This window comes from Nocardia albiluteola (genome assembly GCF_018860155.1).
GTDB lineage: Bacteria > Actinomycetota > Actinomycetes > Mycobacteriales > Mycobacteriaceae > Nocardia > Nocardia albiluteola.
In genome coordinates, this window is sequence record NZ_JAHKNI010000018.1 from 1 (window position 1) to 115,343 (window position 115,343).

Genomic DNA, 115,343 nt, shown 5'->3' on the forward strand with positions numbered 1-115,343 from the left:
CCGAATGTGTGGTTTTCGTCGAGGTCATCTAGTTTCGTCCGGCGGTGATGTAGTAGTACATCGGGTCGACTATGTCGAGAAGCTGTTCGATTTCGTTGTCGGTGAAGCGGTTTCGACGGCTGACCGTGATCAGCACGAGGTCGTTGATTGCTCGTGCGATGCTGTCGAATTCGCCGCTCGCAGGTGTGGTTGCGTTGTCTGCCAGCGGGTTCGATTGCTTCAGCTCGGCACCGGCGGTGGTTGCCAGCGATCGGAGGATCCCGGTGGAGCCACGGGGGCTTGCTGTGCTGGCGGCGTGCTCGTAGAACTGGATGGCGCCCTGGATCAGCGCGGCTGGGTGTGGGTGAACGAGGGAGTCCTGTGGTCGATCTGCCGCGATGACTGCTCCGGGATCGTGTGGTGTGCCGGCGAGGTGGGTGAGGGCGTGGGCTTTGGCGGTGAGATAGCGCGCCATCAGAACGTCACGGATGGTGCCGTACTCGGCGGTGCGGAGCAGATCGCTGGACGCTTGACCGTAATCCTGGATAGCTGACGCAACGTGGTCGGTACTGGCGACCGTGTCGGGGTGATCGAGGCGGCGGGTCAGATCGGCCAGGCGAACGGGAGGCACGGTTCTCTGCCCGGCATTTCGACATCACGGGCTTGGAAGGCCAATTCGAGGCCGCAGCGGCGCGCGGCAACCACTCCGACATGTTGTTCTGGTCGGCCGAGCTGGCCGAACGTCACCTGCAGCACCACCGCCGCGGGGACCAGCAGCCGGTCATCACTGCCCGATCAGTTCGTCAGTGCCATCCCTCGCGCCAGCATCGGCCAGGAATCGTGCAGCGCCTGCTCCCAGTACGGCCAGTAGTGCGTCCCTACCGGGTCGAAGCGGAAGGTCGCCGGAATACTCAACGAGTCGAGACGGGTCTGCAGGTTGTGCGTGCAACCGTTGACCGCCGCTTCGATAATCATTCCGAGAGCAAGGTTCGCCACGCCGATCGGTCCATGCGCGAGGGCCACATAGTTCTCGGCATCCTGCATCACTGGGATGCCACTCCCGCTGGACACATAGAGCAGCGTGCCGCGCAGCTTATCCGCATGGATGACCGGATCGTTCTGCGCCCACAGCGGGCTGTTGTCGGGACCGTACATATTCGCGGTGTTGCCACCAGCCCATGCCCCTGTTGCGAGTTTGACGAATTGTTGCCCCAGAGGATCGGCGATCTGCGCGCAACCGCTGTACGCGGCGACGGACTTCCATAGCCCCGGTTTGGCCTCGGCAAGCTGCAGCACCGAAGTGCCCGAGGTCGACAGCCCGGTCAGCGCGTTGACACCCGTCGAGCCCAGGGCCTTGTCCAGCAGTGGAGGCAACTCCTCGGTGAAGAAGGTCTTCCACTCGTTGACCCCGAGGACAGGGTCGGGCCGCAGCCAGTCGGTGTAGTAACTCCCACGACCGCCGATCGGCTGAATGACATTGACCGGCTTATCGGCGAGCCATTCCAACGCGTTGGTCTGGTCCTTCCAATTCGCGGTTCCCTCACCAGCGTCCAGGCCATTGAGCATGTAGAGGTTGGGAGCGGGCTTGGACTCGTCGGCCGGACGCTGCACATTAACCGCGATGTCCTTGTCCATCGCCGACGAGTACACCTCCAGATGCCAAGTGCGCCCTTCCTTTACGATGGAGGTGATAGCCGACGGTCTCGGTGGCGCCGCCGAGGCAGCACCGTCGAACAACGTCGCAGACATCATGACGGTGAACGCGATGGCAATGGTCCGCAGGGCGGCCAAGCCGTGTTGCGCAGAGAGCTTCATCAAGTAGTCAGTCCAGTTCCGGGCCGGTGTCGGCCAAGTCGTCGAAATAGTTCCATGTCGCAGCCTCATCTTGTACACCTATGTCTTCCGGCGAGACAAAACCGTTACGCGACTGCGTCTCTCGCCGGATTTCGCCGTGCTGCGAAGCGAAGTTGTGCATAACTGGCAGATCCACCCAGTGATAGATCCCGGCACCGACCGCCAACACCAAGATCAACGCGGCGAAACCCTTCCAGCCCCAGAATCCGAACGCATGCCCGCCGATCAGGAACCGGGTGACACCCGCCATCTTCGGCACAATGCAATTAGAGCCGATCGGCACCAAGACGTGGGCCACTCGTCAGGACCTGACCAACGCCATCTTCGAATACATCGAGGCCTACTACAACCCCGTGAGACGGCGTTCGAGGATTGCGATGCTCAGGCCGGTCGAGTACGAACGTACCCACGCCACCGCTCACGCGGCAGCGTGAGAACGCCGGCCATTCCGGCCACTCAGTTCAGCAGTCGGTCCAACGAAGCCTGCTTCAGCGAACCCTCGAGGTCACCTCGCCGAGTCCAGCACCGCCCCAGCCATATCCCCGTTCGCGTGAGGTCCCATGAGGGGATCAGACGGTGAGGACGACCTTGCCCTGGAGATGACCGCTCTCGATCAGCCGGTGTGCGTCGGCGATCTGCTCGAACGGGAAGGTCGCCTGCACGTGGACCCGGAGCTTGCCCTGTTCGACGAGGTCGACGAGTCCTCGCAGGGCGACCGGATCGGGGTCGACCGCGATGCCGCTGAAATGCTTGCCGGCCGCCTCGAACTTCGCGATGAGCTCCGTATCCTCGTCGGCGACCGCGGTCACGAGGTGGCCCCCGGGGCGGAGCACTTCGAGCGAGCGCGCGGCGGTATCGCCGCCGAGCGTGTCGAGCACCACCTCGATGTCGCTGACGACTTCGGTGAAGTCGACCGCGGTGTAATCGATGACCTCGTCGGCGCCGAGTTCCTCGACGAACTCCCGTTTGCTCTCGCTTGCGGTTGTGATCACGTGCGCGCCAAGTGATTTCGCGATCTGGATCGCTACGTGACCGACCCCGCCACCACCGGCGTGGATGAGGACGCGGGTGCCTTCGCGCACGCCGCCGAGGTCGACCAGGCCCTGCCACGCGGTCAGCCCGACGATCGGCAACGCCGCCGCCTCGACGTGCGAGAGCGATGCCGGTTTGCGCACCAGGTGCAGGGCCGGCGCTGCCACGAATTCGGCGTACGCGTTGGCGGCCCGCGGGAACAGCGGCATCCCGAACACCTCGTCGCCGGGCCGCAAGCGCCACGTCTGCGCCGTCTCGACCACACCGCTGATATCCCAGCCGAGGATGAACGGCGGCCGGCCGAGCAGCGGGAATTCACCGGCCCGGAGGCGCGGTTCGAGTGGGTTCAGCCCGATGGCCTCGACCCGGACGAGGACTTCGGTCGGCAGGGGGCGGGGCGCGGGCGCTTCCGCGAGGGTGAGGACCTCCGGGCCCCCGAGCGTGTGTTGGGTGATTGCTCGCATAATTCAACGATGAACGCCGGAAGACAGGCGTACCACCGGTGTCACGCCAGGAAATCCTGATAACCCGCCAGCATTCCGGCCGCCGCCTAGAGTGGGTGCCGATGACCGAACTTGTCCCCGAACCGGTGTTCTGGACCGACGATTCGCCAGCCTGCGAGCCGCTGGCCCACGGCGAAGAGGTCGCCGCACACTTCCATGATTTCGGGCAGCTCAGGTATGCCGCTTCTGGAGCGCTGGTCACTGCGACCGAGGTCGGCACCTGGGTGGCGCCGGCGAACCGCATGACCTGGGTGCCGCCCTTCTCTGTACACAGCAGTCGCTCGCACGGCCAGACCGATATCCGAGTGCTCGGGGTCCCGGCGGCACTGGCCGAGCAGCTGCCGATGGAACCGTCGGTGTTCGTGGCCAGCGCACTCATACGCGAGGCGTACCTGGCCATGACCGGCGACCCCGAACCCGCCGACAGCCCCCGCGCCCGGCTGCTGCTCGAGGTCGTCGTCACGGAACTCGCTCGCGCCCCGAAGGAACCACTGCGCCTTCCGGAGCCGAGCGACCCTCGCCTCAAGGCCGTGACCGATCTGCTGCACGCCGACCCGGCCGGCCCGGCGACGCTGGCGGAGCTGGGGCACAGAACCGGTTCGAGCGAACGCACCCTCAGCCGGCTGTTCGGCAGCGAGCTGTCGATGAGCTTCCATCAGTGGCGCACGCTGCTGCGCATCCAGCGGGCACTGATCGAACTCTCCGAAGGCACCTCGGTCACCGATACCGCGATACGACTGGGCTGGGCGAACCCGAGCAGCTTCATCGATGCCTTCACCAACCTCGTCGGCCAGACACCCGGTCACTACCGCGCTACGGCGCGAAACTCATGACCAGCGTCAACGTGGCGGGTTATCCGTAATTCCAGGCGGAACATCGGTGGTACGCCCGTGCGGTAGGCGCCCATCGTTGGGGTATGTCTCATCTCGTCGACGTGCCGAGCCCTTCCGCCTCGGCAACTGCCACCGCGGCCTCCTCCGGGGTGACGCTGAGCGATCTGATCGTGCAGGCCCTCACTCGGCACAGCTCGTCCGAGGCCTTCGTCGCCGGTGACCGGCGACTGACCTACGCGCAAGTCGGAGATCTCGTCTCGCAGTACATGGCCGCGCTGGCCCGCCGGGGGGTGGGGCTCGGAGTGGGTGTCACGATGCTCGGTCCGAATACGCCCGAGTCATGGATTATCCAGGCTGCGACGTACCTGATGGGCGGGCGTTTCACAGGCCTGCAGGCCCTGGCCTCGGTCGAGGACCACATCGTCGTCTGCGAGGATGCGCAGGCCACGGTGTTGGTCGTTACCGCTGCTCTCGAGGAGCACGGGCGCCAAGTCCTCGCGGAGGCGGGCTCGCTGAAACACCTGCTGGTCGTCCCGGCCGCAGGTGGCCTGCCCGAGGGCGAGTCGCACGCGGCTCGACCACTCGACCCCGGCCCGGCCACCGAGACGGACGTCGCATGGCTGCAATACACCGGGGGGACGACCGGCAGACCCAAGGGCGTGATGCAGCCGCACCGGTCGATGGTGCAGATGGTGTACGCGCACATGGCCGACTTCGAACAGCCGCACCTGCCGCGATATCTGGCCTCGGCCCCGCTCACCCATGCCGCGGGGCTCGGCGTCATCCCGACGCTACTTCGCGGCGGCACCGTCGTGATCGAGCAGGGCTTCGAACCCGGCCGATTCCTCGACATCATCGAAACCGAGCGCATCAACTGTCTCAGCGGCCTGCCGACGATGATCTACACGCTGCTGGACCACGAGCGTCCGGAGACCAGGGACCTGTCCAGCCTCGAGGTGATCTGGTATGCCACCGGGCCGATGTCGCCGGTGCGCCTGGCAGAGGCCCGGGAGCGGATCGGCCCGGTCTTCGCCCAGATATACGGGCAGACGGAGTCGACCGGCATCGGGACGGTCCTGCCCAAGGCCGCGCACGAGAACACGAGCCTGGAGCGGCTCGCCTCCTGTGGCCGTCCCGTGGTCGGGAACCGCATCCGGCTGATCGACGACGACGGTCACGATGTTCCCCCGGGCGAGGTGGGCGAGATCGTCATGCGCAACCGCGGAGTCATGCTGGGCTACCGCAACCTTCCCGAGGAAACCGCGGCAGCACTCGCGGGCGGTTGGTTGCACACCGGGGACCTGGCCCGTCAGGACGACGAGGGCCTGCTGTACATCGTCGACCGCAAGAAGGACATGATCATCTCCGGGGGTTTCAACATCTACGCGAGCGAGGTCGAGGCCGCCCTGACCGGGCACCCTTCGGTCGGCTCGGCGGCGGTGATCGGTGTACCCGACGACAGGTGGGGCGAGATCGTCACCGCGTTCGTGGTTGCGCGCCCCGGGCAGCAGGTCGATGTCCGCGCGCTCCAGGGCTTCGTGAAGCAGGTCAAGGGCTCGATGTATGCGCCCAAGAAGGTCGTGGTCGTCGATGCACTGCCGCAGACGGCGGTCGGGAAGGTCGACAAGAAGGCGTTACGCGCGCCGTATTGGGGCGATTCGACCCGCAATGTCCACTGATCAACTCCCCACTGAGGAAAAGGTATTCAGCGTTGAACGCATCGCCACCCCGACTGATCGACTTCCACTCCCACTGGGGCACCGAACAGGGCTGGAAAGGAAGTCCGTACGAGAGCGCCGAGGATCGTGCGGCCCTGCAGGGCTATTTCAAGTGGGGCATGAATTTCGTCAGCGATGAAGAGCAGGCGGCCCAATTTCGCCGGGCCAACGCCACCGTGATGCTCGACTTCGCCTTCACCTACAAGATGGATGCCGGTGCATTACGTGACCAGCACGACTACGCGTTCGACTTCGCCCGCGCACATCCCGACGTCGTGCTCGGCAACTGGATCGGCATCGATCCCACGCGGCCGGATCATGTCAGGGAATTCGAGCGCTGCCTGAGCGAGGGGCCGGGACTGGTCGGGCTGACCGTTCATTCGTTCACCCCGGCCGGCACACCGGACCAGCCGGAGTGGGAGAAGTGCCTGAATTTATGCATCGAGGCCAACCGTCCGGTGCTGGTCCACGTCGGCATGTCGGCCACCGGCGCCGGAACCCGTGGCGGCATGGGCATCACGCTCGAGGGCTGCCACCCCCGCTACGTCGACCGCATCGCAGCCAGATATCCCGACCTGAACGTGATCGCGGCTCGGGTGGCGTGGCCCTGGCAATCGGAGATGATCGCGATCGCACTCCACAAGGCCAACGTCTGGATGGAGTTGCATGGTTGGTCTCCGCGCTACTTCTCCGACGAGCTGCGGCGCGAGATCGGCAAGCGCCTGCGTAAGCGGGTGTTCTTCGGAGCCGACTACCCGATGCTCAGCCACGAGCGACTGGTGCAGGAATGGCGTGAGCAGGGCTTCCCCCCGGACGTCCTGGACGACGTGTTCTCGGGCAATGCCGAATCATTTCTTACATCGATCGGAGTCGAGTGATGGACCTGGGACTGACCGGGAAGGTCGCCATCGTCGGCGGTGGCAGCGATGGTTTGGGTTTCGCGATCGCGGATCGCCTGTTGCAAGAAGGCGCCTTCGTCACGATCTTCGCGCGGCGCGCGGAGAAGGTCGCGGCCGCCGCAGCACAGCTTGCCGACAAGTACGGCCGAGAACAGATCCTCGGACTTGCCGCCGACTGCTCGGTCGCCGCAGACATCGAGCGCGTCACGGCCGAGACAATTCAACGGTTCGGTCCGGCCGTCCACGTCCTGGTCACCAACGACGGTGGACCGCCGATCCGCCGCATCGCCGAGCTCACCGACGACGTCTGGCTGACAGCCTTCGAACGCCACTTCTTCTACGTGGTCCGATCCGTACGAGCGACGTTGCCGCACATGACAACCGAAGGCGGCAGCGTCCTCAACGTGGTTTCCGGAGTCGCGCAACGCCCAGCCGTCGGGATGGCAGCCCCGGCGACCGTCTGGTCGGCCGTTATCGGCTACGCCCAAACCCTCGCCCTGGAGGCCGGGCCGCACAACATCAACGTCAATACCCTGCTGACCGGATACTTCGACACCCCCCTCATCGCCAAGACAATCGACAGACAACCGGAACTCTCCAAAACCCGTCTCGGAAACGGCCTGCCGATGGGCCGCATCGGGCAACCCCGCGAATTCGCCGACCTGGTCGGCGCGCTCGTATCGCCGAACCTGAGATTTGTGACGGGCGCGGTGATCCCGGTCGACGGCGGAGCGAGTATCGGAATGGGCGCAAGCTTTGCTTCGGCGGCCGCCTCGAAGTGAGGAGCCCGGTGCGCCGGTTGATCATCGAAACCATCGGCCGGCCCCACACGTAGGCGGGGCCGGGCGAGGGGTTCGACGCACGCGTGCGGCACACCATCAGCTGCTGCCCACCGTCGAGGCAAGAGCCCCGTCCTCCCAGCACTCCGTCATTGCTCTCGGCCAGCCAAGATGGCGGCATCACCTGCCTATAATCGGAATTCGGCTTCAATCACCAACTGCCCGGCAGCAAACCGCAGTTCAGACCTGTTCCCATGTTCACAGTGCCCCGCCGAGGGCACGGACCTGCGGCAACAACGCCCGGCCGTACGTCGATTCTGCTCGGTTCATAGGCGTGGTCGTCACGGGTACGAATGCCATGCTGACGGAGATTTGGGGCCGTGTCCCGAGACACGCACTCGGCTCGCGCAATTCACGTGTGAATAACGCGCGTCCACCAGATAGCTTCGAGTGTTGTACAGCTGAACCTATTGTCGCACAGTCCCTTACCTCTCGCTGCTGCTTGTGTGGACTCGGCGGCGAGTCTCTGCGAGTCCCACACTCCTGGTTTCATGACAGGATAACGGTCGTTCGGTTGCGTGAAGCCCCATTTTACGCAGCAGTGAACAGTATCGATGAGCCGACTTCGGGCGCATTCTGCAGATCGAGTCCCGTTTCAGTTGCCTACTACTCGGAATAGCTGTTATCGGCCGAGTCGGAACCCAAGAATGGAACCGAAGCCGATCGTGCGGCGGCCGATACGGCACAAAAATCAGGCGTCGAGTACTTTTCCGCGACTGATTCTCCTGGTTTCCGGACAATTTCACGTGGTGGCCGGTACTCTCATACAAAGTCCTTTGCTTGCTGCACCGGCAGCTCGAATTCACGGTGCAGTGCGACAATCGCTTTCAGGGTAGCGGGGAATTTCTGTGTCACAGGAATATGCCAACCCGTAGAAACAGTCACCTCTCGGCCCTAGTCTGTAACGGGGCCCCAGTCTGTAACAGCAAGCTAGGCTCCGATTTCAGCGCCGTCTATCGACCTTCCAATAGCTGTCCGATCCCGGACCGAGTCTGGAGGAAAGCTGTGTCTCTGACAGTTGATGAACTGCTCGACCGATTCCCATCCAGTCCTGGCGACGACTTCACCCTTACCATGGCCGATTGGGGCCTGACCGAGCTGTTCGCCCTGCTGGAGGCCGCCACCTCGATTTCCCTGCGCACTACCGCATTCGATCGCCAGGCTCTCACCATCGCGGGTCAGACGCTGGTCGCGGGCGGCACCGCTCAATTGGATCTGCGCTTCGTGGCCGACTCGGCCCGGCAGCAGGTCCAGACCCTGATCTGCGCCGTCCGGCTCCCCCTGTCCATTACCCGGGTGGTCGCCGCCTGGGGCGTCGATCTCGGCGATGCACCGGAGGCCTTCCTGGGCGACCTGCCCGACGTGACCGTCCGCTACGACTTCGACCCGGTCGCCACCACCGTCGCGGCCGAGACCGACGAGTTGCGAATCATCTGCGCCACAATCAATTCGGCCGTCACCGGTATGGTCGGCCTGCGCGGCGTGCGGGCGCTGCTGTCGGATGTGCCACCGCTGGCCGAACTCGTCCCGGAGGCCGATTCGATCGGCGTGCACGGCGTGGAGGTGATCGGGGTCGGCTCGGCGGGCCTGTCCGCAGAGCAGGCGGCGACGCTCAATCAGCGCATTCTGGAAGCGGTCGGCGCGGACACCGGCTGGTGGCCGGAACTGCCGGGCCGCCAAATGGATTCGGGTCTGTGGCTGGGCGCGGCCTGGCAGGCTCCCGGCGCGGACCGGGACGTGTGGGTTACTCAGCCCAGCTTCTCGGGCGGCGACGGCGGTGACCCCGGCAATCCGCCGTCCTGGTTGGACATCGGCGGCGTGTTCGGTCCTCTGCGGCTGCCCCGGATCGGCCTGTCTGCGTTCTTCGGGCGCGATGGGCAGGGCGACCGGGACAAACGACGGGTACGGCTGCAACTCGACGCCAGCATCGAAATCGGTAATGTTGCACTGGGACTTCCGGATTGGGCGTTCGAGCTGACGCTGCGCTCGATGAAATGGACCGCGCGGCTGCCCGCATTGTCGATCGAGCTGCCCCGCGAGCTGCCCGCCGTCAGCTTCGTCATTCCCCGGCCGCAGCTCCCCGGCATCCCCGACGACGAACTGCCACCGGGCAGCTGGCCGACACTGCTGGCCGGCGCCTGGAACGGCCTGTCCGGCATCTCGGCCCTGGACCTGGCCGCCGGGCTGGGTGTGAACCTCTCCGGATTCCCGGAATTCCTCCTCCCGAACCTGAGCGCGCTGGCCCTCGCGTACGACACCGTCACCGCGCAGCTGGTGGCCGCCGTGGTGACCGAGCGCACCGGCTGGCTGCTGGGCTCGGTGCGAATCAATGGCTCCCAGCGCATTACGACTGTGCTCGCGCGCGGCCTGCTCGACGCCCACTTCTCGGACCTGCCCTTCATCGGCGATGTGATCGTGCCCGAACGCGATGTCGCCTTGGCCGCAGTGGGATTTGCCGCCACCTCTGCACCCTGGACCGCCGATCAGACCAAGGCCGCCGATGTCGTGCTGGAGACGCTCGCCGAGGTGCTCGGCCCCCACCTGGAGAATCTGCCCCGCTTCGGCGAGGCCGGGCTGCCCACGGGTGTCGAAGCCTGGCTGGAATTCACCTATGGTGGCCAACCGCAACAGCCGCTGCGGCTTCCGATCACCGGGGACGGACGGTCGATCGCGCGCACCCAGGAGACAGACGGCTGGCGGCGCGAACTGAACCTGGTCTTCGGCCCGGTGCGGCTGCTGCGCGTGCTGCTGGGATACGTGAAGGGCGCGCTGTTCATCGGTGTGGAGGCCACTTTCGCGGCCGGGCCGGTGACGCTGTCACTGGTCGGCCTCGGTATCACAGTGAACTCCGGCTACGGCGTGCAGACGCGCCTGCAGGGTGCGGCCATTGCCATGGACCGGCCGCCGCTGAAGATCCGGGGCGCGATCGAACGGCGCACCGATCCGGACTTCACCGAACTCATGGTGGGTTTGGCGGCGGTGGAGACCGGGTTCTTCGCCATCGAGGCGGCGGGCGCGTACGCCCGCAGCGTGCAGGGCTGGACCTCGGTGTTCTTGTTCGGTGAGGCCGCGGCCACGAATGGTGTCGCACTGTTCGGCCCGCCCGCGTTCTCGGTGACGGGGCTGTCGGCGGGCTTCGGCGTCAACAGCAGTGTGCGGATTCCGGAATTGGCCGAGCTTCCGCAGTTTCCGCTCATGGGCCGGTTGAGTTCGGCGGATCCGGCGCCCGACCCGGAGAAACTGCTGGCCTCGCTCATGGGTCCGGGTGGCTGGGTGACCGCACGCTCCGGGCAGTACTGGGGTGCGGTCGGCGTGCGGTTCACCTCGTTCAAATTCATCGAGGCGCAGGCGCTCGCGCTGGTGGAGTTCGGCAACGACGTCACCGTCATGCTGCTGGGTCGCACGAGTATTACGCTGCCGCGCAACAAGTCCGGCGGGAAGGTGCACGCGCGACTGGATGTGGATCTGCGGCTGGGTTACCGGAGCTCGCAGGGTCTGCTGTCCCTCGACGCGGCGGTCGCGCCCACCTCGTTCCTGTTCGATCCGTCGGCCAAGCTCACCGGCGGCCTCGCCATTTACGTGTGGACCGGCGGCGGGCACGGCGGCGACTTCGTGTACTCCGTCGGCGGATATCACCCGGCATACACTGTGCCGCAACACTATCCGAGGCCGGCGCGGCTCGGTTTCGAGTGGACCCCGGACAGCAAGATCACCGTGCTGGCCCAGGGCTACACCGCGCTGACCCCGAACGCCCTGATGGCGGGTGGGCGGCTGGCGGCCAGTTACCAGTCGGGCATTGTCTCGGCCTGGTTCACCGCCTATGTGGACGCGCTCATTCAGTGGAAGCCGTTCTATCTCGATCTGCGCATGGGCATCCGGATCGGTGTGGCCGCGACCGTGAAGGTGCTGTTCGTCAGGATCCGGGTATCGGTGGAGGTCGGCATCGACCTGCACCTGTGGACGCCGCCGTTGGGCGGGCGGGTGCAGGTCAAGCTGTGGTTCATCAGCCTAGGCTTCGGTTTCGGGTCCGGCCAGCAGTCGATTCCGGGCATTCCGTGGACCGAATTCCGGGCCCAGCTCCCCGAACCTCTCGCGATCACGCCGATCTCCGGGCTCATGGTGGACGTGGATCCGCAGGAGCTGGCCATGCGCACGGCCGCCGACGCGCCGACGCTGGTCTCCGCCGACGGCTTCGAATTCCACACGGAGGCAGCGCTTCCCGCCACGCAGGTGTACCTCAATGACAAGCTCCTCGGCTCGGCCGGCGATGTCTCCATCCGGCCGATGAAGAAGCGCAACGTGACCTGCGAGCACTGGGTGACGATCCGCCGCAACAACTCCTCGGAGTACTACGACGTCGACCGCAATGGCTGGACCGTGCGCACACTCGAGCGCGATATGGCCAGTGCCCTGTGGGGTGACCCCATCAACAAACCGGGTGACGCACTCGACGACGGCATGATCGACGGTCTGCTGGCCGGGCTCGAATTCATTGTCGAGGGTCCGGTTCTCGGTCCGGGCACCGGCACGATCACCTCGGCCGCGCTGGGCGTGGAGTCACTCGACGACGGTGTCATGCCCCAGCGGCTGGGCAGTGTCGAGGGACCGGTGCCGGCACCGTCCAGCGGCAGCATCGACCTCATCGCCGCCACCATCGACGCACCGACCACTGTTGCGCGCCGCGACGCGGTGTACGCCTCGCTCGATGCCCTGGGAATCGCGCCGGGAGCCAACGGTTCTCGCACCCGCTACGCCGGGCGCGCGCGCGACCTGCTCGTCTCCGCGCCACTGACCACCGCGGTCTAGACCCCCTCCGATACCCGGACCGAGGAGTATTCCGTGTCCAATCAGCCCAAGCTCGATATCGAATTCCACGACCATCTGCTGCCCCGGGTCACCGCTGGGCGGTATCAGGTGGATATCCGGCAGGTTCTCAAAGACGATGCCGGGGAGATCGACCGCGAGGACAAACTGCCCACACTGGCGCACGAATTCGAAATCCGCGCCGTGCAATTCGTGCTCGACCCGGGGTCGGTGCAAGCGGTGTATCCCGCGCGCGGGGCCGCCGACGACTTCTCCAGCGCACTGCCGCACATCACCCTGGACCGGGCCATCCTGCCCTGGGAGCGGGAACCCAAGTTCTCCCGGGTGGAGGCGCGCCCGCCGTGGCTGGCGCTGCTGGTCTTCGCCGAAGGCGAGCTGCCCGACGACCCGAGCGCACTCGGCGAGACAGTGCCCCGCAAGGTGAAAGACATTGTCGGCAACCTCGAAACCGGAATGATCGGCAGTTCCGCGCCCGGGGTGGCCGGTCCGCGTATCGCCCTGGCGCAGCTGCCGCCGGAGACACCGGACAGCAATTGCCAGACCATTGACGTGCCGGTCGAGACGCTGCGTGGCGTGCTGCCGCGCGAGGCGGAGCTGTACTACCTGGCGCATGCGCGCTATGTCAGCGCGGCGGCGCAGCGCGCGAACGGGGAGATCCTGACCGAGGGCGAGTTCGGTGTCCTTACCGCCAATCGCTTTCCACACGACACCGGCTCGTACGCAGTGCATCTCGTATCGCTGGAGGGGCACGACCGCTGGCTCAAGGACACCGTCGACTCCCCGGCCACCGCGGTGCGGCTGGCCGTGCTGCACTCGTGGTCGTTCGTGCACGATCCGGCGCTGTCCCTGGACGCCGCCAATCTTTTGCGCAACCTGATCGAGCCAGGCAACCGCGATTCCGAGAATCTGGCCCTGCGACTGTTTCCGCGCAATGGCTCCGGCGGCACCCGCTCCCAGGACGCCTATGTGGCCGAGCGCCTGCGCCTGGGTTATGTGCCGGTGCCGCAGCGGGCTATGTCCGGGGATTTCGGCTTTGCCTGGTATCGCGGACCCGCCACCCCGGTGACCGCGCCGGAGGTGCCGTACTCGCCCAACCATCACACGACGGCCGATCACGCCCTCATCTACGAGCCCGATCACGGCCTGTTCGATGTGTCGTACGCGTCGGCGTGGACGCTGGGCCGCACCATCGCGCTCGCCGATCCGACCTACACCGCGGAGATCACCCGTGCGCGGCGCGAATTGTCCAGCCGGGCGGTCGCGCTCATGGCCATGGCAACCGATCAGGGGCGCACCCTGGACACCGCCGACGGGCCGGGCATGGGCTGGCTGCGCACGCTCGCCGACAGTAGCCGACTGGTCACCGATGCCCTGGCCGCGCCCCGCGCGGAGCTCACCGCCGAGGACGAGGCCGCGCTGTTGACCGAGCTGTCGCGACCCGCACCGGACGGCCGGATGGGCCGGGCGCTGGCGCGCGGGCTGCTCACCCAGGCCGCCCCGCAGGCGGCGCTGCGCGCCGTGGCCGACACCCGCACCGGCGGCATGCCGCAATGGCTGGAGCTTCTGGGCCTGCTGCGCGGCATCCCGTTCTCCTATCTGGTGCCCGATCCGCGCATACTGCCGCCGGAGTCGTTGCGGCTCTTCCGAATCGACGCCGCCTGGATCGACGCACTAGTGGACGGCGCGGCCAGCGTCGGCCTGCACACCTCACTCGATCTGCGCCTGGACGACACGCTGCGCGCGGCCACCACCGCCCGCCGCAGCGGCTCGACTCCCCAGGCGGGCCTGCTGATTCGCTCCGCGCTGGTGCCCGCCTGGCCCGACATCCGGATCACCGCCACCAGTCCGAAGGGTCCGGTCAGCGAACTGCGCCGCGACCAACCGGCCCCCGACACCCTGCTGGTGCTCTTCGACGACGTGCCCGACACAGTCGTGCTGCGCGAGCCCGCCGAGGGCATCCACTTCGGCGTCGACGGCGACCGCATCAATCTGCGCGAGCTGCGCCACGATCAGGAGACTTTGCTCGGCGAATCGCTGAAGAACCGCTGGTTCCCGCGCACCGGATCGGTACGAGATCACCTGCGCACCAATGGAACTCCGGGAGTTCTGGACCTACTGGGCGCGCGCGGCCTGATTCCGGCGCTCACCACCGAGCTGAACGACATGATCGGCTCGAACCCGCTGCGCACCGCGCAGTTCGCGCTGCAAATGGTCAATGCCCCCATCGAACAGCAACTACTGCCATCGCGGACCCGAGGAGAACAGCCATGAGTGAGCCCACACCCACCGGCGATCCCCGAACCGGGACCGATCTGATCGTTCCCGTCCGCGTGCACACCCTCGTCGTCAACCAGCGCGTCAAACAGGACGAGCCATTCAATATTTGGCTGCCCGACTTCCGAAAGATGCTGGAGCGCACCGACAGCGCCGAACCCGCGCCCGGCCAGAGCCTGCAAGAGGCGCAGACCGGCGTCCACGTCCAGTGGGAACTGCCGGAAGCCCTGACGGCCGGGCACTTTCACCCCGAAACCGGCGAGACCACCTTCCCTCTGGTACCCAATCGCTGGCTGGTGGTGCGGCACTACAACGGCTTGGATGGGCAGCGGAAAGTGGCAGCCTGGGTGGTGCACAGCGACTACCTGGAACGCGCCGACGGCGGACTGGGCCGGGGCACCAGCCGCTACGTCACCACCCGCAAGCCCGGCGGCGGCACCGGCGCGCCGGACCGCGACACCATCGGCCGCCGCCACGACCTGAAGACCGGGCCGTGGACCGAGCCGCCGACGCACGAATTGTTCCTCACCACGGTCGGTCCCGGCCTGCCCGCCTTCGCCGCCTACGCGCCCTACCACGAGGACGTGTTCTGCGTGCGGGACTCCCTGGAAGACATCCGGGCCGAATTCGGCACGGTGTTCCCACCCGACAACGAGCTGAGCTACCAGGTGATCGGCTGGTACTCCGACCGGGCCGACGGCACATCCGACATACTGCGGCAAGCCCTGGACATTCCGGGCCTGGTGCCGCCACCGGAGGAAGGCATCTCACGCACCAGCCAAGTCTTGGACGCACTCGGTTGGAGCGCGCCGACCGACGCGATCGCCTCGACCCTGTACTGCGGGCACTCCCTCGGTGTTTCGTGGCGCTGGCAGGGATCATCGCCGGAGTCCGACCGGCCCCGCCCGCTCACCCCCAAGGTGTCCATGGGCCACAGCACCGCCGACGCCGCCGAGGCGCTCACCACCGGGCAGACCCGCTCGCCGCGCACCGGGCAGCTGGTGCGCGCGCTGCTCGAGGGAACCATCGACACGTACGGCACCCCCAACGGGGATATCGAACTCGACGAGGCCACCCGTTCGGCCTGGTTCGCCGGCAGCAATGGCGGCTATCGCTGGGAGGCGACCTTCCCCGGCAGACAACAGGATTCGCGCAACCTCCCGCAATGGCTGACCGATCTGAACTCCGATCAGGCCGAACACGACGCACTCGTCCCGAAGCTGGAGCGCGAACGATCGCGACTGTGGAGCATCTGGTGGCTGCGCAATCAGCCCGCTGGCGCCTATCCCGATCCGCGCCCACCCACGTTCAATCACGAGGCGGACAATCAGCTCAATCCCGATCGCGACGGATCGCTGGCGGCACAGGTGGACGCCGACATGCGGGAGGTGCTGCGGCTGCGCGGCCGGATTCCGTACGGAGACACCCCGGAGGAGCTCGCGGCGGACATTGCGAAATTCCGGCACGACAAGGAGATTCCCGACGATGTGCAGCTGCGCCGCGTCGGGCGCGACCCGTTCTATCGCCCCGCCGATCCGGTCGTGGTGATCGAGGGCGCGGGCAGCGGGCAGCCGCTCACCCGCGACCTCGACGATCCGCTGCCCTGCCGCGTGCCCTCGGCGCTCGTCACCCAAATCCAGAACGACTCCAGCTGGCAGGACCCGCCATCGCGGCCACTGCCGGACCTCACCAATCTGCCGGATTCCTGCCGAAACCTGTTACGCGAGTTCGCGCTCCTGGACTGGGCCGCCCTCACCGCATCGGCCTCGGGGCCGGGCACCGTGCTGAGCGCCGCCCTCGCCGACCCGGGTAACCGGGTGCGCGGACCGCTGCCCGAGTACACCGCCGCCTGGCGGCAGGCGTGGGTGCCGATGTATCTGCAATGGGACCTTCGCCTGTGCGCCACGCCTTTTCGCAGCAATGGCACCGATAACTGGTACTTCGACGGCAATCACTACCAATGGCTGGGCCGCGGGGCCACCCCAGGTACCGGCGACTACGGCCTGCGCTGGATGACCTTCAAGGAGCGCGCCTTCCTCACCCCGAGCGCGCCCTACATCCTGCGCGAACAGGCCCGCCGCTATCTGAACACCTATCCGGAATCGGAGACCGCGGGCCTGGCGCAGCTGCGGGCCGACTACGCGACCATGGACCTGCTGTCCCAGAGCCTGGACGGATTCAACGACTGGCTGCTGGAGCGCACCGGTTCGGCGCAGTCCGTTCCGGAGGTCAGCGCATTGTTCGGCGATCCCGAGACGGTGCCGAATCCCGGTTCCCCAGGCGGTGATTTGCCCGAGTCCGACCGTTTCCAGGCCGTGCGGGCGGGCCAGTTCTACTTCCGCGATCTGCGCATCATCGACCGCTTCGGACGCGCCTGCGACATCACCAACCCCAGCCAGGACAACTATCTGAGCTTCCCGCCCTATCGCGCGCTGAGTGTCACACCGTCCAAGCCGATTTCGGATCAGGCAACGTCACCTCGCCGGTTCTTCCAGCTGCCGCCGCGCATCATGCAAGAGGCCCGCGTCCGGCTGGACAATGTTCCCGCACAAGATAATTCGCCGGTCGTGGGCTGGCTGTTGCTCAACTATCTGGACCAGGCCCTGCTGGTGTACGCACCCGACGGCTCTCCGCTGGGTGAAATGCGGGTCGTCGGCGACCGGCGCGAGATCGCGTGGAACCCACTGCCGCACGCGCCCTTCGCCGATCCGGCCGACCCGGGATTCTCCGACGCCTACCCGGAGTTGTCCGACATGGTCGTCGCACTGCGCGCCCGGACCCCGGACGAATTCGACGCGGTACTGGAGCTCTTGGACCAATCCCTGGACACCATTGCCGACGACGCTGCCGAAGCCGACGCCAGCCCGGCCCGCCTACTGGGCCGTCCCCTCGCCCTGCTGCGCGCCGACCTCACCGTCGAACTCGCCGGACCACCCATTACCCGCCCCGGCTGGCAGCACGTGCTGAATCCACCGAGCGAGGACTACCCGACCTACACCTGGCCGGTCCGACTCGGCGACAATGCCTGGCTCACAGACGGTTTGGTCGGCTACTTCGCCGGAGCCAACCCCGGCGACCCAATCGACTACCGGCTCCTCAACACCGTCCTGCCACCCACCGAGTCCGGCTATATGCGCCGCATCACCGACGGCCATGACCTCGCCGTCCCCGCCAAACCAACCGGCGACCTGGTGATCCGCCAGCTCACCCTGCTCGCCGACCCGCACGCCGCCATCCACGCCACCACGGACATCCTCCCGGTCGCAGCCCTGCGGCTACCGGCCGACCAGATCGCGGCCGCCCTCGACCGCATTCGCGCCTCCTTCCGGCTGGACCCGCTGCTGGCCCCGCTGCGCGTGCAGCCGGTGACGGCGTTCTCCTCCCTACTCGACGAGCACGGCGACGGCCTGGCGGAACTGGTCGACGGCAATCTCGGCACCAGCTGGCGCAGCCCGCGCCCCGCCCGGGCCGGCGACTGGATCGTGCTGGATCTCGAAGCACCACACCCGATTCGGCGGGTCGACCTCTACCCTGGCAATACTGCGGGCGCAATGATGCCCCCGGACGGCTTCCTGGAGACCTCCGAGGACGGCCAGACCTGGACTCGACTGTCCCAGGTCGCTCCGGGCGGGGATCTGCACCTCACCCCACCCGAACCGCCCACCGCCCGCTACCTCCGGTTCGTCTGCACCGCAGACTCTTCCGGCCCCATCGCGCTGCGCTCACTCACCGTCACCACCGACGACGCGGGCGGCGTGCTCATGCCCCGCCCCGCCGCCTGGCACGGCACCTGGAGCTGGGCCGAACCGTGGGACTCCGGGACCGAGGCGCCCGGCTGGGGCGAATTGCCCATCGTGCCGGTCGATCTCCTCAGCTATCCCGACGACCCGGTGCCCGTAGCCCGGGCCGGATACCTGCAACTGCGACCGGGAGCTGAACGGCCATGACCGCCGTCCGTGAGCGAATCCCGCTGTCCGCACCGGATCTCATGACCGCCGTCCGCGCACGAATACCGTTGCGCGCACCGGATCTCACGGGCGGGAGCCCGGGTGAGGTGATCGTGGATCGCGCCTTGGGTACGCAGCCGCCGTATCTGCCGCGCTACATGCTCGACAACAGCCAGGGCACCTACTGGCTCAGCCAGAATAATCTGTTCCCCAACCACACCATCACCATCGATCTGCTGACCGTCGCCCCCGTACGCGGTGTGCGAATCCTCTTCGGCGACACCCACGGCCGCTATGGCGGCAGCGGAAGGAGTTACCTACAGTCCTCGATCGATGGCAACACCTGGTCCCCACTGCCCACCGTCGAACCGGCGCCTTCCGTCGAGATTCCCCTCTCACCGCCGGTCTCCGCTCGGTATGTGCGACTCCACTGGGCGTTCATCGACCGCGAGGACAAGCTGGCGATCCGCTCCTTCCACGTGGACGTGCCGGGTAGCGGCGGCACCGAACCCCAGTTGCGCGATTTCGCGCCCGATCGGGTGGCGATCGGTACCGACGAGGCCGTCACCCTGAGCTGGCGCGGAGACGCGGCGTGGTTCCAGCTGTACTGGGCCGACCGCACCGAGGACGTCACCGACGTACCCGCGGGCCCGGATGGGTTGCGGCGCTGGACTTCTCCACGGCTGCGCACCACGACCGGGTTCATGATTCAGGCAGGCGGAGAGCTGGGCGATGGGACCAGGACCACCCGTACCCTCACCACCGCGGTGGCCGTGCGCGGCGGTGACGACAGCATCCGGTCCGCCGACGTGGCGCGCACGCTGCGGGTCGGCGACACTCGCGACAGCATTCTCCTCACGCCCGAACGCGCCGACTTCGCGGTGCCCACGAGCCTCGGCGAGCTGACCGTGCAGGGATCGCTGACGGCCGGCGATCTGACGCTTACCGCCAGTACGCCTGCGGCCGTGCAGGTTTCACACGCGCTGCGGGCACGGAATCTCCGTGTGACGGAGTCGCTCACCCGCTCCGGCACGCAAACCATACAGGCCGTCGGCAGCCAACGACCTGTTGGCACCTCGGCACCCTTCACCGCGCCGCGAGACGGCTTCCTGCACATCACCAACGCACACGCGACCCTCGATACCCCCTTCGGCGTCTACAGCCGTCGATACACCCTCAGGCCGGGCCAGAGCATGACGGTTCCGATGGTGGCCGGAACCCGCTGTGAATTCGACCCGAACCCGATGCGGGTGTACTGGATTCCGCTGGGAAAGGACGTCTAGGCCATGACCGTCGAAATCCTGTCCCGCAGTACGGCTTTCGTCTATTCAGTAGGCACCGTGCCACCGGTGCTGGTGGCCGGGGCCAGCGACCCCGCCGCGCTCACCATCGACCTGCGACAGGGCCAATACGACCTTACCTTCCGCAGCTTCGAGATCTGGGTGCCCGTCGGTGCCGCGCACACCGACCTCACCGCCGAGGCAACCGGTGTGAACGCGACGATCTCGGGCGATGGCACCGCGAATTGGCTTCGCGATCGACGCCTCGTGGACGGCAAATTGATCTTCGAGTTTCGCGCGCCGCAGCCCACCGCCATGCCCGAGGGCTGGACGGGCACGATCACCATCGGGCCGTTCCGGATCAGCCCGACCACCGGCCTGGCTCCGATCGACATCATCGAGGAGACCGGACGGCCCGTCGACGGCCCATCGTATCGGGCCGCCAGCTTCTCCGTACCGAAGTTCCCGCCCGGCTTCTTCTTCGAAGACCTCGCGCCCAGCCAGCTTTCGGTGCCCAATGGGCAGCCGGTCACCCTGGCCTGGCGTGGCTCGCCGGCGAGCTACCGCATGTTCTGGAACGATCGAGACGAGGACGTGACCTCGATCCCCGCCGGAGCGGACGGCCTGCGCCGCTGGACCTCACCACCACTGTCCGATATCACCGGCTTCCTGCTTCAGGCGACGGTCAGCTCGCACGGCGACAGCCTGGTACACAGCCAGACCACCGTGGTCACCGTCGGCAATCCGGATCTCACCCCCAGCGCGGTCGACGTCACACGCGCCCTGACGGTACCGCCGGGCACGACGCTGACCCCGACGTCGGCGTCGTTCACCGTCCCGGTCACCGCGCGCGAAGTGAACGCCACCGCCGCGGCGGTGCGCGAATGGGAGCCCGCCGAGACGATCCGCACCGGCGACCTCGCCTTCACCGCACCGGACAGCACCATCCGGCGGCTGCGAACCCCAGCCGCGGCGATCTGGGACGGCCGCAACGAGGTGCGAATCTTCGGACAGCCCTTCCCGATTCAGTTGCCCGACCGGCATCGATTCACCACCGACACCTTCATGCTGTTCAATTCTGACTCCACGTCGGCCAATGTGTTCGAGGTGAATGGGCGCACCTACCGACAGGCCCCCAGGACTCCACTCTGCCTGTTCATCCCGGCCGGTGCCGAGGTCGTGATGCGGCCAAGCACCCAGCAGAGTCCGGGCTGGATCGCGGTACCGATCACCAATCCCGAGCCGTGAGTTCGCATGCCGAAAGGTGCCCCGTCATGCCAGACACCGTCCTCGCCGAGCCACTGCTGGGCTTCACCGTCACACCCGATCCGAATCCCCTGACGGTCAGCCCCGGCGAAGAACCCACGCCCGGTGCCCTCACCATCACCGTGGGCCGTGGTGCCCGGGACGCCTACTGTCGCGCGGTCACCGTCCGAATCCCGGTCGGCCCCGGAGCCGATGATCTCATCGCCTCCCCCGAAGCCGTAGCGGGCGTGCGCAGCTCCTTCATCGGCGGCACCGATCCCGACCACGGGGACGGCTGGAGCGCCGACACGGCCGTCTACTCCAACGGCTACTGCGTGGTCCACACCGAACCATATTGGGAACCGCTGTTCGACGGCACCTGGACCGTCGGAATCGTGCTGTCCCACTTGGAGATCAATCGCGAGGTCGGCGAGGCGGAGATCGAGATCGTGGAGAGCACCGGCACGGTCCTCGGCGACTGGACCGAGAAGACGACCACCGTCCGGGTCCCGAAGTTCCCGCCCGCCTTTGTCTTTCGTGATCTGCGACCCAATGAGCTGTCGGTGCCCGCCGGTACCACCACCGTTCTACAGTGGGAGGGCAGTCCTGCCGTGTATGTCATGTCCTACCCGGGTGGCAGTGCCGATGTCAGCAACGAGCGCGCGTGGACCACACCCGCACTTCAACAGACCTCCTCGTTCACCCTGCGCGCCACCATCCCCGGCGGCAATGTCACACACGCGCTGAGCACCGTGGTCGCGGTGGGTACGCCGAGCCTGAAATACCGCGATCTGACCGTCGAGCAACGGCTTTTGGTGGGATCGCCGCCGGCCGCCGAAATCCGCCCCTCCGACGCGATCTTCGATATACCGGTACACCTCACCGATTCGGCCGTCATCGACCGCTTGCGGACCACCGGCGGCGCGCCGACGGTCACCGGGACGCTCTCGCTCGGCACCGGGATCGCCGATGTGGGCACGGTGGAACTCGGCCCGAACGCCCAGATCTCGACCTCCGGCACAATCGACCTGCGCGAGGTCCCGGGCCTGCGGTTCACGGGCACTCCCCGCGACATCACCGGCCGCGAATGGACCGCCGACGCCGACGGTTTCTTGCTCGTGACCAGTCCGGAGGGCACCGGGGAAAACCGGGTCGTCATCAATAACGTGGAGATCGTCGTGCAAACGAACAGCACTGTCAGCTGTCCGATCCGACGCGGCGACCAGCTGAGCCTTACCCAACCCGCCCAAACCGTCTTGATCCCCTTCGGATAAAGCACCGTGCGGGCATCGAATCCGATGCCCGCACGCTCGTGTATTCAGTGTGGCGGGGCCGATGCAGGTCCGGGAGCTACTTCTTGCGGAAGTTCAGCTTGGAGAGGTCGAACGAGAAATCTCCGACCATGCGCAGCACGCGGCACGGACCCGCGCCGGGGCGGACTCCGAACCCCGCACCCGCCGCCGCGGCGCCACCCACCACTAACGCGTCTTGGAAACCGTCTACTGGGACGCCGGCACCGCCCGGCTCCTGCCGAGATTGATCCGCGGCCGCACCAATGGGCCGCTCCGTCAAACCATCTCCGCAGGCGATGCGCGAATTGACCAGCTGTTACGCCATATCCGCCCGAAATTCGGCCGATACTCGGCGACCCTTGCCGCGGACGGTCGGGTTGTGGCCGCGGTGAAAGTCAGCTGAACTTGTGTGCCGGGCGAACCGATCTAAATGATAGCCGCTCGGCTGCGGTCCACCCACCACCCGGGTTGACGAGCTGTCCGGGATCACGCAGGATCGATCTAGAAATGGACGATTCATGCTGGTAGGGCTATTAGGTCCGGTGCTGCTGGAGTCAGCGGACGGGACGAGGACGGCGGTCGGCGGGCCGCGGGTGCGGGCATTGCTGGGGTTGCTGGCGCTCGAAGCCGGGCGGGTGGTGCCGGCGGCGCGGCTGATCGACGGGGTGTGGGGCGAGAATCCGCCCGCGGGGACCGGGAATGCGTTGCAGACCTTGGCGAGTCGGTTGCGCGCGGCGGCGCCGGGGACAGTGGTGAGCGACGGCGGCGGTTATGTGCTCCAGCTGGCGCCCGAGGATGTCGATGTGCATCTATTCACGCGCGGGGTCGAGGCGGGGCGGGCACTGCTCGCGGACGGGGAAGCGGATCGAGCCATCGAGTCCTTCGATGCCGCACTCGAGTTGTGGCGTGGGGAGCCGTTGGTCGATGTGGGGGAATCGGAGGTATTGCAAGCTGCAGCAGTGCGATTGACCGAGCAGCGGCTCGAGGCGGTCGAACTGCGGGCGGACGCCTACCGGGCGCTGGGCCGCGGCGGCGAGGTATTGCGTGAGCTGCGCACGGAAGTGACAGCCCATCCGTTCCGGGAGACACTCGCCGCGCGGCTGGTTCGCGCGCTGGCGGCGACGGGACGGAGATCCGAAGCGGTACAGGAGTTTCAGCGTATCGAGACCCTGCTGTGGGAGGAGCTCGGCACGGCGCCCGCCGAATTGCTGCGCTCGGCCCTGACCGAAACTCACACGAAAGCACCCCCCGATCCCGGTGCCGCCCTTGATACGGCGCCGGAATCGGAGCGCACGGGAAACGCGGTGGCACCCAAGACTGTCGAGACATCGACGGTATCCACGCCATTGCTGCGCAGGCCGTGCACCAGCTTCGTCGGACGCGGACGAGATGTGGACGGGGTGCGGCGGGCGTTGCGCGAGGCCCGACTGGTGACCCTGGTGGGGACCGGCGGCATGGGGAAGACCAGGCTGGCCGTCGAGACGATCGGGGCGCACGCCGCGGACTGGGCGGACGGTTACGCGTTCGCCGAGCTGGCCGGGCTCGAGCGGGAACGGGCCGACCGGCCGGCCACGAACGCCGTCGGAGTCGCGATAGCGAACGCGCTCTTCGGGTTCGAGCGACCCGACGAACTGTCCACGGAGTGGGCCGAAGTCCTGGAGCGCACGCTGTCCGGCCGCCGAATGCTGTTGGTACTCGACAACTGCGAGCATGTCGTGGAGGCGACCGCGCGCCTGATCGACGATCTGTTGCTGCGGCTGCCCCTGCTGCGGGTGCTCACCACGAGCCGGGAGCCGATCGGCGTGGAGGGCGAGCGGCTGTATCCGGTCCGGACCTTGGACCTGCCCGCGGCCGACGCGGATTTCCCGGCGGCCACCGCATCGCCCGCGGTCCGGCTGTTCATCGACCGCGCCGCCGTAGCACTCCCGGATTTCACAGTGTCCGAGAGCAATTCCGCGGATATCCGCGCCATCGTGCGCAGCCTGGACGGCATGCCGCTGGCCATCGAACTGGCCGCCGCCCGCCTGCGGACCCTGCCGCTGCCGGACCTCAGCGCGCGGCTCACCGATCGCTTCCGGCTGCTCACCAACAGCACTCGCCATGCGGTCCCGCGCCATCGCACCTTGCACGCGGCCGTCGCCTGGAGCTGGGAACTGCTCACGGCTGCGGAAGCCGCTGCGGCCCGGCATTTTTCGATATTCGCGGGCGGCGCGACCTTGGACGCCATCATCCGGGTGTGTGGTCCGGACGCCATCGACACGGTCACCTCACTGGTGACGAAGTCGTTGGTGGACTTCGATGGACAGCGCTACCGAATGGCCGAGACCATCCGGGCCTACGCGACCACGGAATTGACCGCGGCCGGCGAGGCGGACGAGGTCGCCCGCGTCCACGCCGACTGCTTCCTGGAACTCACCGACGCCGCCGCTCACGGATTGCGCACTGCCGCACAGCCCGATTGGCTCGCGCGCCTGATCGCCGAACACGGCAATTGCGAAACCGCGCTGCGCTGGGCGCTGGACGTCGGCGACGGTGAGCGTGCGGTTCGCCTGTACGCGAATCTCGTCTGGTATTGGCTGCTGCGCGGGTTGCATGGCGACATCTCCGAACGCCGCCGCGAGGTCCTTGCCGTGCTCGGCGACACACCGCCGCCGGGGTGCACCGGGGCCTATCTGGCCTGCCGGTACGCCGAGGAGCTGCCGGCGTACTTCACCAACATCTGGTGGGGCCAAATCCGGGAGAACACGGGGCAATTCGAGCGGCTGACCCGCGCGGCCCTCACCGAGGATCGGCTCCCGCACCCGATGTTCGTGCTCATACTGGCGCTGCGTGACCTGCTCGGCGACGACGACAGCCTGTTGACCGCGTGCACCACCTCCGACGATCCATGGCTACGCGGAAATGCGCTGATAGCAAAAGGTTTCGATGAACTCGGCGGCGACCATCCGGCCCGCGCCCTGCCCACCCTGGAGACGGCGCTGACCTGTCTGAGCGCGCACGGTGACACCCGGTCACACAGCCGCGCCCTGATCTCCCTGGCCAGCTACCGGACCCGAATGCTCGGTCTGGACAGCGCCCGCCCGCTGATCGCGAGCGCGCTGGAACTGCTCAGCGCCGACCTGGGCGCCGGTGAGCGGATGGGCGTGCTGCTCTTCGCGGCGGACATGCACCTGGTCGGCGGCGATACCGACTGTGCGGCAACCTATATCGACCGGGCCGAGGCCCTGATCACCCCGCACATCATCCCCGCGCCCGGGCGCTTCCTGGCGGCGACGCAGGCGCAACTGGCGCACCTGCGCGGCAACAACGACCGCGCGATGGAACTGTATCGGCGGATGTCCGAGCATCCGCTCCCCGCCGGCCCGCCACCCGCCGGACGCCACGATACCGTCCGCTTCGTGAACCTGGCCTTCGTGAGCACCGCGCACGCGGCGGCCCTGGTCGCGGCGGGCCGGCCGGACGACGCGCTGCGAGAGTTGGCCATGCCCCGCGATCTGGCCGCCCAGACCTCGGCGGCGCTGCTGGCCGAGGTCGGTATCGGTTACGCCCTGGTTGCGCTGGCGAAGGGCGCCCCGGGGCGTGCGGCCCGCATTCTCGGCGCCACCGACCGGATCAACCGGAGGGCCGGGGTGATCCGCATCGGCCCGTTCCGGCGGCGGGCGCTCGACCAGGCGGAAGCGGCGCTCGGGCCCGTGCGCCTGGGCGCGGAGTTCCTCGCGGGCGCCCGGCTTCCGGACGAGGCGGTGCTCGAACTGCTGCGCACAGTTCGCTGACAGCGACCGTCAGCGAACGGTACGGGCGGCACTGGATGCTCGGGACGCGTATCCCACCGATCCAGGAGTTCTCATGTCCGTTGATTCCAGCACGGAATCAGTTGTGTCCGTCCGTAGTTCTCGCAGTCTCGGTGACCGTCTCGGCACCGCCGGCGCCATTCTGGGCGCGGGGTTCATCATTTCCGTCGGCGGCGGCTATCTGCTGGCGCCGGAGAAGATGGCCGCCGGATTCGGCCTCCCCGCCTGGCCGAGCGGAGAGGCCGACGGCTTTCTCAACGTCAAGGGGGTCCGCGATGTCGTCACCGGCTTGATGATGCTGGTCCCCCTTGCGACCGGGCAGCGCCGCACCCTCGGTGCCACCATGCTGACCGTCGCCCTCATCCCGACCGGCGACATGCTCACCATCCTGGTGCGCCGCGGCTCCACCGCCACCGCGCTGAAGGTGCACGGCTTCACCGCCGCCCTCGTGGCCGCCTCCGGCGCGCTGCTGATGCGCCGCGAGAATCGGTGAGCGCCTTATGAAGACACTGGTCAATACGGCCCACATCTACATGATCATCGGCCTGATCTCCGGGCTCGCCTACCGCGAGGTCACCAAGGCCGAACATTTCACCGGGCAGACGGAGCTCAGTGTCGTGCACACCCACGTGCTGGCGCTGGGCATGCTGTTCTTCCTCATCGTGCTGGCCCTGGAGAAGCTGTTCACCCTCAGTGACCAGAAGAGCTTGTACGCCTGGTTCTTCTGGCTGTACAACGGCGGCCTGGCCATCACCATCGCGGTCATGACGCTGCACGGCACCCTCACCGTGCTGGGCAGCAGCACCGGTGAGGCGATCGCACTCTGCGCGGGTCTGGGCCACATCCTGCTGACCGCCGGGCTGATCGTCTTCTTCATCACCCTCGGCAAATCCATCAGCGACAGCGGAATACCGCGCACCGCAGCGGTATTTGCCGAACAGGAGGCATCGTGATCACCGGCCGGGACAGCGCGCTGTGGACGCGGGACGCGGTCTCGCTCGCGGCGCTGATCGCCGAGGGCACGGTTACCGCGGCCCAGGTCGTCGAGGCGCATCTCGAGCGCATCGAGCAGGTCGATTCCGAAATCGGCGCGCTCACAACGGTATTCGCCGAGATGGCGCGCGCGGAGGCGGCCGCAGCCGACCGCAGGGTGCCGACCGGGCCGCTGCACGGGGTTCCGGTCACCGTCAAGAACAACCTCGATGTCGCGGGCAGCCCAACCACCTGGGGCGTGGCGGCCCTCGGACAGGCGGTCGCGACAGCGGACGCACCCGCGGTGGCCGCGCTGCGGCGAGCCGGGGCGATCGTCATCGGGCGAACGAATATGCCGGACTTCGCCACTCGCTGGCACACCGACAGCGACGAGGCGGGCCCGACGGTGAATCCGTGGTACCCGACCCGCAGCCCGGGCGGTTCCAGCGGCGGTGACGCTGTCGCGGTAGCCGCGGGTATGACTCCCCTCGGCCTGGGCACCGACTTCGGCGGTTCGCTGCGGATACCCGCCGCATTCTGCGGAGTCGCCTCCCTGCGCACCACGCCCGGCCGGGTGGCGGTGGCCTCGAGCCTGCCCGGAGCCGCACCCGCACCGACGCACCAATTGTTCGCGGCGCCAGGGCCGTTGGCGCGCAGCGTGCGCGATCTGACGACCGCCTTCGAGGTCCTCGGCGACAGCGCCGACCCGCGCGATCCCGGATGGATTCCGGTGCGTGACGCGACCGATACCACCCTGCCTGCGGTCGCCGTCGCGCTCGGTGACGATATCGATCCGCAGGTACGGGCCGCGCTGCTCGCCTGCGCCGAGGTCCTCGAAAGCGCGGGATATCCGGTAGCCGAACTGGATCCGCCGCAATTGGGCGAGGTGGCGGCGGACTACGGCCGATTGGTCTCCACCGAGGTGGTGGTCCAGCGCCGCGAAGCCATGCGGCGAGTCGGCAGCGCCGGACTGAACACCTTCATGGACGCGGCGATCGCCCTGTTCCCGCCGCTGGATCTGGCGGGCTACATGACCGCGCTGGGTGAACGCCTCACCCGCCGTGCGGCCTGGTCCCGCTTCCTCGCGGAGCATCCGATCGTGCTCGGCCCGGTCTCGGACGAACTGCCCTGGCCGATCGACTACGACCTCGGCGGCACCGCACAAGTCGCGACCATGTATGCGGCGCACCGCCTCACGATCGCCGCCAACTACCTGGCCCTGCCCGCGGTCACGGTCCCCGCGGGCGTCTCGGCCGAGGGTCTTCCCATCGGGGTCCAGTTGATCACCGCCCCATTCGCCGAGCGCCGCGCGCTGACTGCCGCCGCCCATATCGAAGCGGCCTTTCCGATGCCCACACCCATCTCCCCTGCCACCGACCCGGCTACCGGGGCCCAGGCTCCGTCCAGTGCCTCCGACACGACACGGTGACCATTTTTTAGCGAAAGGAATCCAAATGTCCCACAACACATTGCGATCCGCCGTGCGCGGACGGGTACTGCTGCCGGGTGACAAGGAATTCGATACGGCACGGACGCCGTGGAATCTGAATATCGACCAGCCGGTCGCGGCCGTCGTGCACGTCGAGGACGCGGAGGATATGGCCGCCGTGGTCGGCTACGCGCGTGACGCGGGCCTGTCGGTGACCGCACAACCCAACGGACACGGCGCCTCCGGTGATACCGCAGGTACCATCCTGGTGCGAACTCGCCGGCTCGATCAGGCTGAGGTGGATCCGGCGCGGCGACGCGCCCGGGTCGGTGCGGGAGCCAGCTGGGGAGAGGTGCTGGCGGCCGCGGCCCCGCACGGTTTGACCGGACTGGCCGGAAGCTCACCGGTGGTCAGCGTTGTCGGCTATACCCTCGGCGGCGGAATGTCGTGGTTCGGCCGCAAATACGGTTGGGCGGCCGATAGCGTCCGGGCCTTCGACATCGTCGACGCCGACGGCCGTCAGGCCCGGGTCACCGCAGACTCCGACCCGGACCTGTTCTGGGCATTGCGTGGCGGCGGTGGAGATTTCGCACTGGTGACGGCAATGGAGTTCGATCTGTTCGCGGCTCCGGCTTTGTTCGGTGGCCTGATGGCCTGGCCGGCCGCGCAAACCGAGGCGGTCCGTGATGCCTTCCAGTACATCGTCGAGAACGCACCCGCCGAGCTCACGGTCTGGCTCCATCGGCTGGAGCTGCCGCAGTCTCCGCCGGTCATTGCGATCGCCGCCGCCTACCTGGGCGAATCGGCGCATGGGCGGGACCTGATGCGATGGCTCGACACGATCGACGGCAAGCTCGCGGACACGCGCCGAGAATTGTCCCCGGCCGAGTTGGGCGCCATCGTCAACGAGCCCACCGCCCCAGGCCCCGGACTGCTCCGAACCGAGCTGCTGACCGAGCTCGACGAGACCGCCGCCGAGATTCTGTTGCACGATCCGATCGATCCGATGATGGGTATCCAGCTCCGGCAGTTGGGAGGTGCGCTCGGCGAGCCGACCCGCGGCGCGGTTCCGTCGTTCGCGGAGCCCTACGCACTGTGTCTGCAGGCGATCGGCTCGGACCCCGACACGGTTGCGGCGGTACACGCCACTCAAAAGCGCATTATTGCCGATCTGGGCGCCCGGGTCAGTGGCCGCAAACCGTATACCGTTCTATCCGCCGGCGACAGTGTCGCAGAGGTTTTCGACACCGGCACCATAGACCGGCTGCGAAAAATCAAGCAGGCCCGCGACCCCCACGGCGTCTTCCGCGCCAACTTCCCAATCCCCCACTGACCCTTCGGTTTCGGCCCCGAGGCCAGAGGCCCGAAATCACTTGCCCTGCCGGCGATCACCGGCAGGGCAAGTGGCTGCGATCCGCTTCATCCGGTGGCGCTGTGGTTATCTAACAGCCTGGAATGCCTTCTCCGACTTGGCGGCTTCTCGGGCGAGAAGGCGGTCGCGCTGTTCTTCGAACCGGATCACGTCGCGTCCGAGTTTGTCGAGGTAGGTACCGAGTTCTTCGCGGCTTTGCTCGCCGCGCGCGGTGAAATCGTTGCGTTCGAAGACCTTCCAGATCTTGAGCACCGGCCGGAGGACCTCATCGAGGTGCTGACGCAGATCGTAGATGCCGTGTTTGACCATCAGCACGCCGTTTCGACGCCAGTTCGGCATGCCTGTGCCGGGCATCGCGAAATTTTTCACGACCTTGGTGATGGCTTCGATGGTTTGGTCGGGAGCCAGGTCGAACGCGGCTCCGGCGATGTTGCGGTAGAAGATCATGTGCAGGTTCTCGTCCGCGGCGATGCGTGCCAGCATGCGATCGGCGATCGGGTCGGCGCAGACGGCGCCGGTGGTGCGGTGGCTGACGCGGGTCGCGAGCTCCTGAAACGTCACGTACGCGACCTGGTCCAGCACACCGCCGAACTCCTCGGGTGCGTGGACGCCTCTGGTCAGATGGACCATCCGGTCGTTTTCGAGCGCTATCGGATCGACGCTGCGGGTGACGATCAGATAGTCGCGCATGGCAATGGCGTGTCGATTTTCTTCGGCGGTCCAGCGGCCCACCCACGTGCCCCAGGCACCATCGGTGGAGAAGTTCTGGGCGATGGTGCGGTGGTAGGAGGGCAAATTGTCCTCGGTGAGCAGATTGGTGATCATCGCGATCTTCGCGACCTCGGACAGCCGGGATTGGTCCGGGTCCCAATCGGTTCCGCCCAGCGCGGCGAAGTTGCGGCCCTGATCCCAGGGCACGTAGTCGTGCGGATACCAGTCCTTGGCGATCAGCAGGTGCCGGTCGATATTCTCGCCGACCACCGGCTCCAATGCGGTCAAAAGCTCGAGCTGCGTCAAATCTGTCGCCATGCAACGCCCTCCATAGTGTGTGAGAACAACTGCAGTCGTTTCCTGGATGCGGCTACCGGGAGCAGCCGGCCGAACTTCCGGTGTCGATAGCGCCGCCTCGGTTCAGGTGCCGCAGACAAGGTGATTCCGACGACGGTGTCGGGAGTATAGCGTCCGGATCACCCTGGTGGATAAGCTCGACTGGCCTCGCAGCCCTTCTGATGTGGGCGTTTTGTCCGATGATGACGGACATCGGTACCCTTCCAGATCGACGGCACATGGCAATATTTTGGCAACCATCGGTTGGTAGCATCGACGTCCAGTGCCATGCCGAGCCCACCTCGCGACCGGATCGGAGTGCTGTGATGGTGGATTCATTCGTCCGGGTTCGCGGGGCCCGAGTGCACAACCTGCGCGATGTCGAGGTGGCGATCCCGCGAGATGCCCTGGTGGCCTTCACCGGCGTCTCGGGTTCGGGCAAGTCGTCGCTCGCGTTCGGCACCCTGTACGCGGAATCGCAACGGAGGTACCTGGAATCGGTGGCACCGTACGCCCGTCGATTGCTCCACCAGGTACCCGCTCCGGAGGTGGACGACATCACCGGTTTGCCGCCGACGGTGGCGCTCGCGCAGCGGCGGTCCGCACCGTCGTCGCGATCGACGGTCGGCACGGTGACCGCGATCTCGAACTCGCTGCGGATGCTGATGTCCCGCGAGGGCGACTACCCACCCGGACCGGCCCGCGAGGGTCCGGGCCACTATCCGGCCGGCACCAATCGGCTGTATTCGGATGCCTTCTCGCCGAACACGATCGAGGGCGCGTGCCCGCGCTGCCACGGGCAGGGCGTGGTTCACGAGGCGACCGAATCGTCGATGGTCCCGGATCAGTCGCGCAGTATCCGAGACGGAGCCGTCGCGTCCTGGCCCGGCGCGTGGCAGGGCAAGAACCTCCGCGACATCCTGGCCGCCCTGGGCTACGACATCGACCGGCCCTGGCGGGATCTGCCTGCCGCGGAACGGAATTGGATCCTGTTCACCGACGAGCAGCCGGTGGTGACCGTGCACCCCGAGCGGGAGGCCCACCGGATCCAGCGGCCCTACCAGGGGACCTACTCCAGTGCCCGGCGGATACTGCTTCGTTCCTATGCGGAGTCCAAGAGCGAGGCCACCCGCCGACGGGCCGCGGAGTTCCTGCACACCACGGTCTGCCCAGTGTGTGCCGGTCGGCGCTTGAAACCGGAAGCGCTGGCGGTGACCTTCGCCGGGTACAACATCATCGAACTGGCGGCGCTGCCGTTGCGCGAGCTGGCGGCGGTCCTGCGCCCGTACCGGGAGGGCACCGGGGCGGCCGCGGTGTTGACCGAGGATCTGACGAGCCGGATCGATGTCCTGATCGAACTCGGGCTCGGCTATCTGAGCGTCGATCGGGAGAGCCCGACCCTGTCCGCGGGCGAGCTGCAGCGCCTGCGCCTCGGAACGCAGTTGCGGTCCGGATTGTTCGGTGTCGTCTACATTCTCGACGAACCCTCGGCGGGGCTGCATCCCGCGGACACCGCGGCGCTGTCCACCGTGCTGGGCCGGCTGAAGACGTCCGGCAACAGCGTCTTCCTCGTCGAGCACGACCTGGATGTGGTGCGCACCGCCGACTGGGTGGTCGACGTGGGACCGGGCGCCGGCGTGCACGGCGGCCGGGTGCTGTACAGCGGTGCGGTCGACGGCCTGCGCGAGGTGACCGAATCCGTCACGCGCCCATACCTGTTCGGCGACATCGCGCGTCCGCGCCGTCCGTCGCGGACGGCCACCGGAACCTTGCCGCTGCGCGACGTGACGAGCCACAACCTGACCGGGGTCGACGTCGACATCCCGCTCGGGGTCTTCACGGCGATCACCGGCGTCTCCGGGTCCGGCAAATCCACTCTGTTGCATGCGATTTCGTCCGGCGCCCCACAGGATCCGGCAGTCACCCGGGTGGTGGACGTCGACCAGCAGCCGATCGGCCGCACCCCACGATCGAATCTCGCCACCTACACCGGATTGTTCGACGTCGTCCGAAAACTGTTCGCCGGCACCGACATCGCGCGGGCACGCGACTACGGCGTGAGCCGGTTCTCGTTCAACGTCCCCGGCGGACGCTGCCCCACCTGCGAGGGCGAGGGCTACATCACCGTCGAACTGCTCTTCCTGCCCAGCACCGAGAGTCCCTGCCCCGAATGTCACGGCGCCCGATACAACGCCGAGACGCTCGAGGTCGTCTACCGGGACAGCACGATCGCCGAGGTGCTGGACCTGCCGGTCGACCGAGCCCTCGACTTCCTCGGTGACGTCCCCGCGGCGGCACGCGCCCTGCGGACCCTGGCCGACGTCGGCCTGGGTTACCTGCGACTCGGTCAACCCGCCACCGAACTGTCGGGCGGAGAAGCACAACGGGTGAAACTGGCCACCGAACTCCAGCGCGTACGCCGCGCCGGAACGATCTACCTGCTCGACGAACCCACCACCGGCCTGCATCCCGCCGACACCGATGTCCTGCTCACCCAGCTGAACGCACTGGTCGACGGCGGAGCCACCGTCGTGGTGGTCGAGCACGACCTGACGGTCGTCGCGCAGGCCGATTACGTCATCGATTTGGGGCCCGGTGGCGGTACCGACGGCGGCCGGATCGTCGTACAGGGCACACCTGATCGAGTTGCGGCCGATCGCACCGGCCGGACCGCACCGTACCTCCGCGCGCACCTCGTCGGCGGGTAGTGCGTCGGCAACCGGCCGGGTCGCCGCCACGCCATCATCACTGCAGCATCGGCGACAGTGGCTGTGCAGCATCGGTTCGACGCTGGTCGCTCAGTTGTCCTGCGGGAAGCCGGGGTTGCTGTTCCGACGTGCGGGTGGTCGGCGGTGCGGGCGATCTGGGCGCGGACGTGATCGCCCGGGCACCGGACGGCCGTCGGATCATGTTGCAGGCCAAAAGATATCGCAACGACCGCAGCGTGGGCAGCCAGGATGTTTCGGGATCCTCGATCCGCTACGACCTCGGCAACGAGCACCCACTGGTCGGCCGCGACACCCCGGACTTTCGCCTGGAGGACGGCACCCGCCTCGGCGACCAGGCTCGCGGCCCGCAGCGATGGCCCCGATCATCTCCACGGCCTTGGGGTCACGCAGGATCGGCCGGGCTCTGCCGGTTTCGGTGGCGCGGCCGTAGAGCGGAATCAGCGGCGTCTCCTGAACTTCGCCCAGATCGACGGCATCGATGGCCATACCAACTCCTTAATGACAAACGTTTTCAATAAAGATAGCCCGGATATGCCCGCACCGCGACATGGTGCGCCGGCACCGTGACCGAATTTATGCAGCGTCCCAGCACGTTCGACAGCAGCCGCCTCGTCCATGTCCGTATTGGCGCGCGAAGCTGCCCTGAAGGTCTCGACACCGCAACTCGGTTCGCGTTTCGCCGCTCCTTGACCGTGCGGGCGTCATGACCCGCTCCCGTCCCCGACAAGCCACGCCGACGCATCGACACCCTATGGCGACGCAAGATCTCGCTGACCGTCCGCCGCTCGATCCCGAACCGAACCCCCAACTGATACACCATCGCTCCACCCTCGTAACCGGCGATCAGCTCTGGGGCCTGACCATCATCGAGACGACGAACCCGCCCATCAGCACCCACCGAATTGATCCGGAGTTCGGGGACGGCGGCCACCGGATGGTTCGGATTGATTATCAGCTTCGTCAGCGCTTCCGATGGCTGGCGAATCTCCCGCGGCTACTCAGCTGCAAGTTGCAGGGGCATGGCCTCGGGGTTGCCGCGCTCGACCATCGTGTCGACGATCCGCAGGAAGACCTTCATCCGCGATGACTGCGGTTCAATGGCTGGACGAAGATCGGTGAGCCAGACGGCGAGTGCTCGGGACCAGCCGGCACCACCGTATTCGCCGTCAAGCAGCCGCTCGACGTGATCGAGTCCGGCGGTAATTTGCCAGGCGACAGCCGTCGTTCGCGCGAAGCGGACAAACCGATCCATCGCATCCAATTGTCCGGCGACGAACGGAATCCAGCGTTCGATCAGACCGTCAATCGCTGCGGGACTGATCCACTCCGCGGTGGCCTCTGCGACGATTTCGTCGGGGTGTCGCCTATCCGGCTGGAACATGACGGCTAAGGCGAACTCATGAACCGCACTCAGCCGCGCGGTAGTCGGCGCAGGCAATAGATATTCCAACCGGTCGTTGGGTTCCGGCTGACGGTTGTCCAGCACAAGGGTCATTACCGAAGGCCAAATTGACGGCAAGGCTCGCCGAGCGTCCGCGTGGTGCGTAGCGTGCCAGGTCAACCCGTACAGCAGGCCACTCAGAGCCGCGGGACTGCCCGCGAACGCCTCCAGCTGCCGACGTAGGGGGTCGAAATCGCCTTTGGCCGCACGATCGAACAGGAGCCGCGGAATATGCTTGTCCGAGTTTTCCGGATCGGCGTGGCTCATTGGCCGTTTGCTCTCCCCGACCATGCACGAACGATAGACCGCCAGCAAGGGCTCGAAGAGCGTTGTTGCTTCTTCATTTACGCAGCATGTGCTCGCGGAAGCCTCGGCGCACGCCACGATCGGACCGACAAGGGCGTGCCGATTCGGTCGTTCAAGGGTCGACAGCAGCTCACGGACGCCGACATGGGGATCGATTTGTTGCCCATAGCCGGGCGCGTTGTAGCGCAGCCAGGTTTCGACCGCAGACCATGCGATGTCATGACGGCATCGACCTGACTGTGGGAACGCGCGACACGGCGCAGCCCAGACGGCCGATGCGCCCCCCGATGCCAGCGCACTCCCAAAGCCGCTCAGCAACTCGGTCGCGAGGTGTAGGAACGCGCCGGCCAGCTGGTCTCCGCTGATGTTGAGTTGGTCATACCGGGGAGCTAGGAGAGTGAGCAGGCCGTTTCCTGTGTCCGGATTGCCGCTCAGATATCGTCCGACGCGCTCCATTTCGTCGCCAGTGGAACGGCAGCCCTCGACGAAGATGGCGACTGCCCACTGCATGTCTTCTTCACTGAGAGAGGTAGCTCCAGCGCTGAAAGCGGTGATGGCGGCCAGACTGATGCTTTCCGCCGTGCGCCTCGCCGAACGGTCCTGGTCATAAGGTGCGATGGTAGCCAAGCGCCGGATAGCCGACAGATCCGCCGCCAGCTCCGTATGCGTCGGGACCTTGTCGTCGCGCAGCTTCAGGTCGTATTTGAACTCCAACTCGTGAAATCTTCGTACCGGTGCCTCATCCGGGCAGGTCTCGTCCGGTATGGGTTCGGGTTCTGCAGGCGGCTGATAGTCGATGCCGACGACGGTGCCGTCCTGCGTTTGGAGGTGATAGTTGGCACTCTCGAACAGCATTGACCATCGCCGACCGCGCTCGGCCACGCCGCCGCCGATGGCCTGACTTCGGCGTGCCAGCTCGGTGCCGATGCCTGCCAGCAATGCGATGTACTCGTCTGAACCCGCGGACAATGCGGCTGCCATCAGCGTCGCTGCCGCACTTGACAGCCAATAGCGCTCCTGTGGCTGCGACCTCCATTCAGGGACCTCGGTCCCCGCGTGAAGCCGTTCGCAATAGCTGTAACTCTGCCATTCCAGTTCCCAGACTTCGGGTTGCGTGAGCCAGCAGTCGAGTTCGTCTTCAACCTTGTCGATGTGCTCGATGAGCAGTGTGACGACTAGTGCAGGCATCGCAAGGTTCGTACAGTCGTGCAACATCAGTTCCACGATCTCGGCGACCGAAGGGCCCGGAGCGTTCAAGAAGCTGCTGACATGTCGCTCTAGCGCGGATAACGCTGAGACGGCAGGCATATCCATTGAGGAGAACGGGTGACCACCCCAACGCCAGTTCCAGACAAGATAATTGCCGTGACAGTAGCGGCGTGAACCGTCTGGAAATTCCAGCTCAATGCCCCTGGAACTTCGACCCACCCTACTGGCGGAGCTTTCAGCGCGCCGATTGAGTATTGATTGAATGGTGCTAAACGCAACCGATGGAATGGTCTCGAGTAGCACGGCGAACGGCCCGAGGTCAGGATCGGGCGCGGCCTTACGCTCAATTAGCTTTCCTGCGTCCTTATGATCGCCGCCATTGCCATAATATAGTATAGCCAAGTCGGCTAAGAGTTTCGGATTATATTGCGCCAGAGATGAAATCGACCAGTGATGTTCGACCGCTGGTTGCAGGGACGAGCTGCTCCGCCCATCGCAGCCGCGCAGGAATCTCTCGGTGCGAGAGTCCAGATCCGAGCCCAGCAGGGAAAGGGCTTCGATCAAGAATGGGCTGATCGCGCCGAATGTGTACTTACGCTTGCTGTCCTGTTCGGCGTCGGCCAAGGCCGCATCTCGCACCCGCGCGCGAAGCGGCGTCCGACCGGTACCGTGATGGACGAGTCCACGCAGCCAGGCGAGGACAACCCGCTCGACTGCGCCATCGGGCCGGAGGTGCGTTTTTCGAGAGTCCAGGGGAGGCCGGACATACGCGAACTCGACGAGCGGTGCCAGAACAGCTGGGTCGCCGACCCCGGCCCGGGTATGCCGATGGAAGGCCAAGCGGAGAAGATCATCGCGGTACTGTTCGGTCGCTGTCGGCCAGATTTCTGCGTGAACCTGCGGCGCTGCCCCATGTGTCATGAGCGCCTCCAGCGGCAACTCTGCCCAGCGGTAGCCGAATTCCATTGCTAAATCACGGAACACGCCATTCATGCGGATGCTCTCGGCAGCTATATCGTGACTCGCTCCCGACAGCCGAGCCTGACAGGCAAGACGTGTCGCCCGCAGCGCCCAGCGGGGCGCCCCGGCTGCTCGAAGTACTGCCCACCCCTCGATGAGCAGGAGCTTGGCGGTTGCGAGATCGCGGAGGAGGTCTCCGCTGAACTCCTCGCCCGAGTTCCATGCGGATTGTGCGTCGGACGCGAGCAATAGGCCATCCGACCGCAACGACGGCAATGCCGAAACCTCTAGGCTCGATAGCATCGGCGTGTCGGGAAGAAGGCGTCTTCGGGCCATCATGACCAAAGCGTGCTCTCGGGCATCCGGGCACGGCGCCGTGGGCCGTCGCACGATGCCACGCCATACAGCGGCAAAAACGTCAGCTTCCGAAAGAATTCGGTCCGGCAATGCGGCGCTGCCGATGCGCAGAAGCAAGTCCACCAGTCCGAGACGACCGAAGACCCATGCTGTGGATTCGGACATCAGGCGCTGCAATGACGTGAACTTCGTTGTCAATTGGCTTCGTTCTGCCTCCGACAGCGCTGGAAACTCATATTCGACCAAAGCTGTCGCAGTTTCCACCGCTCGCCGCGCTTGGGCGACGCTGTCCCGGATAGTCACCCCAGCATCGGAACGCGCGACAATGGCGACACCGAAATCAGCGCGGAGCGCCGCAACGACGAGCTGGGTGAGCAGGTCGAACCGCCCTTCCTGGGCCGCCTCTGCACCGTCGATGACGGTCAGCGCCACAGCACCCGTTCGGGCATGCCGCAGAGCTTCGGAATACCCTCGCCCCAAGGAAGACTCGAGCTCAACCAGAGTCGGGGGGAGGTGGTAAAGGCTGAATGCCGGAACGAAATTACCTTGATTGCGCAGCGTTTCGGCGATGCGCAGGGTCATCGCCGACTTGCCGACATCGGGTTCCCCGACGACGAGCGCGATCCCCGCACCTGTGCCCGCGTCCGTGAGCGTCGACAGCAGCGTGTCGAAGACCTCCTCGCGGACGATTTGAAAGCTGCCTTCGGGACCCGTTATGTCGTGGCCCGTGCGATCGCGTACCCGCGCGGTGAGCCGGTTCAGTTGGTCTGTTGCGGGCGAGACCGGCTGTTCGATCAAGCCCGCATGCGCCCCGACCCACGCCGCATCGGCCCCCGCCAGCATGTCCATGTAGGCGACTTTGAGTTCGGCAGGTGCAGCGTCGACGCGGGCGTCAATGCAGTCACGCCATTCGCACCGCATTGGGATGCCGAACCGTTGCGAATGGGCTTCCAACTCCTTGTTCAAGGAGTCCATCGATCCGGATCCTGGGGCTGAGGTTCCGGAAACCGTTGTCATCAGGACGTATTCACGTGCTCCGGCAGCGACCAGGGCGCGGATGTTCTTCGCCTCGCCTGCTATCGCTCGGTTCAGCCAAACCACCGGATTGCGTGGTTGACGTTTCGCCCATTTCACTTGGTAGATAATGCCGAGCCGATCCAAAGTAACGTCCCGTCCACCGTCCGATTCGCCGATCGGGTAGCAGGTGACGTCTGGGTTGCTGTGCTTGAGCAGCGCGCCGCACAGCTGCTGGAATCGAGCCGGACCCACGCGCTCGTAGAGATACCGACCGGACAGTGCGAGTTGCTCGTCGGCCAATTGCCCCCCTCCATGTCCAACCCTGTGGCCCAGCAGATCATAGAGCGAGCATCCGACATCGACCCGTCGGTTGGGCCATCCAACCCGGATCAACCCTCACCTACCGCGACGCGTTATCGTCCCTGTGGTTGCTGCGCGCGGTGCTGGAGCGGGCGCCGTTCGATCCGGCCTTCGCTACGCGGCCGGACAGCAATCCATAGCGATGAAGCCGCACAGATGTCGTTGTCGTCCAAGAATGCGGCCGATATCGAGCGGTTACTGGTCATCAACCCCGAACTCGCCGACGTCCTGTCCGCCATCATCGCGAAGATCCGTCAATCCGACGGAATGGTGCCATTGGTCCCGTTCTACGACGAAGGCGAAAAGGGCTGGGGCGCACCATCATCGCTGCTGTTTCGGTGGGTCTACGGCGGGATTGAGGCATCAGCGATCTCCGCCGGCGCGATCCGCCGTGCCATCAGGGAAATTCTCGCGGACATCGATCTGCTCGACACCGACGGACAGCCGCTCTATTTCGTGCCGCACGACCTGCGAAGGATCTTCACCACCGAGGCCATTCTCAATGGCATGCCGCCACACATCGCACAAATACTGTTGGGCCGCAACGACATCAATACCACCATGGGGTACAAGACCGTTTATCCCGAGGAAGCGATCAGCGGTCACCGCGCGTTCATCGCCCGCCGCCGCCCACTGCGCCAGACCGAGGAATACCGAACCCCGACCGACGCCGAATGGGACGAGTTTCTCGAGCACTTCGAGCGTCGCAAGGTTGCTCTCGGCGAATGCGGCAGAGCGGCGAATGCGGCAGAGCTTGGGGCTCGAGCTGTCCGTAACGGCCGCATAGCCGACCTCACGCAGCGGCCGGGCGGCCGGCTGCCAGGCCCAGCCTCCCTGCCAGGCCCCGGGGACGAGGACGAAGGTGGGTGACACCGTGAGGGTCATGGTGGTCGCACCTCTCGCTGGAGAGAAGATGGGTTTGGGCTGTGACGCCAGGTGGCGAGCTGGGTCAGCCGCGGAGTGCGGTGGTTTCGCGGGTGAACTGGCGGTGGCCGATCAGCTTGTAGGCCAAACGGGCTGGGGCGGGTATCACCTGCATGAACCTCTGGCGTTCCGCGTCGTCGGCTTCCTCGGTGATGTGGCCGAGGATGACCAGTCGCCGGGTGAGCGGGATCGCGCTCATGCCGTGCTTGCCGAGTGCGTCCCATTCGCTTTGCGTCAGGGTGACCGAGACGACCGGGAGCAGCTTCTGCTCCTCCTCGGCCAGGTGATCGATCAGTGTCGGCATCGTGGCTTCGATGCGGGCGGCCATCTGCTCGCCGGTGGCTGGGTCCGCGGTAGCTGTCCACACCGGCAGTTCCGCGTTGACGGCTGTGACGGTGTCGTCGACCTGTGCGTGCTGTGCGTCCATCCGGTCCATCAGATCCGGGTCGAGCGGGGTTCGCTTGCGCAGCAAGGGAAAGAGCAGTTCGTCCTCGCCGGTGTGGTGCGTGTGCAGGAAGTCCAGCATCTCCCGGGCGTGCGCGCCGATGACCTGTGATCGTGCACGGTCGTTGGCGGCGGAGCGAAACAGTCGGGGGAGTTGGCCGAACTCGCGCCGGATGACGCGGTGGATCAGAACCATCTCGTAGGTGTCGACCCCGGGGCCGGAGGTCCTCACCGTGACTCCTCGATGGTTGCGGCGTTCTGGACGGCTTCGGGAGTGGGGAACTCGTTGTGGTGGGCCTGGGCCCAGTCGGTGAAGCTGCGTGCCGGGCGACCGGTGACTGCGGTGATGTCACCTGTCGGCTCGGAGTTATACGGTTCCACAGTGGAGCGGAAGAGCTCGATGACGGCGTGCGCGAGCTCCTTGGGCATGCCATAGGACACCATCTCCGCGAGCGCGCCGGCCGGGTCGGCTTCGGCGTAGCGCAGGTCGCGGCCCAGCACGTGGCTGAGAATTGTGACCTGGTCGGAGGGGGCGAGTGGTTCGGGGCCGGTGAGCTCGTAGACCCGGTGATTGTGGCCGTCTTGGGTGAGGCAGGCCGCGGCGACCGCCGCGATGTCCGCCGGGTCGACGACAGCGGCCCGGCCACCGGCGAACGGGGCGTACACGACCTGATCGGCCGCGATCATTCCCGCCCAGTTGAGCGCGTTGGACATGAACGCGGTGGGCCGCAGGAACGTCCACCCGATGCCGCTGTCACGGATCGCCTCCTCACCGGCCCGGTGCAAGGTGGTGATCGGGTCGGTCGCGGCGTGTCCGACATTGCGCACGGACAGCTTGACGATCCGCTCCACGCCCGCTCGCCGCGCCGCGGCTATGAGCCGGTGATCGTGTGCGGCGATGTGGAGCCCGTCGGTGAGCAAAAACACCGCCTGCACACCGTCCAGCACGGGTGCCAGATCACTGTCACCGAGATCGGCCACGACTTTCTGGGCGCCGTCGGGGAAAACCGCGCCAGGATTGCGGGTGAGTACCCGCATGTGACCTGCCTGGGTGGGCAGGAGCGCGGTGATGACTTCCGAACCGACAGTGCCGGTAGCTCCGGTAATCAAAATCATGAGTTCTGGTCCTTTGTTCGATCGACCGCCGCCATCTGAATTAGTCAGTTTTCATTACTAATATAGTCATACATCCGAACCGATAGCAACAGCGGCAGGTACGAGGCCACCGAGGGGCGGGCGGCACCTGCGGAACGCAGCGTGCGCCAGCTCCGCGGCACGCGCCGCCGCCGCGGTCGAATCGGCGGCGGCGTAGGGTGTGAACCTCGCGGGATCAGGCGGGCGATGGAGCTGGGAGCGGCATGGACGACGAGCAGCAGGTTGATCTGGGGACGTCGCTGTTCATCCCATACCGGTACACCGAGGACCGGATTTTTCGAGCCCTCCAGGATGCCGGGTTCGACGACTGGACCCTCGCCCAATGCCGAGTGTTCCAGCGCGTCGCCCAGGACGGTTCGCGCCTCACGGACCTCGCTGACCAGGCGCAAATGACCAAACAGAGCGCCAGTGCGATGGTCGATCAGCTGGAAAATCTGGGCTACGTCCGCCGGATCCCAGACCCCGCGGATGGCCGCGCCCGACTGATCGTGATCGAGCAACGCGGCCGGCAGGCGGTCGAGGTAGCCAAGGCGACACGCGACGAGATCCTCGCGGAGTGGAAGGAATACCTGGGCACCCGCAACTTCACGCTGCTGCAGCAGATCCTGGATCAACTCCGCGAGATCACAGACCCCTACGCGCGGTAGACCCGGCCACACCGAGCCGTCCGCACCGATACCTGCCGGCCCCGAGCCGTCGCAACCGGCGGGCGCCAACAGACCCCGACTCCGCCTTGACTTAGTCAGGCTTGCTGACTAAGTTGGTTGATGACCCTGACGATGTTCTGGTGATGGGCGGCTGATTGCCGCAGTGCACAGCGCTCAGACGAGCCGGACCGTTGCCGCAGAGGCCGCTGCCGGCAGAGGCATGCGGGGGTCCGACACAGCATGGGCGGGACTCGGCCTCTGCCACTCAGCCGCACCAGCACGCCCATTCATCCTTCGATAGAGAGCGAAGTATCGTGAAGTTTCTTGTTCTTGGAGCAACCGGTCGCACCGGCGTCCTGTTCATGAAAAAGGCATTAGACCAGGGACACCAGGTCACTGCCCTCGTCCGGCGGGCCGACGCCACCGTTGATCCGCGCGCTCGAATCGTCGGCGGCGACGTCACCGACGCCACCGTGATCGCAACGGCAGCCCGAGGCCACGACGCGATCATCAGCACGCTCGGAGTGAAGAACGCCCGCGAGACGCCCACGCTGATCACCGACACCGTCCGCGCGGTCATCGCATCCGCGAAAACATCAGGCGTTGACCGTTTCGTCATCCTGTCTGCGTTCGGAGTTGGCGACTCCCTCGCCAAAGCCTCATTCCTCGTCGGCCCCATTTTCCGCACCGCGCTTCGGAAAACCTACGCGGACAAAGCCGCATCGGAAGTCCTCTTGAGGGCCAGCGATCTGAAATGGACCCTCGAATACCCCGGAGCATTGAACAACGGTGACAGCACCCGCTACAACGCCGTAGCGCTCGCAGACGTCACGAAATTGCCGATCTTCCCGTCAACCTCTCGCGCAAACGTCGCCGACTTCCTCCTCCACTCCGCCGTGGAAGACACCTTCATACGTCAGATCGCCGTAGTCACCGACGCCAAATAGGTCACCAACGCAGGCCCAAGAAACACCGATCACCAGCGCCATCGCCGCTCTGGTCACGCTGAGAAGCTCGATCGTTCGTAAATCCTGTTCCTGTGAGGTCAGCGCAGGGACCAGGGCGCCGCGGCTCGCTCCTGGGCCCACCGCTGCGGATCGCATTCCAGCGTGTTTCGGTCCCAGTGGCCGAGTTCGGCTGCGGCCTCATATGTTTCGCGCAGGAAATCGGTCACCAGCGCGTTCGGATCTTCCGCGGCACGCACCGTCTCATAGGGTAGGACGAATTCACCCAGGTTGGCATCGTAGGTCGCGCCGGGCACATGCAGCCGACGTTCGCGGTAGCCGTCGGGTTCGGGATAGGAGTACGCGTAGAACGCGCCTTCCGCACCGCCGCCGGGCCAGAATCCGCAGCTGCTGAGTTCGTGCGAATAGCCCTCCACCATCACCCAATCGGCACAGTGCGGTGCACCGCCGCCATGTTCGGGCGCGGTCCTTCCCGAGAAACGAGTACAGGCCAGATCCATTGCACCCCAATAGAAATGCACCGGACTGGATTTACCAATAAAGCCGGAACGGAACTCGTTGAGCAGGCGGTCGGCATACACGAGCTGCCGCCAGAACGCCTGCACGGACGGGGGATCGTAGGAAGCGTGCCGGGTGTCCTCGGCGAAGGGAATCGACGGGTCGACTTCATTGGGGCGGCCCTGAATCCGGGTCTCGAGTCCCAATTCGTCCAGGGCTTGCATGGTTTCGGCGTAGAACTGCGCCACCGATTTCGGCGCGAGCGCCACGCTGCGGGTATCGCCGTTATCGGCGCGGATCACCAATCGGTGTGCAAGGAAATCGAATTCGATATCGAAGAGCCGATCGTCGTAGTGGATGCCCGAGGTCCTCAGCCCGCGCGGGCTGACATAGAGGGTCACCTGCCACCAGTGGTTCAACAACGGAGCGTGCGCGAGCCGGATCTTGCCCACCACCTGCGTCCACATGTGGAGGGTGTCGCGGGTATCGGTCCAGTCCGCCACCCGCAGCTGCGGCCACGCGGTGGTGGAATTCGTCTCCGCCATCTCGGTAACTCCCTTCGTCGTCGATTCGATTCAGGTCCGCCCACTAGCACCGAGCACCAGAGCTACGAAATTTGTCATGACACTCCAATCCGAGCAGTTGGCCGAAGTACGGGCCGAGCCTACGACACCGCAAACCTGGATCGACACTCCTGCCCGATCCATCGGCGGTGACACCGGCGACCGCCGCGATGCCGGCGCCGACCGGCTCCGCATGTCCTGATCTCAGGCTTTTTCGGCCCATTCGGAGGGGCGGAGTTCGCTGGCCGTAGTCGAGAATTGGCGAGGCGCCGGACCGGAAACGTCGTCTTCGCAGGCTTCGCCGCCGCACACGCGCCCGGCTTCCTCTGGTGGGCACTGCTGCTGGCGGTGGCGGCCTTCCTGATCGGCGCACTGACCGGCGGGCGCCTGCACAGCCGCCTCGGCGCCCATCGGGGCCGCCACCTCTACGGTGCCGCGCTGACCGAACTGATACTGATCACCGCGGCGTGGATCACGACGCTGGCGACCGGTCAGCCCTACCGCGGCTGGTCGCTGGCGATCCTCATCACGTTCCTCGGCACGGGCTTGGGTCTGCAGAATGCGACTGCCCGCGCCCTGGCCGTCCCCGACCTGACCACCACGGTCCTCACACTCACGCTCACCGGCATTGCGGCCGACAGCGTGGCCGCTGGCGGAACCAACAGCAAGCTGGGCCGACGTCTGATTCCGATCGCCGCCATGTTCGCCGGCGTGGCGATCTGCTCCGCTCTTGTCGTCCACGGCCACGGCCCGGCCACGCTCGCCACCGCGGTGTTCGTTTTGGCCGCGATCGTCGTCTCCGGACGCTTCGCCGCCCGCTCCACCCGAAGCTGGACCGCCAGGTCGTGACGCATCCCCGACCTGGATCACTCCGCAGCCCTGTTCGTTTGATCTTCCACACGACCTTCCCCGCGCTGACCGTGCTTCGACAGCCGGCTCTTGTCCCGCTTACAGCCGGGCGCCCGGTTCGCCAGCCAGGGGGGCGTTGAGGCACGGCCGCAGGGAAACCGGGTCGGCCCGGCCGGATTTCACGCGCGTTCCCGTTCCACGACCGCTAGCGCCTGCGGGTTCACCGGATCGACGATGTCGTCGAATTCCTGATGTTTGGCCAGAAAGCCCGCCACCACCGGACATACCGGGACGATCCGCCGACCGAGGGACCGCGCATCGGCGAGCGCGGCCGCTACCAGGCGCCCGGCCAGCCCTCGTCCGGAAAACTGTGTATCGATTTCGGTGTGGTAGAAGATCCGCTGGTCTTCGTGGTCGATGTAGGCGGTGAAGCCGGCCAGGACATCGTCGACACGGATCTCGTAGCGCCGATGCTCGGGCGAGTCGGCGATCGTGACGGTCGTGTGGTCGGCGTCTGCAATCGGGTTGTTCATCGCTCGTCCTTCCGGTGGTTCTATCCGGCCCTCGGAGTGGCTGCCGCTGGAGCGAGTTTGACAGAATTTGGTGGACATGGCAACCAATTGTGCCTGTGACGCGGGCTATTCCAGCGGCTCGAGCCCCTCGAGCATGGTGGGCACCAGCTCGGCGACGGTCGGATGGATGTGCACGGTGTGGGTCATGGTGGTGTACGGCGCCTTTGCGGACATCAGATCGAGGATGCAGTGCACCACCTCGTCGCCGCCGACGCCCAGGATCGCGGCGCCGAGAATCTGGCGGGTCTCGGCGTCGACCACCACCTTCATGAAGCCCTGGGTCTCCCCCTTTTCGACCGCGCGGCCGACCCGGGTCATCGGGCGCTTGCCCACCAGGGCTTTTCGCCCCGTTGCCCGCACCTGGGCTTCGGTCATGCCGGCGCGGCCGAGTGGCGGGTCGATGTACAGCGCGTAGGTGGGGATGCGGTCGCTGACGCGCCGGGGTTCACCGTCGAGCAGGTTGGCCGTGACGATCTCGAAGTCGTTGTAGGACGTGTGGGTGAACGCTCCCCTGCCGTTGCAGTCGCCCATCGCCCAGATGTGCTCGACGCTGGTCCGGAGCTGATCGTCAACGGTGATGAAACCCCGTGCGTCGGTGGCCACTCCGGCCAGATCCAGACCCAGTTCGTCGGTATTGGGCACCCGGCCGACCGCAAGGAGAAGATGTGATCCGGTCACTACCGGGCCGTCGGCACGGGTGGTCACGGCCACACCGTCACCGTCCCGCGAGACGCGAATATCGTTGGCGCCCAGGTGGATAGTGATGCCTTCACGCTCCAGGATGCCCTTGATAGCGGCGCAGACGTCGTCGTCCTCCCGGGGTGCCAGGCGCGCTCCGCGTTCGATCACGGTGACCTCGGCGCCGAACCGGCGGTACATCTGGGCGAACTCCAGCCCGATGTAGCTGCCCCCGATGATGACCAGATGCGTTGGCACCACATCGAGTTCGAGGATGCCGACATTGGTCAGATAGTCGACGTCGGCCAGCCCCGGGATATCGGGACTCGAGGCCCGGCCGCCGACGTTGAGGAATATCCGTTCAGCGGTGATCCTTTGATCGCCGACCTGCAGTGTGTGGGGGTCGATGAATCGGGCGTGCCCACGCAACAGGGTGCAGCGGTCCATGCCGTCGAGCCAGTTCTCGACACCGTCCCGGTCGGCGGTGACGATGCCGTCCTTGCGCCCCTTGACCTTTGCCATGTCGACCACGACCGCACCGGTGCTGATGCCGTAGTCGGCGCTACGACGGGCCAGGTGCGCGGCGTGCGCACTGGCCACCAGTGTCTTGGTGGGAATGCAGCCGGAGTTCACGCAGGTACCGCCGACCAGCTTCCGCTCCACCACGGCGACGGTCTGCCCGGCATCCACGAGCCGACCGGCCAGGGGCGGTCCGGCCTGGCCCGCTCCGACGATGATGGCGTCGAACAGCGTTGCCTCGGTTGACATTCGGCTCCCTACAGATTCATGGCCAGAGCGACGATGACGAATCCGCCACCCACCGCGAGGACGTCTTCGGCCAGCGCCACCGGAAGGTCGCGGCCGCCGGTCCGCTCGACCAGCCCTCGCCGCGCACGATACCCGCCCAGTGTCCCGATGACCGCGCCGACCACTCCGCATATCAGCGCCGCGAAGGTGTGGTGCCATCCCGCACCGACGACGGCACCGGCAAAGGCGCCGGTGATGATCCGGGCCCCGAACTGCGACGGTACCGTCCGCGGCGGGGTCGAAGGTAGTTGATCGGTGATCAGCTCGACCACCAGCAGAATGGTCAGCACGATCGCGGTGACCAGGTGCGCGACCCAGCCGGCCCAGGTGTGTGCCACCGGCAACCAGCCAAGCCGGGCGCCCCAGGCCACCACCCCGGGTGCGGTGAACGCCCGCAGGCCCGCAACCACACCGATGAGCAGGGCCAACAGCAAAACGAGTGCGTATGTCATGCAGCCTCCGTCCGATTGGCGCGCCGCCTGAACAACACTGAACGAGTCGATCTCCAGTGCGTACGCGGGTACTTTAGCGGCGATTTCACGGTCGCCAGGGAGCAGGGCGATCACTTCTTCACACAGTCCACAACAGCGGCGTTGCCTCTGCTGTGGACGTAGCCATCGAGTTCGATGATCATGACGCGCTCGTCGTGCTGGTTGGCGAGGTCCCCCTGGACGCGGACTCTCGCTCGCCCGCGCCACGTCGGCGCGACCTCGACGATCGTGACCCGGCCGGACAGGGTGTCTCCGGGGTGGACCGGTTTCGGCAGCGTCATGCCCCTGATGTCGCGTCCGGCGACGACGGCCCATCGCGAGTAGACGCCGGCCACGGCCAGTCGTTGGAACACGCACAGAGTGTGCAGGCCGCTGGCGATCACCCCGCCGAAATGTTCGCCGTCGCCGACATGGATCGCCAGCGGATCCCATTGCTGCGCGAACGCACGGATAGCCTCGTCGGTCAGGCTGTATCGACCGAGGCCGGCGTCGTCGTCACCGGGCGTACAGGTCGCGGGCGATGATCATCTTCTGGATTTGCGGTGTGCCGTCACCGATCTGGTAGCCCGACACGTCGCGCAGCATGGCCTGCAGCGGCATTTCCTCGGACCAGCCGATGTGGCCGTGTAGGACGACACAGTCGTTGATGGCGGCCATCGCGACCTGCGGCGCCCACCACTTGAGCATCGCCGCCTGGGCGGTGTGCGGCTCGCCGGCCATGCGCAGGCCGAGGGTCTGGTAGGCCAGCGCCCGGACCGCGGTGATGTAGGTGCTGTGCTCGGCCAGTGGGAACTGCACACCCTGGTTCACCGCCAGCGGCTGCCCGAAGGTGGTGCGCTGCTTGGTGTATTCCACGGTCATGTCGATGGCGCGCTGGGCGGTGCCGATCACCATGAGCCCGATCAGGGTTCTGGTGAGGTCGAATTCGCGCATGATCCCGTGGAAGCCGCCGCCCGGTTCGATCATCACGTGAGAGTCGGGTACGAAGGTGCCGTCGAAGGTGAGTGCGCCGCGGCCGATGGCCTTGCAGCCGGGGTCGTGGAACGCCTGCCTGGCGATGGTCGGATCGTTCAGGGGGACCGCGAACGCGCCGATTCCCTTGGCGCGCTTGCCCGGTTCGGTTTGCGCGATGACGGCGGCGAAGTCGGCGTGCGGGGCCTGGGTGATGGAGGACTTCTCCCCGTACAGTTTCCAGCCGCCCTCGACCCGCTCGGCGCGGCAGGTCAACGCGGAGGCGTCGGAGCCGGTGCCGGGTTCGGTGAGCGCGGTGCAGCCGATGGCCTCGCCGGAGATCAATGTGGGGAGCCACTCCTCGCGCACCGCCGCCGGGGCGTGTGCGGCCAGGAAGCTGGTCTGCACGTTGACGAAGAAGTACGCCAGCGCCATGGTCGAGCAGGCGTAGCCGAGCTCCTCGGCGGCGATCCCCAGGGCGAGCAGGTCCGCGCCCTGGCCGCCGAGTTCCTCGGGCACGGCCAGCGCGGTGAGGCCGGCGTCGGCCAGTTCGCGCAGCTCCGCGCGCGGGTATTCGGTGCTCGCCGCCCGGGCGAGCTGGCCGGGGATGAACTTCTCGCGGGCGAACTTGCGGATGTTGTCGCGGAAGACGAGGTGATCCTCGTCGAGAACGAATGCGTTCATGATGGTCCGATCTGGTTGCGGGAGTATTTGATTCAGTGGCCGACGGGGATGCCGCTATCGGCGGCGGCCACCAGCGATGCGGTCGGGGTGAATCGGGGGCCGTACGCCTCGGCGAGTTCGCGGGCGCGAGCAACGAACCCGGCGGGGCCGCCCGGGTAGGTGTTGACGAACGACAGTGCCCCGCCGGTGCCGGCCGGGAAGCCGCCCATCACGGACCCGACGTTGGCCATGGTCGCGGACTCGACGATGCCTTCTTCGAGGCAGGCGAGGACCTCCAGCGCGATCCGGAACAGGTACCGGTCGCGCAGATCCTGGAACGGGATGTCGCGAGCGGGTCCGAACGCCTCGCGCAGTCCCGGCCACAGCCCGAGGCGCTTGCCGTCGGCGTAGTCGTAGAAGCCCGCGCCGGCGGCACGGCCCAGGCGCCCGAATTCGTCGACCATGCGGATCACGACACCCTCGCCCGCGGTGCGGCTGTCCGCGCTACCCGCTGCGGCCTCCCGGTCGGCGATGATCTGCCGGGACAGCGACAGGCTCACCTGGTCGAGCACCAGCAGTGGCTGGGTCTGCATGCCGTTCTGCAGCGCCGCCTGTTCAATGGAGGTGGCGGGCACGCCGTCGGCCACCATCTCGCACGCCTCGAATGTGGCCGCCATGAACAGGCGCGTCAGATAGAAGCCGCGGCCGTCGTTGACCACAATCGGCGTCTTGTTGATCAGCCGGACCGCGTCGACAGCACGCGACACCGTTTCCCGGTCGGTGAGCGCGCCCTTGACCACCTCGACCATCGGCATCCGGTCCACGGGCGAGGAGAAGTGCATGCCGATGAACGCCTCCGGCCGGGTGACTCCCTCGGCGAGTCCGGTGATCGGAATCTGCGAGGTGTTCGACGCCAGCAGCGCGTTGCCGTCGAGGACCGGCTCGACCTGGCCGTAGGTCTTCTTCTTCAGTTCGGGGTCCTCGAACACGGCCTCGATCATCAGATCCGCACCGGCGAGGTCGGCGTCGTCGGCCGTCGGGGTGATGCGGGCGAGCAGATCGTCGGCACGCTGCTTGGTCCAGCGGCCCTTGGCGACCGCGGCCTCGACGAGCGTGCGCGAATACGCTTTGCCGCGTTCGGCGGCCTCCAGCGAAATATCCTCGAGGGCAACGGTCACACCGGCTTTGGCGTATTCGTAGGCGATACCCGCGCCCATCATGCCCGCGCCGATCACTGCCACCTTGCTCGGACGGAAGGGCGCCGTCCCGGCGGGGCGATCGGTGTTCCGGTTCACCTGCTGCAGGTCGAAGAACGCCTGAATCCCGTTGGCGGTCAACGGATTCATCGCCAGGTCGACCACATATCGGGTCTCGATCGTGGACGCCGCGGCGAAGTCGACGAGGCTGCCCTCGACCGCGGCGGCGATCAGGTTCCGCGGGGCCGGCAGATCGGCTCCCTTGAGCCGCTTGCACACGGAGGCCGTCAGCGCCAGCACCTGCTGCGACAGCTCGGCCTCGGTGGCGCGCCCGCCCGGGAGGGTGTAACCCTTGCGGTCCCAGGGCTGTACGGCAGCCGGGTTGGCGGCGATCCACGCCCGCGCGGCGGGCAGCAATTCGGCATCGGTGCCGACCACCGCATCGACCAGCCCCGCCGCGAGCGCCTTGCGCGGGCTGAATTTGGCGCCCTTCAGCAGCACGTTCGTCAACGCGCCCGCCAGGCCGAACATGCGCACGGTCCGCACCACCCCGCCCGCGCCGGGAATCACACCGAGGGTCACCTCGGGCAAGCCGATCTGAATTCCTGAGCGATCCACGGCAATTCGGTGGTGGGTGGCCAGCGCGAGTTCGAGGCCACCGCCGAGCGCGGTGCCGTTGATGGCGGTCACGACCGGCTTGCCCAGGCGTTCCAGCCGGCGCAGCAGCGCCTTCGCCCCGTCGAAGAAGGCGGCGATCTGCACCGCGTCCGCGCTCTGGAACAGCGGCCCGACCTCCTTGAGATCCGCTCCGGCGCTGAAGATTTCCTTGCCGGAGGTGATGACGACGCCGACGTAGTCGTCACGTTCGGCCTCCAGCCGGTCCACGGTGACGGCCAGCGACTGCCGGAAGGCGGCATTCCAGGTGTTGGCGGTCTGGGAGGGGTCGTCCACGGTCAGCACCACGATGCCGTCCGCACCGAGTTCCCAGCCGATGATGTTCTCGCTCATTGTCTTTCCAGTCCTCTCTGGTGCGGGCGGATCAGCTCAGGCGCTCGACGATGGTGGCGATGCCGATGCCGCCGACCGCGCAGAGCGTGACCATGCCGTAGCGTTTGCCGGTGCGCTCGAGTTCGTCGATGACGGTGCCGAGCAGCATGCCGCCGGTCGCGCCGAGCGGGTGCCCCATGGCGATGGCGCCACCGTTGACGTTGATGGTGTCCACGTCGATGTCGAACTGCTGCGCGAAAGTCAGCACCACGGCCGCGAACGCCTCGTTGACCTCGATCAGGTCGATGTCGTTGATGCTCAGTCCGGCCTTGTCCAGCGCCTTGCGGCAGGCCGGGTAGGGGCCGGTGAATCCGATCGACGTATCGGATCCGGTGACCGCGGTGACCACGATCCGAGCGCGCGGGGTGAGCCCGAATTCCGCTCCGACACGGGCGTTTCCGATGGCGAGCAGCGACGCGCCGTCCACGATGCCCGAGGAATTGCCCGCGGTGTGCACGTGCTCGATACGCTCGAGCTCGTGGTAGCGCTGCAACGCGACGGCGTCGAAGCCGCCGTGCTCACCGATCGCCGCGAACGCGGGCTTCAACGCGCCCAGCGACTCCACGGTGGCATCCGGGCGAATCAGCTCGTCGTGGTCGAGCACGACGACACCGTTGAGGTCCGCGACCGGCACCACCGAACCCTTGAACCGGCCTTCCGCCCACGCTCGGGCTGCGTTCTGGTGCGAGCGCGCGGCGAAGGCGTCGAGATCGGGCCGGCTGAACCCGTACTTGGCGGCCAGCAGATCCGAGGCCGGCCCCTGCGGAATGATCGGAGTGCGCTGGTAGACATTGGGATCCGAGGCGACGACCATGCCGCCGTCGGAGCCCATCGGAACCCGGGACATGGATTCGACGCCACCGGCGAAGATGAGGTCTTCCCAGCCCGAGGCGATCTTCTGGGCGGCGGTGTTCACCGCTTCCAGGCCCGAAGCGCAGTACCGGTTGAGCTGCACGCCCACCGCGGTCTCGCCCAATCCCGCACGCAGCACCGCCATTTCGGCGATGCCGAAGCCCTGCTCGCCGACCGCGCTGACACAGCCCAAGATCACGTCGTCGATCCGGTCCGCGTCGATGCCCTCATTGCGCCGCAGCAGTTCCCGGATCAGGCCGGTGGCGAGCTCGACCGGCGCGATCGTGTACAGCCCGCCGGTCGGCTTGCCCAGACCTCGCGGGGTACGAATCGCGTCGTACACGAATGCTTCTGTCGTCATTGCTCTCTTTCTTCCGTTCTGTCGCTTCGGCGCGACGGTTCATACGATGGGAAATGCCTGAGCGGCAGCGTGTTCAGGCCCGGCCGCGCGCGTAGAGCGCATCGATCTCGCTCGCGTATTTCTCCGCGATGACGGCGCGGCGCAGCTTCATCGTGGGAGTGATCTCGTCGCTGCCGGGTGCCCAGAAGACCGGCAGCACGGTGTAGGCCTTCACCTGCTCGACCCGTGACAGTCGCGCATTGGCGACGGCTACGGCCTCGTCGAGCCGTCGTCGAACGGCTGGATCGGCCGCCAGCACCTGCGGTGACCCCTCGACGCCGTGCTCGGCGGCGAATACAGCCGCCGCCTCGGGCTCGAGGGTGATCAGCGCGGTCACATATTTGCGCCGGTCGCCGATGGCCACCACGGAACCGACCAACGGGCTCGCCGCACGGATCGTGCTCTCGATGTTGGTGGGCGACATGTTCTTGCCCGCGGAATTGATGATCAATTCCTTCTTGCGATCGACGATAGTGATGTAACCGCCGGCATCGATGACTCCGACATCGCCGGTGTGCACCCAGCCGTCCGCGTCGACGACCTCGGCGGTGCGGACCGGGTCGTTGCGATACCCCGTCATCAATCCGGGGGTGCGGACCACCAATTCACCGTCCTCGAGAAGGCGAATCTCGACCCGGCTCAACACCGTGCCGACGGTGCCCACCCGCTGCGCACCCGGACGATTGGACGTCGCCAGGCCGATCTCGGACATACCCCACGCCTCGGCCACCGGAATCCCCAGCGCCAGAAGAAATTCCAGGGTCTCCGGGGTGATCGGCGCGGCGCCGGTATACGCAATACTCGTCCGGTCCAGACCGATTCGTTCCCGCAGCCGCGCCAACACCAGGCGCTCGGCCAGCACATGCCGCAGCCGCAGCGTTACCGAGATCGGTCGGCCCGCGAGATCCGCGGCGACCTTGTGCCGACCGACGTCGAGCGCCCATGCGGTCACCGCGCCGCGCGGACCGGTCTGCTCGGCGAGTGCGGCACACACCGCAGCCTCGATCTTGTACCAGAGCATCGGCACGGTGATGAACACCGTCGGCCGTGCCACCGGCAGCGCGGCCGCGAGGTTCTTGCTGTCTGCCACCGTGTACACCACCGCGCCGGTGACGGCGGGCATGTAGTGGGCGATCCACCGGTTGATGGCGTGTGCATCGGGAAGATAGGACACGACCCGCCCACCGCAACCCGCCGCGAACTCCGGGATCCCCAGCATCGCCTCGGTGCCGAACATGGCATTGCGATGCGACATCTCCACGCCCTTCGGCGCCCCGGTGGTTCCGGAGGTGTAGATGATGGTGATCGGGTCATCGGCATCGACCGCACGCCAATGGGATTCGAAATCGAACGCGGGATCGCCCAGGGCCTCGAGTTCCGCGAGCGTCATGGTGCCCGCCGGGGCGTCGTCGAGGCAGATCACGTGCTCGACCCGGCCACCTGCTCTGGCTTCGAGCACACGTGCGAGGAACTGCTCTTCACAGACGACGACGCGATTGCCCGCATTCTCGAACAGGTAGGCGATCTGCGCTGGAGCGTTGGTGTTGTAGACCGAGAAGGGGATCGCGCCCAGGTGGTACGCGGCGGCGTCGACCAGGTGGAACTCGGGCCGGTTGGTGAGCATGATCGCGACCGTGTCGCCGTGCTCGACACCCAGTGCCGCCAGCCCCGCCGCGAGCCGGCGCACGCGAGCTCCGTACTCACCCCACGTCAACGCGGTCTTGCCGTCGAGTGTGCGCAGCGCGAGATCTCCGGCTCGAGTCGCGCAGGTGCGCTGGAACAGCTCGCACAGCGACTTCGCCTGTGAAAGCCGTGAAAGGGTGTCCGTAGTGCTCATGCCGGTCAGTGTGCGGCGATAGCGGAACTGCACGCTTGTACCGTGAGTCACAAGGTGACCGGCCGCGATTGTGCCGCCGCGGCAGTCTGTAGTGTGCCACCGCTGCCATCTGTACATCGACGTACGCCGGGAGAATCGATATGCGTCAACCCCGTGACCTGGTTGCGGAGGCCAGAGCCTGGTTCGAATCCTTCGCCGACCGTGAGGTGGCCGAGCCGGAGTTGACCACCCTGTCCGGACGGATGATCGACGCCATCGCCGCCGACGTGCCGGAGATCGGATCCGACGCCGCGCTTCGGCAGGAACTTCGGGTCGCCGTGCACGACGGAGTCGGCGCGTACTTCAGCCAGGGGCCGCACGAGCGTCCCGGCGATATCCACCTGCCCAACACTGCCAAGGCCCTGGGCCGCGCACTGGCCCAGCGCGGCTACGACATCGCACTGCTGCAGCGCTGCTACCGGACCCTGCAGCGCATCAGCTGGGCCGAGATCATGACCTCCGCCGTTCGTGAGATCACCGATCCGGAGTTGTTGCCGGTAGTGCTGGACCTACAGTGGGATCACCTGAGCCGCACCATATCCGGTGCTACCGAGCGCGCCGAAATGGCCTTTCTGAATGAGCTGCGGCGGCAAGCGAGCACCGCGCTGACCCGCAGGCGCGAGCTCGTCGAGGCAATCCTGCACGAGGACAGGGTCGATATCGAGCGCAGCACACGGCAACTCGGGCACAACCTCTACATCCAGCAGACCGGCCTGATCCTCTGGACTCTGGACCGCCCCCAGGAAGACTCGAGCGCGATGCTGGAGACACTTGCCGTCGACATCGCCACCGCCCTCGGCGCTCCACGTCCGCTGATGCTGCCCGCCGGCGGCCGGATGCTCTGGGCCTGGCTGGCCACACCGGAAGCGCCCGATCTCCGGAAGATCGCTCACCTGAAGGCATTTCAGCAGAATCAACCGATCGTTCAGTTGGCCGCCGGGGTCCCCGCGACCGGTCTGGAAGGGTTCCGCGTCAGCCACCAGGAAGCCCTACGGGCCTACCGGATCGCCGCGGAGACCGAGCCCGCGCCGGTCACCCTGTACCGCGATGTCGAACTCGTCAGCTGTCTGGCCGCCGACATCGCCGCACTCTCCCGATTGGTGCGCCGCGAACTGGGCGGCCTCGCGGAGCGAGGCGCGGCCACCGCGCGACTGCGCGAAACCACCCTGGTCTACCTCGAACAAGGCAGTATGGCCAAGGCCGCCGAAGCGCTGAGCGTGCACAAGAACACAGTGCTGTACCGGATGCAGCAGGTCGACGAATTACTGCCACAGCCGCTCGACGAACACAAGATGGCCTTGGAGGTGGCTCTCCGGGTGGTGGCCACCCTCGGTGAACGGGTGCTCCCGGATCTGCGCCCCGACCTGTAGGCTGGGGTGCGCGCGGCTATCACACCTCAGTCCGATTCCAGGTCATACCAAGGGATTACATCGAACGAGAATCCGGTCGATAACTTCGAATCGTCACTCCCGCTCTCGACACACAAACAGCTCCCGCTGAAATCGAAGCTCCGATCGACATCGGTCGATCGGCATCGAGGACGGGCGAAGTTGGCATCTCCGACCCAGCTCTCAGGAAGATTCATGACCACACCAGCCTTGGTTCCAGAGTCATTTCCACGATCAGCGCGACCCGGAGCCGACGGTGATTACGCCCGTCTGTTGCGCCGGATCTCCGACGCGGGACTGATGACCCGGCGTCCCCTCTACTACACGGTCCGGCTCAGCCTAGTCGGGATCGCGTTCACGGCCGGCTGGGCGGCGTTCGTGCTGGTCGGTGACTCGTGGTGGACGCTCATGGTTGCGGCATTCATGGCCGTGGCGTGCGCTCAGGTCGCCCTGGTCATGCACGATGTCGCGCACCGCCAAGTCTTCCGGCTACGGCGGCCGACGGAGATCGTGGGCCGGGTCGTGGGCAACGCCGGAATAGGCCTGGCGTACGGCTGGTGGCAGGACAAGCACACCCGGCATCACGCCAACCCGAACCACGAGGAACTCGACCCCGATGTCGCACCCGACATTCTCCTCTGGTCACAACGGCAAGCACAGGCCAGCCGTGGCCTGCCTCGTCTCATCGCGAGGGCACAGGCATTCCTGTTCTTCCCCCTGCTGATGCTGTTGGGCCTGAACCTCCACCTGTCCGGCGTCCGTGCGCTCGCAAGCCGATCGGTCAAACACCGCGGACTGGAGGGGGCGCTGTTGTTCGGCCACTTCGCCGCCTATCTGGCCGCACTGTTCGCGGTTCTGCCCGCCGACAAAGCGTTCGCGTTCCTCGCTGTCCACCAAGCGATGTTCGGCCTGTACATGGGCTGCATCTTCGCCCCGAACCACAAGGGCATGCCGACTCTGATCGGCGACGACCGCCCCGACTACCTACGCCGGCAAGTGCTGACCTCCCGCGACGTGCGGGGCGGCGTGTTGACCGACCTCGCCCTCGGCGGACTCAACTATCAGATCGAGCACCACCTGTTCCCGAGCATGCCGACCCCGAACCTGCGTCACGCCCAGGTGATCGTCCGCGACTACTGCGCCGAAATCGGCGTGCCCTACCACGAGACCGGGCTGATCTCCTCGTACCGCGAGGCACTGAAGCATCTGCACCACGTCGGCGCACCCCTGCGGACCACCGGCCCACGGCAGAACGCCGAATGAAAGTTCCGACACTACACCGCATCTCACGTCTACAGCCCATCCGCAGGACCATTGCCCACTATTCGAGGTAATCCCGTAGCAACTGTGAGCGCGATGGGTGACGTAGCTTCGACATCGTCTTCGACTCGATCTGCCGGATCCGCTCACGGGTGACGCCGTAAACCTTCCCGATGTCGTCGAGCGTTCGAGGCTTCCCATCACTCAGGCCGTAACGCAGGCGCATGACGCCGGCTTCGCGCTCGCTGAGCGTGTCGAGTACCGACCGCAACTGCTCCTGCAGCAGAGTGAACGCTACCTTCTCGACGGCCACGACAGCCTCGGAGTCTTCGATGAAATCGCCGAACTGGGTCGCGCCCTCGTCACCGAGCGTCTGGTCCAACGAGATCGGTTCCCGCGCGATTTGCCGAACCTCGAGAACCTTCGCGGGTGTAATACCTAATTCCGTGGCAAGCTCCTGGGCTGTTGCCTCGCGGCCCAGCTGCTGCAGCAGTTCGCGCTCTACACGCGCAAGCTTGTTGATGATCTCCACCATGTGCACGGGGATTCGTATGGTGCGGGCCTGGTCGGCCATGGCGCGAGAAATCGCCTGGCGAATCCACCATGTGGCATAGGTCGAGAACTTGAATCCTCTGCTGTAGTCGAACTTTTCGACCGCCCGCACCAGACCCACATTGCCCTCCTGGATCAGGTCGAGGAAGGCCATGCCCCGCCCGCTGTACCGTTTGGCGATCGACACCACCAGCCGCAGGTTTGCCTCGAGCAGATGATCTCTGGCCGCGATGCCGTCCTGTACGAGCCAGGTCAGGTCTCGGTGACGTGCGATCGTGAGATCCGGGGGCCCCTCGCATTCGGCCTGCAGTTTCTGCACCGCATACAGACCGACTTCGATCCGGACCGCGAGATCGACCTCCTCGGCCGCGGAGAGTAGGGGAACTCGCCCGATCTGCTTCAGATACGCCCGTATCGAGTCTCCACCGGAGGTGACCTCCGCTTCCTTGCGCGCCCGACGCAGCGCCGGAGACTCGTCCTCATCCCAGATGTCGTCCGCAGCATCATCCTGCTGCGCCGAGGTGCCAGTGGAATCTTGGTCATTTGGTTCGCCTGCGGTCAGTGCCACATTCGCCTCTCCGAGTGATTCGGGCGGCATCGCGATTCGAGAAACAGGACCGCAGAGAGGCCTCGAGCGGCTCGGCAATCACCGGGACCAATGACCAGCGTACTGGTCAACACACGAAGTGAGGCGACTACCGGCCCCAGCCCATACCTTCCACTACGCTTCGCGGTGATCTGCCATGTGATCAGTACGGCCGAAGCACGATGCGAGGGATCGTCGGAGGTCATGGCATAGTGAGGGTCGAGGACGGGCTCCTTACCAAAATTTGCCCGACTCACTACAGAAGAGAAGTTGTTTACAGCATGACTCAAGGCAGCGTGAAGTGGTTCAACGGTGAAAAGGGCTTCGGCTTCATCGCTCAAGACGGAGGCGGCCCGGACGTCTTCGTGCATTACTCGGCCGTGAGCGGCGCGGGTTACAAATCCCTCGATGAGGGTCAGCGTGTCGAGTTCTCGGTGGAGCAGGGCCAGAAGGGCCCCCAAGCCGTGGACGTCAGCGTCATCTGATTCATCCCGAGTTCGTGAAGAGCTTCGCACCGACCACGGTGCGAAGCTTTTTTGTTCGAGCGGCCTGCGCGGCTTCAGTGGACACCGGGTGCGAGCGGGCCGGCGTCCCGAGCAGGCGGTGGCACGGACATCACGCCGCCCGTAGCGGGCCGGAGAACGATTTGCGCAGCGAGGACGAGGCCAGTGGCAGGAGGGCTGCCAGCAGCTTGCCCTTGAACGCCCGCGGAGTCCGGGTGAGTTCGACATCGACTCGGGTGCCGTCCGATTCGGAGGTGACCCGGAAGACCCAGCCGCCGCCCGCGCCGAAGAGCTTGGAGTCCAATGTGGTGACCGTGACGGTGTCGCCGTCCGGATTCCACTGGTAGCGGGCACGCTCCCAAGCGGCGGCGGTGCCCTCGGTGACCTCGGCCCAGTTGTCGCCGCGGTCGTGGACGACGAAATGCTCGGTGTCGATGCTCGGCCACATCTCGGTGCGGGCAGGCGAAAAATCGGTGAGAACCCGCACCACCTCGGCGGGGGGCAGGGTGGAGAAGAGATGAAAGCGAACCGTTGTCATGGCGATAACCCTGGCCGCCGGGGCCGGGTCGCCGAATCTGTCATGTGACGCTGGGGTGACGTAATCCTGCTTCGGTAAGGTCGCGGCGGGTCGCGTACGCCGTCACGTGCCCGGGAGGAGAACGCCGCACATGCCGATGGTCGGACGACACACCGAACTGAGAGACCTGACGGCACTCGTGGACGACCCCGTTGGCCGGAACGGCATCCTGATCGAGGGGGAACCCGGGATCGGGAAGTCGACGCTCGTGGACGAGACCGTAGCGAAGGCGGCCCGCGCGGGGCTGCGAGTATTGCGCACCGCCGGTGCGGAAGCCGAGCACAGCCTCAACTACGCCGCACTACAGCGGCTGCTGTACCCCCTGCGCCGCACTTTCGACACCCTTCCGGCCCGGCAGTTCGACGCGCTGACGACCGCATTGGGGATGTCGGATGCCGAGGGCGAGCCGAGCTTGCACCTGGTGGGTCTGGCCACATTGACGCTGCTTGCCGATCTGGCGGCCGAACAGTCGGTGCTGGTGATTGCCGAGGATGTGCACTGGCTCGATCCCGCCAGTGCCGAGGTGCTCGCGTTCGTCGCGCGTCGCGTCGACTCCGAACCCCTCGCCCTGCTCGCCACGGCGCGTGGGGGCAGCGACTCGCCGCTGCGCGAGGCCGGACTGACCGCCCTGTGTCTGGGTCCGCTGCCGGAGGACGACGCGAAGGCGCTGCTCGACAGCATTGCGCCGGGCCTGTCCGCCCCCATCCGTCACCGGGTACTCGCCGAGGCGCACGGCAATCCGCTCGCCCTGACCGAACTGCCAACGGCCGCGGCTGAACTCGGCGGACCGGCCGTGACGCTGCCGCTGACCGAGCGCCTCGAGCGCGCGTTCTCGGCGCGCGGCGCCGCGCTGCCCGACCGCACCCGATCGGCATTGCTGGTCGCGGCGCTCGACGATGGTGACTCGGTGACCGAAACACTGGCCGCCGCCGGGATTCTCCTCGGCTCGCCGGTGGGGACCGAGGTGCTCGCGCCGGCCGTGGCGGCCAAGCTGATCACCCTCGGTTCGGGCACGGTGACCTTCCGCCATCCTCTGGTCCGCTCGGCCCTCGCCGCGGCGGCGACGCCCGAGGAACGTAGCCACGCCCACCTCGCGCTCGCCGATCTGCTCGCGGGCTCGCCCGATCGCCAGGTGTGGCATCGGGCGGCGGGCGCCACCGGTGCCGACGAGCAGGTGGCCACCGCTCTCGAGGAGGCCGCTGAACGGTCCCGGCATCGTGGCGGCGCGGTCACAGCGCTCGAACGGGCCGCGGATCTGAGCGCCACTCCCGCCCGGCGGGCGGATCGCCTGCTGCGCGCGGCCGAACTGGCCGTCGACTCCGGGCACCGGGCCACCACCGAACGACTGGTCGACGCCGCCCGCGCGCTGCCGCTCACCGCCGCGCAGGAGGCCACCGCCAACTGGCTGCTGAGCGGGTTCGAGGACGGCATGCGCGAAAGCCCGTCGCGCATCGGCGAACTCGCGAAGCTGGCAGCCTCGGTTGCCGCGGACGGGTATACGGATCCCGCGCTGCGGATCATGTGGGGTGCGGCCATGCGGTGCTTCTGGGCCGAACCGGGACCTGAGACCCGGCGCGCGGTGCTCGCGGTCGCGGACACCTTCGGTATTCCCGACGGTGACCCGCGCAAGCTGGCGATCGACTCGATCGTGGCTCCGTTGGACCGTGGCGAACAGGTCCTCGGGCAGTTGCGGGCGCTGGCCGCGGTGACCGGGCGCGATCCGGAGGTCGACCACTTCCTCAGCAGCGCGGCCTATCAGGTCGGGGCCTTCGATCTGGCGGCGCACTTCGCCGGTGCGGCCGCCCCGGCGTTCCGGTCCGCCGGACGGCTGGGGCTGCTGACCCGGGCACTCGCGATCCAGGCGTGGAGCCTGGCCCGGCTCGGTGACCTCAACGCCGCCGCGCCCATCGCGGCCGAGGCCGTGACTTTCGCCGGAGAGACGGCGGCGCCGTTCATGCAAGCGGTGGTGACCGCGGTACAGGCCGAAATCGCGGCGCTGCGCGGCGATTACGAGGCCGCGAGGACCTTCGCGGCGGATGCCGAACGGACCGGGCTGGCCGCGGGCGCGCGGCCGGTGCTGGCCACGGTTCAGCTCGCCCGGGGACTCGTCGCGCTGGGCGAGGGGCGATTCGAGGATGCCTTCACCGATCTGACGCGCATTCACGATCCGCGCGACCCGTCCTACTCGCTGACCTTGCGCGCGTGCTTCCTCACCGAAACGGCCGAGGCCGCCGTTCGCGCCGGGCAGACCGAGGCCGCGGCGGAATTGCTGCGCGGCCTGGAACCGATTGCGGCGGCCACGTCTTCGCCCGCGCTGCACATCGGGTTGCGTTATGCCCGAGCGGTTCTCGCCGGCGATTCGGCTGGGAAGCTGTTCGAGGCCGCCCTGGCGGCCGATCTTACGGGCTGGCCGGCCGAGCGCGGCCGTCTGCATCTCGCGTATGGCGAGTGGCTGCGCCGGCAGCGCCGGGTGGCGGAATCCCGCACGCATCTGCGCACGGCCCGGGAGACTTTCGACGCGCTCGGCTTCACGGCGTGGAGTGAGCGGGCCCGGCTCGAACTGCGCAGCGCGGGCGAATCGAGCCCGAATCGGGATCCGGACGCCCGCGAGCGGCTCACCCCGCACGAGCTGAGCATCGCGCAATTGGCGGCGCAGGGATTGACCAATCGGGAGATCGGGCAGCGGTTGTACCTGTCGCATCGGACCGTGAGCACCCATCTGCACCGGATCTTCCCGAAGCTCGGGATCAGCTCGCGGGGTGATCTCGCGGCATTGCTGCCGGCCGAGGAGGACATCCCCGGGTAGCCGTTCTTCCGTGCGGGCCACCGACACCGATTACGTCATCCGACGCTCGCGACCGTCACCGCGCGGTCCATAGCGTCGATGTCATGAACATCAGCAGACGATTTTTCGGTGGTGCGCTCGCCGCGGGCACGGCGAGCCTGACCGCGGCCTCGCTCAGCGCCTGCGGCCCGGACTCCGCCGCCGCACCCGCGACCACGACCCCGGTTCCCGGCGCGGAACTGCGGAAGGGCTCGGGCGAGAACACCACGCTGGGCCCGATCAAGCAGATCGACGCCGGTGTCCTCAGCGTCGCGTACGCCGAATTCGGGCCCAGCACCGGGCAACCGGTGATCCTGCTGCACGGCTGGCCCTACGACGCCTACAGCTATGCCGATGTCGGGCCGCTGCTGGCGGCCGCCGGGTACCGGGTGCTGGTGCCGTTCCTGCGGGGCTACGGCGCGACGACCTTCCTGTCCGCGCAGACGGTCCGCAACGGGCAGCAGTCGGCCATTGCCCGCGACATCGTCGATTTCATGGATGCTCTGCACATCGACAAGGCGGTGTTCGGTGGATACGACTGGGGCGCCAGGACGGTGGACATCATCGCCGCGTTGTGGCCGCAGCGGGTCAAGGCGATCGTGGCGGTGAGCGGGTACATCGTGACAGTGCAGGCGGCCCAGCAGCAGCCGCTGGCGCCGGAGGCCGAGCTGGGCTGGTGGTATCAGTACTACTTCGCTACCGAACGCGGCCGCCTGGGCTACAGCCGCAACCGGCACGACTTCAACAAGCTGATCTGGAAGCGCGCCTCCCCGGCCTGGAATTTCGACGACGCCACCTACGACCGCACCGCACCGGCCTTCGACAATCCCGATCACGTCGACATCGTCATCTCCAACTACCGTTGGCGCCTGAGCCTCGCGCCTGGTGAGCCCCAATACGACGCCTACGAACAGCAACTCGCCACCGGGCCTGCCATCACGGTGCCCGCCATCACCATCGGCAGCGACTTCGACGGCGCGGCCAAGGACGGAAAGCCCTACGCCGCCAGGTACACCGGCAAACACGAGCATCGCGTCCTCGACGGCATCGGGCACAACGTCCCGCAGGAGGCGCCGCACCCGTTCGCCCAGGCGATCATCGACGCCGACCATCTCTGACCCGCCCGAGACCGCCGGGCCCAGCCACACAACTGGGCCCGGCGGTGTGCGGTCTACAGGGCGCCGCGGCGCCGCATTCGACCGCCGGCCTCGAGCTCGATGATCGTGTCGATCCCGATCCGGTGCAGGAACGGATAGTCGTGGCTGACAACGAGAATCGCGCCGCGATAGTCGGCCAGGGCTTCGACCAGTTGGTCGACGCTCGCGATGTCGAGGTTGTTCGTCGGCTCGTCGAGGATCAGCAACTGCGCCGGCGGATCGGCGAACAGTAAGCGTGCCAGCGACACTCGGAACCGCTCACCGCCGGACAGCGTCGAGACCGGGCGTTCGACGCTGCTGCCGCGCAACAGCAGCCGGGCCAGCCGATTGCGGATCGTGCCCGGCGCGGTAGCGGGCGCCACCGCGTGGACGTTCTCGAGCGCACCCGCCTGCTCGTCCAGACCGTCCAGTCGTTGCGGCAGATATCCGATCCGGTCGGTGAACAGCGTGCCGCGTTCCGGATCGCGACCGTTGATCAGGTTCTCGATCAAGGTCGTCTTCCCCGCACCGTTGCGCCCGACCAGCGCGACCCGCTCCGGCCCCTGGACGACGATGCTCCGATCACCGTCGCGCAATTCCGCGATGCGGCGGCCGCGCGGCACGTCCGGATCGGGCAGTTCGAGGTGAATGTGCTCCTCCCGGCGAACCCGGCCCGCCGCGGCATCCAGAACCTCCTGGGCCGCACGCACTTTCGCGTCGAGGGTGATGCGCATCGCGCCCGCCGAGCTCTGCGCGCTGCTGGCGCGGTTGCCCGCGAGGATGCGGGGTATGCCGCCGTTCTGCTGGGTGGCCCGGCCGGTGCGTTCACGCCGGGCGAGCTTGGTCTCGGCCTCGATACGTTGCCGTTTCTCGACTTTCAACGCCTGCTCGGCGGTGCGTGCGGCTTGCGCGGCCGCCGCCTGTTCCTGCTCGATATGCTGCTTCCAGGCGCTGTAGGGTCCGCCGAACACGTCCAGCGTCGCACCGTGCAGTTCCGCGGTGGAATCCATATGCTCGAGCAGTTCGAGGTCGTGGCTCACCACCACCAGGGTGCCGGGCCACACGTCCACGAATTCGGCCAGCTTGGTTCGAGTTTCGCGGTCGAGGTTGTTGGTCGGCTCATCGAGCAGGGTGATCGGCGTGCGCCGGATGCGCAGCCCGGTGATCGCGACGAGCACGGCTTCGCCACCGGAGATCTCGCCCACTTTCCGGTCGAGATCGGCTGCGCCGAAACCGATATCGTGCAGCGCCTCCTCGGCGCGGGCTTCGATGTCCCAATCCTCGCCGATCGTCTCGAAGTGCGCCTCGCCGGTGTCTCCGGCTTCGATGGCACGCAGGGCAGCGAGTTTGCCTGCGACGCCGAGCAATTCGGCAATGGTTTCCTGACGGCCGAGGGTGAGCGTCTGCGGAAGGTAACCGACCTCACCGGTGGTTTCGATACGTCCCGACGTCGGGGTGAGGACTCCGGCGATCAAACGCAGCAGGGTCGATTTGCCGGTGCCGTTGCGCCCCACCAGTCCGGTGCGCCCGGTGGTCAGGGCCCCATCGAGCCGGGAGAGCGCGACAGTTCCGTCGGGCCATTCGAAGGAGACGTGCTGAAGGGTGATCGCTGATTGCATGGATGAAGACATGGGTCGTCGACTCTTTCCTGCTCGTAGACGAGCGGGCCGCTTGATTCGAGGGAATGCGGAAGCAGACGAAGGCGGTTCGGCGCGAGCAGATCTCGCGAGCAGATATGAGCAGACACGCCGCCTTCGACCGGGCGGCTAGATTCTGTCGACTTCCTCGATCAGCACGTGACCACCCTACCAGCGGTATCAGACGGTGATCGTCTGGTATTCGGTGTACTGGCCCAGGCCGACGGCGCCGAATTCACGGCCTATCCCGCTGGTCTTGAATCCGCCAAAGGGACCGTCGAATCCGATCGGGGCGCCGTTGACGGTGACCGTGCCGGTTCGGATCCGGCGGGCGACATCCAGCGCCGCGGCCTCGTCGGCGGACCACACGCCCCCGGAGAGCCCGTAGTCGGAGTCATTGGCCATGTGCACCGCGTCATCGATGTCGTCGTAGGCGAGCACGACCAGGACCGGGCCGAAGATCTCTTCCCGGGCAATGCGCATGGTCGATGTCACATCGGCGAAAACCGTTGGTGTGACATAGAAGCCGTTCCGCAAGCCGGGCGGGGTCTGCGCGCCGCCGCAGACGAGGCGCGCGCCTTCGCCGATACCGATCTCGATGTATTCGCGGACGCGCTGCTGCTGGTCGCCGCGAACCATCGGCCCGATGAAGGTTTCCGGATCGCGCGGGTCACCGACCGGTAAGGACTCGACCAGCGCCGCCAGCGCCGTGACCACGTCCTCGTAGCGCGAGCGCGGGGCGAGGATCCGCGTCTGCGCGATGCACGATTCACCATTGTTCAGCAGGGAAGCGAATTTCAGGCCGTCCATCACCGCGGTCAGATCCGCATCGGGCAGAATCACCGCCGCGGACTTGCCGCCCAGCTCGAGACTCACCCGCTTGAGCTGGGTTCCGGCGATGGCGGCGATCCGGCGACCGGCACCGGTTGAGCCGGTGAACGCGATCTTGTCGACCCGGGGATGCGAGATCAGGTACTCACTGGTTTCCCGATCGGCGGGCAGCACGCTGAGCACACCTTCGGGCAGGCCGATCCGATCCATCAGCTCGGCCAGCAGCCCCATGCTCAGTGAGTTCTCCTGAGATGCCTTGAGCACCACCGAATTTCCGGTGAGCAGGGCGGGCAGGATCTTCGAGGTCGCAGCGGAGAAGGGTGAATTCCATGGGATCACCGCCGCCACCACGCCGACCGGTTCGCGCCGCACCACGCTGCGCACCCGCGCGGTCGGGTCCGACGGGGTGAGCGTGCGCACCCAGTCGAAATTCTCGGCGGCCACCAGGTAGGCGTTCGCCTGCCGAGAGAGACCGGCCTGCCCGGCCCTGGTGAACCATACGGCCGAACCGGTTTCGGTGGTGATGAGCTCGGCGATGCGGTCGGCTTGCGCCTCGCGCAGCGCATTGAAATGCCGCAGCATCGAGATTCGCTCGGCCGGTGGGGTGTCGCGCCACACGCGACTCTCGAAGGCTGAATCCGCCGCCGCCACCGCACGATCCACATCGTCGGGTCGCGCCTGTGCCGCCTGGCCGATCACAGATCGATCATGCGGAGAGAGGATTTCCAGTAGGGCCGGTTCACTCGGTTCGATCCAGGAACCGCCGACGTACAGCCGGTCATAGGTGATCATTCGGCCGCCCCTGCGCCGGCCCCGATGACCACCACGTCAGCGGTGCGTATTTCCTTGTCGGACATGATTTTTCCTTCGATGCATCAGTCAGCGACCGGGCGCCTTCGGCGGTGATCAGCGGGCCGAGTTCGCGGCGGCCTTCTCGATGACCTCGGCCACTCGATCGGGATGCGAGACGGCGACCGAGTGCGAGGCCGCGATCTCGGTGACATGGGCGTGCGCCCGCTCGGCCATGAACCGCTGCGCCGCGACGGGGATATTGCTGTCCTGAGTGGTGATCACATCCCAGCTGGGCTTGTCGGTCCAGGCGGCCACGGTGGCCTTCTCCTCGAGCGCGGACTGCAGGACCGGGCGCTGGGAGGCGGCGGCCAGGGCGGCGCGGGCGGCGGGAACGTCGGCGGCGAACTGGTCGTGGAACTTGTCCTGCTTGATGTACAGATCGGTGCCCGTGCTGCCATCCGGGTTGGTGAACGCGACGGGATCGAGCGTGCCCGCCAGTGTGGATCCCGGGAACTTGTTGGTCAGCTCCAGCGCAGTCTCACCGACCGCGGGCAGGAACGCCGCGACGTACACCAGCGCCTTGACCTGATCGCTGCCCGCCGCGGCGGCACTGATCACCGATCCGCCATACGAGTGCCCGACCAGGACGACGGGTCCGCTGATATGGCTGATCAGCCCCCGCACCGTAGTGGCGTCGGCGGTGGGACCACGCAGCGGATCCGCCGCCGCGACAACGGGATAGCCGTCCTTGTGGAGTTTGTCGACGACGTCGTTCCAACTCGAACCATCGGCGAACGCGCCGTGAACCAGCACGACGGTCGGCTTGGGCGCATCCTCGGTCGGCCCGGCATGAGTTGTGGTGCTCGCGGTGCACGCGACAGCCAGGCTGCCCGCCGCCACCGCGGCCGTGACCGCCGCGATCACCCGGCCCGCGCGCCGGATACGGGGGCGTCGAATGTCGACCATGTCGTTGTCCTTTCGAGGAACGGTGATGCACGCTGTGCGACTCCCACTGTGGTTCGCGCGCCCCTATCGCCACATCTGTCAACTGACGCAGCCGATGACGTAGTCACCATGAGCATGGCCCGCACCACTCGAAGGATGGCGGGACTGCGGTGCGGATCTGCTGCGGCGATCAGGGCAGTGATCGGCCGGTCTCGGGCGTTATCGGCGGCTCCTCGACCAACCATCGAGGATGCCGCCGATCCGCCCAGACCCGCTCGACGTATCCGGTCCGCATACCGCGCCGCGCCTCCGGATCCCGGAGCGCCAGGCGCATATGACCCGCCAGCACGGCCGCGATCGCCCAGGCGAAGACGTCGTGCACGAAGATCGCGCTGGTCCGGGAGATTCCGGTGAGCAGGTGCTGGAACCACATCAGCAGGCCCGTGCCCATCATCACCAGCACGGCCCCGGCGATCCAGCCCGCGTAGAGCTTCTGCCCGGCATTGAACTTGCCGGCGGGGCGGTCCGACCGTGCGGTCAGGCCGCCCCGGACCGCACGCAGCCAGTGCCGGTCGTAGGGCGCGAAGCGGTTCAGCCGGCGGAGATCGGCGCGGAAGGCCGAGGAGAACAATCCCAGCAGGACCGGCGCAGGCAGCAGCACGCCCGACCACTCGTGGACGGTCACCACGAGATCTCGACGACCCAGTAGTTGCGACAGCGGCCCTACATAGAGGAACGCCGCGGTCGTCGTGCAGAGCAGCATCAGCATTCCGGTGGCGCGGTGGACCATTCGCTCCGCGGTGGTAAACCTTCGTATCCCGGGTGCCATCAGAGCCAGCCGTCCACATCATATCCGCGCTGTTCCCAATAGCCGGGGACGACCCGCTCGGTGACCGATATTCCGGACAACCATTTGGCGGACTTGTAGAAGTACATCGGCGCGACATAGAGCCGGACCGGGCCGCCGTGCTCGTGCGTGATCGGCGCGTCCTGCATCCGAAGCGCCACCAGCACATCGGAACGCCGGGCCTGCTCGAGCGTGAGGCTCTCGGTGTATGCGCCGTCGAAACAGTCGAAACTCAAGGCTCTTCCGCTCGCGCCCACCCCGGAGTCCTCGAGCAGGTCGGACAGCCTCACACCCTCGAACGGCACCTTTTCCACGCGCCAGCCATCGGTGCACCGCACATCGCGGACGACCCGGGCCTGTGGCAACGCGCGCAGGTCCGCGAGCGTGTACGTCCGCGGCCGGTTCACCAGGCCGCCGATTTTCAGCGTGTAGTCGTTCTCGCCTTTGCGCGGGACCGAGCCGACAACGCTGTAGTACCGGAACCCGGCCGGGTTCGGGAGCAGACCGGCGAGACCGGTCGGATCATTCTGAGAAGCCTTGGCCAGCAAGCCCTCCCAGCCGGATTGCAGGTACGGCGCGGTGACCAGCCCCGTCGCACCGAGGCCGAGCATGCCCAGCAGTGTTCTGCGAGCTACCGGGGCGCCGTCCGGCAGATTTCCGGGTTCGTTCATCGGCATCATCGACTCCTTCGGTCGCCTTGAATGTCTGTGCGGCCCGGTGGCTTTCGGGCCCGCCCCCATCGGGAGGGCGGGCACGGTCATGCCGCGATGATCGGAATCAGGGTGCGACGCAACGGAAGCTGGCCGGTGATGTCGGGTCACCGTCGCCGCTGTAGTGCGAGACCAGCGGGAAGCGGCAGAGGTCGCGCGAGGCGGTCCGGCCGGTGGGCGTAGGCAGCGTGGCACGCAGGACCTCCGGTGCCCGGCCGTGCTCGACCCACGCGGTCAGGGCGGTCAGGTCGTTGATGGTGTCACCGGTAAGGGCGCAGTGCGCGACGCCCGGGGCCAGGAAGACGCGGTAAAAGTCGTCGACCTTGGCGGAGCCGCCCATCTGCGCCTCCACGCGGTGGCGGTAGTCGACGGTGCCCGCGGTGGGAATCAGCTGGTCGGCGTCGCCCTGCCAGGTGATCAGCTTGCCGCCCGCCGCACGGAACGCCGACAGATCCGGATCGGCGGTGCCGATTATCGGGTCGTACTCGGCGCGTGCCTGCTGGAAGATCTGGTCGAACTGAGCGTAGGTCAGGTGCGCGGTGTCGAACTTCGGCTGCTTCTCCACGAACGTGGCGACCCACTGGGCGGGGACGATGAACGGCACGCCCGTGGTGACGCCGTCCGGGCCGCTGGTGGCGGCCGTCAGCGCGGTGAAGTCGGCGCCGGTCGGCAGGCCGAACCACAGCTGCTTGCCGTTCGGGTCCCGCGGACCGTCCCAGATCTTGCGGACCACCTCGGCGTCGGACTCACTGATCGTGTATTCCTTGCCGTCGCACTGCACCTTGGTGCCGATCAGGCGGCGCGGATCGAAGGCGCACTTGGCCGGGTCGCTGATCAGACCGTCGGCAAGGCCGTCCGCGGCGTCACATTCCTTGACCGCCGCCTGGTTGAAAGCGCTGAACTCACACGCGGTCGGGTAGGTGTGCGCCTCGTTCATGACCACCTGCGGCCACAGCGTGGCGACCTCGAACTGATTCCAGTTGATGGCCGGGGCGTCGGCATTGATGCCGTTGAAGTCGGCCGGGTACTTCTGGGCCTCCATATAACCCTGCCGTCCCCCGGTCGAGCAGCCGTTCCAGTAGGCGTAGGACGCGGCATTGCCGTAGACGTCCTTGACGACCTGCTTGCCCACGATCGCCAGTTCATGCACCGACCGGGACGAAAAGTTCTCCAGCAGTGCGGCATTGACCTTGCCGCTCGGATCCAGCCCCCAACCGGTGTCCAGGCCGCTGGTGTCCACACCGGCATCCGTGGTCGCGGCCGCGTAGCCCTGCTTGACCGCCGTGGCCACGCCGCCGATGTTCCCGGCGGCATAGGCGGCGCCACCGACCGCCTGGAATCGGCCGTTCCACCCGGACTCCGGCAGCCAGACCTGAACCTTGGCATGGTCGTTCGCGCCGGGGTGGGTCAACGTGACCGTCACCTCGCAATGCGCGGGGACCTCGGGCACCGGGTAGCCGCCCAGCGGCGGGCTACCGGGGACCTGGAACGTTCCGGCGGAGACGTCGGCCGTTGTCAGCGAGTCCACGATGGCGCCCACCGGTGCCGGGATCTGAAATGTGGAGCAGTGGAAGGCGTTCGTGCCCGCCCGGGTGGCGGTGGAATCGTGCGATGCGTCCACCAGTGCGTAGACGGCAGCGGCGCCTGCCACCGTGATGCCGACCGTCGCGAGCGTCAGAAGTCGTCGTTTCAAGATCTCTCCTCGATTGGAACTCCCTCTCACTGTCGCCAGCGCACCCGCAGTGGCACATCAGTCACCTGACGCTCCAACCGACGTAATCCGACGCTGAAGGGATGCCGGTCCAGTCGAACGCCGTCACGGAGCGGGACGCCGACCGCGCGGAGTGCAGTAGTAATCGAAGGCGACCTCTGCGGTACTCGATTCCAAGCGGGATTACGTCAACTCAACGTCAACCGACAGATTCGGGCGCCTGCCCGCATCTGCGAAGTTTATTCCGTGACGACGGTGCGGGTAACTCCGCGCACTGTGCGCAGTTCCCGGCGCTCGCCGGACACGAAGCGCGGTCTATGCGCGACCCCCACATGAAACGGAGAATCCATGCCCAAGATCAATGTCACCTTCGACAGCGCCGGCATTACGCTCGCTGGCCACCTCTACACACCGCGGCAGTCCGTGGGCGGACCGCGTCCAGCGATCGTTGTCAGTCACCCCGCCAGCGGCGTCAAGGAACAGACCGCCGGACTGTACGCATCCAACCTTGCTGAAAAGGGTTTCGTGGCACTGACTTTCGATGCCGCCCACCAGGGCGAGAGCGGCGGTGAACCCCGCGGCCTGGAAGATCCGGCCCACCGAGTCGAAGATATCAAAGCTGCGGTGTCCTATCTGGTTACCCGGTCCGAGGTCGATGCCGAACACATTGGTGCGCTCGGAATCTGCGCATCCGGCGGCTATGTGCTCTCGGCCACCGGTGGCGACCACCGCGTGCAGGCGGCGGCGACCGTCAGCGGTGTAGATGTGGCTCGCCTGTTCCGCTTCGGCGCGGACGGCGCGCAGGATCCCGCGGTCTTCCAGGGCATGCTCGATGCGGCGGCGTCTGCACGCACGGTTGCGGCCGACGGAGGTAAGCCGGACACGCTGCCTCTGTTCCCCGAGACAATCGAGCAGGCTGCCGAACTCGGCGGCGAGTACGGCGCCGAAGGATTCGAGTACTACTGCACTCCGCGCGGTCAGCACCCCCGCTCCGCCAAGGCATTCGACTGGACCAGCATCGACAGGCTCGCGATGTTCGATGCCTTCGCCGCAGTGCCGTTGATCGGGCAGCGACCCCTGCTCATGATCCTGGGCACCCGCGCCGTCACGGCGTGGATGGGTCTCGAAGCCTTCCAGAAGGCGGTGGGACCCAAGGAGATTCACTGGATCGAGGGCGCGAGCCACGTCGACCTCTACGACAGGGAACAGTATGTCGGTCCGGCTGTGGAGCGACTCACCGAGTTCTTCGCCGAGCACCTCCAGCTGAGCGTTTGAGTGAGGAGAGCAGCACTATGTTCAAGATCATCGCCCTGCTGGTGAAAAAGCCCGGGTTGAGTACGGACCAGTTGATCGAGCATTACGAACACCAGCACGTTCCCCTTGTGACCAGTCTGGCCCCGGTACCGATGGGCTATCGACGCAACTACGTCGTCTCCGACGATGCAGCCGGAGATGTCGACATCATCACCGAGCTGAGCTTTCCAGATCGCGCGGCCTATGAGTCGTGGGTGGCGCTCATGTATGCACCGGGGTCGGGGGTCGCCGAGGACGAGTGCACATTCCTCGACCGTTCTCGCACACGGTCATTCACCGTGGAGGAGCACGTCACCGCTTGACCGTGCCCTCCGTTCGACTCGGAGCGGTCATGCCGGATCGAGTGTGGAATCTGCGGTGTGTGCACAGGGTTGTGCCTGAGATGGATTCGGCATTCCAGGCCTTCGTCACGGCCATGCGCGCGGTCGCTTCTCTTCCCGACGAACAGTTCGTGCGGGCGCGGGCCATTTTCCGGCCGGTGGGGTTGGAGCGGGGCGCGCATTTCGCCAACGCGGGAGAGCCCGCCGACAAGGTCGGGTTCGTGGTCGATGGGCTGTTGCGCGCCTATTACCTGACCGCTGACGGGGTGGACCGTACCAAGAGCTTTCGCGAGTCCGGGCAATTGGTCTGTCCGTTCGGGGCGAGCCTGCGTAAACAGCTGTCGGATCTCTTCATCCAGGCCCTCGCGCCGACCCGGATGCTGGTGACCGACCGGGCGCGTTTCGACGAGCTGACCATGGGGCACGCGGGGTGGGGGATTGTCATGCGGCGGCTCACCGAACGGCATTTCCTGGAGGAGGACAGCGCGCACCGTCGTTTTCTGGTCGGCAATGCCGAGGCGCGGTACGACGAATTCCTGCATGAGCATGAGCATCTGGCGAACCGGCTCTCGGGTCGGGAGACCGCCTCTTACCTGGGTATCACGCCGGAGGCCTTGAGTCGCATCCGCGATCGGCGGCGCCGCGCCGGCATGCCCACCTGAGATCCTCGGGCGAGCATCAGTCCGGTCTGCGGGCATTGATTCAGATCAATGCCCGGGCGACCGTGAGTTCGTAGTTTCGATCGCATGGAAACCACCAAAGCTATTGTCATCGAATCCTTCGGCGGACCGGAAGTGCTTCGCCTGCAGGAACTTCCGCTGCATGATCCGGGGCCGGGGGAGGTGCTGCTGCGGATCGAGGCCGCCGGCGTCAATCCGGCCGATCTGGGTATGCGCGACGGCCGTTATCCGTGGGCGGAACCGCCACGTTTCCCGCTGGTGCCGGGCTACGACGTTGCGGGCGTGGTGGAGTCGGTCGGTCGCGAGGTCATCGGCCTGGCGGTGGGAGATCCGGTCACCGCCACCACGGCACACGCGCACAGCCAGATCGGTTCCTACGCAGAGCGTGTCGTGCTACCGGCTGACCGGGTAGTCCCCGCGCCGGGATTGACCGTCGAAGCCCGCGCCTGCCTGCCGCTGGCAGGAACCGTTGCGCTACAAGCACTCCGACGGTTGGGGCTCAACAGAGATCAGGTCCTGCTCATCAATGGTGTCAGCGGAGCCGTGGGCTGCTTCCTGGCTCAGCTGGCCCACCGCGCGGGCAGCATCGTGCTCGGCACGGCCTCCACCGATGACCACGACTACCTGCGCTCCCTGAGCGTCGACCCGCTGGACCGCCACCGCCCTCTCGTCGACCAGCTGCATGACCGTGGCATCGACACCGTGGACGCGGCCTTCGACGCGGTCGGCGGACCGTCCGCCGGTGCGGCCTTCGCGACAGTCCGCGACAACGGCCGCTATGCCACCATCGTCCCGGACTTCTGGATCCCAGGCGGGCAGTTCACCCCCGCCCGCGGTATCACCCCCGAGGTCGTCGTCTACTCGCCCATCCGCGCCGACCTGGCCGAACTCGTCGACCTCGTCTCCGCGGGCGCCTTGCACGCACGAATCGCCGACACCCTTCCGCTGGCCGCCGCGCCCGAGGCCCACTCCCGCCTCATGAAGGGTGGCCTCCGCGGCAAACTCCTGCTCCGCCCGTAGGGTCTCACAGCCGCCGCTCCCGAGGACCGCTCGGGGCGTACACGCCAGTGAGCGACCGGCCCGGTCGAATTCGTCGTTCCCCCGGCCGGTCGCGGGGAGGACGAACGAATCGGTCTACAGATGGCGTCATCGGTTCCTTGTCGGCGTGATCGGTCCTGGGATCGGCCGTCGAGCGCCGACAGGATGGCAGTGGCTCGGAACCGAAGAGAGAAGTGGAGTCGACCGATGTCGAAAGTTGTTCGGGACCTGGAAGGCAGAGTGGCGCTGATCATCGGCGGCACGCGCAATCAGGGCTCGGAGTTCGCCAGGGATATCGCCGCGCGCGGTGCGGTCACGATCGTCACCTACCAGGGTGACGAACAGGCAGCCAAGGACACGTTGGGGGCGCTCGAGGCCTTCGGCACGACGGCCGAGGCGATACGCTCCGACGCGACCTCGGCGGCCGAAGTCGACGCGCTGTTCGCGGGCGTCGTTGCACGGCACGGCAAGCTGGATATCGTGGTGCACGTGCCGGGGCGGGTCATCAAGAAGCCGATCGCGGACACCACCGACGACGATTTCGATCAGCTGATCGTGCGCAATACGCGGACCGCGTTCAACACGCTGCGGGCCGCGGCCCGCCACCTCGCCGACAACGGCCGCTATGTGGTCTTGTCCACCACGCTGACCTCGATCATGACCGGCACCTACGGCCTGTATTCCGGTTCGAAGGCGGCCGTCGAGCGCATGGTGGTCGCGGCGGCCAACGAACTGGGCGGGCGCGGGATCACGGTCAATGCCGTCGCTCCGGGCCCGGTCGACGACGACTTCTTCCGTGGCGCGGAGACGCCCGAATCCATTGCGGCGGCGGCACTGCACAATCCGCACGGGCGTCTCGGACTGCCCACCGACATCGCGCCGGTGGTCGCTTGGCTGGTCAGTGACGCGGCGGGGTGGGTGTCCGGGCAGACGATCCGCGCCAACGGCGCGATGTTCTGATGGCGCCCACAGCGACCGATCGGGTGCGGTCCACCGACACCTGGCTGCCACGAGTGACCGCGGCCTGCTGGCTGTTCACGCTGGTGTACTTCCCCGTCTCGATCGCGGTCGCTCATGGGTGGCCGGCGGGATACCGCATGTCGGACAACTACATCAGCGATCTCGGTATCACGCGCTGCGGGGAATACACCGATCGTGACGGGATCTCGCGGTGGGTGTGCTCGCCCGACCACGTGGTGCAGAACGTGATGTTCGTGCTCACCGGGCTGGTGACGGTCGCGGGTGCGCTGGGCTGGGCGCGCATGTGGAGTGGGCGCGGGTTTCGCGCCGGGTGCGCGCTTCTGGCCGTCGCCGGACTAGGTATCGCGGGGATCGGGTTGGCGCCCTGGGACATTCGGCCGCAGACGCACGACACCATTGCATTGGTGCAGTGGATTCTGCAGTTGGCGGGTATGGCCCTGGTCGTCCCGGAGGTAGCGCGCAGGCGGCGCGGCCTGGCCATCGGTACCGTGTCGTCCGTTGCCATCTCGGTGATCGGCGGGGTGTTCCTGTTCGCGAGAGGCCATTTCGGTCTCGGTGCGGGGATATCCGAACGCATCGCGTTCGACACCCTCACGCTGTGGGGCGGACTGGTCGGGTTCTTCCTGTGGCCCGCGGCCGGCCGCCGGTCGCGCTGAGAATGCCGGTCGGCCTACCGTCGCGCGTGCCCCCGGCGGTCGGCGTGACGGTAGGCATCCGGGGACAGGCCGGTCCAGCTGTTGAAGGCGCGACCAAGGGCACGAGCGTCGCTGTAGCCGACCCGCAGGGCGATGGCCTGCACGGTAAGGGTGGTATGGCGTAGTAGGTGACTGGCCTGTTCACAACGCGCTGCCGCTAATTCCTCGCCCCAGGACGTACCCGCCGCGGACAGGCGTCGTTGCAGGGTGCGGTCGGCGACCGCCAGTCGCCCGGCGACGGCGCCGATCCGTGGACCGCGTTTCGGTGAGCTGTCCGTCGGCCCGGTTCGCTGGGTCATCTCGGTGCGCAGCGCCGCGCGGAAGGAATCGATCCAGCCCGGGACGGGCCGGGCGTCGTCGATGGCCTGCTGGGCGGCGGTGTGGAGAATCCGGCGCAGGCAGGGATCATGCGCCCGGGGTGCGGTGTGGGAGCCGGTGAGCCGGTAGTGGATGAGGTCGGCCGGCTGATCGAAGTGGATCGCTTCGGTGCCCAGGGCGTCTTCGAGATATCGGTGCCGGCGGGGCGCCGGGTGCGCGAAGTCGACCCGAACCGGCACTGCCGCTGCGCCGAAGGCATCGCGGGCGCGCCGGACCGCCACGGTGACCCCGAATTCGTTGATGATGCTGCGGGTCTCGCCGTAGGTCGTGCCGCAATACCCGACGGTGAGCCCGGACCCGTGCTCGGTGACCTGCAGCCGGGCGGCCGGATCGCAGATGACGTCACTGAACCGGGCCGCATCGCGAAAACCCTCCACCAGCGTCGGGGCACTGCTGAACAGGTAGTCCCAGACGTGCAGTCGCCCGTAGTCGGCCGTATCGGCGGCCCGGACACCCGCCTCGTTGCCGATGACGTGCTCCATCAGTACCCACAGCTGATACTGGCTCTGCGACGGGATCCGGATCCGGTCATCGGCCAGCAGGTTCCGATCGAAGTTGCCGATCCGGGTGGCCTCGGCCTCGTCGATCCCGGACCGGACCGCCGTGTCCAGCGCGATTCGCACCGCATGCCCCGACACCGTGCTCACGAGTGCGGGATTCTTGTTCGGTTTCATCCCCCTCGATTCTGGTTCATCCCCCTCGATGACGATGTCTTGTAGCCCGGCTATTCGGCGACGAGGCGGTTGATGATCATGGGCTCGGCCAGGATTCCCTTCAGGACTCCGGCGACGTGCTGGAAGTGCTCGGTTGTGAAGTGCTTTTCCAGAGCGTCGGCGTCGTGCCACTGTTCCACCACGACCGCGTGGGCCGGGTCGTTCGGGTTGGCGAAGGGCTGGTAGGTGAGGCAGCCGGGTTCGGCCAGGGATGGCTCGATCATGGCTTCCAGTGCGGTGCGCAGGCGGTCCTCCTGGCCGGCGGAGGCGCGCAATTCAGCGACGACGTGCAGGGTCATGGTGTTCTCCTCGACAGTGGCTGTTCGATATTCGGATCCGGCGGCGCTCAACGCAGGATCGGGCCCTCGCCCGCGCCCGTGGCGCGCAGCGCGGTGGCGATGGCGTCCAGGTCGGCGGCGGTCAGCTCCAGTGCGGCCGCGTCGATCCAGCCGTCGATCTGGTCGGGGCGGCGCGCGCCGACGATCGCACCGGTGACGCCGGGCCGGGTCAGGGTCCAGGCGATGGCCACAGACCCGACGGTGGTGTCGTGGGCCGCGGCGATCGGGCGCAGCGCGTCCACCAGCGCGAGGTTGCGGTCGAGTTCGGTGGTGAACTCCGGGAAGCCCTTGCGCCAGTCGTCATTCGGCAGGTTCGCGACCCGCTCGGCCGAGAAGGTGCCTGTCAGCAGGCCGGAGTGCTGCGGCTGGTAGACAATGCCGCCGGTGTGATGCGCTGCCGCCCAAGCCAATTCGTCGGCCGAGCCGCGCTTGATGAGCGAGAACTGCGGCTGAATCGCGTCCACGTGAGCGATGGACTCGGCGATCTCGAGTTGCGGCACATCGTGATTGGACAGGCCGATGGCGCGGACCTTGCCTTCGGTCACGAGTTCGGCCATGGTCTGCCAGTACTCCTCGAGCGGGGTGACCGTCGTGGCCTCCACACCATCGGGGTCCGAGAACTCCAGGGAGGCGCCGGTGTCCGGCCAGTGCACCTGATAGAGGTCGATGCGCTCGACGTTCAGTCGCCGCAGTGAATCCTCGATTTCGCGACGGACGCTGGCCGCGGCCATGATCCGTCTGGGCGCGGCGCTGCGGTCGCTCTCGTCCCAGACCAGTCCGGCCTTGGTGAAGATGTAGGGCCGCTCGGCCTCGGGCAGCCCGGCGGTCGCCTTGGCGACCACTTCCTCGGAGTGGCCGAGTCCGTAGACGGCCGCGGTGTCGATCCAGTTCACGCCGGCCTCGACCGCGCGCCGGATGGTGGCGATCGACTCGGCGTCGTCCTGGCCGCCCCAGGCGTAGCGCCAGCCCGAGCCGCCGACGGCCCACGCACCGAATCCGATCCGGCTGATGTGCATACCGGTCGTGCCGAGCTGACGGGTGGGAAGGGAGGTCATCGTGTGTGCTCCTCGTGTCTGTTCGCCGTCCGTTGCGGCGCTGAGCACTACTTTCGTCTCCCGCAAGCGCGGTAAACAGTGCGGCGTCTGCCTGGGCACCCGATGACCAGGATGGAATCCGGCGGTCTCGGGGTTACCGATGGCATGGCCCTGGACCGTCGCGCCGAACTCGGTGAATTCCTGCGCTCCCGCCGCGCCCGGCTCAGCCCCGAGGAGGTGGGCCTCGTGGATCATGGCGCGCGGCGGCGGGTTCCGGGCCTGCGCCGCGAGGAGCTGGCCCTGCTGGCGGGCGTCAGCGTGGATCACTATGTGCGCCTGGAGCAGGGGCGCAGCCTGCAGTTCTCGGAATCCGTGCTGGACGCGGTGGCGCGGGCGCTGCGGCTGAATCAGGTGGAACGCGACCACCTCTACCGCCTAGCGCGCCCGTGGTCGGGCGACGAGCCGCCCGCCACGCAACAGGTGCGCCCGGGCTTGCGGCGACTGCTGGACACCGCCCACGACGTGCCCGCCTACATCGTGGGTCGTGGAGTCAGCGTGCTGGCATGGAATCGCCTGGCGGCGGCCCTGATCACCGATTTCGGTGCGCTGCCGCCCGAGCAACGCGACCTCCTGCACCTGGTCTTCCTGGACGAGGGCGCGAAGGATCTCTACGAAGACTGGGACGACAAGGCCGCCGACACCGTGGCCTACCTGCGCCTGGACGCGGCCCGCAATCCCGGCGATGCCCGCATAACCGCTCTGATCGGCGAAATGAACGCCAAGAGCCCAGAATTCGCGGAACTGTGGCAGCGGCACGAACTCAAAGACAAGACCCACGGCCGCCATATCTACCGCCACCCGATCGTGGGCCGGCTGGAGCTCGGCTACGAAACCTTCCGGCTCCCGGACGATCCCGACCAGGCCCTGGTCGCCCACCATGTGGAGCCCGGCTCCCCCGGCGCCGACGCCCTGCGGTTGCTGGCAACCCTGGCCGCCGAACCCGCCAAGATGTCAGGCAGGGCGTAGCCGCAAGCACACCGTCGGGGCGGACGACGGTACCGGTGTCTGGTCGGCTCGGGCTATTCGGTGGGTTCGGGTTGTTCGCTCGGCGAGACGGGGGTGACGAGGTAATGGCGGCCGGGGATCTGCTCGGGCCGGTACCGCACGGCCGGATCGGAGATGATGAGGCGGTCGCGTGGGCAGGCGATAAGGGTGATGGGGCCTGATTTCGGGGTTTGCATGTTCTTCTCTCCGGGCGGGGTTATTCACCGAGGTGGATGATGGGGCCGAATTGTCGTTCGTAGTTGTTCATGCTGTCGTTGAGTGTCTGCATGAGCCGGAAGATCAGCGCGGGCGGGAACTTCACCCGGGAGGTGACCTGCACCGGCTGCCGCACCGCCGGTTGCCCGGTCTCGCTCACCCCGCCGGGTCCGCTGGGGAGATAGACCAGGAAATCGAGAGTGAAGTCCGTGCGGTTGTACCAGCAGGTGAACCCGTTGGCATACACCCCGGCACCGACTACCTCCGGCACGATGACATCGACATCGACGTCGGGTTCGTCCGCGGGGGGTTCGTCCGGGGGCGGCGGAACCGGGCCGCTCACCGCGGATATCCCATGCTGCGGGCCTGGCGAACCGGCCGCACCAGGTGTCGGGTACGGCCGGTCGCCAGCACTGCGATCACTGCGTCATCCTCGCCGGGTCAGCGGCCCTGTTGGAGCCGGGCCTGCTGGCGGATCTGGTGGAGTTGCATCTCCCACTGACCGGCCCGGTCCTGTGCCCGGCTGGCCTGGTCCTCGGCCTGCTGCGCCAGCTGGGTGGCCTGGTCGGCCTGCTCCTGGGCGCTGCCGGCCCGCTGCTGGGACTGATTGGCCTCACCCTGGGCCTGCTGAGCCTGGCTTTGGGCCCGGTCGGCTTCGGTCTGGGCTTGCTGGGCCTGGTTGGTGGCCAGGATCGCCTGCTGGCGGGCCTGCTGGGCCTGCTGGTTGGCCTGGTTGGCGTCCTGCTGGGCGTGCTGGGCCTGATGCTGCACCTGCCGCGCCTGCGCCTGCGCCTGACGCGCGAGACCCGCTGCCTGCATCGCGTACTGGCGGGCGTTCTGCGTCTCTTGCCGGGCCTCGTCCATTCGTAGCCGAAGCATCTCCACTTCCGCCTGCACATCGATCTCCCGGATCTCCCGGCTCTGCGTCGCGCTGCTGCTCTCCTGTACCGCCATGGTCGAACCCCTTCCATTGATGGATGTGTGGATTGACGCTGAAGGTTGTTGCTGGCCGAACGCGCGTGCCGAAGCAATTCTCACCGAACCCCACCGATCCGCGGCAACTTTATGGCAACAAGTTAGAAACATTGACGAAACATCCGCAGACCCGATCTCGCTGAAGCATCTGCACAGACGCGTGGCGTGTTCGCCAGTTACCTGCACTGTGCCGGCACTGTTCGATAGGGAAAGAAGAGAGGTGTACTCACCGCTCAGCATCTCTGATCCGGTGGTCACCGGGCTGGCCGAGTTGTCGCGGTTCGACCACGACCACGATCGTGCCGGGATCGGAGAAGGCCGGACAGGGCCACAAGTCCTCGATCGGTGGCGTCAGCCTGTCGGGGTGGATGTGCTCGAGATGGTGCCGGTGAACGGTGGGACGTCCTGCTGGCAGACCGTGCCGGGTGGGGGCAGCGTGCCACGGATGAAGTAGTCGCTCTCGTAGGCTTTCGCGCAACTACTCGGGTTGAACAGCGTGGTGTGCCCGTATCCAGCGACGGTAAGCAGCCTGGCGTTGTGCAGTTGGGCGGTCGCGGCCAGGGCACTGTCGTACGGGGTGGCGGGATCGTAGATGGCGTTAATGGTGAGGATCGGTGTCGCGGACCGGCCCCACGGGCCGGTGTAGCGATGGACGGCGGTGGCCGGCCAGGTGGAGCACCCCTCGGTCGCCCACACCCAGAAGGGCCCGACCGTCCCGGCGCGAGCGGTACTGAACTTCCCCAGGGCGCCGTAGCTGCCCGGATCGCGCGGGTTGGGACTCTCACCGCATACGATCGCCAAGAGCTGGTCGATGCCCGTGTACTTTTGCTGTTGGGCCGAGCCTTCCCGGGAGGAGTCGCTCAGCGCTGTCGAAAACCAGTCCGCCAGGCGATTCTCGCCCGGCTCGGGCATCTGCGGCGTCTCGCCCAGCCACAGCTGCTGCAGCAGCTTGGCCAGCGCCGTCCAGTTCGCTGGGGAACCGGCGGTGGCATGGACGGTATAGAGATTAGCGCGCACGGCGTTGGCGGTGGCGGCGTAGGTGAACCCGTCCTGCGGGTGGATGAGCAGGCGGTGCAGCAGTGTGTCGTACTTCGCTTTGGTTGCCACCGCGCTGCCGGCCGAGAACGGGCAGCGGATCGAGCCCGCTTGGCTGCACAGGTTCAAGAACTGTTCCAGCGTCTTGGCCGTTCCCAGGTCGGAAGTCTGCCGCAGGAAGGTCGGCAACGGCTTCTGGTCGTACCACGCAGACGGATCGATATTGCCGTCCGACACTATCGCCCGGACCCGGTCGGGGAAGAGGTTGGCGTAGGTGGCGCCGAGCAGCGTTCCGTAGGAGACCCCGAGGAAGGTCAGTTGCTTCTCGCCGAGGACTCTGCGCAGCAGATCCATGTCGTACGCCGAGTCGGTGGTGGAGACGAATCGCAACAAGGCCGGGTCACGCCGTTCGCAACGCCGCCCGAGGTCGGCGTATTGGTCGATCCACCGCCGCTCCTGCTCGAGACCGACCGGAAACCCTACGGGCAACTGCGCGAACCAGGCGTCGTACTCCGCCTTATCGGCGAAGCACTGGACGGAGGTCGATTCGCCGGCCCCACGCGGATCCCAGCTGACGATGTCGAACCGTTCCTGGACCCGGAGTGGGAAGAGCGGATATGCGATTGGGAGGCTTGTGGTGCCTGCTCCCGCCGGCCCGCCTGGGTTGAACAGCAGGCTGCCGATCCGATGTGCGGGGTCGGTTGCCCGGTGCCGGATGACCGCCAACTCGATCGTGCGCACGGCGGGATGCTGGTAGTCCAATGGTGCCGGCACAGTGGCGCATTCGAAACCCGGCTGGCCGGGGCACGGGGTCCAGACCGGGGCAGGCGTTGCCCCAGGCGCGTCATCCGACGGCTGAGCCGTGGCGGGCGCGGAGCCGCAGACCACGGCCGCGGCCACCATCATGGATACCACTATGCATCGGGTGAAATGAGCGCGGTTCGTCACAGATCCTCGCTATCTTCAGGGTGAAAATGCGTGGCTGTCTTACAGGGAACCCTCGACGCCGAACCGTAGCCGACCACGCGGCAAATGCCTGGTTAGGTCGATTCATCGGCGTGGCCCGAAGTGGTCCTCAGACCAACGGTGCAATCCCGTCGACGGTAAGCCGGAAACTGCCTGCCGCTTGCGCTGCCGACCGTCCGGCCAGGTCCACCAGGGCTTGACCGAAGATCCCGGGGGTCAGCGTCTCGCCCAACTGCTCGGTGAACTCCGCCACGCTGATGCCGGCCACCCCCGCGTGCGCCAGCGCTCCGACCGCACCCACAGCGGTCAGCGGGGTGAGCTTGGGGAGCACCGAGGTGACGGTAATCCCGAGCCCACGCAGGTCGGACTCGACCTGAGCATCGGCTGCCATGAAGCGTTGCATGGCCTTCGCACCCGAGTAGCCGCCCGCGCGGGGTGAACCGTTCAGCGACGCGCCGCTGCTGATCACGATCACACGGCTGCCCGGCCGCATCGGCGCGTTCAACGCCGCGCTGAGCCACACATGGGTGAGTTTCACATCCGTCTCCCAGGTCGCGGAGAACTCGGTCCAACTCAGCTCGTTGATCGGCGCAATCGGTGGCGTGATGCCGGCAACCAGGACCAGCACATCGGGTTGCTGGTCAGTGATGACCGCATCGGGTGAATTCGGTGCGGTGACGTCCATGGCGAGCGGTCGCACCCGGTCGTGGCCGGCGGCCAAGTCCTCCAGGGCTCGCTGATCACGTGCAATCGCAATAACGTCGGCTCCGGCGGCAGCGAAGGCCTCCGCAGCCCCACGGCCCAAGCCACGGCTCGCTCCGATGATCGCGATAGTTCGGTTGCTCGAGGGATTCATCGCAGGGTTCCTCTCAATCTCGAGAAGGGCCGGCGACCGCACGGACGTGCCGTGGGCCGTACCAGGCCGGAAGAGTGGTGTCGTTCATATGACGTCGACCGCTGACTCATTTGGTCGGACAGAGTTGACCCGATGCGACAGGCGCGAGAAACGTGTAGGGAGGACCGACGAATCCTCGACCGAAATGACGTCACACAGACATGAGTGAGCTCTTGGTCCAGCAGGCCCAGGCAGGGGCCGAGCGGGCATTCGAGGAGCTGGTGTCACCGCACCGGCGCGAACTACATGTGCACTGCTACCGCATGCTCGGTTCTGCCGAGGATGCTGAAGACGCTGTCCAGGAGACGCTGCTGCGTGCCTGGACCCGGGTGGGGACGTTTGCGGGCACGAGCACGTTCCGTGCCTGGCTATATGCGGTCGCGACCAACGTGTGTCTGGATGCGTTGCGTCGCCGCAAGCGCAGACCGTGGCCCACCGATGTGTTCGAGGCAGCCGAAGCGGGAAGCGTGCCCGGTGCGCCTACTGACATCCCCTGGTTGCAGCCCTACCCGGACTCCTTGCTCGGCCGAGCCTCCTCGGCCGAGGACTCGGTCCTGGCCCGGGAGGGGATCCAGTTGGCGTTCCTCACCGCGATCCAACAACTTCCGCCGCGCCAGCGTGCCGTGCTCCTCCTGTGTGATGTCCTCTCCTGGCCGGCCAAGGAAGCAGCGACCGCCCTGGACATGACCCCGACCGCCGTGTACTCGGCCCTTCGTCGCGCCCAAGCCACCTTGGCCGCACGCGTACCCGACCGCGCTGACGCGCTCACCTCCTCGACGGGCACCGACCGGACGACGTTGGAGAAGTTGGTGCAGGCATGGGAGAGCGCCGACATGGACGGGCTGGTAAGCCTGCTCGCGGACGATGCGCGGCTGGTCATGCCGCCCTATCAGACGTGGTACCAAGGACCGGCCGCCATCGCCATGTTCTTGGCGAGCCCGATGCCGGACTCACTGGCCCGAGCCAAGGTGGGGAGCCACACGCGACTACTGCCGACCGCGGCGAACGGCCAGCCTGCCTTCGGTTTGTATCTCCAATCAGCTGACCGGACCCGCTACGAACCGTTCGGCATCGGTGTCCTCACCCTCGGCGCAGAGGGCATCCACGAGATCGCGGTGTTCATGCTGAACCCGGCACTGTTCGACCTGTTCGACCTGCCCTCGGCGGCATGACCGATGAGCCGGACGGCCTGATCCTCCCCGTCCGCCCGTCCTCGAGAGCCCACTGCACGCACGTCAGCTTCCCGGCCGGAACACCCGTGCGCTACGACCCCGAAGCGTGGGATCGAACCCTGGTCATGGTGCAGCAGGGCGTGCTACGGCTGACCTGCCGATCCGGTCGCGAAGCCGACTTCCCGGCCGGTGCGATCGTCCATCTCTCCGGACTCCCGCTGGCCAGCATCGGCGCTGCAGGCCACGACCCGGTGATCCTCCTGCTCCTGTCGCCCCGCTCCACCACAGGGCGGCCTCGATGCGCATCGACCTCGCCGACTAAATCGGAAACAGGTCGGCGTCTCAATGAGTGAACAGCTCAACCATCACTCGTGGCGATCTTCATCGCGCCCCGCCGAACCAACCGTCCGGCCAAGACGCGTCACCTCCGTCGCGCAGAAACAACACGAGGAGAAACGATGACGACCAACCCGATCAAACGAGTGTCCGTACTCAGTACCGGAAGCGTTGTGATCCACCCCCAGCACGTGCGATCCGAAGGCAGCCCCCAGATGTGGTGGCTCCTGACATCTCGCCGCTGGACCGACCCGCTGCCGATCAACGCCTACGTCATCGAACACGACAAGGGACTGATCCTGTTCGATACCGGACAGGACCGTGCCGCGGTCACCGACCCCGACTACAACCCCGGCGGATTCACCGGCTTCATCTACCGTCGAATCGGACGCTTCACCATCGAACCCGAAGACACCCTGTCAGCCCAGTTGGCGATCCTCGGGTACGACATTGCGCAGGTACACACCGCGATCCTGTCCCACCTTCACCCCGACCACGCCGGCGGAGTTCCTCAGCTGCGACACGCCAACCTGGTGGTCAGCCAAGACGAATGGGACGCGCTGGTAGGCCCGAAGGCGGCGATGATCGGGCTCATGCGCAACCACGTCGACCTCACCGGCCTGCGGTGGGACCGGATCACCTTCGAACCCACCGCGGACCCGTCCTTGGCACCGTTCACCGAGGCGCACGACCTGTTCGGCGACGGAACCCTCACCCTGCTACCCACCCCGGGGCACACCTCGGGGTCGATGTCGCTACTCGTCCGCCGGCCAGGCACCGTGCCACTGCTCATGGTCGGAGACCTCACCTACGACGTCCACCTCCTCGACGAGAAACACCTGCCGGGAATGGGGCACAAACACCAGATGAAGAACGCAACCGACAAGATCCACCAGCTGCGGGAAACCCACCCCGACCTGGTGATCCTGCCCGCCCACGACCCCGAGGCAGCACACCGTCTGGCGGCCGCAACCGCGGCACGCATCTGAAGACACGCACCGACTGACCGATCCCCGTAACCCAGCCGACGACCGCTGCACACCTGTCGATAGCCGCGCAGCGGCCGTTGCCGTTGCCCGAGGTCACGCGCCGGGTACCGCGTCGAGCCTGACACTCGCCGTCGCGCTCGAGCCCAATCCGCTTCACGCACTGGACGTGTGCTCGGCGCACGCTGGCACGGATTGGCACGAAAATGGCGCATTGTGTCGGTGCCACACCGCATTTCCGCGTGCCAACATCGGCACGCCGGGCTGCGTCCGGAAGCTACGGCGCGGAGATCGGTACGGCACAGAGGACGGCGGATGCGGCTGCTACTGGTTGATGGCAACGAGGACGCGGGGGCCGCGCTGGCGGATGCCCTTACCCCGCACAGGCATACTGTGGTCCGGAGCCGCTGGGGTATGGATCTGCTGACATCCCATCATGAGTACGACGCGATCCTGCTCGATCCGGCGCTGGCGGATATTTCCGGACTGCGGGCACTGCGGCAGTTGCGCACCGTCAGTTCGATTCCGGTCGTCGTGCTGACCGATCCCGACGACGAGCGTTCGGTGGTGCTCGCCCTGCACAGCGGCGCCGATGACTGCGTGACCAAACCACCTCGGATCCGCGAGCTGGTCGCGCGGCTGGAACGGGCGATCCGCGCTCATGTGGTACACAGCCTCCCCCATCCGACGGGCGTGGTGGTCACCGGCGACGTGCATATCGATCTGAACGCTCGCCGCGTCGTGGTGGGCGGAACACCGATCGCGTTGACGCACAAGCAGTTCGAACTGATTCGAATACTGGTCGAATGTCCCGGCCAGGCGGTGAGCCGGCAGCAGCTGATGGACCGGGTCTGGGGCGACGCCGTCACGGGCGTCTCCCGCTCACTCGACGTCCATATCACCTGGCTGAGAAGCAAACTGGGGCGTCCCGGGCTGATTACGACCGTGCGCGGTTTCGGGTATCGATGGGCGGCGGTACCGGCCGTGGCGGACGCGGCGTCGTAGCCGACCACCGCCGATGCGCGCGGTCCAGTGCCCGGGAGTCCGAATAGCCGAGGCGGCGCGCCAATTCGGTCCGATTCGCCACCGCCGGATACAGGTCGTCGTGATATGCACGACGGGCCCTGTCCAATTCGGCTCGCCAGGTGGTGCCTTCGTCCGCGAGCCAGCGCTGCAGGCTGCGCCGGCTGGTCAGTAGGCGCCGCGCGGCGCGGTCCACGGAGACGTTGCCGTCCGGGAGCATTCGTGCCAGCTCCTGGTGCAGGCGCTCGGCGACGGTGGTGACCCGGGGCGCCGGTGCCGCGCCGGCGGTGTGGGTCAGGATATCGGCGAGCATCGGATCGGCGGTCGGCAGTGGCGCATCCAGATCCGTTGCGCGGTAGGTGATCCGGTCGGACTCCGCCCCGAATTCGATGCGATCGGTGCCGAACCATTCGGCGAGATGGGCGTGCCGGGGTGGTGCGGGCTGCCGGAACCACACCCGCACCGGGTCGATCGCCGCGCGGGCGCCGTGCCGGATCTTGGTCACCGTTCCGCACAGTGCCACTTGGATGGCCAGCTCGCGGCCGCGGCCGTCACCGTGCAGCAGCCGCAGATCGGCGGTGACCTCGTCGTCGGACTCCTGCACGACGTCGAAGCTCAGGTTGGTGGTGGCGACATGGCTGTAGTCGCCGGTAGCGGCGCATCCGGCCGCCACGGTCGGCGCGGTCAGGAACAGGTAATCGATCAGGCCCAGCTGGCCGGGGGTGTACGCCTGCGCGGCGAGAATCGCAACGTCGGGGTTCTGCAGTTCGTGCTCCACCAGCTCCCACAGGCGCAGGTACCGATCGCCCGGCAGCAGCGCGGTCGAACTGGACAACGCCCACTCCGCCGCGCCGGCCTCCTGGGCAAGACGGTGCCGCACGGTGTCCGCGAAACCGGCCACGTCGAGGGGAAATCGGAACAGCAGGACATGATCGACCGTCTCCACGCCCAGGATTATCGGCCCTTCCCCGCTACGGCTCGACCGCGAGATTCCCGGCCGGATCGGCGGACCGCCGATGCAGCGTCAGATGCAGATTTCGCGGGACGAGGGTGGTCGTGGCCACCTTCTCGACGACGGCGCCGGGTTCCGCGCTCATCCGCCAGCCCGTCGCGATCGTTGCTACCGCCAGCGTCGTCTCGACCAGGGCGAAGACATCCCCGATACATTTGCGTGCACCGCTGCCGAACGGCAGTATCGCCTCCCGCGGAATGCTGTCGACCCGCTCGGACGACCAGCGGTCCGGGTCGAAGCGCTCCGGATCGGGATACCAGCGCGAATCTCGGTGCACCGCATAGGTGCTGTACATCACCGGGGTGCCGCGCGGTATCCGGTAGCCGCCCAGCTCGACGTCGTCGACTGCCTCGCGGGTGATGAACCAGGCCGGCGGGTAACACCGCAGCGCCTCCCTGATCACCTGGCCGGTGTAAGTCAGGCGGGGCAGGTCGGCGAACGAGGCCGGGCGGCCGCCGAGCACGTCGTCGACCTCCGCGTGCAGGCGGGCCTCGGCCTCGGGGCTCCGGGAAAGCAGATGAAAAGTCCAGCACAGCGTTGCCGCGGCGGTTTCGGTGCCCGCGACCAGGATCGAGGCGACCTGACTGTGGATCTCCTCGTCGGTCATGCCGCTGCCGTCTTCCTCGCTCCGCAACCGCAGCATCATGCTCAGCAGATCGTCGCGCGGGATGTCCTCGGCCCGATAGTCGGCGATGACCTTGTCGACCATCGGGTGCAGACGCGCCAGGCGGGCGGCGTATTCACGATTGCGCGGCAGCGGCAGCCGGTTGAGCAACGACACCGGCGTCACCAGCCGCCGATACAGCAGATCGAATATCCGCGGCAGGCTGTGCAGCATTTCCGCGATCAGATCTTTCCCGATTTCCGAGGAGATCAGGGTTTTGGTCGCGACCGCCAACGTCAGCGAACTCAGCTCGATCTGGGCATCCAAGACCTGTCCGTCCCGCCACGTTGCGGTCCGTTCGACGAGTTGCTGCTGCATGGTCTGCGCATAGAGGGCGATACGCTCGCGACGGAAGGCCGGCTGCATCATCAGCCGATGCCGCCGGTGAGTCTCGCCTTCGGAGCTGAGCAGGCCGTTGCCCAGCAGGTCCTTACCTCCCTGAATCTGCGCGCCCTTGTTGAACATTCGCGGCTTGACCACGAGCATCTCGCGAATCAGCGCCGGGGAATTGAGCACGTAGGCGCGCCGCGGCCCCAGCTCGATCCCGACGATATCGCCGTAGTCGCGCAACGACTCGAAGAACTCCAGCGGGTTGTTCCGCAGCCGGAGCGCGTGCCCCACGAGCGGTAATCCATGGGGAGCGAGGGGAATTACGGGAGCGGTGATGGCAGCCTCCAGGATCGGTGTTCGCGGTCCGCGGACTAGTCCACGAGGATCGGACGCGTGGCGGGAAACGTGACGGGCAGGGCGCTCAAGGCACGATGAAACGGTCCGGGCCGCCAGACCAATTCGTCAGGGGCGATAGCCAATCGCATCTCCGGCAGGATGTCGAGAAGCTGATCGACCGCATCCTGGGCGACCAGGTATGCGGGACGCCGCGCCGGGCAGGAGTGCGGTCCCGCGCCCCACGCCAGGTGGGAGCGGTTGCCCGTCCGGTCCCCCGAGCCCAGCACCGGATCGGCGTTGCACGCGAGCAGGCTGATGACGATCGGCTGATGTGCGGGCAGCAGGACACCATCGATCAGAATCGGTTGTCGCGGATAGGAAATGCAGAAGTTCGTGAACGGCGGATCGTTGAACAGGACCTCGTCCACCGCGTCACGCGTCGACATACTGCCACCGAGCACGGGCCCGCCGATGTGATCGTCGATGAGAAGCAGCAGCATGGTCTTGGCGATCAGATTCCCCAGCGGCTCGGTTCCGCCGCCGTACAGGACGAGGACCTGTTCGATGATCTCCGACTCGGCGAGCGCGGCGTGATGCTGGATGACGCGGGAGGTGATGTCGTCGCCGGGATGGGCACGCCGGTGCGCGACCAGCTCGCCGACCGCCGCGTAGAGCATCTTGTTGCCCGCCTCGGCGTCCACCCCCTCGAGGATCGCCGCCGTCGCGGCCGCGATCCGGTGACCGATCTCGGGCGGGCAGCCGAGCATGACGTTGACGATCTCGAAGGCGAGCGGAAACGCGTACTGGCCCACCAGGTCTGCCGATCCAGTCTCGCAGAAGGTGTTGATCAGCGAGACCGCGACGCGCTCCACCGCGCCGTGCAGGGCGTGCAGATCGATCGCGTCGATGCTGTCGGTGTTGACCACACGGTACCTGGAGTGCTCGTATCCCGTGCTGCGCAGCGCGTTCGGCCGGTACCCCAGTATCGGCAGGATCGGGCAGTCGGCGGGGATGTCCCGCTGCCAGGTGCGGGGGTCGGCGGGAAAATGGTTGGGATCGTGCAGGATCTGAACCGCGGTCCGGTAGTCGATCACCAGGGTGGCGGGCACTCCGGGCGCGAGATCGATCGGCACCAGGGAGCCGTAACGCGCACGCAGCTCCTCGAACAGTGCGTGCGGAGCGGCGCTGAATGCGGGGGAATAGATCGGTACCCGTTCGGGGTCGATGCCGAGCGGAGGTCGAACCTGCGCGGATGTGGTGGGTGCGGCCGGTTTCGACATGCTCGTGGATCACCCTCCCGCGGCGAGCGCTTCGTTCACGACCCACAGGCCGTGTGCCACAAGTAATTTAGAGGGCTCGAGCCGCGGTGACGGCCTCGCAGCGGGGTATTTAACATCCCTTTAGGGCAGTGGCTGTTCCAGCCGCCCTGCAGCCCGCCTGACGCCATCGTGCGGGGTGCGCCGAAGAAGTGAGCACCTTTGGGTGGGACGCGATCGATCGGGCAGCCAAGAGGCCGCAAGGGTCCTGAAATACCTGGTAGTTCCCTACTCGGGCAGACGGTGACGAGGACGGAGATTAGAGTAGAAGGTGAGCGGTAGCTCAGCTTATTCTTCGAATCATGGGCAGCGACACTCGGGCCGCGCGAATCGAGCTCGGCGGTCAGGGCACGATTCCGGCCGAATTCCGGTACTGGGACAAGATCGATGACGCGGATGTGCAACGAGCTCGCCGGGCCCTGAAGCGGGTGGCGGGCTTCGATCCGCAGCCATCGGAGGAGCTGGTGCGGGCGTTCGCGCATGCCTACTACGACGCGGATCCGGTCGCCGAAACCTTTGTCGACGAGGTGTATCTGGGCGAGATCGGGCCCAAGCGCGGCAGGGAGATGCTGGATCTGGCACTCGAACGTGGGATCGACGCGGTGCCGGACGCGCCGGCGTCGATGATGCGGCTGTTCGAGGAGTTCGAGTCCACTCCCGAATGGCTCGACCCGGCGCAGGTAGCTTTGGGAGCCAAGGTTTTTCGGCGGTGGGGAACCTCGGTGTTCGCCTTCGCCACCACGAGCACGCTGGAGATGTACTCCGAATCCTCGATCGCCAAACCGCTGTCGTACACCGGCGCGTACACCGGGGAACGCGCGCACAAGCGGCAGCTCGAGACGGTTCGCTTCTGGATCGACGTCTCCGATCCCGGCGGACTCGAGCCCGGCGGGCGCGGGCGGCAGACCGCGATGCGGGTACGGATCATGCACGTGTTCATTCGCCGCAAGCTCATGCAGCGCCCCGAATGGGAGCTCGACAAGTGGGGCGTGCCGATCAGCGTCGGCGACGCGACCCTCACGCTCATGGGCGGCAGCGTCGTACCGGGTCTGGCCCTGTGGAGCCTGGGCTATCAGACTACGCGCGCCGAAATCGAAGCGACACTGCACTTCTGGCGCTACGTCGGGCACCTGCTGGGAGTACAGCCGGACTGGTATCCGCGCGACTTCGCCGAGTCGGTGCAGCTGATGTTCGCCGCATTCGTCAAGCGCGCCTATACCGCCGGAGCCGACGGCGCCGAGCTCGTCGAGTCCTACCTGCCCGCCTTCGCCCCCACCCCCGGCAGCGGCTGGCGCAAGCGCCTGCGCGACGAGATCAACTACCGCATCCAGATCGGGTATACCGGATTCTGGCTGCTCCCAGCCACATACAACCGGCACCGCATGCCGCGCCGCCTGCCGTGGGTACTGCATCCGCTCGTCCAGGCACCGGTCATCTTCGGCATGGAAACCGCCCGGCGCCTCATCCCCGGGCTCGATCAGGTGGCCGACCGGGTGCAGCGCCGTCGTCGAGAACACTGGTACCGCAACGAAATCGGCGACCGGAACGCCGAATTCCAACCGGTGGAGGAATTCCGGCGCTGACCGGCTGGGCGTACCTCCGCATTCGCTCCGGCCATGCGCGGTCTATCGACGGCTTCGCCGACGGCGCCCATCAGGCGCGGTCGGCGTCGATCCAGGCGCCGATCATGCGCGCCGTCTCATCGATCAGCCCGTCCCGGTCCGCGGACGGCAGCGGCCCCAGCGCGATCCGGAAGCACGCCGCGAGGCCGGTGGTCACCATCACCTGCGCCCTGCGGTCCAGGACCTCCTCCGCGACCGGCCCCAGCTGATGCACCAGATACGCGCGGGTCAGCAGCAACAGCCGCCGCTCGAGATCGATCGGCGCGAATCCCTGCATCTCCGTCTCGGCGATCAGCGCCCGCACCAGTGCCTCCCGTTCGCTCAGCACGCGCATGATCGCGGTCATGCTCCCGCCGATCTGCTCCCGCACCGGCAGCCCCATGCCCCCGACCACCGCCGCGGTGAACCGCTCCTCCACCTCCGCGAGCAACCGCGTCCGCAATTCGACGACGATCTCGTCCTTGTCCCCGAAGTACCGGTACAGCAGCCCGATACTCACCCCCGCGTGCGCCGCGATCCGATTGGTCGACGATCCCACGACCCCGCGCTCGGCAAACACCTCCCCCGCCGCCGCCAGAATCCGCTCCCGCGACTCCCGCGCCCGCTCCTGCACCGGCTGCCGCCGCCGCGCCGAACCACTCACGCACACCCTCCTCGACCGGCCACCTCCTCCGATCGAACATAATCGAGCCGGAGGCGAACGCACTGGCAATCGCAGCCTGATCGGTTCTTCGTCAGACGGTGGGCGCGGACGGCTCGTCGGTGAGTGAGCCGATGGCCGCGCGGAGGCGGCTGGTGGCGTCGGCGGCTACCTCGGAGATGCCCGGGGCGGCAACCAGTTCGGCCATCATGGCCGGGTCCGCGGCCTCTACCAGGACCGTGTCGGGGGCGGTCGTGCGGACCACCACGTTGCACGGGAGGAGTAGGCCGATGCGGCGGTCAAGTTCGAGGGAACGGTGGGCCAGGGGTGGGTTGCAGGCGCCGAGGATGACGTAGTCCTCCATGGTGGCGCCGAGTTTGGCGTGCATGGTGGCTCGCATGTCGATTTCGGTCAGGACGCCGAAACCCTGTTGCGACAACGCCGTTCGGGCTCGCTCGACAGCGTCTCGAAACGATGTGTGGAGCGTCGCCGAGAGTTGACTGTCGGTCTTCATCACCTCACCTGCTTCCTGTCCGTCCGAACAAGCGACGCCACCCGGCCTCTTTTGCGGACTCTGGGTGGCCCGGACACCATTGTTCGGCCGGGACCAGCGCCCGGACCTGAGCGACATGCCGGCCGCAGCCGGACCAGGTGGTCTTGCCGCAGGCTTTGCACCGGACGGGGCTACACACGGGCGGCCGCCCCCACCGTGGCCTGCGCGGGAGCGCCGGAATCGTCCAGGGCGTCGGCGAATTCGCAGAACGCCTCGTAGGCGCGGGCGCCGTGAATGGTGGCGGGGCCGCCGTGCATGAGGAAGCTCACCCCGATGGCCTCGGCCGCCTCCTGGCGGGTCGCACCGGCTCGCGCCGCGGCCTGGCCGTGCGAGGCGATACATCCGTCGCAGCCCTCCACCACGCCGATCGCCAGCGCGATCAGCTCCTTGGTCTTGCGATCGAGCGCACCAGGCGCGAACGCGGCCTTGCTGAGCTCGCCGAAGCCCTGGTAGACCCCCGGGATCGCGCGGCGCAGCTCGCGGTGCTGCGGGGTGAGTTCGCGGAGCACCTCGGCGCCGTGACGGGAAGCGTGCGTGATGGGTGATGACATCGGGATTCCTTTCATTGTCCGCGTCGGCCTCTGTCGTATCCCCCCAGGGGGTTATGACTCCGACGGTACCATCCCCCCGGGGGGATATACAATCGTTGGTGCGCGGCCAGGACCGGCCGCCGAGAACCGGAGGTACCCCGATGCGGCTCGAGCCCGACGAAATGAAGTCCGTGATCACCCGGATGAAGCGGGCGCACGGCCACCTGGCCACCGTCATCCGCATGATGGAGAACGGATCCGACTGCGAGGACGTCCTCACCCAGCTCGCAGCGGTCAACAAGGCCCTGAGCCGCAGCGGCTACGCACTCGTGGCCACCGGATTGCAGCACTGCCTGACCACCGGCGGGCCGGACAGCGTCGATACCAAGAAGATGGAAAAGCTGTTCCTGTCCCTCGCGTAGGGCCTCCCTGTGACGACTCCCGCAGCGTGGTGCTTGCCGCGACCGCGAGGTAGCGAAAGAATTGCCGGATGGCGAATCCGATAGCGGAGATGCAGCTCGAATCTGTCGGCGCGGGCAAGGCGGCCCGCAAGCGCCTCACCCGCACCGACGCGGGCGTCTGGGCGCCGAATGGTAGCCGGGAGGATCCGGTCGCGATCCTGGAACGACAGGCACGCACTCGGCTGCCGGTGCTGGTCCCCATACGCTACGCGCGAATGATGCAGTCGCCGTTCGCATTTCTGCGTGGCGCGCCGGCGGTCATGGCGGCGGATCTGGCGCGGAGTGCGCACACGGGCCTGGAGGTCCAGCTGTGCGGCGACGCGCACGTCTCGAATTTCGGCCTCTACGCCTCACCGGAGCGCAATCTCGTATTCGACGTGAACGATTTCGACGAGACGCTGCCCGGCCCGTTCGAATGGGACGTCAAGCGGCTGTCCGCCAGCGTCGTGGTCGCCGCCCGTGACAACGGGTTCTCCGATCAGCAGGCCGCCGCCGCGGCGCGGGCGGCCGCGGCCGCCTACCGGGAGACGATGCACGAGCTGGCCGACATGGACAGCCTGACGGTCTGGTATCAGGTCGCCGCCGACGAAGTGGCGCGCCTGATCGATACACCCGCACAGCGCAAGCGGGCCACGAAGATGATGGCGGGCGCCCGGCGGCGAACCAGCCTGCAGGCGTTGGACAAACTGACCGAACCCGACCCGCACGGCATCCCGCGGATCAAGAATCAGCCGCCGCTGCTGGTGCCGATCGAGATGGTGGATCAGCGCCTGGTCGAGGCGACCTTCGACGACTACCGCGCCAGCCTGCCCGACGAACGCCGGGTCCTGCTCGATCGATACCAGATAGTCGATTTCGCGCTGAAGGTGGTCGGCGTCGGCAGCGTCGGCACGCGCTGCTTCGTGGTCCTGCTCCAGGACCGGGAGACCGCAAGCCCGCTGTTCCTCCAGGTGAAACAGGCCGAATCATCGGTTCTGGCAGCCCATCTGGGCCCGAGCGAATACCCGCACCAGGGGCAGCGGGTGGTGGTGGGACAACGGCTCATGCAGTCGGTCAACGATATCTTCCTGGGCTGGTCGGCGGGCCCCGACGACACCTGGTTCTATGTGCGCCAGCTGCGGGATATGAAGGGCTCGGCCGAGATCGGCGCCCTGTCCGACGCCGATCTGGCCGCGTACTCCGCGCTGTGCGGGGCGGTGCTGGCCCGGGCGCACGCCCGCTCCGGCGACCGCGTCGCCATCGCCGCCTACCTGGGCACGAACGACGTATTCGATACGGCCATGGCCGATTTCGGGCTGTCGTACGCCGACCAGACGCTCACCGACCAGCAGGCCATGCGGGCCGCGATCGACGCCGGACGGGTCGAGGCGGCCGCCGAGCCGTACTGACCGCGCCCACCCGCCCGGCATGCCGGGCGACGAGTCCCGGCATGCCGAATCACGGTGCCTCACATGCGGCAGTGGCGCTTATCGCTGAAGCACCGCGGACACCTGATCGCGCAGCACGTTACGGCGGATCTTCCCGGTGGCCGTCTTGGGCAGCTCGTCCATCGCCACCACGGCTCGGGGGCGCTTGAAGGCCGCCAGACCCGAACGGCACCAGTCGATCAGCGCGTCCGCCGCCACCTCGGTCCGGGTGACCACGCAGGCGACCGGCTTGTCGAGGCCCGATTCGTCCGGCGCGGCGACCACGGCCGCCTCGAGCACGTCCGGATGTTGCAGCAGGCGCTCCTCCACCTCCGCCGGAGATACCCAGATGCCGCCCGCCTTGAGCATGTCGCCGGTGCGGCCCAGGCAGCTGTAGGTGCCGTCGTCGTTGCGGACGTAGGCGTCGCCGGTGCACAGCCACTCCCCTTGGAACACTTGACGAGTCGTCTCCGTGCGGCACCAGTAGCCGACGGCCAGGGACGGGCCCCGCAGGTGCAGGGTGCCGGGCCGCCCGGTTTCCTCGAGGACCGTTCCGGCATCGTTACGCAGCTGAACCTCGTATCCGGGCACCGGCACGCCCGAGGAACCCTGCCGCACCCGCCCCGGCCGGTTCGACAGGAAGATGTGCAGGGCCTCGGTCGATCCGATACCGTCGAGCACCTCCACGCCGAACCGGTCCCGGAAACGCTCGAACAGCACCGGCGGCAGGCCCTCCCCGGCCGAAACACCCTGCCGCACACCGGCGAACGTGCCATCGTCCAGATCGCTGGCCAGCAGCGCGGCATAGAAGGTCGGCACCCCGAAGAACACGGTGGGGCGCTGCTCGAGCACCCGCGCTCCGATGACATCGGGAGTGGGACGAGCGCGTTCGAGCACGCCGGTCGCCCCGGCCGCCAGCGGCAGAAAACACGAGTTCCCCAGTCCGTAGGCGAAGAACAGCTTGGCCACCGACAGGCACCGATCCCCCGGCCGCAGGCCGAGCACGCCGCGACCGTAGAACTCCCCGATGTCGCGGATGCCCACGTGCCGATGCATCGCGGCCTTCGGTGTGCCGGTGGTGCCGGAGGTGTATAGCCACAGCGCGGGCGAATCCTCCCATGTCTCATAGGCTTTCGGGAGTGGATCGGCCGCGGCGAGATCGCTCCACGGATGCACGGCGAGCCCGGTGGCGAGGTCGAGATCGGCCGGGCCGTCCAGCACGACGTCGGTGACCTCCGGGGCCAGCGCGACGGCGGCCGCGGCCGCGGCGGCGAATTCCACCGAGCAGCACAGGATCCGGGCGCGCGAGTTGACCAGCACCTTGGCCAGCTCGGGCCCGGTGAGCATCGTCGACACCGGCACCGGGACCGCGCCCAGGTACATGGCGGCGAGGATCCCGGTGAACAACTCGGCGTCGTCGGCCATGCAGAACATCACCCGTTCCTCCGGCCGCACTCCGAGGCGCCGCAATCCGCCTGCGACACGGTGCATCTCGTCGGCGAGCTCGGCATAGGTGAGGGTACGGGAGGACGCGATCACCGCGGTGTGCCCGCCGCGCCCCTCCCGCAGGTGCCGATCGACCAGATGGTCGGCGGCATTGAACAACGGCAAGGGCGAAACCGCTGCGGCAGAACTCATTACCGAACCCCTCAGGACAGGTGCACGTACTCGTAGTCGAACGGTTTGCCGTTGATGCCCTGCACCGGCGGCGCCACCCAGCTCGCGATCTTGCCGCGCTCGTAGACCGGATGCATCAGCGAGCGCACGAACGTCAGATCCTCGTCGGTGGGCAGCCATTTCCCCCGCGCCGCCTCCCAGGTCGCGGCGTCCAGGATCGTGCCGGTCGGGCTGATGCGGAACCCGGAGTAGGCGCCGACCCCGCGGTTGAATCCGATGTGCGGCAGGGCGAACCGGAACTCGATCCCGTTGTCGGACAGGATCTTGTTCCAGCGGTCCAGGCCGTGGCGGCACTCGGCGGCGTAGCGGCCGCGCAGGTCCAGATTGAGTGCCAGCAGCGCGGACAGCTCCCGCGTGCCCCACGTGCCGTCGGCCCGGGGGTCGTCGAGCGTGACGCTGTCGTCGGTGAGACGGTGGTCGTCGTCGCGCTTCTCCTCGTGCCAGCGCCCCTTCAGCCCGGCGGTGAAGTAGTTCGCCGCATTGGTGGAGGTCTCGCTGCCGAACAGGTCCAGCGAGACGCTGTAGTGGAAGTTGATGTACCTCTGGATGATCTCCAGCGGAATGCCGCCGCGCGAGGCGATATCGAGGGTGTCGTGCTCGCGGATGAGCGCGGCGCTGCGGGTCACGACCCGATCCACGCCGGTGGTGCCCACGAACATGTGATGGGCCTCCTCCTTGAGCATGAACTCACAGGTGCGCGACAGCGGATCGAACGCGCTCTCCTTCAGAGTACCGAGCTGGTACTTGCCGTCGCGGTCGGTGAAATAGGTGAACATGTAGAACGCCAGCCAGTCGGCGGTCTTCTCGTTGAAGGCGCCCAGAATCCGCGGCGAGTCGGGACTACCGGAGTTGCGGACCAGCAGCGCCTCGGCCTCCTCCCGGCCCTCCCTGCCGAAGTACGCGTGCAGCAGGTAGACCATCGCCCAGAGGTGCCTGCCCTCTTCCACGTTGACCTGGAACAGGTTTCGCAGGTCGTACAGCGACGGGGCGGTCAGGCCGAGCAGCCGCTGCTGCTCCACCGATGCGGGTTCGGTATCGCCCTGGACGACGATCAGCCGCTGCAGATCGGCGCGGTATTCGCCGGGTACCTGCTGCCAGGCCGGTTCGCCCTGGTGCTCACCGAACGCGATGCGCCGGTCGGGCTTGCGCTCGGCCAGGAAGATTCCCCACCGATAGTCCTGCGGCACAACGTGACCGAAGTGTGCCCAGCCCTCCTGGCCGACCGCGACCGCGGTGCGCAGGTAGACCCCGTGCGTCTCGAGTGTCGGGCCCATCTCGCCCCACCAGTTCAGGAACTTGGGCTGCCAGCCCTCGAGGGCCCGCTGCAGCCGGCGATCCGAGGACAGGTCGACATTGTTGGGGATCTTGTCCTCGTAGTTGATGGCCGTGGTCATGCCGCTCACACCCGCTTTCTGTCGAACACGGCCTTGCTGCCGGTACCGTAGCGGCGCAGCGCGCCCTCGGGTCCGGATGCGTTGGGCCGGATGAAGATCCAGTTCTGCCAGGCCGACAGGCGGCCGAATATCTTGGTCTCGAGGGTTTCCGGGCCGACGAACCGGTGGTTGGCCTCCATGCCGGTGCACGCGTCCGGCGACAGGGCCGCGCGGCCCTCGAGCGCCAGGCGGACCTCGTCCTCCCAGTCGATGTCGTCCGGGGCCGCGGTGACCAGTCCCAGCTCCAGCGCCCGTGCCGGGGTAAGTCGTGCGCCGAGGTCGTTCTCGCGCAGCCGGTTCAGCTGTTCGGCATGGCCGTAGAAGCGGGATTCCAGGCGCGAGAGGCCGTTACCCATGGGGAATACACCGAAGTTCGCGGCGCTCAACCGCATCCAGGCGCGCTCGTCGCTGTCCTCGTCGTCCAGGGGTGGGCCGTCGAGGATGTACTGCCGATCGCACGCAAGCGCCAGTTCGGCGAGCATGCCGGTGCAGCAGTCTCCCGGCTCGAGTACCGCGATCAGGCTGCGGCTGGTGACATCGAGGCGCTTGAGTACCCGCTTGTAGTAATGCACGATTTCCCGTGCCAGCCAATGGCTTGCGGCATTGTCCAGCAGCAGCCGCTCGTGGTCCTCGACGCGATCGGCCGCGCCCGCCGTGCGCAGGATCCAGGTGCCGACGGCGGTCTCGTTGGCACGCAGCCGCAGGATCAGATCGTCCAGCTCCCGCGTCATTGCCAGCGGCCAGAACTCCGCACCCTGCGCCGCGGCGGCCGCCATATCCTCCGGCACCGGATTGTCGGGCCCGTGCACGGTGATCGTCACCGCACCGCGGGGGCGATCGAATTCGGCACTCACGTGCGGATATCGGATGATGTCGCCCTCGATCGTGCGCGCCAGCGGCGTCAGCTCGACACCGTGGGCGTCCCCGGGGCGATCGGACCGGGCGGCCAGCTCGACCGCGCGCTCCCGCACGGCCTCGTCGAACCGGCGCGGCGGGGCCAGCTCGTCCACCAGGTTCCAGCCCAGCGCGGTCTTGCCGCGCACGCCGTCCGGGCGGGTGGCGAAGACGTCGGCCAGATCCCGGCGCACGAATCGCTTGTCCACCAATCGCGTCAGCCCGCCGGTACCGGGCAGCACGCCCAGCAGCGGCACCTCCGGCAGCGACACCGCGGAGGAGTTGTCGTCCACCAGGAGAATATGTTCGCAGGCCAGCGCGAGTTCGTAGCCGCCGCCCGCGCAGGTGCCGTTCACCGCGGCCAGGTAGGTCTGCCCGGAGTGCGCGGTGGCATCCTCCATGCCGTTGCGGGTCTCGTTGGTGAACTTGCAGAAGTTCACCTTCCACTCGTGCGGCGACGCGGCCAGCATCCGAATGTTGGCCCCGGCGCAGAAGATTCGGTCCTTGCCGCTGGTGACAACGACCGTCCGGACCTCCGGATGCTCGAACCGCAACCGCTGGGTCGCGTCGTACAGCTCGATATCCACGCCGAGGTCGTACGAGTTCAGCTTCAGCTCGTATCCGGGGGCGAGCCCGCCGTCCTCGGCCACATCCAATGTCAGCCAGGCGATCTCACCATCGGGGCGCAGCGTCCAGTGCCGGTACCGGTCTGGATGGGTGTCGAACGAGACCTCCGGCATGCCGGCGGCGCCGGGCGTCGAGACCGCGGGCTCGTCGGTAGCGACTGCCATGGGCCCTCCTTGTAGTGATCATCACATTCTCCCCCATGCCAATATGCTACATTGATCCGTCGTCTCGTCAGTGTTATGTAGATAATTGTTCATCCGACGCCGCGCTAGAGTCGCGCGCGCCGGGTGCGACACTTTCTTGTTCAAGAGCATCGGAGAGAAAGGGGGTCCCGTGACCGAGCGCAGCGAGGGAACCATGACACAGCCCGCCTCGGGCACGGCGGAGCCGAGCGCCAGCGAGGCGCGGCCGTGACCGAGCGCAGCGAGGGAACCATGACACAGCCCGCCTCGGGCACGGCGGAGCCGAGCGCCAGCGAGGTGGAGCAGTGACCGAGCGCAGTACCGAGGACGCCGGCGCGGTTCCGGCGCTCAGCCGCCGGCGCGAGGTGGGCGAGGCCAGCGCGCGGTCGCTGCTCATGACGATCCTGGGCGAGTTCGCGCTGCCGTCCGGCGAGCCGGTCTGGACCTCCACCCTGGTCCGGGTGCTCGGACTCGCCGGGGTGGAGGAGAAGTCGGCACGCCAGTCACTGGCCCGCACGGCCGCGGAGGGCTGGCTCTCCCCGGATCGGGTGGGGCGCCGGGTGCGCTGGAATCTGACCGACGCGGGCAGGCGGCTGCTGGTCGAGGGCGCCGAGCGCATCTACTCGTTCGGCTCCGCCGAGCAGTCCTGGGACGGGCGCTGGCTCGTCGTGCTCATCTCGATCCCGGAATCGATGCGGGGGCTGCGGCACAAGCTGCGGACCCAATTCAGCTGGGCCGGTTTCGGATCCCCGTCACCCGGGGTGTGGATCACCCCGCACACCGCCACCGAGGCCGAGGCCCGCACGGTGATCGAAGATCTCGACCTGGCCGACAAGGCCATGTCGTTCGTCGCCGAATACGGGATGCTCGGGAATCAGCGTGACATGGTCACCGCCGCATGGGATCTCGACGAGGTCGAGCGGCACTACGAGGACTTCATCGCCGGATTCGCCGACCTCGCCCCCGCGACCCCCGACGAGATCCTGACCGCGCAGATCCAGCTCGTCCAGGAGTGGCGCCGTTTCCCGTTCCTGGACCCGCAACTACCGGAGACGCTGCTACCCCGGCCCTGGAGCGGCACCGCCGCGACGACCCTGTTCCACGACCGGCACGGCGCGTGGGCGGAAGCGGCCGGCCCCCACTGGGCCGAGCTGGCAGCGACCGACAGCTGACGCGGTAGCCGAATCACGTTCCGGAACAACGGTATCGGGCGTTCAGACGACTCCGGCATCGTGGATCTCGTTGGCGCGGTCGACCTCGGCCATGTGCGCCTCGGCCCAGGTCCGCAGCACTGCCAGCGGCCCCTCCAGCGTCGCACCGAGTTCGGTGAGCCGATAGTGCACGCTCGGCGGCACGGTCGGCTCCACCCGCCGGGCGACCAGGCCGTCGCGGACCAGGCCGTGCAGGGTCACCGAGAGCATCTTCTGCGAGACCCCGGGCATCCGGCGGCGCAACTCGGCGAACCGCACCTCCCCGGGTGCGGCCTCGCCGAGCACGTTGACCGCCATCGAGGTCCACTTCGTCCCGATGCGATCCAGCAGCCGCCGGGTCGGGCACTCCGGATCGAACAGATCACCACGCGCAGATCCGGCCGCGCGCCCCGATCGAGCGGTCACTTCGACCTCACCACCTATCGCGAAAGTGCCCTCTTGGCGCGCTTTCGATAGTTACCTACCGTCTCCTGGTAACAAATAGTAACCAGGAGAACCGCATGGCATCCACCCCCGCGATCGAACTCCATCGCATCGCCACGAACGGCATCGAGGCGAACGTGGCAACGGCCGGAACCGGTCCCGCGGTCGTGCTGCTGCACGGCTTTCCGCACACGTGGCAGCTGTGGCGCGAGATCATCGGGCCGCTCTCGGCCCGGTTCCGGGTGATCGCCCCGGACCTGCGCGGGTTCGGAGCCAGCACCCGGGCGCCGGACGGCTACGACGCGGAGACCCTGACCGAGGATCTCGCGGGCATCCTGGACGCGCTCGCCGTGCCCGACGCGGCCGTGGCCGGCATCGACGCCGGGGCGCCCGTCGCGACCCTGCTGGCCCTGCGCGCGCCCGAGCGTGTCCGGCGGCTCGTCGTCATGGAGTCGATGCTGGGATCGCTGCCCGGGGCCGAGGAGTTCCTCGCCGCCGGCCCGCCCTGGTGGTTCGGATTCCACGCGGTTCCGGGCCTGGCCGAAACGGTGCTGGCCGGACACGAGGCGCGATACATCGACTGGTTTCTCGACATCGGCACCCGGGGCCGCGGCGTGCCGCCGGCGATCCGCGACGCGTTCGCCGCCGCCTATGCCGGACCGGACGCGCTGCGCTGCGCCTTCTCCTAATTACCGCGCGCTGCCCGCGAGTGCGGCTCAGCTCGGCGGGGCCGCGGCCCGCGGGCGCCTGACCATGCCGACCCTGGCGATCGGCGCGCACCCCGTCGGCGACGCCACCGCGCGCCAACTCCGTCCGATCGCGGACGACCTTGCCGCCCATATCATTCCGGACTGCGGGCACATCATCCCGCTGGACCGCCCGCGGGAACTGCTCGAACTGCTGCTGCCATTCCTGACCTGATCTACGAGGTCGAATCGCGCTGCGGCCCTATGAGACTCCCAGCCGGTGGGTCCGGGACAGGACCTCCTGGTAATAGGAGGCCACGGCCTGCGCCCGCCGGGTGAGCAGATGCCCCTCGGCGTGCGCGATGACGACCGGGAGCGGGCTGATGGGATCCGAAATCGGCACCGTGGCAACCGGTTTGCCCTGACCTACGTCGGTTTCGCGGCGTCGTTCGTGCTGGCGGTCCTGGCGCCTCTGGGCGGCCCGACCCGCCTGCTGCTCTACGTCACTGCCCTGGCCGCGGCATGTCCGGCCTGGCTGATGTGGGCACAGCAGAGGGTGTGAGGGGGTCGGGCCGATGGGGTCAGTTGTAGCTCAGGTCCACATCGTGGGTGATCCGGTTGCCCTCGACCGTCACGTTGCTGGTCACCGGCGGGTAGCCGCGGGTGACCACCGCGTAGCGGCCCTCGGCCAGATCGGGCACCAGGTAGCGGCCGTTCGCGTCGGTGCGCGCGACCGCGACCACATCGCCGTCGGCATCCAGCACGCTCACCTGCGCGTCGGGCACCAGCCGGTCACCGGCCTGCACCGCGCCCGCGAGCACTGCCGTCGGCTCCAATTCGATGTCGTGGCGCAGCATTCCGCTCTCGGGCACGGTCAAGGTGCCCGCGGCCGGCCGCATGTTCGCGGCCACCGCGACGACCGTGTGGACGCCCGGCGTCACGCCGCAGGCGTAGGCGCCGTCCTCGCCGGTGACCGCGGCCCCGACCACCTCGCCACGGGTATTCGTCAGCGTGACAGTCGCTTCCGCGATCGGCGCCCCGCTGCCCGCGCGACGCACCGCGCCGGTGAGCTCGCCCGAGCTCGGCAATGCGATCTCCACCCGCTGCGGCCGCGCGCCGACCAGGACACTCACCGCGGCGGGCTGATGCCCGGGGGCCGAGGCGATCAGCACGTAGCTGCCCTGGTTCGGGGCGTCGATGGCGAACTCACCGTCCGCATCGGTACTCGTCCGCGAAACCTGTTGTCCGCGTGGATCGATCAGCGTCAGCACGACACCGGTCACGATGCCGCCGCCGTCCCGGCGCACGCCGCCCTGAATCGAGTGCCCTGCGGGATCGGCGGCGCGGTTCGACATCGGCCGCGCCGAGACCGACACCGTGCCGGTCGAATTGGCCACCCGATGCGCCGGGCCCGATCCGTTCGTCCCGTTGACCGACGGTGTGGCCGCGAGCGCGAACTCCGCCACCGGAATGGAATCCGGGGCCGACAGCGACTCGATCACAACCTCCGAGTGCTGCTCGCTCCGCGTCCGGCCGGACGGGATGAAGATCGATCCCAGCACCGCCAGCAGCGAAACACCGCCGAGGAACCAGAACACGCCCGTGTAGCCCGAATCCGACGGAAGCCCGTGCGCCACATGCGTGCCCGAGGTCAGGATGACCGAGGAGACGGCGCTGCCGATCGCGCCGCCGACCGTCCGCACATTGGCGTTCATGCCGGTGGCCGCGCCGGTCTGGGCCGGAGGCACCGCCGCGACGATGATCGCGGGCATCGAGGAGAACGACATACCGATGCCCAGGCCGAGCAGCACGGCGGTCAGGAAGATCTCCCAGCTCTGGTCGTGCCCGACCGCGAGGATCCCGAAGCCTACCGTCGTGATGACGGCGCCGATCAGCACGATCGCCTTGGAGCCGATGCGCGCGGCCATCGGCCCGATCGCGAAGCCGATGAGGAACATCGCCACCGACAGCGGCAGCATGTACAGCCCGGACTTGGTGATGCTCAGGGACAGGCCGTATCCCGCGACCGACTTGGAGGTCTGCAGCAGCTGCGGCAGGAACGTCATCATCGCGTACATCGCGGCGCCGGTCAGCACGGCCACGATGTTGGTCGTCCACACGGCCGGGAAACGCATGGTCCGCATGTCGATCAGCGGTGAGTCCGAACGCAGTTCGACCACCACCCACGCGATCGCGCACACCACGGCCGCCGCGAAGAGGCCGAGGGTCCAGCCCGAGGCCCAGCCCCACTTCGGACCCTGGCTCACCGCCAGCAGCAGCGCCACCAGCCAGGCCGACAGCAGAATCGCCGCGGCCCAGTTGATCCGGCCCGGGCTGCGCACCGGCGACTCGGGCACGAACACCACCGCGGCCACCGCGGCGATCGCGGTCAGGATCATCGGAATCCAGAAGAGCCAGTGGTAGTTCAGGTGCTGGACGATCGGACCGGCCAGCACCAGGCCGATTCCGGAGCCGACCGCGATCAGCGAGGAGGCGATGCCCACCGCGCCGTTCAGCTTCTTCACCGGGAACTCGTCGCGAATGATGCCGAACGCCAGCGGAATCACGCCGCCGCCCAGGCCCTGGATCACGCGCGCCACGATCATCACGCTCACCGAGGTGGTCAGCGCCGCGATCAGCGAGCCCACCGCGAGCGCGACGAGGGTGACGACAAGCATGCGCTCCTTGCCGACCTTGTCGCCGATCCGCCCGAGGATCGGCGTGGCCACCGAGGCCGACAGCAGATAACCGGTCATCAGCCACGTCGCGGTGCTCTGCGAGGTGTGCAACGCCGGAATCAACAACGAGAACACCGGCACGACCAACGACTGCAAGAGCCCGTACGCGGCAATTCCGAGCAGCAGTACGGCGAATACGACGTTGTAGTGCGGGCGAGTCTTCAACATCGCCATGACCTGGGGAACCCTCCCACGAAAGTAAACGGAGTCAATCTCCGTTTAATAGCCTAACAGAAGCTGAGAGTTTTCGCTCCGCTCGATTTGTGATCTCCAACTCAGCGCGAGCTGCTCCAATCGGCGCTGCGGGACTGTCGAATCGGCGCGCTTCGCCCGCCGCCGAACCCAAAGGTCAACAAGCGCTTATCCGATGAAATTCCCACGGCCGGATGCTGACGTAAGCCTCTGCCCACCAGGCTCTTCGGGTAACCGGTCGACATGGACGCCGCCATGCTGGTTGAATGCCCGCGAGCCGCTCGCCGAGCGGATACGGGAATCCGCCGGATACTACGACGCGAGTCGCTGCGTCCGCGGCCGACCGGGCACTGAAACTAACCTCCGGGGGTTGACCTTGAACGACATCATTCGGCACGTGGGTTCCGCTCGCCGTCCGTCCAAGTTGGGGGTGGTGATGGTCGCGGTGTCGGTGTTCGGGGCACTGGCCGCGGGCTGCAGCTCCAACTCCGGCTCCACCACGACCGCGGCGGGCTCCAGCTCCCCGTCCTCGCCGCCGCCGGCGCAGCTGCCCGACGGCGCGCAACTGGTGTCCGAGTGCTCGAAGACCACCGAGACCCTGCATTCGGTGCACCTCGACATCGCGGTCACCAACATCCCCAAGCTCCCGATCGATACCATCTCCGCGGACGTCACCAATCAGCCCTCGGGCCAGGCGATCGGCGATGCGAGCGTGCGCCTGCAGCCCAACGCCCCGTTCACCAAGGCCAAGTTCCTGGTCGTCGACAAGAAGGCCTACACCTCCACCGACGGCAGCACCTACGTCCCCGTCGGCGGCGCGGAGAAGATCTACGATCCGGGCGTCATCCTGGACAAGGACAAGGGCCTGGGCAACGTCATCGCGCACGTGACCAACGCCAAGGCCGTCGCCCGCGAGAAGGTCAACGGCGTCGACACCGTCAAGGTGACCGGAACCATCGACGCCACGACCATCGACCCGGTCGTGCCGAAGATCGGCGGTGACTCCGCCGCCGGCGCCATGCCCATCACCCTGTGGATCACCGATGTCGCGCCGCCGGCGAGCTCGTCCGCCGCGACGACCCTGCCCTCCACCGCCGCCTCGCCCGGCACCGGCCCGAACCTGGTGCAGGCCGTGGTCACCAAGGACCAGGGCAGCGCCAAGATCGATCTGTCCAACTGGTCCAAGCCCGTCACCGTCACCAAGCCGGCGGGTTAAAACGCCACGCGTGACCTGTGCAAGCCCGAACCGGTCCGGAAGGCGCATCGGCAATCGCCGCGCAGCGCCTCCCGGACCGGTTGCGGCCGTTTCGGACCGGAAATCCGTTCCGCCGCACCGGCTTCGGCATCGATGAACCGACCCCGGCCGCACGACCGTGTTTCCCCCGCGCCCGTCGAGGGGCGCCGAAGCGCTTAAGCGAATATTCAGTCGAATACAAGGTGCTGCAGCGACTCTGAGTCACCGAGCCCGACGCAGCATCGACCGGTAGACCTGATCGGCGGCAGCGGTATTGAAGTGCCGATCAGACATGGAGGGAAGAATGACTATCGACCGCCCGGATGTACAGGAGCGGGAGTTCAGTCGACCTCCCATGCCCGAGGGCCCACCGCCGGTGTCGAATGTGTGGATCTACAACGGCAAAGCCTACGACCTGAGCGACTGGATCTCCAAGCATCCCGGCGGCGAGTTCTTCATCGGACGCACCAAGAACCGCGACATCACCTCCATCATCGGGTCCTACCATCGCGAACCCGAGCGGATCGCCCGCATGCTCGAGCGCTACTCGCTGGATCGCCAGGCCCTGCCCGAGGACATCCACCCGAAGAACAACGCGCCGGATTTCCTGTTCACCGAGGGTTTCGACAGCTGGACCGACACCCCGAAATACCGCTTCGACGACAAGAACGATCTGCTGCACAAGATCAAGGCCCGGCTGACCGAGCCCGAGATCGCAGCGCGCCTGCAGCGGATGGACAAGCTGTTCAACATCGTTGCGGTCGTGCTGGCGATCGCGTACTTCGCGGTCGAGGGCCTGCGGCTGTTCGAGCGGAGCTGGATTCCGTTGCCGGTCTTCGTGATCGCCATGGTGCTGCTGCGCAGTTCCCTGGCCGGATTCGGCCACTACGGGATTCACCGCGCGCAGAAGGGCATGAACAAGATCTTCACCAATGCCTTCGATTTCAACTACGTGGCGCTGTCGTTCGTGACCGCCGACGGCCACGCCCTGCTGCACCACCCGCACACCCAGAGTGAAGTCGACATCAAGAAGAACGTCTTCACCATGATGATGCGCATTCCGCGGGTGTACCGGGTACCGGTGCACACGGTCCACAAGTTCGGGCACACGGTCACCGGCATGACCATCCGCCTGCTGGATGTCTGCCGCCTGACCCGCAAGGTCGGCATTGCGGAAATGTACGGCACCTGGGGCGGCGCGCTGCCGCACTTCATCGGCTCCTTCGCCGTGCGATTCCTGCTCCTGGGCGAGCTCGTCGCGTTCACGGTCGCGGGCGACTTCTGGGCCTGGGCACTGCAATTCGTGATCACCCTGTGGATCAGCACCTTCCTGGTCGTGGCCAGTCACGACTTCGAGGAGGAGGTGGGCGAGCTGCCCGCCGCCGACACCGAGGACTGGGGCGTCAACCAGCTCGAGCAGGCCTACGACCTGAAGCTGGTCGGCAACCGCTACATCGACTGCTTCCTGTCCGCGGGCCTGAGCTCGCACCGCGTGCATCACGTATTGCCCTATCAGCGTTCCGGATTCGCCAACATCGCCACCGAGGACGTGGTGCGCGAGGAGGCGGCCGAATTCGGGGTGGAATGGCTTCCGGCGAAGAGCTTCTTCACCGACCGGTTCCCGAAGCAGTTCCGCACCTACCTGCTGGCGCCCTCCCGCGATGCGGAGGAGCGGCAATGGGGTTTCGCGCGTGAGCATTTCGCGCCGCACGCGCTCAAGACCTGCGTGGTCTACATGGTGCAGGGATTCACCGGCATCGGGACGGTATGACCCCTCCCCGCGCAAGATTCGTTACGAGTAACAGGAACTGGAGAATTTCGTGACTTTCACATTCGATGAGGGGGGCGCCCGTACGGCGGAGGTGATCCGGGAAACGGTCAACGGCGAGCGCGCGCTCGCCCAGCTGCCCCCGGCGCCGCCGACCACGGTGGGCGTCATCGAATCCATCGCCACGGGCGCGCCGGACCGGGTCATGGACCAGGCCGCCTCCGCCGAGCGGGTCGCCGCGCTGTTCGCCGATCCGGCACAGCGGGACCGCATTCCGCGGATCTACTCCAAGACCCGAGTCCGGACCCGGAGCCTGGCGGTCGACCCGCTCGACGGCGAATTCCTCGACTTCAGCCGCCGCCCCGCGACCATCCGGGAGCGGATGAATCTGTTCTACCGGCACGCAGTGCCGCTGGCGGTCGACGTCGCCGGGCGCGCGGTGGCCGGCCTCGGCGATCCGGCGGCCGATATCGGGCTGCTGGTCTTCGCGACCTCGACCGGATTCATCGCGCCCGGCGTGGATGTCGCGGTCGTCAAACAGCTCGGCCTCTCGCCCGAGATCGGCCGGGTGATGGTGAATTTCATGGGCTGCGCGGCCGCGATGAACGCGATGCGCACCGCCGTGGACTTCGTCCGCGCGCATCCGGACAAGAAGGCGCTGGTGATCTGCCTCGAGCTGAGTTCGGTCAACGCCGTCTTCGAGGACGACGTGAACGACGTGGTGACGCACAGCCTGTTCGGCGACGGCTGCGGCGCGGTGGTCGTCGGCGCGAGCCAGGTGCACCAGCGGCTCGCGCCGGGCAGCGTGGTGATCCGCGACGGCTTCAGCCATCTGCTCGACGACGCCGAGGACGGGATCGTGCTCGGGGTGAACCACCACGGCATCACCTGCGAGCTGTCCCCGAGCCTGCCCGGCTACATCTACGCCGGTGTGGATCCGGTGATCGTGGAGATGCTGGGCCGCAACGGATTACGTAAGTCCGACATCGACCTGTGGGCGATCCATCCAGGCGGGCCCAAGATCATCGAGGAGTCCGTGCGGTCGCTGGGCATTCCCGCCGAGCAGGCGGCGCCGAGCTGGGACGTGCTCGCGCGATACGGGAACATGCTCAGCGTTTCGCTGATCTTCGTGCTGGAACAGATGATTCAGCAGGAGAGTTCGAGGCCGATCTCGACCGGCGTCGCGTTCTCCTTCGCGCCGGGGGTCACCCTCGAGGGAATGATCTTCGACATCATTCGCCGGTAGCCCGGCGACACCGTATCCGAAAGACGCGGCAACCATGCAACTCCTCCGATATCTCGTCTCCATCTCGTGGCTGCGGATCTCCGCGGTCATCATCGCCGGCCTCGTCTGCGGTGTGGCCAACACCTATCTGGTGACGTTGATTCGCGGGGTGGTCTCACCGCCCCCGCATCCACCCGTCACCGTCACGAGCTTCGCCCTTGCGGCGCTGGTGATCCTGATCAGCGGGGTGCTCTCGCAGCTGCTGCTGATCCGCCTGGCCCAGGACGCGATCTACCGGCTGCGCTCGGACCTGAGCACCGGAATCGTCTCGGCGCCACTGGAACACCTCGAGGTGCTCGGCACGCACCGGCTCATGGCCACGCTGACCGAGGACGTGCGCTCGCTGTCCGAGGCCGTCACCGCCATCCCGAGCATCTGCGTCGACGTGGCCACCATCGTGGGCTGCTTCGTCTTCCTCGCGCTGGTGTCGGGCCCGATCTTCGCGGTCACCGTCGCCGGGACGCTGCTCGGAATCGGCTGCGTGGAACTGGTTCTCAAGCGCGTGCGCACGCTGTACCGCGCCGCGCGCGAGAACGAGGACGGGCTGCTGCGCTCGTTCCAGGCGGTCACGCTGGGCATCAAGGAGCTCAAGCTGCACCGCGGGCGGCGGCGCGAGTTCATGGACCGGCATCTGCTCGGCTCGGCCCGCGAACTGCGCGCGCAGAATGTCGAGGCCGGGTCGAAATTCTCACTGGCACAGGGCTTCGGGCAGCTGCTGCAGCTGGGCACCATGGCGGCGATCCTGTTCGCGATCGCCTCGGCGCTACACCTGTCGCTGGACGTGATGGTGGGCTACGTGCTGGTGACGACGTTCCTGGCGATGCCGATGCAGAACTTCATGCACCGCCTCCCGGATCTGGTGCGAGGCGATGTCGCCCTGGCGAAGATCCGCGCGATGAACCTGTCCATGGAGACCATGCACAACGAGGAGCTGCTGCCGTACACCGAGCGGCCCCTCGTCCCCGAGGCCCGGCTGCGGCTGACGGATGTGAGCTACAGCTACCGGACCGAGGCGCCGCCGCCGATCCCGCCCGTCCCAGGCGGGCCGGAGATGCCGGGCATGCCGCCGATGCGGGAACGCAAGGTCCCCGGGCGCGGGAAGGCGGCGCCGGGCGCACGACCCGCCGGGGGCCCGCCCCCGCCGCACCGGCCGCATCCGAACGGCCATCGCGGACCGGATCATGCACAGCGGCACGATCTTCCGGGCGCGCCCCCGCACGGCGCGCCCGAGGGCCTGCGCCCCGACGTCAACGGCAATCGCACGGTGGACCACGGCCTGGGGCACGATCTGCCGGTTCCGCTGCCGCCGCCGGGCGAGGAGGGTTCCGGTTTCGCACTCGGCCCGCTGGATCTGACGTTCGAACCGGGCCAGGTCTCGTTCGTCATCGGCGGCAACGGCAGCGGCAAATCGACACTGGCCAAACTGATCACGGGCCTGTACGTGCCGCGCACGGGCGCGCTAACGGTGAACGACGAGCCGATCGACCACGAGAACATCGAGTGGTTCCGGCAGAATTCCTCGGCGGTGTTCACCGATTTCCACCTGTTCGAGGATTACCTGGGCTTCGATCGCCCGGGCATCGACGACGAGGTGCGCGGCTATCTGGAACAGCTGCAGATCGCGCACAAGGTGACGGTGCAGGACGGGCGCCTGTCGACCCTGGCCCTGTCCCAGGGCCAGCGCAAGCGGCTGGCCCTGCTCACCGCGCTGCTCGAGGACCGGCCGATCTACGTCTTCGACGAGTGGGCCGCCGATCAGGAACCCCGCTTTCGCGAGGTGTTCTACACCGAGATCCTCGCGGATCTCAAGCGGCGCAACAAGACCGTCATCGTCATCACCCACGACGACCGCTACTTCCACTGCGCGGACCAGATCGTGAAGCTCGATTTCGGGCGGGTCGCCGAGGATTCGGCCGCGCTCCGGTAGGGCCGGGGCGCCCGGTGGCCCTTGGTGCGCGAGGCACCAAGGGCCACTGTCATTTTCGCGGTGCCGCCGCCGCGTGGTATCCGGACATGTCGTAGACGGTGGCCCGGCCGAGGTGGATGGGCTTGAAATGCCCTGTCACCCAGGTCCTGATGTCCGCATGCGTCCTGGACCGCCGCTTGCCGCCGAGGGTGACGTAGTAGGTGATCCGGCGGGCGCTCACATCGCCGACGAACTGCCGGAACGTCGGCGCCCCGTCCGTCCCGCGGAAGCCGCCGATCGCCATGACCGGTGTGCGCGAGGCCAATTCCAGCACGGCGGCGTCCTGGGAGAACTCGACCGCCGCGGACCAGTCCGTCCGGGTGCCCTTCAACATCGCGATCAGCGGGAAATTCGCCGCCGGATCGGGCGCGCCGTTCCCGTGCACCGTCGGCCCGGCCACGAGCCGGACCTGATGCGGCTGCCCCAGCGACGCAACGGTATACGCGCCCGCGCCACCCAGCGCACCCACCAGCCCCGCGGCCAGCGCGATCCGGGCGCCGGGCCGCGGCATGAGGGGAAACAGTAGCGCCGCGGCCGCGATCACACCGACCGCCAGCAGCGTCCAGCGCAGCGGCGGCAGCCACGCGGCGTTGCGGTGCAGCAGCACGAAACCCCAGACGCCGCTGACGAGTACCAGGGCGGCCGCACCGCCGCGACCGAACCAGGTATCGCGCGCACCCCACATCTCGTGCAGGCCGATCGCGGTCAGCGCGGCCACCGCGGGCGCGATCGACAGTGTGTAGTAAGGGATCACGGTCCCGCTCATATAGCTCAGCACGCCGCCGTCGATGATCAGCCAGACACCGAAGACGATGGCGGCGCCCCGAATCGAATCGGTGCGCGGCCGTCCGCGGCGCGCAACCAGCAGCAGTACCAGGGCCAGCAGCGCCGCGGGCAGCAGCCAGCCGATCTCGAAGCCGAATTCGCCGGTGAACAGCCGGGCCGGGCCGTCGGCGAACGGCCGGGCCTTGCCCGCGTGACCGGCGGGGCGGTGACCGAGCAGGCGGCCGAATCCGTTGTAGCCGAACACCAGATTCATGAACGAGTTGTCCGTCGAGCCCGCGATATAGGGCCGCGAGGAGACAGGCCACACCATCGTCAGCGCCACATACCAGCCCGCGGACACCACCAGCGCGGCCAGCGCCGCCAGCAGCTGAATACACCTCTGCCGCAGCGGATTCGGCGCGGCGATCAGATAGGTCAGGCACAGCGCCGGGGCGACCATCAGGCCCTCGAGCATCTTGGACAGGAAGGCGAACCCGAGCGCGATCCCGCCCAGCACAAGCCATTTCGTGCTCGCGGCGGGCAGCGCCCGCACCAGCGCGTAGACCGCGGCCGTCATCAGCAGCACCATCACCGGGTCGGGCTTGTCGAACCGGAACATCAGCGCACCCACCGGCATCAGCGCCAGGCACGCGCCCGCGAGCAGACCGGCATTGCGCCCGGCCAGCCGCCGTACCGCGCCGTACAGCAGCGCGACGGTCGCCACCCCGATCAGCGCCTGGGGCACGAGTTCGGCGGCACTGCCGAAGCCGAACACCCGCGCCGACAGGCCCATCACCCACTGCGATACCGGCGGCTTGTCGACGGTGATGACGTTGTTCGGATCCAGCGATCCGAACAGCAGCGCCTTCCAGCTGCGCGTCGCCGACCACACCGCGGCGGCATAGAACGCGTTGGCGGTGCCGTTGACGGTGATGTTCCACAGGTAGGCGACCGCGGTACCGCCCAGCAGCAGGGCCAGGCCCACGCGATCCCAGGTGCCGGGGCCCTCCCGGTCGGTCGGCGGTGATTCGGGTGCGATCGTCGGCGCGGGGGAAGTCAGCACGTGCCCCATTCACTCACAGTGTTCCTGCGGGTCGCTGTGCGGAAAGTGGGAGATTCCTTAACGCCGGTCACCAAACCGGACGTAAGCCGTGGATCATCAACGTCAGGCTTCCGAAGATGGCCCGGTTGGGAGCCGATCTAGGCGATCGCTTCGGGTGCACCCAACTGCTCGGCGGTCAGTACCCGGGTAGCGGCCGCCCGCACCTCGCCAAGTGTTCGCCGGGCGACCTCGCCGAACTCGTCGCCGACCCCGTCGCTCCACCGCTGATGGGCGATCGACCAGGCCACCGCGCCCAGCTCGGCGGCGACGCGCGCGGTCAGGTCCGGGACACCGCGGCGCACGAGCGCGGCCACCATCGAGGCGACAAGGCTCAGCCCCTTCAGCGCCTCCCGCTCCCGCAGTTCGGGATTGGCGGCGATCACGGCCCGCCGCTTGGCGCCGAATTCGCGTCGTTCGGGCGTGAAGACTTCCCTGCCGATCATGTCGAGGGCATGGGCGATCGCGTCGAGCGGGGTGGCCGCAGCCGGCGCCGCGGCGATCCCCTCGGCGACCAATTCGGCCATCACGCTCGCGCCGAACAGCACCTCGCGCTTGTCCGGGAAGTAGCGGAAGAAGGTGCTCTTGGTGAGCCCGGCGCGCTCGGCGATCTCGATCACGGTGGTGTTCTCGTAGCCCCGCTCGGCGAACAGGTCGAGGGCGGCGACGACGAGTCGCTCGGATGCATTGGGTTGCCAGCGGGCCATGAAAACAGTCTATGGCACTTGGTCCCATCACCGGAGTAGGGTGATGGGACCAAGTCTTATC

Annotated in this window: 97 protein-coding genes and 1 pseudogene; 51 read left to right on the forward strand and 47 right to left on the reverse strand. The window is 67.1% G+C overall.

Annotated elements, in window-relative coordinates:
* Positions 1–28 precede the first annotated feature (28 nt).
* From KO481_RS36380 to KO481_RS36390, 3 genes are all read right to left on the reverse strand, one after another.
* A complete protein-coding gene (locus KO481_RS36380) occupies positions 29–454 on the reverse strand; it encodes a hypothetical protein (RefSeq protein WP_215923079.1) in 426 nt (141 codons plus the stop codon).
* Between the two features lie 320 nt (positions 455–774).
* Positions 775–1,794: an alpha/beta hydrolase gene (locus tag KO481_RS36385; RefSeq protein ID WP_215923080.1), complete on the reverse strand. Its 1,020-nt coding sequence runs from the start codon at positions 1,792–1,794 to the stop codon at positions 775–777.
* 7 nt (positions 1,795–1,801) lie between these two features.
* The gene (locus KO481_RS36390; RefSeq protein WP_215923081.1) at positions 1,802–2,092 is read right to left on the reverse strand and encodes a hypothetical protein; all 291 of its coding nucleotides are present in this window, start codon (positions 2,090–2,092) and stop codon (positions 1,802–1,804) included.
* Position 2,093: 1 nt separating this feature from the next.
* Between KO481_RS36390 and KO481_RS36395 the strand changes: the two genes are divergently transcribed.
* Positions 2,094–2,267 carry an IS3 family transposase gene (locus KO481_RS36395; RefSeq protein WP_215923082.1) on the forward strand — a complete coding sequence of 58 codons (174 nt, stop codon included), beginning with the start codon at positions 2,094–2,096 and terminating at the stop codon, positions 2,265–2,267.
* A 135-nt stretch (positions 2,268–2,402) separates the two neighbouring features.
* Here the strand turns inward: KO481_RS36395 and KO481_RS36400 are convergent, their stop codons facing one another.
* Positions 2,403–3,329 (reverse strand): NADP-dependent oxidoreductase, encoded by a 927-nt coding sequence (locus KO481_RS36400; protein ID WP_215923083.1) that lies wholly within the window; start codon positions 3,327–3,329, stop codon positions 2,403–2,405.
* A 101-nt stretch (positions 3,330–3,430) separates the two neighbouring features.
* Between KO481_RS36400 and KO481_RS36405 the strand changes: the two genes are divergently transcribed.
* From KO481_RS36405 to KO481_RS36480, 16 genes are all read left to right on the forward strand, one after another.
* The gene (locus tag KO481_RS36405; RefSeq protein WP_215923084.1) at positions 3,431–4,201 is read left to right on the forward strand and encodes an AraC family transcriptional regulator; all 771 of its coding nucleotides are present in this window, start codon (positions 3,431–3,433) and stop codon (positions 4,199–4,201) included.
* Between the two features lie 83 nt (positions 4,202–4,284).
* A complete protein-coding gene (locus tag KO481_RS36410; protein ID WP_215923085.1) occupies positions 4,285–5,880 on the forward strand; it encodes an AMP-binding protein in 1,596 nt (531 codons plus the stop codon).
* Positions 5,881–5,912: 32 nt separating this feature from the next.
* Positions 5,913–6,797: an amidohydrolase family protein gene (locus tag KO481_RS36415; protein ID WP_215923086.1), complete on the forward strand. Its 885-nt coding sequence runs from the start codon at positions 5,913–5,915 to the stop codon at positions 6,795–6,797.
* Positions 6,797–7,600 carry an SDR family NAD(P)-dependent oxidoreductase gene (locus KO481_RS36420; RefSeq protein WP_215923087.1) on the forward strand — a complete coding sequence of 268 codons (804 nt, stop codon included), beginning with the start codon at positions 6,797–6,799 and terminating at the stop codon, positions 7,598–7,600. Before KO481_RS36415 ends, KO481_RS36420 begins: the two co-directional genes overlap by 1 nt.
* A 1,062-nt stretch (positions 7,601–8,662) precedes the next feature.
* The gene (locus KO481_RS36425) at positions 8,663–12,463 is read left to right on the forward strand and encodes a DUF6603 domain-containing protein (RefSeq protein ID WP_215923088.1); all 3,801 of its coding nucleotides are present in this window, start codon (positions 8,663–8,665) and stop codon (positions 12,461–12,463) included.
* A 33-nt stretch (positions 12,464–12,496) separates the two neighbouring features.
* Entirely contained in the window at positions 12,497–14,752 is a 2,256-nt protein-coding gene (locus KO481_RS36430) for a hypothetical protein (protein ID WP_215923089.1), read from the forward strand.
* The gene (locus KO481_RS36435; RefSeq protein ID WP_215923090.1) at positions 14,749–18,702 is read left to right on the forward strand and encodes a discoidin domain-containing protein; all 3,954 of its coding nucleotides are present in this window, start codon (positions 14,749–14,751) and stop codon (positions 18,700–18,702) included. Before KO481_RS36430 ends, KO481_RS36435 begins: the two co-directional genes overlap by 4 nt.
* Positions 18,699–19,985 carry a discoidin domain-containing protein gene (locus tag KO481_RS36440; RefSeq protein ID WP_215923091.1) on the forward strand — a complete coding sequence of 429 codons (1,287 nt, stop codon included), beginning with the start codon at positions 18,699–18,701 and terminating at the stop codon, positions 19,983–19,985. Before KO481_RS36435 ends, KO481_RS36440 begins: the two co-directional genes overlap by 4 nt.
* A 3-nt stretch (positions 19,986–19,988) precedes the next feature.
* Positions 19,989–21,230 carry a hypothetical protein gene (locus KO481_RS36445; protein WP_215923092.1) on the forward strand — a complete coding sequence of 414 codons (1,242 nt, stop codon included), beginning with the start codon at positions 19,989–19,991 and terminating at the stop codon, positions 21,228–21,230.
* Between the two features lie 26 nt (positions 21,231–21,256).
* A complete protein-coding gene (locus KO481_RS36450) occupies positions 21,257–22,501 on the forward strand; it encodes a hypothetical protein (RefSeq protein WP_215923093.1) in 1,245 nt (414 codons plus the stop codon).
* Positions 22,502–22,715: 214 nt separating this feature from the next.
* Complete coding sequence (locus KO481_RS43640) at positions 22,716–22,922, forward strand: hypothetical protein (RefSeq protein ID WP_245402048.1); 207 nt, start codon at positions 22,716–22,718, stop codon at positions 22,920–22,922.
* Positions 22,923–23,037: 115 nt separating this feature from the next.
* Positions 23,038–26,292, forward strand: coding sequence for an ATP-binding protein (locus tag KO481_RS36460; protein WP_215923094.1), 3,255 nt, complete (start codon positions 23,038–23,040; stop codon positions 26,290–26,292).
* A 73-nt stretch (positions 26,293–26,365) separates the two neighbouring features.
* Entirely contained in the window at positions 26,366–26,803 is a 438-nt protein-coding gene (locus KO481_RS36465; protein ID WP_215923095.1) for a DUF4267 domain-containing protein, read from the forward strand.
* Between the two features lie 7 nt (positions 26,804–26,810).
* On the forward strand, positions 26,811–27,263 hold the full coding sequence (locus KO481_RS36470; protein WP_215923096.1) for a DUF2871 domain-containing protein: 453 nt from the start codon (positions 26,811–26,813) through the stop codon (positions 27,261–27,263).
* On the forward strand, positions 27,260–28,711 hold the full coding sequence (locus tag KO481_RS36475) for an amidase (protein WP_215923097.1): 1,452 nt from the start codon (positions 27,260–27,262) through the stop codon (positions 28,709–28,711). Before KO481_RS36470 ends, KO481_RS36475 begins: the two co-directional genes overlap by 4 nt.
* A 25-nt stretch (positions 28,712–28,736) precedes the next feature.
* Entirely contained in the window at positions 28,737–30,044 is a 1,308-nt protein-coding gene (locus tag KO481_RS36480) for an FAD-binding oxidoreductase (RefSeq protein ID WP_215923098.1), read from the forward strand.
* Between the two features lie 105 nt (positions 30,045–30,149).
* Here KO481_RS36480 and KO481_RS36485 read toward each other — a convergent pair whose 3' ends face one another.
* Positions 30,150–31,112, reverse strand: a complete 963-nt coding sequence (locus KO481_RS36485; RefSeq protein ID WP_215923099.1) for an acyl-ACP desaturase — start codon at positions 31,110–31,112, stop codon at positions 30,150–30,152.
* 344 nt (positions 31,113–31,456) lie between these two features.
* On the opposite strand from KO481_RS36485, the gene KO481_RS36490 reads away from it, so the two are divergent.
* Positions 31,457–33,838 (forward strand): ATP-binding cassette domain-containing protein, encoded by a 2,382-nt coding sequence (locus tag KO481_RS36490; protein WP_215923100.1) that lies wholly within the window; start codon positions 31,457–31,459, stop codon positions 33,836–33,838.
* 134 nt (positions 33,839–33,972) lie between these two features.
* The gene (locus KO481_RS44145; protein ID WP_308166925.1) at positions 33,973–34,377 is read left to right on the forward strand and encodes a restriction endonuclease; all 405 of its coding nucleotides are present in this window, start codon (positions 33,973–33,975) and stop codon (positions 34,375–34,377) included.
* Positions 34,378–34,853: 476 nt separating this feature from the next.
* On the opposite strand, the gene KO481_RS36500 is transcribed toward KO481_RS44145, so the two are convergent.
* Positions 34,854–39,449, reverse strand: a complete 4,596-nt coding sequence (locus KO481_RS36500; RefSeq protein ID WP_215923102.1) for an ATP-binding protein — start codon at positions 39,447–39,449, stop codon at positions 34,854–34,856.
* Positions 39,450–39,665: 216 nt separating this feature from the next.
* Between KO481_RS36500 and KO481_RS36505 the strand changes: the two genes are divergently transcribed.
* Positions 39,666–40,379 (forward strand): tyrosine-type recombinase/integrase, encoded by a 714-nt coding sequence (locus KO481_RS36505; protein WP_245402049.1) that lies wholly within the window; start codon positions 39,666–39,668, stop codon positions 40,377–40,379.
* Positions 40,380–40,458: 79 nt separating this feature from the next.
* On the opposite strand, the gene KO481_RS36510 is transcribed toward KO481_RS36505, so the two are convergent.
* Positions 40,459–41,109 (reverse strand): hemerythrin domain-containing protein, encoded by a 651-nt coding sequence (locus tag KO481_RS36510; RefSeq protein ID WP_215923104.1) that lies wholly within the window; start codon positions 41,107–41,109, stop codon positions 40,459–40,461.
* Positions 41,106–41,993 carry an NmrA family NAD(P)-binding protein gene (locus tag KO481_RS36515; protein ID WP_215923105.1) on the reverse strand — a complete coding sequence of 296 codons (888 nt, stop codon included), beginning with the start codon at positions 41,991–41,993 and terminating at the stop codon, positions 41,106–41,108. The genes KO481_RS36510 and KO481_RS36515 overlap by 4 nt, the downstream gene beginning before the upstream one ends.
* Before the next feature lie 242 nt (positions 41,994–42,235).
* On the opposite strand from KO481_RS36515, the gene KO481_RS36520 reads away from it, so the two are divergent.
* Together KO481_RS36520 and KO481_RS36525 are read left to right on the forward strand one after the other, a co-directional pair.
* Entirely contained in the window at positions 42,236–42,679 is a 444-nt protein-coding gene (locus KO481_RS36520) for a MarR family winged helix-turn-helix transcriptional regulator (RefSeq protein WP_215923106.1), read from the forward strand.
* Positions 42,680–42,993: 314 nt separating this feature from the next.
* The gene (locus KO481_RS36525) at positions 42,994–43,626 is read left to right on the forward strand and encodes an NAD(P)-dependent oxidoreductase (protein ID WP_215923107.1); all 633 of its coding nucleotides are present in this window, start codon (positions 42,994–42,996) and stop codon (positions 43,624–43,626) included.
* A 98-nt stretch (positions 43,627–43,724) separates the two neighbouring features.
* Here KO481_RS36525 and KO481_RS36530 read toward each other — a convergent pair whose 3' ends face one another.
* A complete protein-coding gene (locus KO481_RS36530) occupies positions 43,725–44,687 on the reverse strand; it encodes a DUF5996 family protein (RefSeq protein ID WP_215923108.1) in 963 nt (320 codons plus the stop codon).
* Positions 44,688–44,763: 76 nt separating this feature from the next.
* Here KO481_RS36530 and KO481_RS36535 point away from each other — a divergent pair, with 76 nt between their 5' ends.
* Entirely contained in the window at positions 44,764–44,907 is a 144-nt protein-coding gene (locus tag KO481_RS36535) for a hypothetical protein (protein ID WP_215923109.1), read from the forward strand.
* 56 nt (positions 44,908–44,963) lie between these two features.
* Positions 44,964–45,554 carry a YoaK family protein gene (locus KO481_RS36540; RefSeq protein ID WP_215923110.1) on the forward strand — a complete coding sequence of 197 codons (591 nt, stop codon included), beginning with the start codon at positions 44,964–44,966 and terminating at the stop codon, positions 45,552–45,554.
* A 179-nt stretch (positions 45,555–45,733) separates the two neighbouring features.
* Here KO481_RS36540 and KO481_RS36545 read toward each other — a convergent pair whose 3' ends face one another.
* From KO481_RS36545 to KO481_RS36580, 8 genes are all read right to left on the reverse strand, one after another.
* Positions 45,734–46,087 carry a GNAT family N-acetyltransferase gene (locus tag KO481_RS36545; protein ID WP_215923111.1) on the reverse strand — a complete coding sequence of 118 codons (354 nt, stop codon included), beginning with the start codon at positions 46,085–46,087 and terminating at the stop codon, positions 45,734–45,736.
* 105 nt (positions 46,088–46,192) lie between these two features.
* Complete coding sequence (locus tag KO481_RS36550; RefSeq protein WP_215923112.1) at positions 46,193–47,572, reverse strand: FAD-containing oxidoreductase; 1,380 nt, start codon at positions 47,570–47,572, stop codon at positions 46,193–46,195.
* Between the two features lie 8 nt (positions 47,573–47,580).
* Positions 47,581–48,063, reverse strand: a complete 483-nt coding sequence (locus KO481_RS36555; protein ID WP_215923113.1) for a DUF4126 family protein — start codon at positions 48,061–48,063, stop codon at positions 47,581–47,583.
* Positions 48,064–48,173: 110 nt separating this feature from the next.
* Positions 48,174–48,569 carry a MaoC/PaaZ C-terminal domain-containing protein gene (locus KO481_RS36560; protein WP_215923183.1) on the reverse strand — a complete coding sequence of 132 codons (396 nt, stop codon included), beginning with the start codon at positions 48,567–48,569 and terminating at the stop codon, positions 48,174–48,176.
* A 28-nt stretch (positions 48,570–48,597) separates the two neighbouring features.
* Entirely contained in the window at positions 48,598–49,737 is a 1,140-nt protein-coding gene (locus KO481_RS36565) for an acyl-CoA dehydrogenase family protein (protein WP_215923114.1), read from the reverse strand.
* Positions 49,738–49,769: 32 nt separating this feature from the next.
* Entirely contained in the window at positions 49,770–51,920 is a 2,151-nt protein-coding gene (locus tag KO481_RS36570) for a 3-hydroxyacyl-CoA dehydrogenase NAD-binding domain-containing protein (RefSeq protein ID WP_215923115.1), read from the reverse strand.
* Between the two features lie 31 nt (positions 51,921–51,951).
* Positions 51,952–53,172, reverse strand: coding sequence for an acetyl-CoA C-acetyltransferase (locus tag KO481_RS36575; RefSeq protein WP_215923116.1), 1,221 nt, complete (start codon positions 53,170–53,172; stop codon positions 51,952–51,954).
* Positions 53,173–53,245: 73 nt separating this feature from the next.
* Positions 53,246–55,048, reverse strand: a complete 1,803-nt coding sequence (locus KO481_RS36580) for an AMP-dependent synthetase/ligase (protein ID WP_215923117.1) — start codon at positions 55,046–55,048, stop codon at positions 53,246–53,248.
* A gap of 140 nt (positions 55,049–55,188) precedes the next feature.
* Between KO481_RS36580 and KO481_RS36585 the strand changes: the two genes are divergently transcribed.
* Positions 55,189–56,457: a PucR family transcriptional regulator gene (locus KO481_RS36585; protein WP_215923118.1), complete on the forward strand. Its 1,269-nt coding sequence runs from the start codon at positions 55,189–55,191 to the stop codon at positions 56,455–56,457.
* A 213-nt stretch (positions 56,458–56,670) separates the two neighbouring features.
* Positions 56,671–57,738: a fatty acid desaturase family protein gene (locus KO481_RS36590; RefSeq protein WP_215923119.1), complete on the forward strand. Its 1,068-nt coding sequence runs from the start codon at positions 56,671–56,673 to the stop codon at positions 57,736–57,738.
* 58 nt (positions 57,739–57,796) lie between these two features.
* Here KO481_RS36590 and KO481_RS36595 read toward each other — a convergent pair.
* Positions 57,797–58,849: pseudogene (locus KO481_RS36595) on the reverse strand (RNA polymerase sigma factor); the annotation flags it as partial.
* A gap of 305 nt (positions 58,850–59,154) precedes the next feature.
* Here KO481_RS36595 and KO481_RS36600 point away from each other — a divergent pair.
* Positions 59,155–59,358 carry a cold-shock protein gene (locus KO481_RS36600; protein WP_215923121.1) on the forward strand — a complete coding sequence of 68 codons (204 nt, stop codon included), beginning with the start codon at positions 59,155–59,157 and terminating at the stop codon, positions 59,356–59,358.
* 130 nt (positions 59,359–59,488) lie between these two features.
* Here the strand turns inward: KO481_RS36600 and KO481_RS36605 are convergent, their stop codons facing one another.
* A complete protein-coding gene (locus KO481_RS36605; protein WP_215923122.1) occupies positions 59,489–59,914 on the reverse strand; it encodes an SRPBCC family protein in 426 nt (141 codons plus the stop codon).
* 130 nt (positions 59,915–60,044) lie between these two features.
* Between KO481_RS36605 and KO481_RS36610 the strand changes: the two genes are divergently transcribed.
* Together KO481_RS36610 and KO481_RS36615 are read left to right on the forward strand one after the other, a co-directional pair.
* Positions 60,045–62,759: an ATP-binding protein gene (locus KO481_RS36610; protein WP_215923123.1), complete on the forward strand. Its 2,715-nt coding sequence runs from the start codon at positions 60,045–60,047 to the stop codon at positions 62,757–62,759.
* A gap of 83 nt (positions 62,760–62,842) precedes the next feature.
* Complete coding sequence (locus KO481_RS36615; RefSeq protein ID WP_215923124.1) at positions 62,843–63,895, forward strand: alpha/beta fold hydrolase; 1,053 nt, start codon at positions 62,843–62,845, stop codon at positions 63,893–63,895.
* Positions 63,896–63,948: 53 nt separating this feature from the next.
* On the opposite strand, the gene KO481_RS36620 is transcribed toward KO481_RS36615, so the two are convergent.
* The 6 genes from KO481_RS36620 to KO481_RS36645 all read right to left on the reverse strand — a co-directional run bounded on the left by KO481_RS36620 (position 63,949) and on the right by KO481_RS36645 (position 71,368).
* Complete coding sequence (locus KO481_RS36620) at positions 63,949–65,544, reverse strand: ABC-F family ATP-binding cassette domain-containing protein (RefSeq protein ID WP_215923125.1); 1,596 nt, start codon at positions 65,542–65,544, stop codon at positions 63,949–63,951.
* 186 nt (positions 65,545–65,730) lie between these two features.
* Positions 65,731–67,173, reverse strand: coding sequence for an aldehyde dehydrogenase (locus tag KO481_RS36625; RefSeq protein WP_215923126.1), 1,443 nt, complete (start codon positions 67,171–67,173; stop codon positions 65,731–65,733).
* A 114-nt stretch (positions 67,174–67,287) separates the two neighbouring features.
* The gene (locus KO481_RS36630; RefSeq protein WP_215923127.1) at positions 67,288–68,139 is read right to left on the reverse strand and encodes an alpha/beta fold hydrolase; all 852 of its coding nucleotides are present in this window, start codon (positions 68,137–68,139) and stop codon (positions 67,288–67,290) included.
* 169 nt (positions 68,140–68,308) lie between these two features.
* Positions 68,309–68,947 carry a cytochrome b/b6 domain-containing protein gene (locus KO481_RS36635; RefSeq protein ID WP_281066261.1) on the reverse strand — a complete coding sequence of 213 codons (639 nt, stop codon included), beginning with the start codon at positions 68,945–68,947 and terminating at the stop codon, positions 68,309–68,311.
* Complete coding sequence (locus KO481_RS36640) at positions 68,947–69,636, reverse strand: molybdopterin-dependent oxidoreductase (protein ID WP_245402050.1); 690 nt, start codon at positions 69,634–69,636, stop codon at positions 68,947–68,949. The genes KO481_RS36635 and KO481_RS36640 overlap by 1 nt, the downstream gene beginning before the upstream one ends.
* Before the next feature lie 106 nt (positions 69,637–69,742).
* Positions 69,743–71,368, reverse strand: a complete 1,626-nt coding sequence (locus KO481_RS36645; protein ID WP_215923130.1) for a tannase/feruloyl esterase family alpha/beta hydrolase — start codon at positions 71,366–71,368, stop codon at positions 69,743–69,745.
* 366 nt (positions 71,369–71,734) lie between these two features.
* Here KO481_RS36645 and KO481_RS36650 point away from each other — a divergent pair, with 366 nt between their 5' ends.
* From KO481_RS36650 to KO481_RS36675, 6 genes are all read left to right on the forward strand, one after another.
* Positions 71,735–72,661 (forward strand): alpha/beta hydrolase, encoded by a 927-nt coding sequence (locus KO481_RS36650; RefSeq protein ID WP_215923131.1) that lies wholly within the window; start codon positions 71,735–71,737, stop codon positions 72,659–72,661.
* A gap of 17 nt (positions 72,662–72,678) precedes the next feature.
* A complete protein-coding gene (locus KO481_RS36655) occupies positions 72,679–73,002 on the forward strand; it encodes an EthD domain-containing protein (protein ID WP_215923132.1) in 324 nt (107 codons plus the stop codon).
* Positions 73,003–73,082: 80 nt separating this feature from the next.
* Positions 73,083–73,682 (forward strand): Crp/Fnr family transcriptional regulator, encoded by a 600-nt coding sequence (locus KO481_RS36660; protein WP_215923133.1) that lies wholly within the window; start codon positions 73,083–73,085, stop codon positions 73,680–73,682.
* An 84-nt stretch (positions 73,683–73,766) separates the two neighbouring features.
* Positions 73,767–74,720 carry an NADP-dependent oxidoreductase gene (locus tag KO481_RS36665; RefSeq protein WP_215923134.1) on the forward strand — a complete coding sequence of 318 codons (954 nt, stop codon included), beginning with the start codon at positions 73,767–73,769 and terminating at the stop codon, positions 74,718–74,720.
* A 225-nt stretch (positions 74,721–74,945) separates the two neighbouring features.
* The gene (locus KO481_RS36670; protein WP_215923135.1) at positions 74,946–75,698 is read left to right on the forward strand and encodes an SDR family oxidoreductase; all 753 of its coding nucleotides are present in this window, start codon (positions 74,946–74,948) and stop codon (positions 75,696–75,698) included.
* Positions 75,698–76,375, forward strand: coding sequence for a DUF998 domain-containing protein (locus tag KO481_RS36675; protein WP_215923136.1), 678 nt, complete (start codon positions 75,698–75,700; stop codon positions 76,373–76,375). The genes KO481_RS36670 and KO481_RS36675 overlap by 1 nt, the downstream gene beginning before the upstream one ends.
* A gap of 14 nt (positions 76,376–76,389) precedes the next feature.
* Here KO481_RS36675 and KO481_RS36680 read toward each other — a convergent pair whose 3' ends face one another.
* The 3 genes from KO481_RS36680 to KO481_RS36690 are packed head-to-tail and all read right to left on the reverse strand — an operon-like array spanning position 76,390 to position 78,898.
* A complete protein-coding gene (locus KO481_RS36680; protein ID WP_215923137.1) occupies positions 76,390–77,466 on the reverse strand; it encodes an AraC family transcriptional regulator in 1,077 nt (358 codons plus the stop codon).
* Positions 77,467–77,516: 50 nt separating this feature from the next.
* The gene (locus KO481_RS36685; protein ID WP_215923138.1) at positions 77,517–77,804 is read right to left on the reverse strand and encodes a putative quinol monooxygenase; all 288 of its coding nucleotides are present in this window, start codon (positions 77,802–77,804) and stop codon (positions 77,517–77,519) included.
* 47 nt (positions 77,805–77,851) lie between these two features.
* The gene (locus KO481_RS36690; protein ID WP_215923139.1) at positions 77,852–78,898 is read right to left on the reverse strand and encodes an aldo/keto reductase; all 1,047 of its coding nucleotides are present in this window, start codon (positions 78,896–78,898) and stop codon (positions 77,852–77,854) included.
* Positions 78,899–79,000: 102 nt separating this feature from the next.
* Between KO481_RS36690 and KO481_RS36695 the strand changes: the two genes are divergently transcribed.
* Positions 79,001–79,903, forward strand: coding sequence for a helix-turn-helix transcriptional regulator (locus tag KO481_RS36695; protein ID WP_245402051.1), 903 nt, complete (start codon positions 79,001–79,003; stop codon positions 79,901–79,903).
* A gap of 53 nt (positions 79,904–79,956) precedes the next feature.
* Here KO481_RS36695 and KO481_RS36700 read toward each other — a convergent pair whose 3' ends face one another.
* The 5 genes from KO481_RS36700 to KO481_RS36720 all read right to left on the reverse strand — a co-directional run bounded on the left by KO481_RS36700 (position 79,957) and on the right by KO481_RS36720 (position 83,969).
* Positions 79,957–80,118 carry a hypothetical protein gene (locus KO481_RS36700; RefSeq protein ID WP_215923140.1) on the reverse strand — a complete coding sequence of 54 codons (162 nt, stop codon included), beginning with the start codon at positions 80,116–80,118 and terminating at the stop codon, positions 79,957–79,959.
* A gap of 20 nt (positions 80,119–80,138) precedes the next feature.
* Positions 80,139–80,480, reverse strand: coding sequence for a DUF3467 domain-containing protein (locus KO481_RS36705; protein ID WP_215923141.1), 342 nt, complete (start codon positions 80,478–80,480; stop codon positions 80,139–80,141).
* Between the two features lie 98 nt (positions 80,481–80,578).
* A complete protein-coding gene (locus tag KO481_RS36710) occupies positions 80,579–81,016 on the reverse strand; it encodes a hypothetical protein (RefSeq protein WP_215923142.1) in 438 nt (145 codons plus the stop codon).
* 447 nt (positions 81,017–81,463) lie between these two features.
* Positions 81,464–82,921: an alpha/beta fold hydrolase gene (locus KO481_RS36715; protein WP_215923143.1), complete on the reverse strand. Its 1,458-nt coding sequence runs from the start codon at positions 82,919–82,921 to the stop codon at positions 81,464–81,466.
* A 301-nt stretch (positions 82,922–83,222) separates the two neighbouring features.
* Complete coding sequence (locus KO481_RS36720) at positions 83,223–83,969, reverse strand: SDR family NAD(P)-dependent oxidoreductase (RefSeq protein ID WP_215923144.1); 747 nt, start codon at positions 83,967–83,969, stop codon at positions 83,223–83,225.
* Between the two features lie 200 nt (positions 83,970–84,169).
* On the opposite strand from KO481_RS36720, the gene KO481_RS36725 reads away from it, so the two are divergent.
* From KO481_RS36725 to KO481_RS36740, 4 genes are all read left to right on the forward strand, one after another.
* The gene (locus tag KO481_RS36725; RefSeq protein ID WP_215923145.1) at positions 84,170–85,180 is read left to right on the forward strand and encodes an RNA polymerase subunit sigma-70; all 1,011 of its coding nucleotides are present in this window, start codon (positions 84,170–84,172) and stop codon (positions 85,178–85,180) included.
* On the forward strand, positions 85,177–85,533 hold the full coding sequence (locus KO481_RS36730) for a hypothetical protein (RefSeq protein WP_215923146.1): 357 nt from the start codon (positions 85,177–85,179) through the stop codon (positions 85,531–85,533). Before KO481_RS36725 ends, KO481_RS36730 begins: the two co-directional genes overlap by 4 nt.
* A 105-nt stretch (positions 85,534–85,638) precedes the next feature.
* Positions 85,639–86,505 carry an N-acyl homoserine lactonase family protein gene (locus KO481_RS36735; protein ID WP_215923147.1) on the forward strand — a complete coding sequence of 289 codons (867 nt, stop codon included), beginning with the start codon at positions 85,639–85,641 and terminating at the stop codon, positions 86,503–86,505.
* Positions 86,506–86,817: 312 nt separating this feature from the next.
* Complete coding sequence (locus KO481_RS36740) at positions 86,818–87,507, forward strand: response regulator transcription factor (protein WP_215923148.1); 690 nt, start codon at positions 86,818–86,820, stop codon at positions 87,505–87,507.
* Here the strand turns inward: KO481_RS36740 and KO481_RS36745 are convergent.
* From KO481_RS36745 to KO481_RS36755, 3 genes are read right to left on the reverse strand one after another with little or no spacing between them, the layout of a single operon-like run.
* On the reverse strand, positions 87,440–88,471 hold the full coding sequence (locus KO481_RS36745) for an AraC family transcriptional regulator (protein ID WP_215923149.1): 1,032 nt from the start codon (positions 88,469–88,471) through the stop codon (positions 87,440–87,442). The genes KO481_RS36740 and KO481_RS36745 overlap by 68 nt on opposite strands.
* Before the next feature lie 25 nt (positions 88,472–88,496).
* Positions 88,497–89,990: a cytochrome P450 gene (locus tag KO481_RS36750; protein WP_308166926.1), complete on the reverse strand. Its 1,494-nt coding sequence runs from the start codon at positions 89,988–89,990 to the stop codon at positions 88,497–88,499.
* The gene (locus tag KO481_RS36755; RefSeq protein WP_215923151.1) at positions 89,903–91,147 is read right to left on the reverse strand and encodes a cytochrome P450 family protein; all 1,245 of its coding nucleotides are present in this window, start codon (positions 91,145–91,147) and stop codon (positions 89,903–89,905) included. Before KO481_RS36755 ends, KO481_RS36750 begins: the two co-directional genes overlap by 88 nt.
* A gap of 338 nt (positions 91,148–91,485) precedes the next feature.
* On the opposite strand from KO481_RS36755, the gene KO481_RS36760 reads away from it, so the two are divergent.
* Positions 91,486–92,766, forward strand: coding sequence for an oxygenase MpaB family protein (locus KO481_RS36760; RefSeq protein WP_215923152.1), 1,281 nt, complete (start codon positions 91,486–91,488; stop codon positions 92,764–92,766).
* Positions 92,767–92,836: 70 nt separating this feature from the next.
* Here the strand turns inward: KO481_RS36760 and KO481_RS36765 are convergent, their stop codons facing one another.
* From KO481_RS36765 to KO481_RS36775, 4 genes are all read right to left on the reverse strand, one after another.
* The gene (locus KO481_RS36765; protein ID WP_215923153.1) at positions 92,837–93,448 is read right to left on the reverse strand and encodes a TetR/AcrR family transcriptional regulator; all 612 of its coding nucleotides are present in this window, start codon (positions 93,446–93,448) and stop codon (positions 92,837–92,839) included.
* A 91-nt stretch (positions 93,449–93,539) separates the two neighbouring features.
* Positions 93,540–93,959 carry a DUF302 domain-containing protein gene (locus tag KO481_RS36770; RefSeq protein WP_215923154.1) on the reverse strand — a complete coding sequence of 140 codons (420 nt, stop codon included), beginning with the start codon at positions 93,957–93,959 and terminating at the stop codon, positions 93,540–93,542.
* A gap of 4 nt (positions 93,960–93,963) precedes the next feature.
* Positions 93,964–94,137, reverse strand: a complete 174-nt coding sequence (locus KO481_RS45085) for a DUF8730 family Cys-rich protein (protein WP_504740219.1) — start codon at positions 94,135–94,137, stop codon at positions 93,964–93,966.
* A complete protein-coding gene (locus KO481_RS36775) occupies positions 94,130–94,537 on the reverse strand; it encodes a carboxymuconolactone decarboxylase family protein (protein WP_308166927.1) in 408 nt (135 codons plus the stop codon). The genes KO481_RS45085 and KO481_RS36775 overlap by 8 nt, the downstream gene beginning before the upstream one ends.
* 152 nt (positions 94,538–94,689) lie before the next feature.
* Here KO481_RS36775 and KO481_RS36780 point away from each other — a divergent pair, with 152 nt between their 5' ends.
* Positions 94,690–94,950, forward strand: a complete 261-nt coding sequence (locus KO481_RS36780) for a metal-sensitive transcriptional regulator (protein WP_215923156.1) — start codon at positions 94,690–94,692, stop codon at positions 94,948–94,950.
* Positions 94,951–95,018: 68 nt separating this feature from the next.
* Complete coding sequence (locus KO481_RS36785; RefSeq protein ID WP_215923157.1) at positions 95,019–96,377, forward strand: DUF2252 domain-containing protein; 1,359 nt, start codon at positions 95,019–95,021, stop codon at positions 96,375–96,377.
* A gap of 78 nt (positions 96,378–96,455) precedes the next feature.
* Here the strand turns inward: KO481_RS36785 and KO481_RS36790 are convergent, their stop codons facing one another.
* The 3 genes from KO481_RS36790 to boxC are packed head-to-tail and all read right to left on the reverse strand — an operon-like array spanning position 96,456 to position 101,190.
* Positions 96,456–98,033 (reverse strand): benzoate-CoA ligase family protein, encoded by a 1,578-nt coding sequence (locus KO481_RS36790; RefSeq protein WP_215923158.1) that lies wholly within the window; start codon positions 98,031–98,033, stop codon positions 96,456–96,458.
* An 11-nt stretch (positions 98,034–98,044) separates the two neighbouring features.
* Positions 98,045–99,466, reverse strand: coding sequence for a benzoyl-CoA 2,3-epoxidase subunit BoxB (gene boxB / locus KO481_RS36795; RefSeq protein WP_215923159.1), 1,422 nt, complete (start codon positions 99,464–99,466; stop codon positions 98,045–98,047).
* Positions 99,467–99,471: 5 nt separating this feature from the next.
* Positions 99,472–101,190, reverse strand: a complete 1,719-nt coding sequence (gene boxC, locus KO481_RS36800; RefSeq protein ID WP_215923160.1) for a 2,3-epoxybenzoyl-CoA dihydrolase — start codon at positions 101,188–101,190, stop codon at positions 99,472–99,474.
* A gap of 323 nt (positions 101,191–101,513) precedes the next feature.
* Between boxC and KO481_RS36805 the strand changes: the two genes are divergently transcribed.
* The gene (locus tag KO481_RS36805) at positions 101,514–102,380 is read left to right on the forward strand and encodes a PaaX family transcriptional regulator (RefSeq protein ID WP_215923161.1); all 867 of its coding nucleotides are present in this window, start codon (positions 101,514–101,516) and stop codon (positions 102,378–102,380) included.
* Between the two features lie 42 nt (positions 102,381–102,422).
* Here KO481_RS36805 and KO481_RS36810 read toward each other — a convergent pair whose 3' ends face one another.
* Positions 102,423–102,824 carry a winged helix-turn-helix transcriptional regulator gene (locus KO481_RS36810; RefSeq protein WP_308166924.1) on the reverse strand — a complete coding sequence of 134 codons (402 nt, stop codon included), beginning with the start codon at positions 102,822–102,824 and terminating at the stop codon, positions 102,423–102,425.
* A gap of 95 nt (positions 102,825–102,919) precedes the next feature.
* Between KO481_RS36810 and KO481_RS36815 the strand changes: the two genes are divergently transcribed.
* The 3 genes from KO481_RS36815 (at position 102,920) to KO481_RS36820 (ending at position 104,090) form a co-directional block, all read left to right on the forward strand.
* Positions 102,920–103,531: an alpha/beta fold hydrolase gene (locus tag KO481_RS36815; protein ID WP_245402053.1), complete on the forward strand. Its 612-nt coding sequence runs from the start codon at positions 102,920–102,922 to the stop codon at positions 103,529–103,531.
* 64 nt (positions 103,532–103,595) lie between these two features.
* The gene (locus KO481_RS43645; protein WP_245402054.1) at positions 103,596–103,763 is read left to right on the forward strand and encodes a hypothetical protein; all 168 of its coding nucleotides are present in this window, start codon (positions 103,596–103,598) and stop codon (positions 103,761–103,763) included.
* A 45-nt stretch (positions 103,764–103,808) separates the two neighbouring features.
* Positions 103,809–104,090, forward strand: coding sequence for a hypothetical protein (locus KO481_RS36820; protein ID WP_215923162.1), 282 nt, complete (start codon positions 103,809–103,811; stop codon positions 104,088–104,090).
* A 19-nt stretch (positions 104,091–104,109) separates the two neighbouring features.
* On the opposite strand, the gene KO481_RS36825 is transcribed toward KO481_RS36820, so the two are convergent.
* Positions 104,110–106,440, reverse strand: a complete 2,331-nt coding sequence (locus tag KO481_RS36825) for an MFS transporter (protein WP_215923163.1) — start codon at positions 106,438–106,440, stop codon at positions 104,110–104,112.
* Between the two features lie 454 nt (positions 106,441–106,894).
* Between KO481_RS36825 and KO481_RS36830 the strand changes: the two genes are divergently transcribed.
* The 4 genes from KO481_RS36830 (at position 106,895) to KO481_RS36845 (ending at position 112,672) form a co-directional block, all read left to right on the forward strand.
* A complete protein-coding gene (locus tag KO481_RS36830) occupies positions 106,895–107,674 on the forward strand; it encodes an LppX_LprAFG lipoprotein (RefSeq protein ID WP_215923186.1) in 780 nt (259 codons plus the stop codon).
* A 322-nt stretch (positions 107,675–107,996) separates the two neighbouring features.
* Positions 107,997–109,463 carry a fatty acid desaturase gene (locus tag KO481_RS36835; RefSeq protein ID WP_215923164.1) on the forward strand — a complete coding sequence of 489 codons (1,467 nt, stop codon included), beginning with the start codon at positions 107,997–107,999 and terminating at the stop codon, positions 109,461–109,463.
* Positions 109,464–109,554: 91 nt separating this feature from the next.
* Positions 109,555–110,706, forward strand: coding sequence for a type III polyketide synthase (locus KO481_RS36840; RefSeq protein ID WP_308166928.1), 1,152 nt, complete (start codon positions 109,555–109,557; stop codon positions 110,704–110,706).
* Positions 110,707–110,740: 34 nt separating this feature from the next.
* On the forward strand, positions 110,741–112,672 hold the full coding sequence (locus tag KO481_RS36845) for an ATP-binding cassette domain-containing protein (RefSeq protein WP_215923166.1): 1,932 nt from the start codon (positions 110,741–110,743) through the stop codon (positions 112,670–112,672).
* Between the two features lie 49 nt (positions 112,673–112,721).
* Here the strand turns inward: KO481_RS36845 and KO481_RS36850 are convergent, their stop codons facing one another.
* Together KO481_RS36850 and KO481_RS36855 are read right to left on the reverse strand one after the other, a co-directional pair.
* Positions 112,722–114,548 carry an ArnT family glycosyltransferase gene (locus KO481_RS36850; protein ID WP_215923167.1) on the reverse strand — a complete coding sequence of 609 codons (1,827 nt, stop codon included), beginning with the start codon at positions 114,546–114,548 and terminating at the stop codon, positions 112,722–112,724.
* Between the two features lie 128 nt (positions 114,549–114,676).
* The gene (locus KO481_RS36855) at positions 114,677–115,282 is read right to left on the reverse strand and encodes a TetR family transcriptional regulator (protein WP_215923168.1); all 606 of its coding nucleotides are present in this window, start codon (positions 115,280–115,282) and stop codon (positions 114,677–114,679) included.
* Positions 115,283–115,343 lie beyond the last annotated feature (61 nt).

Coding starts and splice junctions, on each gene's coding strand:
- KO481_RS36380 (WP_215923079.1), bottom strand. CDS start 454: ATGGCGCGCTATCTCACCGCCAAAGCCCACGCCCTCACCCACCTCGCC.
- KO481_RS36385 (WP_215923080.1), bottom strand. CDS start 1,794: ATGAAGCTCTCTGCGCAACACGGCTTGGCCGCCCTGCGGACCATTGCC.
- KO481_RS36395 (WP_215923082.1), top strand. CDS start 2,094: ATGCAATTAGAGCCGATCGGCACCAAGACGTGGGCCACTCGTCAGGAC.
- KO481_RS36400 (WP_215923083.1), bottom strand. CDS start 3,329: ATGCGAGCAATCACCCAACACACGCTCGGGGGCCCGGAGGTCCTCACC.
- KO481_RS36405 (WP_215923084.1), top strand. CDS start 3,431: ATGACCGAACTTGTCCCCGAACCGGTGTTCTGGACCGACGATTCGCCA.
- KO481_RS36410 (WP_215923085.1), top strand. CDS start 4,285: ATGTCTCATCTCGTCGACGTGCCGAGCCCTTCCGCCTCGGCAACTGCC.
- KO481_RS36420 (WP_215923087.1), top strand. CDS start 6,797: ATGGACCTGGGACTGACCGGGAAGGTCGCCATCGTCGGCGGTGGCAGC.
- KO481_RS36435 (WP_215923090.1), top strand. CDS start 14,749: ATGAGTGAGCCCACACCCACCGGCGATCCCCGAACCGGGACCGATCTG.
- KO481_RS36440 (WP_215923091.1), top strand. CDS start 18,699: ATGACCGCCGTCCGTGAGCGAATCCCGCTGTCCGCACCGGATCTCATG.
- KO481_RS36445 (WP_215923092.1), top strand. CDS start 19,989: ATGACCGTCGAAATCCTGTCCCGCAGTACGGCTTTCGTCTATTCAGTA.
- KO481_RS36450 (WP_215923093.1), top strand. CDS start 21,257: ATGCCAGACACCGTCCTCGCCGAGCCACTGCTGGGCTTCACCGTCACA.
- KO481_RS36460 (WP_215923094.1), top strand. CDS start 23,038: ATGCTGGTAGGGCTATTAGGTCCGGTGCTGCTGGAGTCAGCGGACGGG.
- KO481_RS36465 (WP_215923095.1), top strand. CDS start 26,366: ATGTCCGTTGATTCCAGCACGGAATCAGTTGTGTCCGTCCGTAGTTCT.
- KO481_RS36470 (WP_215923096.1), top strand. CDS start 26,811: ATGAAGACACTGGTCAATACGGCCCACATCTACATGATCATCGGCCTG.
- KO481_RS36480 (WP_215923098.1), top strand. CDS start 28,737: ATGTCCCACAACACATTGCGATCCGCCGTGCGCGGACGGGTACTGCTG.
- KO481_RS36485 (WP_215923099.1), bottom strand. CDS start 31,112: ATGGCGACAGATTTGACGCAGCTCGAGCTTTTGACCGCATTGGAGCCG.
- KO481_RS36490 (WP_215923100.1), top strand. CDS start 31,457: ATGGTGGATTCATTCGTCCGGGTTCGCGGGGCCCGAGTGCACAACCTG.
- KO481_RS36505 (WP_245402049.1), top strand. CDS start 39,666: ATGTCGTTGTCGTCCAAGAATGCGGCCGATATCGAGCGGTTACTGGTC.
- KO481_RS36515 (WP_215923105.1), bottom strand. CDS start 41,993: ATGATTTTGATTACCGGAGCTACCGGCACTGTCGGTTCGGAAGTCATC.
- KO481_RS36520 (WP_215923106.1), top strand. CDS start 42,236: ATGGACGACGAGCAGCAGGTTGATCTGGGGACGTCGCTGTTCATCCCA.
- KO481_RS36530 (WP_215923108.1), bottom strand. CDS start 44,687: ATGGCGGAGACGAATTCCACCACCGCGTGGCCGCAGCTGCGGGTGGCG.
- KO481_RS36535 (WP_215923109.1), top strand. CDS start 44,764: ATGACACTCCAATCCGAGCAGTTGGCCGAAGTACGGGCCGAGCCTACG.
- KO481_RS36545 (WP_215923111.1), bottom strand. CDS start 46,087: ATGAACAACCCGATTGCAGACGCCGACCACACGACCGTCACGATCGCC.
- KO481_RS36550 (WP_215923112.1), bottom strand. CDS start 47,572: ATGTCAACCGAGGCAACGCTGTTCGACGCCATCATCGTCGGAGCGGGC.
- KO481_RS36555 (WP_215923113.1), bottom strand. CDS start 48,063: ATGACATACGCACTCGTTTTGCTGTTGGCCCTGCTCATCGGTGTGGTT.
- KO481_RS36565 (WP_215923114.1), bottom strand. CDS start 49,737: ATGAACGCATTCGTTCTCGACGAGGATCACCTCGTCTTCCGCGACAAC.
- KO481_RS36570 (WP_215923115.1), bottom strand. CDS start 51,920: ATGAGCGAGAACATCATCGGCTGGGAACTCGGTGCGGACGGCATCGTG.
- KO481_RS36575 (WP_215923116.1), bottom strand. CDS start 53,172: ATGACGACAGAAGCATTCGTGTACGACGCGATTCGTACCCCGCGAGGT.
- KO481_RS36580 (WP_215923117.1), bottom strand. CDS start 55,048: ATGAGCACTACGGACACCCTTTCACGGCTTTCACAGGCGAAGTCGCTG.
- KO481_RS36585 (WP_215923118.1), top strand. CDS start 55,189: ATGCGTCAACCCCGTGACCTGGTTGCGGAGGCCAGAGCCTGGTTCGAA.
- KO481_RS36590 (WP_215923119.1), top strand. CDS start 56,671: ATGACCACACCAGCCTTGGTTCCAGAGTCATTTCCACGATCAGCGCGA.
- KO481_RS36600 (WP_215923121.1), top strand. CDS start 59,155: ATGACTCAAGGCAGCGTGAAGTGGTTCAACGGTGAAAAGGGCTTCGGC.
- KO481_RS36605 (WP_215923122.1), bottom strand. CDS start 59,914: ATGACAACGGTTCGCTTTCATCTCTTCTCCACCCTGCCCCCCGCCGAG.
- KO481_RS36610 (WP_215923123.1), top strand. CDS start 60,045: ATGCCGATGGTCGGACGACACACCGAACTGAGAGACCTGACGGCACTC.
- KO481_RS36615 (WP_215923124.1), top strand. CDS start 62,843: ATGAACATCAGCAGACGATTTTTCGGTGGTGCGCTCGCCGCGGGCACG.
- KO481_RS36620 (WP_215923125.1), bottom strand. CDS start 65,544: ATGTCTTCATCCATGCAATCAGCGATCACCCTTCAGCACGTCTCCTTC.
- KO481_RS36625 (WP_215923126.1), bottom strand. CDS start 67,173: ATGATCACCTATGACCGGCTGTACGTCGGCGGTTCCTGGATCGAACCG.
- KO481_RS36630 (WP_215923127.1), bottom strand. CDS start 68,139: ATGGTCGACATTCGACGCCCCCGTATCCGGCGCGCGGGCCGGGTGATC.
- KO481_RS36635 (WP_281066261.1), bottom strand. CDS start 68,947: ATGGCACCCGGGATACGAAGGTTTACCACCGCGGAGCGAATGGTCCAC.
- KO481_RS36640 (WP_245402050.1), bottom strand. CDS start 69,636: ATGAACGAACCCGGAAATCTGCCGGACGGCGCCCCGGTAGCTCGCAGA.
- KO481_RS36650 (WP_215923131.1), top strand. CDS start 71,735: ATGCCCAAGATCAATGTCACCTTCGACAGCGCCGGCATTACGCTCGCT.
- KO481_RS36655 (WP_215923132.1), top strand. CDS start 72,679: ATGTTCAAGATCATCGCCCTGCTGGTGAAAAAGCCCGGGTTGAGTACG.
- KO481_RS36660 (WP_215923133.1), top strand. CDS start 73,083: ATGGATTCGGCATTCCAGGCCTTCGTCACGGCCATGCGCGCGGTCGCT.
- KO481_RS36665 (WP_215923134.1), top strand. CDS start 73,767: ATGGAAACCACCAAAGCTATTGTCATCGAATCCTTCGGCGGACCGGAA.
- KO481_RS36670 (WP_215923135.1), top strand. CDS start 74,946: ATGTCGAAAGTTGTTCGGGACCTGGAAGGCAGAGTGGCGCTGATCATC.
- KO481_RS36675 (WP_215923136.1), top strand. CDS start 75,698: ATGGCGCCCACAGCGACCGATCGGGTGCGGTCCACCGACACCTGGCTG.
- KO481_RS36680 (WP_215923137.1), bottom strand. CDS start 77,466: ATGAAACCGAACAAGAATCCCGCACTCGTGAGCACGGTGTCGGGGCAT.
- KO481_RS36685 (WP_215923138.1), bottom strand. CDS start 77,804: ATGACCCTGCACGTCGTCGCTGAATTGCGCGCCTCCGCCGGCCAGGAG.
- KO481_RS36690 (WP_215923139.1), bottom strand. CDS start 78,898: ATGACCTCCCTTCCCACCCGTCAGCTCGGCACGACCGGTATGCACATC.
- KO481_RS36695 (WP_245402051.1), top strand. CDS start 79,001: ATGACCAGGATGGAATCCGGCGGTCTCGGGGTTACCGATGGCATGGCC.
- KO481_RS36700 (WP_215923140.1), bottom strand. CDS start 80,118: ATGCAAACCCCGAAATCAGGCCCCATCACCCTTATCGCCTGCCCACGC.
- KO481_RS36710 (WP_215923142.1), bottom strand. CDS start 81,016: ATGCTTCGGCTACGAATGGACGAGGCCCGGCAAGAGACGCAGAACGCC.
- KO481_RS36720 (WP_215923144.1), bottom strand. CDS start 83,969: ATGAATCCCTCGAGCAACCGAACTATCGCGATCATCGGAGCGAGCCGT.
- KO481_RS36725 (WP_215923145.1), top strand. CDS start 84,170: ATGAGTGAGCTCTTGGTCCAGCAGGCCCAGGCAGGGGCCGAGCGGGCA.
- KO481_RS36730 (WP_215923146.1), top strand. CDS start 85,177: ATGACCGATGAGCCGGACGGCCTGATCCTCCCCGTCCGCCCGTCCTCG.
- KO481_RS36735 (WP_215923147.1), top strand. CDS start 85,639: ATGACGACCAACCCGATCAAACGAGTGTCCGTACTCAGTACCGGAAGC.
- KO481_RS36740 (WP_215923148.1), top strand. CDS start 86,818: ATGCGGCTGCTACTGGTTGATGGCAACGAGGACGCGGGGGCCGCGCTG.
- KO481_RS36755 (WP_215923151.1), bottom strand. CDS start 91,147: ATGTCGAAACCGGCCGCACCCACCACATCCGCGCAGGTTCGACCTCCG.
- KO481_RS36760 (WP_215923152.1), top strand. CDS start 91,486: ATGGGCAGCGACACTCGGGCCGCGCGAATCGAGCTCGGCGGTCAGGGC.
- KO481_RS36770 (WP_215923154.1), bottom strand. CDS start 93,959: ATGAAGACCGACAGTCAACTCTCGGCGACGCTCCACACATCGTTTCGA.
- KO481_RS36780 (WP_215923156.1), top strand. CDS start 94,690: ATGCGGCTCGAGCCCGACGAAATGAAGTCCGTGATCACCCGGATGAAG.
- KO481_RS36785 (WP_215923157.1), top strand. CDS start 95,019: ATGGCGAATCCGATAGCGGAGATGCAGCTCGAATCTGTCGGCGCGGGC.
- KO481_RS36790 (WP_215923158.1), bottom strand. CDS start 98,033: ATGAGTTCTGCCGCAGCGGTTTCGCCCTTGCCGTTGTTCAATGCCGCC.
- boxB (WP_215923159.1), bottom strand. CDS start 99,466: ATGACCACGGCCATCAACTACGAGGACAAGATCCCCAACAATGTCGAC.
- boxC (WP_215923160.1), bottom strand. CDS start 101,190: ATGGCAGTCGCTACCGACGAGCCCGCGGTCTCGACGCCCGGCGCCGCC.
- KO481_RS36815 (WP_245402053.1), top strand. CDS start 102,920: ATGGCATCCACCCCCGCGATCGAACTCCATCGCATCGCCACGAACGGC.
- KO481_RS43645 (WP_245402054.1), top strand. CDS start 103,596: ATGCCGACCCTGGCGATCGGCGCGCACCCCGTCGGCGACGCCACCGCG.
- KO481_RS36825 (WP_215923163.1), bottom strand. CDS start 106,440: ATGGCGATGTTGAAGACTCGCCCGCACTACAACGTCGTATTCGCCGTA.
- KO481_RS36830 (WP_215923186.1), top strand. CDS start 106,895: ATGGTCGCGGTGTCGGTGTTCGGGGCACTGGCCGCGGGCTGCAGCTCC.
- KO481_RS36835 (WP_215923164.1), top strand. CDS start 107,997: ATGACTATCGACCGCCCGGATGTACAGGAGCGGGAGTTCAGTCGACCT.
- KO481_RS36845 (WP_215923166.1), top strand. CDS start 110,741: ATGCAACTCCTCCGATATCTCGTCTCCATCTCGTGGCTGCGGATCTCC.
- KO481_RS36850 (WP_215923167.1), bottom strand. CDS start 114,548: ATGGGGCACGTGCTGACTTCCCCCGCGCCGACGATCGCACCCGAATCA.
- KO481_RS36855 (WP_215923168.1), bottom strand. CDS start 115,282: ATGGCCCGCTGGCAACCCAATGCATCCGAGCGACTCGTCGTCGCCGCC.